Source organism: Achromobacter sp. E1, from assembly GCF_037039475.1.
In the GTDB taxonomy this organism is placed as follows: Bacteria; Pseudomonadota; Gammaproteobacteria; order Burkholderiales; family Burkholderiaceae_B; genus Achromobacter; species Achromobacter mucicolens.
Window position 1 is genome coordinate 1,658,620 of the sequence record NZ_CP146253.1, and the last position, 109,490, is coordinate 1,768,109.

The 109,490-nt window shown below is 65.0% G+C and carries 109 protein-coding genes, 4 tRNA genes and 1 pseudogene (1 of these 114 running past the window's edge); 71 read left to right on the forward strand and 43 right to left on the reverse strand.

Going from position 1 to position 109,490, the window contains the following annotated elements:
• Window positions 1-145, forward strand: the final stretch of a protein-coding gene (locus tag V6V88_RS07535; protein WP_062838655.1) for a TIGR03364 family FAD-dependent oxidoreductase. The gene continues 986 nt to the left of window position 1, outside the view; the window shows 145 of its 1,131 coding nt (coding positions 987-1,131); its start codon lies off the left edge, out of view; it ends in the stop codon at window positions 143-145.
• An 80-nt stretch (window positions 146-225) separates the two neighbouring features.
• Here the strand turns inward: V6V88_RS07535 and V6V88_RS07540 are convergent, their stop codons facing one another.
• From V6V88_RS07540 to V6V88_RS07550, 3 genes are all read right to left on the reverse strand, one after another.
• Window positions 226-1,371 carry an aromatic ring-hydroxylating dioxygenase subunit alpha gene (locus V6V88_RS07540; RefSeq protein ID WP_062838656.1) on the reverse strand — a complete coding sequence of 382 codons (1,146 nt, stop codon included), beginning with the start codon at window positions 1,369-1,371 and terminating at the stop codon, window positions 226-228.
• A gap of 290 nt (window positions 1,372-1,661) precedes the next feature.
• Window positions 1,662-2,672: an acyltransferase family protein gene (locus V6V88_RS07545; RefSeq protein ID WP_223574762.1), complete on the reverse strand. Its 1,011-nt coding sequence runs from the start codon at window positions 2,670-2,672 to the stop codon at window positions 1,662-1,664.
• Window positions 2,673-2,885: 213 nt separating this feature from the next.
• Complete coding sequence (locus V6V88_RS07550) at window positions 2,886-3,854, reverse strand: tripartite tricarboxylate transporter substrate binding protein (RefSeq protein WP_128827776.1); 969 nt, start codon at window positions 3,852-3,854, stop codon at window positions 2,886-2,888.
• 179 nt (window positions 3,855-4,033) lie between these two features.
• On the opposite strand from V6V88_RS07550, the gene V6V88_RS07555 reads away from it, so the two are divergent.
• The 12 genes from V6V88_RS07555 (at window position 4,034) to V6V88_RS07610 (ending at window position 14,120) form a co-directional block, all read left to right on the forward strand.
• A complete protein-coding gene (locus V6V88_RS07555; protein ID WP_179688668.1) occupies window positions 4,034-4,888 on the forward strand; it encodes an IclR family transcriptional regulator in 855 nt (284 codons plus the stop codon).
• Between the two features lie 82 nt (window positions 4,889-4,970).
• Window positions 4,971-5,237, forward strand: coding sequence for an exodeoxyribonuclease VII small subunit (locus V6V88_RS07560; RefSeq protein WP_056322452.1), 267 nt, complete (start codon window positions 4,971-4,973; stop codon window positions 5,235-5,237).
• A 7-nt stretch (window positions 5,238-5,244) separates the two neighbouring features.
• On the forward strand, window positions 5,245-6,156 hold the full coding sequence (locus V6V88_RS07565) for a polyprenyl synthetase family protein (protein ID WP_062838660.1): 912 nt from the start codon (window positions 5,245-5,247) through the stop codon (window positions 6,154-6,156).
• A 54-nt stretch (window positions 6,157-6,210) separates the two neighbouring features.
• Window positions 6,211-8,073, forward strand: coding sequence for a 1-deoxy-D-xylulose-5-phosphate synthase (gene dxs / locus V6V88_RS07570; protein WP_062838661.1), 1,863 nt, complete (start codon window positions 6,211-6,213; stop codon window positions 8,071-8,073).
• Between the two features lie 192 nt (window positions 8,074-8,265).
• Window positions 8,266-9,063: a GTP cyclohydrolase FolE2 gene (folE2, locus tag V6V88_RS07575; protein ID WP_142049988.1), complete on the forward strand. Its 798-nt coding sequence runs from the start codon at window positions 8,266-8,268 to the stop codon at window positions 9,061-9,063.
• Window positions 9,064-9,069: 6 nt separating this feature from the next.
• Window positions 9,070-9,993 (forward strand): DUF817 domain-containing protein, encoded by a 924-nt coding sequence (locus V6V88_RS07580; protein WP_152383817.1) that lies wholly within the window; start codon window positions 9,070-9,072, stop codon window positions 9,991-9,993.
• 186 nt (window positions 9,994-10,179) lie between these two features.
• Window positions 10,180-10,554, forward strand: coding sequence for a 30S ribosomal protein S6 (gene rpsF, locus V6V88_RS07585; RefSeq protein ID WP_056322467.1), 375 nt, complete (start codon window positions 10,180-10,182; stop codon window positions 10,552-10,554).
• A gap of 50 nt (window positions 10,555-10,604) precedes the next feature.
• Window positions 10,605-10,928, forward strand: coding sequence for a primosomal replication protein N (priB, locus tag V6V88_RS07590; RefSeq protein ID WP_338618687.1), 324 nt, complete (start codon window positions 10,605-10,607; stop codon window positions 10,926-10,928).
• A gap of 99 nt (window positions 10,929-11,027) precedes the next feature.
• Window positions 11,028-11,300 (forward strand): 30S ribosomal protein S18, encoded by a 273-nt coding sequence (rpsR, locus tag V6V88_RS07595; RefSeq protein ID WP_006218308.1) that lies wholly within the window; start codon window positions 11,028-11,030, stop codon window positions 11,298-11,300.
• Between the two features lie 14 nt (window positions 11,301-11,314).
• On the forward strand, window positions 11,315-11,770 hold the full coding sequence (rplI, locus tag V6V88_RS07600; RefSeq protein ID WP_056322471.1) for a 50S ribosomal protein L9: 456 nt from the start codon (window positions 11,315-11,317) through the stop codon (window positions 11,768-11,770).
• A gap of 131 nt (window positions 11,771-11,901) precedes the next feature.
• Window positions 11,902-12,741 (forward strand): RIO1 family regulatory kinase/ATPase, encoded by an 840-nt coding sequence (locus V6V88_RS07605; RefSeq protein ID WP_223574764.1) that lies wholly within the window; start codon window positions 11,902-11,904, stop codon window positions 12,739-12,741.
• Window positions 12,738-14,120: a replicative DNA helicase gene (locus tag V6V88_RS07610; RefSeq protein WP_056322477.1), complete on the forward strand. Its 1,383-nt coding sequence runs from the start codon at window positions 12,738-12,740 to the stop codon at window positions 14,118-14,120. The genes V6V88_RS07605 and V6V88_RS07610 overlap by 4 nt, the downstream gene beginning before the upstream one ends.
• A gap of 74 nt (window positions 14,121-14,194) precedes the next feature.
• On the opposite strand, the gene V6V88_RS07615 is transcribed toward V6V88_RS07610, so the two are convergent.
• The 5 genes from V6V88_RS07615 to V6V88_RS07635 all read right to left on the reverse strand — a co-directional run bounded on the left by V6V88_RS07615 (window position 14,195) and on the right by V6V88_RS07635 (window position 17,891).
• Entirely contained in the window at window positions 14,195-15,172 is a 978-nt protein-coding gene (locus V6V88_RS07615) for a bile acid:sodium symporter family protein (protein WP_062838665.1), read from the reverse strand.
• Window positions 15,173-15,310: 138 nt separating this feature from the next.
• Entirely contained in the window at window positions 15,311-16,291 is a 981-nt protein-coding gene (gene pdxA, locus V6V88_RS07620; RefSeq protein ID WP_081100849.1) for a 4-hydroxythreonine-4-phosphate dehydrogenase PdxA, read from the reverse strand.
• Window positions 16,292-16,356: 65 nt separating this feature from the next.
• A complete protein-coding gene (locus V6V88_RS07625; RefSeq protein WP_062838666.1) occupies window positions 16,357-16,665 on the reverse strand; it encodes a hypothetical protein in 309 nt (102 codons plus the stop codon).
• Window positions 16,666-16,748: 83 nt separating this feature from the next.
• Complete coding sequence (locus tag V6V88_RS07630) at window positions 16,749-17,207, reverse strand: Lrp/AsnC family transcriptional regulator (protein WP_056322485.1); 459 nt, start codon at window positions 17,205-17,207, stop codon at window positions 16,749-16,751.
• 78 nt (window positions 17,208-17,285) lie between these two features.
• On the reverse strand, window positions 17,286-17,891 hold the full coding sequence (locus tag V6V88_RS07635; RefSeq protein ID WP_062838667.1) for a hypothetical protein: 606 nt from the start codon (window positions 17,889-17,891) through the stop codon (window positions 17,286-17,288).
• Between the two features lie 204 nt (window positions 17,892-18,095).
• On the opposite strand from V6V88_RS07635, the gene V6V88_RS07640 reads away from it, so the two are divergent.
• Complete coding sequence (locus tag V6V88_RS07640) at window positions 18,096-18,341, forward strand: hypothetical protein (protein ID WP_056322490.1); 246 nt, start codon at window positions 18,096-18,098, stop codon at window positions 18,339-18,341.
• Window positions 18,342-18,525: 184 nt separating this feature from the next.
• Window positions 18,526-18,798 carry a hypothetical protein gene (locus tag V6V88_RS07645; protein WP_056322493.1) on the forward strand — a complete coding sequence of 91 codons (273 nt, stop codon included), beginning with the start codon at window positions 18,526-18,528 and terminating at the stop codon, window positions 18,796-18,798.
• A gap of 10 nt (window positions 18,799-18,808) precedes the next feature.
• On the opposite strand, the gene V6V88_RS07650 is transcribed toward V6V88_RS07645, so the two are convergent.
• Window positions 18,809-19,372: a DedA family protein gene (locus V6V88_RS07650; RefSeq protein WP_223574766.1), complete on the reverse strand. Its 564-nt coding sequence runs from the start codon at window positions 19,370-19,372 to the stop codon at window positions 18,809-18,811.
• On the reverse strand, window positions 19,369-20,808 hold the full coding sequence (locus tag V6V88_RS07655; RefSeq protein WP_062838669.1) for a PLP-dependent aminotransferase family protein: 1,440 nt from the start codon (window positions 20,806-20,808) through the stop codon (window positions 19,369-19,371). Before V6V88_RS07655 ends, V6V88_RS07650 begins: the two co-directional genes overlap by 4 nt.
• A 235-nt stretch (window positions 20,809-21,043) precedes the next feature.
• Between V6V88_RS07655 and V6V88_RS07660 the strand changes: the two genes are divergently transcribed.
• The 4 genes from V6V88_RS07660 to V6V88_RS07675 all read left to right on the forward strand — a co-directional run bounded on the left by V6V88_RS07660 (window position 21,044) and on the right by V6V88_RS07675 (window position 23,555).
• Complete coding sequence (locus V6V88_RS07660; RefSeq protein WP_223574768.1) at window positions 21,044-21,358, forward strand: hypothetical protein; 315 nt, start codon at window positions 21,044-21,046, stop codon at window positions 21,356-21,358.
• A gap of 20 nt (window positions 21,359-21,378) precedes the next feature.
• Window positions 21,379-21,455 (forward strand) — tRNA-Met (locus tag V6V88_RS07665).
• Between the two features lie 223 nt (window positions 21,456-21,678).
• Window positions 21,679-22,023, forward strand: a complete 345-nt coding sequence (locus V6V88_RS07670; protein WP_056322501.1) for a hypothetical protein — start codon at window positions 21,679-21,681, stop codon at window positions 22,021-22,023.
• Between the two features lie 296 nt (window positions 22,024-22,319).
• Window positions 22,320-23,555: a TIGR03862 family flavoprotein gene (locus tag V6V88_RS07675; protein ID WP_338618700.1), complete on the forward strand. Its 1,236-nt coding sequence runs from the start codon at window positions 22,320-22,322 to the stop codon at window positions 23,553-23,555.
• 37 nt (window positions 23,556-23,592) lie between these two features.
• On the opposite strand, the gene V6V88_RS07680 is transcribed toward V6V88_RS07675, so the two are convergent.
• Together V6V88_RS07680 and V6V88_RS07685 are read right to left on the reverse strand one after the other, a co-directional pair.
• Window positions 23,593-23,997, reverse strand: coding sequence for a hypothetical protein (locus V6V88_RS07680; RefSeq protein ID WP_056322507.1), 405 nt, complete (start codon window positions 23,995-23,997; stop codon window positions 23,593-23,595).
• 73 nt (window positions 23,998-24,070) lie between these two features.
• The gene (locus tag V6V88_RS07685; protein ID WP_056322508.1) at window positions 24,071-24,421 is read right to left on the reverse strand and encodes a hypothetical protein; all 351 of its coding nucleotides are present in this window, start codon (window positions 24,419-24,421) and stop codon (window positions 24,071-24,073) included.
• 190 nt (window positions 24,422-24,611) lie between these two features.
• On the opposite strand from V6V88_RS07685, the gene V6V88_RS07690 reads away from it, so the two are divergent.
• The 5 genes from V6V88_RS07690 to V6V88_RS07710 all read left to right on the forward strand — a co-directional run bounded on the left by V6V88_RS07690 (window position 24,612) and on the right by V6V88_RS07710 (window position 28,675).
• On the forward strand, window positions 24,612-24,746 hold the full coding sequence (locus tag V6V88_RS07690; RefSeq protein WP_056322511.1) for an entericidin A/B family lipoprotein: 135 nt from the start codon (window positions 24,612-24,614) through the stop codon (window positions 24,744-24,746).
• Window positions 24,747-24,879: 133 nt separating this feature from the next.
• A complete protein-coding gene (locus V6V88_RS07695) occupies window positions 24,880-25,311 on the forward strand; it encodes a hypothetical protein (RefSeq protein WP_056322513.1) in 432 nt (143 codons plus the stop codon).
• 3 nt (window positions 25,312-25,314) lie between these two features.
• Window positions 25,315-25,725, forward strand: a complete 411-nt coding sequence (locus V6V88_RS07700; protein WP_062838672.1) for a hypothetical protein — start codon at window positions 25,315-25,317, stop codon at window positions 25,723-25,725.
• Window positions 25,726-25,823: 98 nt separating this feature from the next.
• A complete protein-coding gene (locus tag V6V88_RS07705) occupies window positions 25,824-27,116 on the forward strand; it encodes an aspartate carbamoyltransferase (RefSeq protein WP_056322519.1) in 1,293 nt (430 codons plus the stop codon).
• Between the two features lie 125 nt (window positions 27,117-27,241).
• Window positions 27,242-28,675, forward strand: a complete 1,434-nt coding sequence (locus tag V6V88_RS07710) for a diguanylate cyclase (RefSeq protein ID WP_062838673.1) — start codon at window positions 27,242-27,244, stop codon at window positions 28,673-28,675.
• Between the two features lie 54 nt (window positions 28,676-28,729).
• Here the strand turns inward: V6V88_RS07710 and V6V88_RS07715 are convergent, their stop codons facing one another.
• Window positions 28,730-29,629 carry a recombination-associated protein RdgC gene (locus V6V88_RS07715; protein ID WP_062838487.1) on the reverse strand — a complete coding sequence of 300 codons (900 nt, stop codon included), beginning with the start codon at window positions 29,627-29,629 and terminating at the stop codon, window positions 28,730-28,732.
• 151 nt (window positions 29,630-29,780) lie between these two features.
• Here V6V88_RS07715 and V6V88_RS07720 point away from each other — a divergent pair, with 151 nt between their 5' ends.
• Window positions 29,781-29,990 carry a hypothetical protein gene (locus V6V88_RS07720; protein WP_008164281.1) on the forward strand — a complete coding sequence of 70 codons (210 nt, stop codon included), beginning with the start codon at window positions 29,781-29,783 and terminating at the stop codon, window positions 29,988-29,990.
• Window positions 29,991-30,395: 405 nt separating this feature from the next.
• Here V6V88_RS07720 and V6V88_RS07725 read toward each other — a convergent pair whose 3' ends face one another.
• The 3 genes from V6V88_RS07725 to V6V88_RS07735 form a co-directional block, all read right to left on the reverse strand.
• Window positions 30,396-32,072: an MFS transporter gene (locus V6V88_RS07725; protein ID WP_142049944.1), complete on the reverse strand. Its 1,677-nt coding sequence runs from the start codon at window positions 32,070-32,072 to the stop codon at window positions 30,396-30,398.
• A gap of 180 nt (window positions 32,073-32,252) precedes the next feature.
• A complete protein-coding gene (locus tag V6V88_RS07730) occupies window positions 32,253-33,629 on the reverse strand; it encodes a sensor histidine kinase (protein ID WP_280003873.1) in 1,377 nt (458 codons plus the stop codon).
• A gap of 112 nt (window positions 33,630-33,741) precedes the next feature.
• Complete coding sequence (locus V6V88_RS07735; protein ID WP_062838484.1) at window positions 33,742-34,431, reverse strand: response regulator transcription factor; 690 nt, start codon at window positions 34,429-34,431, stop codon at window positions 33,742-33,744.
• A gap of 273 nt (window positions 34,432-34,704) precedes the next feature.
• Between V6V88_RS07735 and recA the strand changes: the two genes are divergently transcribed.
• The gene (recA, locus tag V6V88_RS07740; protein ID WP_062838483.1) at window positions 34,705-35,766 is read left to right on the forward strand and encodes a recombinase RecA; all 1,062 of its coding nucleotides are present in this window, start codon (window positions 34,705-34,707) and stop codon (window positions 35,764-35,766) included.
• 123 nt (window positions 35,767-35,889) lie between these two features.
• Window positions 35,890-36,618 (forward strand): recombination regulator RecX, encoded by a 729-nt coding sequence (gene recX / locus V6V88_RS07745; protein WP_062838482.1) that lies wholly within the window; start codon window positions 35,890-35,892, stop codon window positions 36,616-36,618.
• A gap of 97 nt (window positions 36,619-36,715) precedes the next feature.
• On the opposite strand, the gene V6V88_RS07750 is transcribed toward recX, so the two are convergent.
• Entirely contained in the window at window positions 36,716-37,633 is a 918-nt protein-coding gene (locus V6V88_RS07750; protein ID WP_223574776.1) for a LysR family transcriptional regulator, read from the reverse strand.
• 185 nt (window positions 37,634-37,818) lie between these two features.
• On the opposite strand from V6V88_RS07750, the gene metE reads away from it, so the two are divergent.
• The 14 genes from metE to V6V88_RS07820 all read left to right on the forward strand — a co-directional run bounded on the left by metE (window position 37,819) and on the right by V6V88_RS07820 (window position 51,341).
• Window positions 37,819-40,116, forward strand: a complete 2,298-nt coding sequence (gene metE / locus V6V88_RS07755) for a 5-methyltetrahydropteroyltriglutamate--homocysteine S-methyltransferase (RefSeq protein WP_280003869.1) — start codon at window positions 37,819-37,821, stop codon at window positions 40,114-40,116.
• A gap of 308 nt (window positions 40,117-40,424) precedes the next feature.
• Window positions 40,425-41,027 carry a DUF2889 domain-containing protein gene (locus V6V88_RS07760; protein WP_105238012.1) on the forward strand — a complete coding sequence of 201 codons (603 nt, stop codon included), beginning with the start codon at window positions 40,425-40,427 and terminating at the stop codon, window positions 41,025-41,027.
• A 10-nt stretch (window positions 41,028-41,037) separates the two neighbouring features.
• Window positions 41,038-42,198, forward strand: a complete 1,161-nt coding sequence (sucC, locus tag V6V88_RS07765) for an ADP-forming succinate--CoA ligase subunit beta (RefSeq protein ID WP_062838479.1) — start codon at window positions 41,038-41,040, stop codon at window positions 42,196-42,198.
• 21 nt (window positions 42,199-42,219) lie between these two features.
• A complete protein-coding gene (gene sucD, locus V6V88_RS07770; RefSeq protein ID WP_056322550.1) occupies window positions 42,220-43,101 on the forward strand; it encodes a succinate--CoA ligase subunit alpha in 882 nt (293 codons plus the stop codon).
• 265 nt (window positions 43,102-43,366) lie between these two features.
• Window positions 43,367-44,065: a TerC family protein gene (locus V6V88_RS07775; RefSeq protein WP_056322553.1), complete on the forward strand. Its 699-nt coding sequence runs from the start codon at window positions 43,367-43,369 to the stop codon at window positions 44,063-44,065.
• Window positions 44,066-44,179: 114 nt separating this feature from the next.
• Entirely contained in the window at window positions 44,180-44,899 is a 720-nt protein-coding gene (locus tag V6V88_RS07780; RefSeq protein WP_175156839.1) for a TerC family protein, read from the forward strand.
• A complete protein-coding gene (locus V6V88_RS07785) occupies window positions 44,886-45,008 on the forward strand; it encodes a hypothetical protein (protein WP_255357201.1) in 123 nt (40 codons plus the stop codon). The genes V6V88_RS07780 and V6V88_RS07785 overlap by 14 nt, the downstream gene beginning before the upstream one ends.
• Window positions 45,009-45,017: 9 nt before the next feature.
• Window positions 45,018-45,962: a hydroxymethylbilane synthase gene (gene hemC, locus V6V88_RS07790; RefSeq protein WP_338618717.1), complete on the forward strand. Its 945-nt coding sequence runs from the start codon at window positions 45,018-45,020 to the stop codon at window positions 45,960-45,962.
• Window positions 45,962-46,780, forward strand: a complete 819-nt coding sequence (locus V6V88_RS07795) for a uroporphyrinogen-III synthase (protein WP_280003867.1) — start codon at window positions 45,962-45,964, stop codon at window positions 46,778-46,780. Before hemC ends, V6V88_RS07795 begins: the two co-directional genes overlap by 1 nt.
• A gap of 37 nt (window positions 46,781-46,817) precedes the next feature.
• Complete coding sequence (locus V6V88_RS07800; protein WP_062838497.1) at window positions 46,818-48,008, forward strand: uroporphyrinogen-III C-methyltransferase; 1,191 nt, start codon at window positions 46,818-46,820, stop codon at window positions 48,006-48,008.
• A gap of 4 nt (window positions 48,009-48,012) precedes the next feature.
• Window positions 48,013-49,626, forward strand: a complete 1,614-nt coding sequence (locus tag V6V88_RS07805) for a heme biosynthesis HemY N-terminal domain-containing protein (RefSeq protein ID WP_338618719.1) — start codon at window positions 48,013-48,015, stop codon at window positions 49,624-49,626.
• A gap of 29 nt (window positions 49,627-49,655) precedes the next feature.
• Window positions 49,656-50,186: an inorganic diphosphatase gene (gene ppa, locus V6V88_RS07810; protein WP_056322566.1), complete on the forward strand. Its 531-nt coding sequence runs from the start codon at window positions 49,656-49,658 to the stop codon at window positions 50,184-50,186.
• 289 nt (window positions 50,187-50,475) lie between these two features.
• Window positions 50,476-51,171, forward strand: a complete 696-nt coding sequence (locus V6V88_RS07815; RefSeq protein ID WP_128827800.1) for a fumarylacetoacetate hydrolase family protein — start codon at window positions 50,476-50,478, stop codon at window positions 51,169-51,171.
• A gap of 38 nt (window positions 51,172-51,209) precedes the next feature.
• Complete coding sequence (locus V6V88_RS07820) at window positions 51,210-51,341, forward strand: entericidin A/B family lipoprotein (RefSeq protein ID WP_008164311.1); 132 nt, start codon at window positions 51,210-51,212, stop codon at window positions 51,339-51,341.
• A gap of 72 nt (window positions 51,342-51,413) precedes the next feature.
• On the opposite strand, the gene V6V88_RS07825 is transcribed toward V6V88_RS07820, so the two are convergent.
• Genes V6V88_RS07825 through V6V88_RS07835 form a run of 3 tightly spaced genes read right to left on the reverse strand, consistent with a single transcriptional unit; the run spans window position 51,414 to window position 54,092 of the window.
• Window positions 51,414-53,114, reverse strand: a complete 1,701-nt coding sequence (locus V6V88_RS07825) for a PhoH family protein (RefSeq protein WP_056322570.1) — start codon at window positions 53,112-53,114, stop codon at window positions 51,414-51,416.
• A gap of 55 nt (window positions 53,115-53,169) precedes the next feature.
• Window positions 53,170-53,634: a peroxiredoxin gene (locus V6V88_RS07830; RefSeq protein ID WP_062838474.1), complete on the reverse strand. Its 465-nt coding sequence runs from the start codon at window positions 53,632-53,634 to the stop codon at window positions 53,170-53,172.
• Window positions 53,634-54,092 (reverse strand): Mth938-like domain-containing protein, encoded by a 459-nt coding sequence (locus tag V6V88_RS07835; protein ID WP_056322576.1) that lies wholly within the window; start codon window positions 54,090-54,092, stop codon window positions 53,634-53,636. The genes V6V88_RS07830 and V6V88_RS07835 overlap by 1 nt, the downstream gene beginning before the upstream one ends.
• 233 nt (window positions 54,093-54,325) lie before the next feature.
• Between V6V88_RS07835 and alaC the strand changes: the two genes are divergently transcribed.
• The 4 genes from alaC (at window position 54,326) to V6V88_RS07855 (ending at window position 58,831) form a co-directional block, all read left to right on the forward strand.
• On the forward strand, window positions 54,326-55,513 hold the full coding sequence (alaC, locus tag V6V88_RS07840) for an alanine transaminase (RefSeq protein WP_056322579.1): 1,188 nt from the start codon (window positions 54,326-54,328) through the stop codon (window positions 55,511-55,513).
• A gap of 169 nt (window positions 55,514-55,682) precedes the next feature.
• Window positions 55,683-56,987 carry a homoserine dehydrogenase gene (locus V6V88_RS07845; RefSeq protein WP_338619556.1) on the forward strand — a complete coding sequence of 435 codons (1,305 nt, stop codon included), beginning with the start codon at window positions 55,683-55,685 and terminating at the stop codon, window positions 56,985-56,987.
• Between the two features lie 34 nt (window positions 56,988-57,021).
• Complete coding sequence (thrC, locus tag V6V88_RS07850) at window positions 57,022-58,431, forward strand: threonine synthase (protein ID WP_056322585.1); 1,410 nt, start codon at window positions 57,022-57,024, stop codon at window positions 58,429-58,431.
• A gap of 178 nt (window positions 58,432-58,609) precedes the next feature.
• Window positions 58,610-58,831, forward strand: a complete 222-nt coding sequence (locus tag V6V88_RS07855) for a YgdI/YgdR family lipoprotein (protein WP_056322589.1) — start codon at window positions 58,610-58,612, stop codon at window positions 58,829-58,831.
• A gap of 94 nt (window positions 58,832-58,925) precedes the next feature.
• Here the strand turns inward: V6V88_RS07855 and V6V88_RS07860 are convergent, their stop codons facing one another.
• Both V6V88_RS07860 and pepN read right to left on the reverse strand, forming a co-directional pair.
• Window positions 58,926-59,945, reverse strand: coding sequence for a class 1 fructose-bisphosphatase (locus tag V6V88_RS07860; RefSeq protein WP_056322592.1), 1,020 nt, complete (start codon window positions 59,943-59,945; stop codon window positions 58,926-58,928).
• A gap of 10 nt (window positions 59,946-59,955) precedes the next feature.
• On the reverse strand, window positions 59,956-62,661 hold the full coding sequence (gene pepN, locus V6V88_RS07865) for an aminopeptidase N (RefSeq protein ID WP_056322595.1): 2,706 nt from the start codon (window positions 62,659-62,661) through the stop codon (window positions 59,956-59,958).
• Window positions 62,662-62,811: 150 nt separating this feature from the next.
• Between pepN and V6V88_RS07870 the strand changes: the two genes are divergently transcribed.
• The gene (locus V6V88_RS07870; RefSeq protein WP_056322773.1) at window positions 62,812-63,447 is read left to right on the forward strand and encodes a DUF4136 domain-containing protein; all 636 of its coding nucleotides are present in this window, start codon (window positions 62,812-62,814) and stop codon (window positions 63,445-63,447) included.
• 90 nt (window positions 63,448-63,537) lie between these two features.
• On the opposite strand, the gene V6V88_RS07875 is transcribed toward V6V88_RS07870, so the two are convergent.
• Window positions 63,538-63,921, reverse strand: coding sequence for an H-NS histone family protein (locus tag V6V88_RS07875; protein ID WP_062838469.1), 384 nt, complete (start codon window positions 63,919-63,921; stop codon window positions 63,538-63,540).
• 749 nt (window positions 63,922-64,670) lie between these two features.
• On the opposite strand from V6V88_RS07875, the gene tldD reads away from it, so the two are divergent.
• From tldD to glcF, 6 genes are all read left to right on the forward strand, one after another.
• Window positions 64,671-66,131, forward strand: coding sequence for a metalloprotease TldD (tldD, locus tag V6V88_RS07880; RefSeq protein ID WP_223574789.1), 1,461 nt, complete (start codon window positions 64,671-64,673; stop codon window positions 66,129-66,131).
• A gap of 247 nt (window positions 66,132-66,378) precedes the next feature.
• Window positions 66,379-67,452 (forward strand): 3-deoxy-7-phosphoheptulonate synthase AroG, encoded by a 1,074-nt coding sequence (gene aroG, locus V6V88_RS07885; protein ID WP_056322603.1) that lies wholly within the window; start codon window positions 66,379-66,381, stop codon window positions 67,450-67,452.
• Window positions 67,453-67,554: 102 nt separating this feature from the next.
• Window positions 67,555-68,964, forward strand: coding sequence for an FAD-linked oxidase C-terminal domain-containing protein (locus tag V6V88_RS07890; RefSeq protein WP_062838468.1), 1,410 nt, complete (start codon window positions 67,555-67,557; stop codon window positions 68,962-68,964).
• Window positions 68,965-69,144: 180 nt separating this feature from the next.
• Window positions 69,145-70,644, forward strand: a complete 1,500-nt coding sequence (locus V6V88_RS07895; RefSeq protein WP_175156847.1) for an FAD-linked oxidase C-terminal domain-containing protein — start codon at window positions 69,145-69,147, stop codon at window positions 70,642-70,644.
• 12 nt (window positions 70,645-70,656) lie between these two features.
• Complete coding sequence (glcE, locus tag V6V88_RS07900) at window positions 70,657-71,763, forward strand: glycolate oxidase subunit GlcE (RefSeq protein WP_062838466.1); 1,107 nt, start codon at window positions 70,657-70,659, stop codon at window positions 71,761-71,763.
• Window positions 71,764-71,769: 6 nt separating this feature from the next.
• Window positions 71,770-73,005, forward strand: a complete 1,236-nt coding sequence (gene glcF, locus V6V88_RS07905) for a glycolate oxidase subunit GlcF (protein ID WP_223574791.1) — start codon at window positions 71,770-71,772, stop codon at window positions 73,003-73,005.
• 27 nt (window positions 73,006-73,032) lie between these two features.
• Here the strand turns inward: glcF and V6V88_RS07910 are convergent, their stop codons facing one another.
• The 5 genes from V6V88_RS07910 to V6V88_RS07930 form a co-directional block, all read right to left on the reverse strand.
• Entirely contained in the window at window positions 73,033-74,472 is a 1,440-nt protein-coding gene (locus V6V88_RS07910) for an NAD(P)(+) transhydrogenase (Re/Si-specific) subunit beta (protein ID WP_062838464.1), read from the reverse strand.
• Window positions 74,469-74,786: an NAD(P) transhydrogenase subunit alpha gene (locus V6V88_RS07915; protein ID WP_006224972.1), complete on the reverse strand. Its 318-nt coding sequence runs from the start codon at window positions 74,784-74,786 to the stop codon at window positions 74,469-74,471. Before V6V88_RS07915 ends, V6V88_RS07910 begins: the two co-directional genes overlap by 4 nt.
• Window positions 74,787-74,788: 2 nt before the next feature.
• A complete protein-coding gene (locus tag V6V88_RS07920; RefSeq protein WP_056322621.1) occupies window positions 74,789-75,907 on the reverse strand; it encodes a Re/Si-specific NAD(P)(+) transhydrogenase subunit alpha in 1,119 nt (372 codons plus the stop codon).
• A 191-nt stretch (window positions 75,908-76,098) separates the two neighbouring features.
• Window positions 76,099-76,974 (reverse strand): N-formylglutamate amidohydrolase, encoded by an 876-nt coding sequence (locus V6V88_RS07925; protein WP_062838463.1) that lies wholly within the window; start codon window positions 76,972-76,974, stop codon window positions 76,099-76,101.
• A 67-nt stretch (window positions 76,975-77,041) separates the two neighbouring features.
• On the reverse strand, window positions 77,042-78,031 hold the full coding sequence (locus V6V88_RS07930; RefSeq protein WP_223574793.1) for a tripartite tricarboxylate transporter substrate binding protein: 990 nt from the start codon (window positions 78,029-78,031) through the stop codon (window positions 77,042-77,044).
• Between the two features lie 238 nt (window positions 78,032-78,269).
• Between V6V88_RS07930 and V6V88_RS07935 the strand changes: the two genes are divergently transcribed.
• From V6V88_RS07935 to V6V88_RS07945, 3 genes are all read left to right on the forward strand, one after another.
• A complete protein-coding gene (locus V6V88_RS07935) occupies window positions 78,270-79,196 on the forward strand; it encodes a LysR substrate-binding domain-containing protein (RefSeq protein WP_062838461.1) in 927 nt (308 codons plus the stop codon).
• A 7-nt stretch (window positions 79,197-79,203) separates the two neighbouring features.
• The gene (gene mnmA, locus V6V88_RS07940; protein WP_062838460.1) at window positions 79,204-80,322 is read left to right on the forward strand and encodes a tRNA 2-thiouridine(34) synthase MnmA; all 1,119 of its coding nucleotides are present in this window, start codon (window positions 79,204-79,206) and stop codon (window positions 80,320-80,322) included.
• Between the two features lie 84 nt (window positions 80,323-80,406).
• Complete coding sequence (locus V6V88_RS07945) at window positions 80,407-81,225, forward strand: sulfite exporter TauE/SafE family protein (RefSeq protein WP_280004174.1); 819 nt, start codon at window positions 80,407-80,409, stop codon at window positions 81,223-81,225.
• 79 nt (window positions 81,226-81,304) lie between these two features.
• Here V6V88_RS07945 and V6V88_RS07950 read toward each other — a convergent pair whose 3' ends face one another.
• Window positions 81,305-81,916, reverse strand: coding sequence for a glutathione S-transferase (locus V6V88_RS07950; RefSeq protein WP_056322638.1), 612 nt, complete (start codon window positions 81,914-81,916; stop codon window positions 81,305-81,307).
• A 162-nt stretch (window positions 81,917-82,078) separates the two neighbouring features.
• Here V6V88_RS07950 and purB point away from each other — a divergent pair, with 162 nt between their 5' ends.
• From purB to V6V88_RS07965, 3 genes are all read left to right on the forward strand, one after another.
• Window positions 82,079-83,455 carry an adenylosuccinate lyase gene (gene purB / locus V6V88_RS07955; protein ID WP_062838459.1) on the forward strand — a complete coding sequence of 459 codons (1,377 nt, stop codon included), beginning with the start codon at window positions 82,079-82,081 and terminating at the stop codon, window positions 83,453-83,455.
• Window positions 83,456-83,513: 58 nt separating this feature from the next.
• Entirely contained in the window at window positions 83,514-83,972 is a 459-nt protein-coding gene (locus tag V6V88_RS07960; protein ID WP_056322645.1) for a cytochrome c, read from the forward strand.
• A 140-nt stretch (window positions 83,973-84,112) separates the two neighbouring features.
• A protein-coding gene (locus tag V6V88_RS07965; RefSeq protein WP_338615615.1) for an IS3 family transposase occupies window positions 84,113-85,341 on the forward strand; the annotation gives its coding sequence in 2 pieces (ribosomal slippage) (window positions 84,113-84,460 and window positions 84,463-85,341; 1,227 coding nt in all).
• 58 nt (window positions 85,342-85,399) lie between these two features.
• Here the strand turns inward: V6V88_RS07965 and V6V88_RS07970 are convergent.
• The 3 genes from V6V88_RS07970 to V6V88_RS07980 form a co-directional block, all read right to left on the reverse strand.
• Complete coding sequence (locus V6V88_RS07970; protein ID WP_223574799.1) at window positions 85,400-86,092, reverse strand: cytochrome b/b6 domain-containing protein; 693 nt, start codon at window positions 86,090-86,092, stop codon at window positions 85,400-85,402.
• 86 nt (window positions 86,093-86,178) lie between these two features.
• Window positions 86,179-86,460, reverse strand: a complete 282-nt coding sequence (locus V6V88_RS07975; RefSeq protein WP_056320023.1) for a hypothetical protein — start codon at window positions 86,458-86,460, stop codon at window positions 86,179-86,181.
• A gap of 582 nt (window positions 86,461-87,042) precedes the next feature.
• Complete coding sequence (locus tag V6V88_RS07980; protein WP_062838457.1) at window positions 87,043-87,402, reverse strand: hypothetical protein; 360 nt, start codon at window positions 87,400-87,402, stop codon at window positions 87,043-87,045.
• 235 nt (window positions 87,403-87,637) lie between these two features.
• Between V6V88_RS07980 and V6V88_RS07985 the strand changes: the two genes are divergently transcribed.
• From V6V88_RS07985 to V6V88_RS08000, 4 genes are all read left to right on the forward strand, one after another.
• Window positions 87,638-88,348, forward strand: a complete 711-nt coding sequence (locus V6V88_RS07985) for a DUF3053 family protein (protein ID WP_062838496.1) — start codon at window positions 87,638-87,640, stop codon at window positions 88,346-88,348.
• Between the two features lie 91 nt (window positions 88,349-88,439).
• A complete protein-coding gene (locus V6V88_RS07990) occupies window positions 88,440-89,621 on the forward strand; it encodes an AI-2E family transporter (protein WP_223574805.1) in 1,182 nt (393 codons plus the stop codon).
• Between the two features lie 107 nt (window positions 89,622-89,728).
• Window positions 89,729-89,950 (forward strand): hypothetical protein, encoded by a 222-nt coding sequence (locus V6V88_RS07995; RefSeq protein ID WP_056320030.1) that lies wholly within the window; start codon window positions 89,729-89,731, stop codon window positions 89,948-89,950.
• Between the two features lie 35 nt (window positions 89,951-89,985).
• A complete protein-coding gene (locus tag V6V88_RS08000) occupies window positions 89,986-91,560 on the forward strand; it encodes a sensor domain-containing diguanylate cyclase (RefSeq protein ID WP_062838456.1) in 1,575 nt (524 codons plus the stop codon).
• A 24-nt stretch (window positions 91,561-91,584) separates the two neighbouring features.
• Here V6V88_RS08000 and V6V88_RS08005 read toward each other — a convergent pair whose 3' ends face one another.
• Window positions 91,585-91,824 (reverse strand): hypothetical protein, encoded by a 240-nt coding sequence (locus V6V88_RS08005; RefSeq protein WP_062838455.1) that lies wholly within the window; start codon window positions 91,822-91,824, stop codon window positions 91,585-91,587.
• A 96-nt stretch (window positions 91,825-91,920) separates the two neighbouring features.
• Between V6V88_RS08005 and yddG the strand changes: the two genes are divergently transcribed.
• A complete protein-coding gene (yddG, locus tag V6V88_RS08010) occupies window positions 91,921-92,829 on the forward strand; it encodes an aromatic amino acid DMT transporter YddG (RefSeq protein ID WP_062838454.1) in 909 nt (302 codons plus the stop codon).
• Window positions 92,830-92,857: 28 nt separating this feature from the next.
• Here yddG and V6V88_RS08015 read toward each other — a convergent pair whose 3' ends face one another.
• Window positions 92,858-93,049, reverse strand: coding sequence for a hypothetical protein (locus tag V6V88_RS08015; RefSeq protein WP_062838453.1), 192 nt, complete (start codon window positions 93,047-93,049; stop codon window positions 92,858-92,860).
• A gap of 259 nt (window positions 93,050-93,308) precedes the next feature.
• Between V6V88_RS08015 and V6V88_RS08020 the strand changes: the two genes are divergently transcribed.
• From V6V88_RS08020 to V6V88_RS08030, 3 genes are all read left to right on the forward strand, one after another.
• The gene (locus V6V88_RS08020) at window positions 93,309-93,560 is read left to right on the forward strand and encodes a hypothetical protein (RefSeq protein WP_062838452.1); all 252 of its coding nucleotides are present in this window, start codon (window positions 93,309-93,311) and stop codon (window positions 93,558-93,560) included.
• Window positions 93,561-93,667: 107 nt separating this feature from the next.
• Window positions 93,668-93,859, forward strand: a complete 192-nt coding sequence (locus V6V88_RS08025; RefSeq protein ID WP_056320045.1) for a hypothetical protein — start codon at window positions 93,668-93,670, stop codon at window positions 93,857-93,859.
• A gap of 201 nt (window positions 93,860-94,060) precedes the next feature.
• Window positions 94,061-94,984: a hypothetical protein gene (locus V6V88_RS08030; protein WP_062838451.1), complete on the forward strand. Its 924-nt coding sequence runs from the start codon at window positions 94,061-94,063 to the stop codon at window positions 94,982-94,984.
• A 75-nt stretch (window positions 94,985-95,059) separates the two neighbouring features.
• Here V6V88_RS08030 and V6V88_RS08035 read toward each other — a convergent pair.
• From V6V88_RS08035 to egtD, 3 genes are all read right to left on the reverse strand, one after another.
• Window positions 95,060-95,136, reverse strand: a tRNA-Met gene (locus tag V6V88_RS08035).
• Window positions 95,137-95,296: 160 nt separating this feature from the next.
• Entirely contained in the window at window positions 95,297-96,613 is a 1,317-nt protein-coding gene (egtB, locus tag V6V88_RS08040) for an ergothioneine biosynthesis protein EgtB (RefSeq protein WP_338618750.1), read from the reverse strand.
• A 32-nt stretch (window positions 96,614-96,645) separates the two neighbouring features.
• Window positions 96,646-97,623, reverse strand: a complete 978-nt coding sequence (gene egtD, locus V6V88_RS08045; protein ID WP_223574812.1) for an L-histidine N(alpha)-methyltransferase — start codon at window positions 97,621-97,623, stop codon at window positions 96,646-96,648.
• 296 nt (window positions 97,624-97,919) lie between these two features.
• Here egtD and V6V88_RS08050 point away from each other — a divergent pair, with 296 nt between their 5' ends.
• Together V6V88_RS08050 and V6V88_RS08055 are read left to right on the forward strand one after the other, a co-directional pair.
• Window positions 97,920-98,255 carry a DUF883 family protein gene (locus V6V88_RS08050; protein ID WP_056320053.1) on the forward strand — a complete coding sequence of 112 codons (336 nt, stop codon included), beginning with the start codon at window positions 97,920-97,922 and terminating at the stop codon, window positions 98,253-98,255.
• A gap of 9 nt (window positions 98,256-98,264) precedes the next feature.
• Window positions 98,265-99,752 carry a phospholipase D-like domain-containing protein gene (locus tag V6V88_RS08055; protein ID WP_223574814.1) on the forward strand — a complete coding sequence of 496 codons (1,488 nt, stop codon included), beginning with the start codon at window positions 98,265-98,267 and terminating at the stop codon, window positions 99,750-99,752.
• 49 nt (window positions 99,753-99,801) lie between these two features.
• Here V6V88_RS08055 and V6V88_RS08060 read toward each other — a convergent pair whose 3' ends face one another.
• The 4 genes and pseudogenes from V6V88_RS08060 to V6V88_RS08075 all read right to left on the reverse strand — a co-directional run bounded on the left by V6V88_RS08060 (window position 99,802) and on the right by V6V88_RS08075 (window position 104,914).
• Window positions 99,802-101,469 carry an FMN-binding glutamate synthase family protein gene (locus V6V88_RS08060; protein ID WP_062838448.1) on the reverse strand — a complete coding sequence of 556 codons (1,668 nt, stop codon included), beginning with the start codon at window positions 101,467-101,469 and terminating at the stop codon, window positions 99,802-99,804.
• A 200-nt stretch (window positions 101,470-101,669) separates the two neighbouring features.
• Entirely contained in the window at window positions 101,670-102,893 is a 1,224-nt protein-coding gene (locus tag V6V88_RS08065) for a YeeE/YedE family protein (RefSeq protein WP_223574817.1), read from the reverse strand.
• 150 nt (window positions 102,894-103,043) lie between these two features.
• Entirely contained in the window at window positions 103,044-103,988 is a 945-nt protein-coding gene (locus V6V88_RS08070; protein ID WP_142049863.1) for an AEC family transporter, read from the reverse strand.
• A gap of 33 nt (window positions 103,989-104,021) precedes the next feature.
• Window positions 104,022-104,914 (reverse strand): annotated as a pseudogene (locus V6V88_RS08075) (DMT family transporter).
• Between the two features lie 118 nt (window positions 104,915-105,032).
• Between V6V88_RS08075 and V6V88_RS08080 the strand changes: the two are divergent.
• Window positions 105,033-105,476 carry a GNAT family N-acetyltransferase gene (locus tag V6V88_RS08080; RefSeq protein ID WP_056320068.1) on the forward strand — a complete coding sequence of 148 codons (444 nt, stop codon included), beginning with the start codon at window positions 105,033-105,035 and terminating at the stop codon, window positions 105,474-105,476.
• A gap of 150 nt (window positions 105,477-105,626) precedes the next feature.
• Here V6V88_RS08080 and V6V88_RS08085 read toward each other — a convergent pair.
• Window positions 105,627-105,711, reverse strand: a tRNA-Leu gene (locus tag V6V88_RS08085).
• Window positions 105,712-105,861: 150 nt separating this feature from the next.
• Between V6V88_RS08085 and V6V88_RS08090 the strand changes: the two genes are divergently transcribed.
• Window positions 105,862-106,473, forward strand: a complete 612-nt coding sequence (locus tag V6V88_RS08090) for a DTW domain-containing protein (protein WP_223574819.1) — start codon at window positions 105,862-105,864, stop codon at window positions 106,471-106,473.
• A 149-nt stretch (window positions 106,474-106,622) separates the two neighbouring features.
• On the opposite strand, the gene V6V88_RS08095 is transcribed toward V6V88_RS08090, so the two are convergent.
• Window positions 106,623-106,707: transfer RNA gene (locus V6V88_RS08095), tRNA-Leu, on the reverse strand.
• A 238-nt stretch (window positions 106,708-106,945) separates the two neighbouring features.
• On the opposite strand from V6V88_RS08095, the gene rnr reads away from it, so the two are divergent.
• Complete coding sequence (gene rnr / locus V6V88_RS08100) at window positions 106,946-109,411, forward strand: ribonuclease R (protein ID WP_338618754.1); 2,466 nt, start codon at window positions 106,946-106,948, stop codon at window positions 109,409-109,411.
• Window positions 109,412-109,490: the final 79 nt, after the last annotated feature.

Sequence of the window (109,490 nt, forward strand, 5' to 3'; positions counted from 1 at the left end):
CGTCTACGGCGCGCACGGGCCGGCGCCGTTCTCGGTCATGCCGGTGGATCCGGCGACCACGGTGGCGGTCATGCACTCCGGCGTCGGCATGACGGTGGGGCTGGCGATCGGCGAAAGGACGGTCGCTGGTGTCATCGGACGCTGACGCATCCAGACGAAAAAAGGGCCTCGCGAATCGGAACCGATGTCGCGAGGCCCTTTGTCTTGCAAGCCGGGGCAGGGGAACTACACCGCTTGCATGATGCGGCGGTACCACTCATGAAAGTGCTGCATGCCGTCTTCCATGGGCGACTGGTAGGGACCGGTCTCGTTCACGCCGCGCAGCATCAGTGCCTTGCGGCCAGCGTCCATGCGTTCGGCGATCTCGTCGTCCTCGATGGCCGTTTCCATGTAGGCCGCGCGCTGCGCCTCGACGAATTCGCGCTCGAAGGCGGCGATTTCCTCGGGGTAGTAGAACTCGACCACGTTCACCGTTTCCTGCGGGCTCTTCGGGTACAGCGTGGACAGCACCAGCACATGCGGATAGAGCTCGATCATGTGCGTCGGGAAGTACGTGACCCACACGGCGCCGAAGTCGGGGGCGTCGCCTTCACGGAACGACAGCAGGCGGTCGTGCCACTGCTTGTAGACGTCCGAGCCGGGCTGCGCCAGCGCATTGTGCACGCCCACTTTCTGCAGGCTGTACCAGTCGTTGAACTCCCAGGTCAGGTCGTCGCAGGTGACGAAACGCCCCAGTCCGGGATGGAACGGGCCGACGTGGTAGTCCTCGAGGTAGACCTCGATGAAGGTCTTCCAGTTGTAGTTGCACTGATGCACTTCAACGTGGTCCAGCACGTAGTCGCCGAAGTCGAACTCGGGACGCGCAAACAGCGGCGCCATGTCGGCGGCCGGATCGCGCGGGCCTTCGAAGAGCAGCCCGTGGCAATCGCGCAGGCGGAACTTCTGCAGGTTCATGCAGGGCGTGGTCTCGAACTGCGGCGCGCCCAACAACTCACCCTGGTTGTTGTACGTCCAGCGATGCAGCGGGCAGACAATATTGCCGCCCGTGGCCTTCAGGTTGCCATGCGTGTTGCAGTTGCCGGCCACGTTGCCGGCCTGGCCGCCAAGCATCAGTGCCTGACGGTGGCGGCAGACATTTGAGATGAGTTCGACGCCGTGCTGGTTGCGAACCAGCGAGCGCCCTCCGTTTTCCTGGACCAACGTACGCCAATCCCCGATTTCGGGCACCAATTTCTGGTGGCCGACATAAAGCGAGGATTGCTTGAAAATGAGTTCTTGCTCGCGGGCAAAGAGGGCTTCGTCAAAATATGCGCTGACGGGTAGCTGGGTGCGAGCTGGCACGACATGTGCCATCCGACCGATGTCGGTCATGATTCCCTCCGCTCGGATAAAAAAGCCAGGACGGTTTGAGCCTTGCCAGGTGCTTTTGTTCAAGTCCAGGATCCCGGCGACGGTTCCGGCGGGTCTTGTTCGTGAATTCGAGCCTGGTTGAATCCGTTCTGGCGCGAAGAAAAATCGGTGTCTGGCCGATCAAGTAAGCCGTGAATTGTACCCCAAGGGCCTGTGCGATGCCCGGGGCAATCCCCCCGGCTTATCGAGGCAATCCGCGGGCGGCATTGCCCCGGCGCAAAGCGCGATTAACCCTTTAATCCGTAGGTCTTTCAGACGAGGCGCCGCGTGGCCGGATGACGGCGCAGCAGCCAGCTGCTGGCGGCTGACAACGCAAACACCATCATCGTCAGCAAGGGCACCGCCCACACGTCTCGGTCGCCGCCGGAAAAGGCGCCGGCGCGGCGCGCGACATCCAGGAAGACCGGATGGATGAGATAGACGCCAAAGGTCAGCGGAGCCAGCGCGGCAAGCCGGGGCAGCCGCGGCGAGGACACGATCCATTGGAACGCGGCCAGCGACATGAACGGGACCGTCAGGCTGAAGTAGTCGTAGAAGTAGGTGTCCAGCACGTGGCCGTTGGACATGATCGTCACGCCCATCGCCGTCGCGGCCACGGTGGCGGCAAGCATCAGGCCCGGGCGCGGCACGCGCATCTCGCCGTCAAAGATCAGGCGGCCGGCGACGAAGTAGCCCAGATAGGGCAGGAACCACGTCAGGAAAAAACCATGCGGCGCGCCCAGCGCGCGGCGATACAGGGCGTCAAGGATCGCCACCCCCAGGATGCCCACGACCCACAATGCGCGCGCCTTCGGCGTGCTGCGCGCATACAGCACCCGCACCAGCGGCGCGAACAGGTACAGGCCGACGATCATGTACAGATACCAAAGGTGGTAATAGGGCTCGCCCTGCGCGACCTTGCGCGGCCAGAACGAAAAGTCCACGCGTCCGTCGTCCCACCAATCCAGGCCGGTGCGCCACGCCAGGTAGAAGAGCGTCCAGAACAGCAGCGGCGCGCAGATCCGCGCCATGCGTTTGCTGTAGAAGCGCCGCGCATCGTGCGGCTTGTCGGGATCGAGCAGCAGGGCGCCGCTCACCATCACGAAGACGGGCACGCACCAGCGCGCGGCCGAGTCATACAGGTTGGCGGCCAGCCATGCGCCGCGGCCATGCGCGGCGGGATCGCTGACGATGAGTGCGGCGCTGTGCAGCAGAACGACGGCCAGCGCAGCCAGCCAACGGGCTGAGTCAAGGCGGGCGTCTCGGTCTTCGGAGTGAGGCATCGGGCTCCCGGATGGTTCGACTTCTTCTCGCCTTACCTTATCAGCGCCGCCACTCCGATTTCTGTATCCAGGGGTTAAGCCGCGCGTAAAAAACCGACAGGGCCGGGAGGTCGCTGTCGGGGGGAAGGGGCCTGCCCGCAGCTGAGCCGCGGGCAGGCCGATCGCGGGCCGGCGGTCCGCGAACGTTTTGTCACGAAACCGGCGGGTAGAGCCTTACTGCAGGACGATGTTGGCCTGCTTGATGAGCTGCGACACGATGGGCTGTTCGGTCTTGATCTGCTTGTCCAGTTCGGCGGCGGTGCCCGAACGCGGGTCGATGCCCATGTCCAGCAGGCGCTTTTTCACGGCTTCGTCCTGCAGCGTTTCGGTCAACGCGGCCTGCAGGCGTTCGACCACGGGCGCCGGCGTGCCCTTGGGCGCAACGAAGCTGAACCAGGCGGTCATGTCGAACGACGGGTAGCCCTGTTCAGCCAGCGTGCCCAGGTTGGGCTGCGTCGCCAGGCGTTTGGGGCTGGTGATCGCGAAGACCTTGACCTTGCCGGCGTCGGCCTGCGGCATGCCGGTGGCCACCATGTCGAAGAACAGGTCCACGTCGCCGCTGACCAGGGCGGGCAGGGCCTGCGTGGCGCCCTTGAACGGCACGTGCAGGATGTCGATGCCGGCGCGTTCCTTGAACAGTTCACCGGCCAGGTGCGACGAGGTGCCCGGACCGAACGTGGCAAACGTCAGCTTGCCCGGATTCTGCTTGGCGTAGGCCACCACGTCCTGGGTGTTGTTGAACGGGCGCTTCGGCGTGGACAGCAGGACCAGCGGACCGACGCCGACCATGCCGATCTTGGCGAAGCTGTCCGGGTCGTAGGGCAGTTCCTTATAGAGATAGCGGTTGGTCACCAGCGTGGAGTTCGTGGCCATCAGGATGGTGTAGCCGTCCGGCGCTTCGCGCGAGACGTAGGCGGCGCCGATGGACGTGCCCGCGCCGGCCTTGTTCTCCACGATCATCGACTGGCCCAGGTTCTTGGCCATCCGCTCGGCCAGCACGCGCGTCAGCACGTCGGTGGCGCCGCCAGCCGGGAAGGGCGAAATCACCTTGATCGGCCGCGCCGGATACGTGTCGGCCTGCGCGCCCAGCGCGGCAGCGCTGAGCATCAGGGTGGCGAGCAGTTTGAAGCTGTTGCGAATCATGTTTTCCCCTTGAAATCGCGTGGTCAGAGTGGATCGCCGGGCCTGGCTTGGCTGACTTGATACGCACGCCGGATGCGAACATCGGGCCGCTTGCCAGGTCTCCTTGGATGCTTTAAATTCCGTTATATGGAATTTAATTTTGTCATTCGAAATAAACTATAAAAACGAAGCGTATAGAAATGCAATCATTTTCTGGCGGCAAGCGCGCCGCCCTCCCGCCGTCCAAGCCGGACCAGAAGCTTGAACTGAGCCTGCCCGCGCGCCGCAAGCGCGCCGCCAGCGCAGGAGAAGGCGCCCATTCGCCCGACTTCATCACGGCGCTGGCGCGGGGCCTGGACGTGCTGCGGTGCTTTCGGCACGGCGTGGCCGCGCTGGGCAACCTGGACCTGGCTCGCCTGACGGGCCTGCCCAAGCCCACCATCAGCCGCATCACCTACACGCTCACTGAACTGGGTTACCTGCGCTACCACCCCGACACCGGCAAGTACTCGCCCGGCTATGGCGTGCTGGCGCTGGGATTCGGCCTGCTTGCGGGACTAGAGGTGCGCGAGCTTGCCAAGGCCTCGATGACCGACCTGGCGCGCGAGACCGGTGGCGCCGTGGCCCTGGGCGCCTTCGACGGCGATGCCATGACCTACGTCGAAGCCATCCACGGCTCGTCGGCGCTGTACTTGCGCTTGCCCGTGGGTTACCGCGCCACGTTGGACAGCGCCATGGGGCGCGCCTATCTCGCCAGCCTGCCCGCGGAGGAGTGCGACGCCGTCCTCGCGCGTCTTGACCAGGGCGCCCCAGCCGCCGAGACCATTGCGCGGGCGCGCGCCGAACTCGCGCAAACCGGCTGCTGCTTTGCCATCGGCGAATGGCAGTCCGGCATCAACGCCGTCGCGGTGCCGTTCACGTCGATCACGGGCGAGGGCGTCTTCGTCATGAGCTGCGGCGGACCGGCCAGCCTGCTTGAGGCCTCGCACCTTCGCGACCGTGTGGCCCCGGCGCTCCTGGCTACCGTGGCAGGCCTGGCGGGGGCGCCGGCCTAGCGCGCGGGGCGCTTGCGGGCCGCGCTTGGCTATCTCGTACAATTCACGGATTAATCCACCCCCTAGTGCCCCGGAGGCCCGTTTGGCCAAACCCACTCAAGCTGATCCGCAGAACGACGATCGTCCCTTGCCCCAGGATTTCGAAACGGCGCTGGCCGAACTGGAATCGCTGGTCGCGGCCATGGAAGACGGATCGTTGCCGCTCGAGCAGTCGCTGGCTGCCTACCGGCGCGGTGTGGCGCTCACACGGGTTTGCCAGGAACGACTGGCCCAGGCTGAGCAGCAGGTCAAGGTTCTCGAGGGCGGCCTGCTCCGGCCGCTGGATCCCGCGGCGCTGGACGACGAATAAGAAGCCGATGAAGCAAATTCAACTCGCTTTTCCCGAGTGGTTGCAAGGCCGTGCGCTGCATGTCGAAGACGTGCTCGACGACCTGCTGCCGCCGGCGGACCTGGCGCCTGCCCGTTTGCACGAAGCCATGCGCTACGCCGTGCTTGGCGGCGGCAAGCGCGTGCGGGCCGCCTTGGTCTATGCCGCCGGCCAGGCCTGCCCCGTCAGTGGCAGCGTGCTGGCCATCGAGGCCTCGCTGGACCGCGCGGCGGCCGCCGTCGAACTGATCCACGCCTACTCGCTGATCCATGACGATCTGCCCTGCATGGACGACGACACGCTTCGCCGCGGCCGGCCCACCACGCACGTGCAGTTCGACGAAGCCACCGCCATGCTGGCGGGCGACGCGTTGCAGCCGCTGGCGTTCGAGCTGGTCGCCTCCATGCCGATCGCCCCGGCGCTGATCGTCCAGGCCACCCAGTCGTTGGCGCGCGCCGCCGGCAGCCGTGGCATGGCGGGCGGGCAGGCCATCGATCTGTTCAGCGTCGGCCGCGCACTGTCGCGCGACGAACTTCAGACAATGCACGGCATGAAGACCGGCGCGATGCTGGCGTGCAGCGTGGCGTTGGGCGGCATCGTCGCGGGCGCCAGTTCTGCATCGCGCCAGGCGCTGGATGCCTACGCGCAGGCCATGGGCCTGGCTTTCCAGGTGGTCGACGACATTCTGGACGTCACCGCTGACAGCGCCAGCCTGGGCAAGACGCCCGGCAAGGACGCCGCCGAAAACAAACCCACCTATGTTTCCCTGCTGGGCCTTGAAGAGGCGCGGGCCTTTGCCGAGGAACTGCGCGTGACGGCGCTGGCCGCCCTGGCGCCGCTGGGCGACGCGGGCGGGCGCCTGGCCCAGCTTGCCGACTTCATCGTTCTTCGAGACCGCTGATCCGAGATCAGCCCGGCCTTCCTGGTAGGCCGGGCCAACGAACCCCATACAAGCATGACGACAGATTTACTGGACCGCATTCAATCGCCGGCTGACCTCAAGCGCCTGGATCGTCGCGAACTGAAAAAGCTCGCCGACGAACTGCGTGGCTTCGTGCTGGAGTCGGTATCCAAAACGGGCGGTCACCTGTCGTCCAACCTGGGCACCGTCGAACTCACGCTGGCGCTGCATCAGGTGTTCGACACGCCGCATGACCGCATCGTCTGGGACGTCGGCCATCAGTCCTATCCGCACAAGATCCTGACGGGGCGCCGGGCCGGCATGGCCAAGCTGCGCCAGCAGGGCGGCATCTCCGGTTTCCCCAAGCGCAGCGAATCCGAATACGACGCCTTCGGCACCGCGCACTCGTCCACGTCGATCTCGGCGGCACTGGGCATGGCGGTCGCCTCGCGCAATGCGGGCGTGCAGCGCCAGCACATCGCGGTGATCGGCGACGGCGCCATGTCGGCCGGCATGGCGTTCGAGGCCATGAACAACGCGGGCGTCACGCCCGGCATCAACCTGCTGGTGATCCTGAACGACAACGACATGTCGATCTCGCCGCCGGTGGGGGCGCTGAACCGTTATCTGGCGCGCCTGATGTCCGGACGCTTTTACGCCACGGCCAAGAATGTGGGCCGTGCGGTGCTGCAGCATGTGCCCCCCGTGCTGGAGCTGGCGCGCCGCTTCGAGGAACACGCCAAGGGCATGGTCACGCCCGCCACGCTGTTCGAGGAATTCGGCTTCAACTACGTCGGCCCCATCGACGGCCACGACCTGGACGCGCTGGTCCCCACGCTGCAGAACCTGAAAGCCCTGGAGGGCCTGCAGTTCCTGCACGTCGTCACGCGCAAGGGCCAGGGCTACAAACTGGCCGAAGCCGACCCGGTGCTCTATCACGGTCCCGGCAAGTTCGATCCGGCCGTCGGCATCCTGCAGTCCAAGGCGCCGGGCAAGCGCACCTTCACGCAGGTGTTCGGCAAGTGGCTGTGCGACACGGCCCAAGAGGACGCGCGTCTGGTGGCCGTCACGCCGGCCATGCGCGAAGGCAGTGGCCTGGTCGAATTCGAACAACGCTTTCCGCAGCGGTATTTCGACGTGGGCATCGCCGAACAGCATGCCGTCACGTTCGCGGCCGGCGTGGCGTGCGAGGGCCAGAAGCCCGTCGTCGCCATCTACTCCACCTTCATGCAGCGCGGCTACGACCAGTTCATCCATGATGTCGCCCTGCAAAACCTGGACGTGACCTTCGCCCTGGACCGCGCCGGCATCGTGGGCGCCGACGGCGCCACGCACGCGGGCAACTACGACATCGCGTTCCTGCGCTGCGTGCCCAACATGGTGGTGGCCACGCCCTCCGACGAAAACGAAACCCGTCTGCTCCTGTCCACCTGTTATCAGTACCCGGGTCCGGCGTCGGTGCGCTATCCGCGCGGCGCGGGCTGCGGCGCGGCGGAAGCCGAAGCCCTGGATACCGTTGAACTGGGCAAGGGCATCGTGCGGCGCGAAGGCAAGAAGATCGCCATCCTGGGTTTTGGCACGCTGGTGCAGGCAGCGCTGGGCGCCGCCGGCAAGCTCGATGCCACCGTGGCCGACATGCGTTTCGTCAAGCCGATCGACCGCGACCTGATTCTGGATCTCGCGAGCCGCCACGACGCGCTCGTCACCGTGGAAGACGCCTGCATCATGGGCGGCGCGGGCAGCGCGGTGCTGGAAGTGCTGAGCGCGGCCGGCGTGCTGATCCCGGTGCTGCAACTGGGCCTGCCGGACGAATTCATCGACCACGGCGAACAATCGGCCTTGCTGGCCGGCCTGGGCCTGGACGCCGCGGGCATCGAGCAGTCGATCCGCGCGCGTTACGCCAGCCTGCTGGCCTGAGCCGGCTTCATGCTTGCGGCCGAGGGCGCGCGCCTTCAGCCGCAAGGATGAAACACACTGTTCCGGCCCCTCGGGCATGCGGGCCACAGGGTTACCGCTCCTGATCGCCTGCGGGTGGGCGATAATTAGCCCCTTTCAAGACAACTGGGCGGGTCGCTCCACGGCGCACCGGGCCCGGACAGGTAAGCCGAAATGAATTCTCCGATCGACCCCGCCATCGTGATGCCCGACGTCCAGAGCGCCACGGACACGCGGCATATCCCGATCCAGCGCGTCGGCATCCGCGGCGTGCGTCACCCCATGCTGGTCCAAAGCGGCGACGGCTCGGCGCAAGGCACGGTCGCCAACTGGACGCTGACCGTGGCCCTGCCGCCCGAAGAAAAGGGCACGCACATGTCCCGCTTCGTGGCCCTGCTCGAAAAATACCGCAGCACGCCCATGACGCCGGCGCTGTTCCGCACCATGGCGGCCGACATGCTGCCGCTCTTGCATGCCGAGCGCGGCGACATTACGGCTTCGTTCCCTTACTTCATCAACAAGTCCGCGCCGATCTCCGGCGTGCAGAGCCTGCTCGACTACGAGGTCCAGTGGATCGCGCGCGCACAGGCCGACCGGGTCGAGTTCGAGCTCGTGGTGCAGGTGCCCGTCACCAGCCTGTGCCCGTGTTCCAAGGCCATCTCCGAGTACGGCGCGCACAACCAGCGTTCGCACGTTACGGTCTCGGCCATCCTGAACGAAGACATCTCGATGGACGGCGTGATCCGCCTGATCGAAGACGAAGGCTCCTGCGAACTGTGGGGCCTGCTCAAGCGCCCCGACGAAAAGTTCGTCACCGAGCGCGCCTACGACAACCCCAAGTTCGTCGAAGACCTGGTGCGCGACGTGGCCGCCCGCCTGAACGCCCACCCCGGCATCGCGCGCTATCGCGTCGAAGCCGAGAACTTCGAGTCCATCCACAACCACTCGGCATACGCCGTCGTCGAAGGCTGAGCGCCAATGCGCCATCCGGCGGCCAGCGACTGGCCGCTCATTGCAGGCCTGCAGCAATGGGAAGCGCGGCTGGCCAGCAATCTGGCCAGCCGGGGCCGCCTTGGCGTGGCGCTGTACGAGTTCTTCCGCTTTGGCGTGAAACAGGCGTGGGCCTGCCTTTTTGGCGGCCTGATGTGCGCGCTGCTGTTAGGTACGCACTGGTGGTATCCCAAGGATGCCGCCCTGGCGCGCTACGACTTCCTGACGCTGGCGGCGCTGGGCATCCAGGCCGCGTTGCTTGCGCTGCGCATGGAAACCTGGAGCGAGGCCCGCGTTATCCTGATGTTCCATGTGGTCGGCACCTGCATGGAAATCTTCAAGACCGCCGCCGGCTCGTGGATCTATCCCGAGGCGAGCGTGCTGCGCATTGGCGGCGTGCCGCTCTTTACGGGCTTCATGTATGCCGCGGTGGGCAGCTATCTTGCCCGTGTGTGGCGCCTTTTCGACTTTCGCTTTCGGGCGCATCCGCCGCTGGCCGCGACGGTGGCGCTGTCGGTGCTGATCTACCTGAATTTCTTCGCGCACCATTACGTCTGGGACTTCCGGTGGGCGCTGTTCGCGATGACGGCCATGCTGTTCGCGCGCACGTGGGTGTATTTCCGCATCTGGCAGGTCTACCGGCGCATGCCGCTCCTCTTGGGCTTCGTGCTGGTGGCGCTGTTCATCTGGTTCGCCGAGAACATCGGCACCTTCGCCAATGCGTGGCGCTATCCCAACCAGTCGCACGTGTGGCAGGTGGTGTCCATCGCCAAGCTGGGGTCCTGGTTCCTGCTGATGATCATCAGCTACGTCATGGTCAGCGCCGTGAACCGGCCGCGGCCCATTGGCCAGTCCGATCTGCCCGCCGCCGACGGGCAGGCCTCTGCCGGTAACGCGTCCCTTATTTCCTGAGCTTTCATCGGCTTGCACGGGATCGCTCAATCGGTGATAATCGAGAGCTTTCTTGCTCGACCTCCCATGGTTTTTGGGTAGCGGGCTGCCCCTTGCGGCGATCGTCGATGATCCTTGATCCACCCATGATGGAAAGCGCGGGTGCAAGACGAACTGCCAGCAAGACATCCTCAAGGAGTTTTACCCATGCGTCACTACGAAGTAGTGTTTATCGTTCACCCCGACCAAAGCGAGCAAGTGCCCGCCATGGTCGAGCGTTACCAAGCACTGGTCACGGGCCAAGGCGGCTCGATCCATCGCCTGGAAGACTGGGGCCGCCGTCAACTGGCCTACCCGATCCAGAAGCTCGTCAAGGCTCACTACGTCTGCCTGAACATCGAGTGCGGCCAAGCCACGCTGGATGAGCTGGAACACTCGTTCCGCTACAACGACGCCGTGCTGCGCCACCTGGTCATCAAGACCAAGAAGGCCCAGACCACCCCGTCGATCATGATGAAGTCGGTCGAGCGCGAAGAAGCCCGCAAGGCTTCGGCGGAAGCTGCCCCGGCTCAGGCCGAGTAAGCACGCTCACGCAGAGCTCAACGCAACAAGTCCCCTCGGTACCAGGCAGGATGAACAAGCTGGAACTCAGCGCACGCGTTCTCGAATGCGAGCCTTTGCGCCACACGCCCGCCGGTCTGCCAGCACTCGAAATGCTGCTGGCGCACGAGTCGGAGGTCATCGAAGCCGGCCACCCGCGCCGTGTCGAACTGACGATCGCCGCCGTGGCACTGGGAGATCTGGCGCTGCTGTTGAAGGCCACCGCGTTAGGGTCCGAATTGCTGGTGCAGGGGTTTTTGGCTCCCACCCGCAAGGACTCGGTGAAGATCAAGCTGCATCTGCAGCAGGCACGCAAGATCAAGGCAAGCGCCGGACGCGATCCGCAGGTGGCTTGAAGCGAATGAGACCCAGGGTGCGAGAGCGCCTTCTGAATACGGATAGGTTATGGGGAAGTGGGCAATGACCCAGTCCCCTCAAACATAAAGGCACATATCATGGCTTTCTTCGGAAAACGCAAAGAAAAACGCAAATTCACGCAGCAGAACCCGCTCTTCAAGCGTCGTAAGTTCTGCCGCTTCACCGCAGCCGGCGTCGAAGAGATCGACTACAAGGATCTGGACACCCTGCGCGACTTCGTGCAAGAAAACGGCAAGATCATCCCGGCTCGCCTGACCGGCACCAAGGCAATCTACCAGCGCCAGCTGGACACCGCCATCAAGCGCGCGCGCTTCCTGGCTCTGTTGCCTTACACCGACAACCACAACTAATCCGGGGCACTGAAATGCAAGTTATTCTGCTCGAAAAAGTCGTCAACCTGGGCAACCTGGGTGAAGTCGTGCGCGTGCGTGATGGCTACGCCCGCAACTTCCTGATTCCCCAGAAGAAGGCCCGTCGCGCAACCGACGCCGCCCTGAAGGAATTCGAAGCCCGCCGCGCCGAACTGGAAAAGGCCCAGGCTGAAAAGCTGGCCGCTTCCCAAGCACTGGGCGAGCGCATGAACGGCTACCAGCTCAAGATCGTTCAGAAGGCCGGCGTCGACGGCCGTCTGTTCGGTTCGGTCACCAACGCCGACATCGCCGAAGGTCTGAAGAAGGCTTCGTTCGAAGCCGTCGAAAAGGCTCAGGTCCGTCTGCCCAATGGCCAGCTCAAGGCCATCGGCGAGTACCCGGTCCAGGTCGCCCTGCACGCCGACGTCGTGGTCGACATCACGGTGCTGGTCGAAGGCGAACTGTCCTGATCCGGCAGTCGCGGTAAAAAGAAGCCGGCCCGCGTGCCGGCTTTTTTTCTTTTCGCGGCAATGGGCCCATTTTCTGCTGAAGGGTGCGTGGCCCCACACCCTCGCTGTACGCTGTCATTACCGAGGACCTCTTGACTCATCCGCCTGTCCACCACAACGCCCCGCCCGGATTGCGAGCCTGGCTCGACAGCGTGGATGCGTCGCGTGAACCTTCGGTGCGCGATGTGACGATAGATGGCGTGCGCTGCATCATCAAGCGGCGCCGGCCCGGCATCCTGCAGGGCGTGAGCTATGTCCTGCGCTACGTGCGCGCCTTGTTCCTCGCCGTGGGCTGCAAGGTGTTCCTGGGCGAGTTTCCGCGCCCCAGCGTGCTGCTGCGCAATGGCCTGGCCCACGAAGGGCAGCGTCTGGCGCAGTTGCTGCAAGCCGGGGCCCGTGTCCCCGAAGTCTGGTGGCGCGAGCAGAACCTGCTTGTGCTGGAGTTCGTGGGCGAAGACCTGGCCGATCTCATCCGCAACGAAGACTCCACCTCGCGCCTGTGGCTCACGCGCGCCGCCGCGGCCGACCTGGCCGCTTTCCATGTGCGCGGCATGTGGCATGGCGGGGCGCAGATCCGCAACGTGACGTTGCGCGACGGCGAGATCTGGCGGATCGACTTCGAGGAAAACATCGGCGCGACGCTGTCCCGGCCGCTTGCGCAAGCGTACGACCTGTTCCAGATGCTGGCCTCGCTGGTCTCCTTGCGTAAACTCGAAGACGACGACGCCAGGTCGCTGGGCAAGTTGGCGCTGGACGTCTACCTGGAGAGCAATCCGGATCCCGAAGTGCGCATCCGCTTGAGGCGGCTGGCGCGCGTGCTGTGCGGCATCGCCATGCCCCTGCGCCCGGTCCTCGCCCGTTTTCCCTCGCGCGATATCCAAGGGTTTTTCCGCGTCGCGGATATCCTGCAGCCGTTACTATTGAAGCCATGAACACACCCGCCGATTCCCAGCTCGAGTACCTGCGCGTCCCCCCCCATTCCATCGAGGCCGAGCAGTCGGTCCTGGGCGGACTGCTGCTGGACAACGCCGCATGGGACCGCATCGCGGACGTGCTCCTCGAAGAAGACTTCTACCGGCACGACCACCGGCTGATCTGGCACCACATCGCTCGCCTGATCGGTCTGGCGCGCCCGGCCGACGTCATCACCGTGCACGAATCCCTCGTCAGCGCGGGCAAGGCCGAAGAGTCCGGCGGGCTGGCGTACCTGAACGCGTTGGCGCACAACACGCCGTCGGCCGCCAACATCCGCCGCTACGGCGAGATCGTGCGCGAGCGCGCCATGCTGCGCAAGCTGGTGTCCATTGCCGACGAAATCTCCTCGGCCGCCATGAACCCGCAGGGCAAGGAAGCGCGCCAACTGCTGGACGAGGCCGAGTCCAAGGTGTTCAAGATCGCCCAGGAAGGCGCGCGCGGCGCCGCGGGCTTCCAGGAGATCCAGCCGCTCTTGACCCAGGTGGTCGAGCGCATCGACGAGCTCTATCACCGCGAGAGCACGTCCGACGTGACGGGCGTGCCCACGGGCTTTACCGACCTGGACAAGATGACGTCCGGCATGCAGGGCGGCGACCTCATCATCGTGGCGGGACGCCCGTCGATGGGCAAGACCTCGTTCTCCATGAACATCGGCGAACACGTCGCCATCGAAGAGGGCCTGCCAGTGGCGGTGTTCTCCATGGAAATGGGCGCGGTTCAGCTCGCCATGCGTATGCTGGGTTCCGTGGGGCTGCTGGACCAGCACCGCATGCGTACCGGCAAGCTGATCGCCGAAGACTGGCCGCGCGTCACCCACGCCGTGCAGCTCATGCAGGACGCGCAGGTTTACATCGACGAATCGCCCGCGCTCAGCCCGATGGAAGTGCGCGCCCGCGCACGCCGTCTGGCGCGCCAGTGCGGACAGCTCGGCCTCATCATCATCGACTACCTGCAGCTCATGTCGGGCAACGGCTCCGGTGAGAACCGCGCCACCGAAGTGTCGGAAATCAGCCGCTCGCTCAAGGGTCTGGCCAAGGAACTGAACTGCCCGCTGATCGCGCTGTCGCAGCTGAACCGAAGCCTGGAGCAGCGCCCCAACAAGCGTCCCGTGATGAGCGACCTGCGTGAATCGGGCGCTATCGAACAGGACGCGGACGTGATCCTGTTCATCTATCGCGACGAGGTCTACAACCCGGATTCGCCGGACAAGGGCACGGCCGAGATCATCATCGGCAAGCAGCGTAACGGTCCCATCGGCACGGTGCGGCTGACGTTCCAGGGCTCCAGCACGCGCTTCCTGAACTTCTCCGGCGCGCAGCCGCGGGACATGTACTGATCCTGGCAACCGCCGCCGTCCAATAAAAAAACCGCGCTGTGTGCAAAGCGCGGTTTTTTCATTCTGGACAGCGATCAGTGCTGCGCATCCGGCCGCTTGCCGTAGCGGGCCGCCAGCACGCCGCAGACCATCAGCTGGATCTGATGAAACAGCATCAGCGGCAGCACCACCGCACCCACGGCGTGGCCGGCGAACAGCACCTGAGCCATCGGAATGCCGCTGGCCAGGCTCTTTTTCGAGCCGCAGAAAAGCAGCGTGATGCGGTCTTCGATGCTGAATCCGAAGATCCGGCCGGCCAGGGCCGACAGGCCCAGCGCCAGTGCCAGGATCACGCAGCAGCATACGACCAGGCCAACCAGCGCGGGGATGGGAGTGCTGCTCCACAGCCCTTCGTTGATGGCTTCGGAAAATGCCGTGTAGACCACCAGCAGGATCGAGCCCTGGTCCACGAACTTGAGCATGGCCTTGCGCTTGTGGACCCAGGCGCCGATCCAGCGCCGCGCGAACTGGCCCAGCACGAACGGCAGCAGCAGTTGCAGCATGATCTTGCCGACCGCATCGAACGAGATCGGCGCGCTGCCGGCGTTGGCCACGACCGTGCCAACCAGCAGGGGCGTGAGAAAGATGCCAAGCAGGCTCGACGCCGACGCGCTGCACACGGCGGCCGGGACGTTGCCGCGCGCCATGGACGTGAACGCGATGGCCGATTGCACGGTGGCCGGCAGGCAGCACAGGAACAGGATGCCCAGATACAACTCGGGCGTGACCAGCGGCTCGAGCACCGGCTGCAGCGCCAACCCCAGCAGCGGGAACATCAGGAACGTCGCCGAGAAGATGGTCAGATGCAGCTTCCAGTGCGTCAGGCCTGCGATGATGGCCTCACGGGAAAGGCGCGCCCCGTGCAGGAAGAACAGCAGGCCCACGGCCACGTTGGTGATCCAGCCGAACACGACCACGCCTTGCCCGTGCGCGGGCAGGAAACTGGCGATGATGACGGTGCAGATCAGGTAGAGGGTGAAGCGGTCAGGCAGGAGTCGAACGAGGCGGGACATGGGAAGGGAGGGAAGAACGGAAAGCGGTGGCGCAGGGCGCCGGAAACGGGGCGTATTGTAGACCCGGCGCGCGGCCGGGCCGTGGCGCGGCCGCGCGAATCGTCCGCGCGCTGAGGCAACCGGCGGCTTTTTACGCGCTCAGGGCGTCATCGCGAGTGCGAGGTCGAAGGCCGCGACCAGGGATGCATGGTCGGCCAGACCCTTGCCCGCGATGTCGAACGCGGTGCCGTGGTCAACGCTGGTGCGCACGAAGGGCAGTCCGACGGTGACGTTCACGCCATGATCCAGGCCCAAGTACTTGACCGGGATGAGGCCCTGGTCATGGTATTGCGCCACGACGATGTCGAATTCGCCGCGGCGGGCGCGCATGAAAACGGTGTCGCCCGGCCAGGGGCCGCTGGCATCGATGCCTTCGGCGCGGGCGGCGGCGATGGCCGGCTCGATGATGTCCACGTCTTCGCGGCCGAACTTGCCGCCTTCGCCTGCGTGCGGATTCAGTCCCGCGACGGCGACGCGCGGCTGCGCGATTCCCATCTGGCGGCAGGCGTCGTGCGCAAGGCGCATCGCAGTCAGTTCGGATTCCGGGGTGATGCGCGCCATGACATCGGCCAGCGCGACGTGGATCGTCACCAGCAGCACGCGCAGCTCATCATTGGCCAGCATCATCGCGAAATTCTGCGTGCCGGAGCGGTCGGCCAGGATTTCGGTGTGGCCCGGAAAATCGATGCCAGCCTCGTGCATGGACTTCTTGTTCAGCGGCGCGGTGACGATGGCGCGGATGCGTCCGGCGAGCGCATCGTCGATGGCGGCGCAGACGTAATCGTACGCCGCGCGGCCGGCCAGCGCGCTGACCTGTCCCAACGGCAGGTCCGCCGGCAGGGCGAGGCTGCACGCCGCCACCTGGATGCAGCCCGCATCGGGCCGAGCCTGGCCGACGCCGGCGATTTCGACGATGTCCAGGCGGGCGCCAAGCTGCGCGGCCGCCCGGCGCAGCGCACCCGCGTCGCCATACACCACACAGGGCGCGCCCAAACCCTGCGCGCAGGCCTTGACGACGATTTCGGGACCGATGCCGGCGGCATCGCCCATGGTGATGCCCACGGGCAGAAGAGTGTTCACGATGCAGGCAGAGAGAGGGGGAATGCGGAAATGCTACACCCGAAGCCGGACGGCGCCGTGGGTATCTACTGGGCGGCGGGCTTGGGCGGATCGATCGGCGCGCATTCGAAGGTGACCGTCGCGCGCTTGGAGCCCAGCCCGGTGGCGTGGTTGGACGTCACGCTGGGCTTGACCAGCTTTCGGCCAAGCGACTGGCAGTATTCGTCCGCGCGCTCCAATGTCTTGATCTTGATCTCGACCCAGCTCAGCAGTTGCGTGCCGGAGCTGTAGGTGACGCTGTATTGGTCTTTTTCGAGGGACTTGACCTCGCTCATGCTGGAACACGCGGTCAACAGGACGAGGAGGGCGGCGGCAGGGGCAAGGCGAGCAAGCATGAAAAATCCAGGATTCGCGACAGGCCCCCATTACACCACCATGTTGCGCCCGCCGGAAAGGCAGTCCGGGCAAAGGCCGCCGGTCAGGGCGCGGCGACCGCGCTGCGCCGGTCGACCTTGCGGCTGAGCACGATCGAGGTCTGGGTCTGCTTGACGCCGTCGATGAGCCCGATGCGGTCCAGCAGCGCGTCCAACTGCTCATGGGTCTCGCAGCGCAGGAAGATCAGGTAATCGTAGGGGCCGCTGACGGAAGACACCTCTTCGACCTCGGGCATCTTTTCCAGCTCGCGGATCACGGCCGCCGGCGTCTTGGGCAGCACGCTGATGAAGCAGTAGGCCCGCACCGCTGCCTCTTCCAGCAGCCGGCCCAGGCGCACGCCATAGCCCGCGACGATGCGCTCGCGCTCGAGCCGCGCGATGCGCGCCACCACGGTGGTTCGCGCCAGGCCAAGCTTGCGCGCGAGGATGGCGGCCGGTTCGCGCGCATTGGCCTGCAGCAGGCTCAGCAGTTGCCGGTCGATGGCGTCGAGTCGTTCGTTCATGCGGTGGGCGATGGCGTCGGGCGGATGGCGAAGTGGCGACGGTACAGGCGCCGGCCTGCCCGCGTCAATGCGGCGGGGTTAGCCGTCGGACTCGGGCGGAATGCCGCCGTGATAGATGCGGCCGTCGAACTCGAAGCGCGTGATCGTTTTCTGGGCTGCGTCGAAGATGCGGTCGCGGCTGGCGTCGTCCAGGCCATCGTGGTCCGCGAAACTGAAGCGGCACAGGTCGATGTCGCTGTCATAGAACGCGCTGTGCACGAAACGGCTGACATCCGCCTCATGGGCGAAATGCGCGAATTCACGCAGTTGCTCCATTTCGTGGAACGAGCCGTTGCGGCTGACCAGCAGCATGCCGAACTTGCGCTCTTCGTCCGCCATGGGTTCGGGCGGCGTCGGCGCGTCGCCAGCGTGCGGATCCTGGCAATCGAAGTGCGCGCCGGCCTCGCGCATGGCGGCCAGCACGCGCTGCCATTCGGACTCCTGCAGCGTCAGGCGCGCCATCATGTAGAACAGCCGCTGCCGGCCCAGCGTGCGCGGCTCGGCGCCGCCGACATAACTGGGCCAGGGCGTCGATGCGTCCAGCCCGGCCAGCTCGGCCATCTTGCCATCGCTGTAGCCCAGCCTGTCCTGCAGCCGTTGCAGCGACTGGGCGCTGGGCGGGACGTAATTCTGGATCGTTTTCATGAGCGCGCTCCGGTTGTGCCGGGCGTCTGAAGGCAGCGCCGGCGGCGTGCGCCGCGGTGCCCTTGCGGCTACGCTTCATGCTAGCGCCGACCCTCGTGCTTGCCTAGCCGCGGCAGGGGGGACGCCACTTGCGGCCCCGGCCCGACGCGCGCGGGCGCCATGCTAGGATTTGCGCCAAATTTCATTGCCAGGAGGCTTTACATCATGGATATCCAGGAACAGATCGCCGTCGTCGTGCACACCATCTCGCATCAGGGCGGTCGCATCGATGCGCTCAATGCCACGCTGCTGTCGGTGCTGCAATTGGTGAAGAGTTCGCCGGGGCTGCGCGAGGCCATCGAGGCGCAGCTTGAACAGAACTACTCCAGCCTGCTTGCGCGCTCGGAGAACCCGCAATACGTCGCGGGTTTCGAAAGCGTGCGCGACATGGTCGTGACTGCCTTGAAGTGATGTGCGCGGCGGCAGTTACCCACAAGTTCTGTGGACAAGCCTTGGGATAGTGCGGGCATAGATGCCCAAATTCCTTTAATTACAACGGCTTGCGAGGAGCGGTCAAAAGCGGCTCCCTGGCGCATGCGCGGTGCGCAGCCAGACTGCCGCCACGACGGGCCAAGCCCGGGTAATATGCGGCCCCATGCGGAATCAGTATTCATTGGAAGGCCGGAGCCACGCCCTCGCGGCGCGCGTTTCGGAAGCGGCAAAGCTGGCGGCGTTCGACCCCGGCAAGCTTTCCCCCGAGGCGAGGGAAAGCTGGGAGCGCATGGGCCACGGCTTCAAGGCGTGGCATGACTTCGATCAGCGCCACCCGATCCTGCGCCGCCTTGCGCGGCTGCCGATCATCGGCGCCCTGTACCGCAAGGCGCGCCGCCGCCATGTGCAGCGGGCCAGCGGCAAGCTGGTCTTCTGAGCGCCGGCCGCTATCTGCGGCGGCGCGCATGGAGCCGATAGGCCAGCCACACCAGCACGCCTAGCGCCGCCGCGACCGCCAGCTTGGTTTCCACGCCGTGCAGGCGGCCAAGCAGCGCCTCGATCGTCCGTCCGAACACGAAGCCCAGCAAACTGAAGCAGACCGCCCAGATCATGGCCGCGATGGCGTTCAACACCAGGTAGCGCAGGGCCGGCACCTTGGATATGCCGAGCGCCACGGGGCCGACCGTGCGCAAGCCATACAGAAAGCGCAGTGCCAGGATGAAACCGTTGGGATACCGGTCGATGGCCGACAGCGCCCTGTGGAACGCCGGCTTGGCGCGTATGCGCTGCACGTAGCGGTGGTCCCGGTAGCGGCGTCCCACGTAGAACAGCACCTGATCTGCCATGAACGAGCCAGCGAACGCGCAGAGCGTGACGTAGGGCAGGTGGAACAGTCCCTGGTGCGCCAGGAAGCCCGCAAACACCACCACGCTTTCGCCTTCCAGGAAGGTTCCGCCCAGCACGGCCCACAGGCCGTAGTCCGCGATGAATTGATGCAGTGCCGCGTTCATCCTGTCCTTTCTTCAACGATGCGCGCGAGCGCCACCAGTGCGTGTGAGACTTCCGGGGTGATGCGTTGCCCGCAACTGATACGCAGGAAGTGGTCGTAGCGGGCGCCATTCGAAAACATGGCGCCGGGCGCCACGCGTATGCCTTGCCGCAATCCGGTCTCGAAGACGTCCATGCCGGACACGCCCGCGGGCATTTCCACCCAGAGCAGCATGCCGCCTTGCGGCACGCTCAGCCGCGTGCCGCGCGGGAAGTGCGCGGCGATGGCCTCGGCGGTCAGGTCGCGCTGTGTCTTCAACTCGCGGCGCAGCCGGGCCAGGTGGCGGTCGTAGGCGCGCGAGCCCATGAACTCCGCCACTGCGATCTGGGCCAGCGGTTCGTTGGGGCGGCTTTGCGCGAACTTGAGCATGGCGATCCGGGCTTTCCAGCGGCCGCCCAGCAGCCAGCCCAGCCGCATGCCCGGCGCCAGCGTCTTGTGCATCGAAGAGCAATAGATGACGTTGCCGGTGGCATCCCAGGATTTGGCGGCCGCCAGCGGCGTGTCGTCGTCGGTCAGGGCGCCGTAGGTGTCGTCCTCGATGAGCGGCACCTGTTGGCGCTCGCACAGGGCCACAAGCCGCGCCTTGTGCGCGTCGGGCATCACGCAGCCCAACGGATTCTGGAAGTTCGGCACCACAACCACGGCGCGGATGTTGCCGTGGGTCTGGAAGGCCAGGTCCAAGGCTTCGATCGACAATCCATGCTGCGGGCTGGTGGGGATCTCGAGCGCGCGCATTCCCAGGCTTTCCAGGATCTGCAGCAAGCCAAAGTAGGCGGGCGACTCCACCGCGATGGTGTCCCCGGGCCGGGCGACGGCGCGCAGCGCCAGATTCAGGGCTTCGATGCACCCATGCGTGACGATGACATCGTCCGGCGTCGCGTTGATGCCATTGGCCAGCGCCCGGCGGGCCAGCACCCCGCGCAGGTCGGGATGCCCTTGGGGCGGCACCGGGCTGACCAGCACCTCGGGCGATTGCCGCAGCGCCCGCGTCATTGCCTGCTTGAGCGCCTCCATGGGATACGCCTGCGGCACGGCCGCAGCCAGGGCGAAGTTGGCGCTGACAGGATGGGCCTCGCACTTGGCGATGAAGTCCGAGACGCGATCGTGGATGCCGACATACTGCGCCGCGCCGAGCGTCTGGCGGATGTCCGGCTCGGACACGGGTGGAATGCTGTTGCGGCGGGGTTTGAGGACAAAGTAGCCGGAGCGGGGGCGGGCCTCGATGAGGCCATCGTCCTCGAGTTGGCGGCAGGCCTGCAGGGCCGTGGACAGGCTGACATGATGCGTGCGCACCAGCGTGCGGACGGACGGCATGCGCTGCGCGGGGGCAAGCACGCCGGTCTGGATGGCGCGCCGGTAGTGGTTGGCCAGGCGAAGGTACAGCGGTTGGGGTTCCATGCGCCGATCTTGCTCCCCTGCGTTGGGCCGTGGGTAGGCACAGATGAAGGCAAAGTACACCATAACAGCGACAAAATCGAGCCTCTGCATCGGTACAGAAAGCCGAATTGTGTGGCTGTTGCGCAAAGCAGGGCGCGCGTAGCCTGTCATGGTGCTTCTGGAGATCATCATGACCCCGCAATCCACCCCCGACTTGCCAGGCCAGCGCCTGGATCTTCCCGCCGGCGCCAGCCGGATGTTCGTGCTGCGCGCAGGCGCCGCCGTCGTTTGCACTGAAGGCAGCGTGCGCGTCGAAGAGGGCGCAAACGGCCTGGAAGCCGCGAACGGTCTGCATCGCGTCGTTCCGGTTCGCCTGAACGCAGGGGAGGTTCACGGCGTGACCTACGGGGGCGCGGTGCGCGTGATCGCGCTGGGCGGCGCACAGGTGATATGCCTGGATGCCGAAGGCCGTTTGCCTTCGGCCCTGCGCCGGGCAGCGGGCTTTTTTCATCGTTTCGTGTCGAAAAACGGAAACATTCGCCTGGGTGCGCTGCACAAGATTTCAAAATGATGTATGATTCACACATCAGACGCGGGGTGGAGCAGTCTGGCAGCTCGTCGGGCTCATAACCCGAAGGTCGTAGGTTCAAATCCTGCCCCCGCAACCAGTTTCAAGCAGTACCCGGTCTTGCAAGCGGCGCGTTTTACATGCCCCGGCAAGTCCACAGCAAAAAAGCCGCGACGCCGTCGCGGCTTTTTTTCGTCTGCCGATTGCGCTGGGTCATGCCGCGCGTGCGTTCGGAGTTTCCCCGATAGCCGCGCCCGGACACGGCCGCCACCCTGCGCTACCATGGGTCACGCGCGCTACATTGCCGCACAAAAGGAGTGTCCATGGGAACCGCAAAATACGATCATCCCGGCTACGTTGCTGATACGGGCGCTGAGGGCAAGTACCACGTGGGCATCTGGTGCCCGCACGGGTATCCCGCCCACATCCATATCGGCCGTCCGGCCGACCGCGGCGATCCCCATGCCTTGCTGAGACTGCGCATTCCCGACGGCGTCTTCCAGTCGCTGCCGGACGACCCCGAAACCCTGTGCCGCCGCGCGTTGGGGCAGGCGCTGGATGCCGGGCTGCTGCGCACGGTCGCCGTCGATGGCGAGTACCAGGAACTGCGTTTCCAGCTGGATGCCGAGCCCTGGTCCGGCCCGATGCAGGCGGCCGAGCGCGCCTGATTCTTGCCTGAATCGCCGCGGCAGTTACCCACAGGGATTGTGGAAAACCCTTGGGATAGCTGCTGCGTATATGCAATTTCTCTAGCAAAAACATGGGCTTGGCGGCGGCGGTCAAGAAGTGGCCGCCGTTGCGCTTTCCGGGCGGTCAAAGCGGGCGATCCCGTAGCCAGCCGGCGCAGCCATGAGACAATCTGCGTCCCCACGGCCCGACGTCCGAACGTCATCTTCGTCCCGGTTTTCTCCCGCATGCGTTCCGCTTTTCCCCTTCCGCGTCCTGTCACCAAGGCGACGGCGCCATGAGCCTGTCCGCCAAACGCGTTGCCATCATCGGGGGCGGCCCGGCCGGCCTGATGGCCGCCGAAAAGCTTAGCGAAGCGGGGGCGCAGGTCGACGTGTTCGACGCCATGCCCTCGGTGGGACGCAAATTCCTGATGGCGGGACGGGGCGGCCTGAACTTGACGCACAGCGAGCCCGCCGAGCCCTTTCTTGCCCGCTACGGCGATCGCGCCCCTTTCGTGCAGCCGTGGCTGCAGAAGATGGGCGCCGCCGCGCTACGCGAGTGGGCTCACGCGTTGGGCATCCAGACCTTCGTGGGTTCATCGGGTCGAGTGTTTCCCCAGGAGATGAAGGCCGCGCCGCTTTTGCGCGCGTGGCTAGCCCGGCTGCGCGGACAGGGCGTTCGCTTTCACATGCGGCACCGCTGGCTCGGCTGGCGCGGCGGCAAGCCCGGTGTGGACGCGTTGCGCTTCGAGACGCCCGCCGGCCAGACGCAGCATGCGGCGGATGCCGTCGTGCTGGCGCTGGGCGGCGGCAGTTGGGCCAAGCTGGGATCCGATGGCGCCTGGGTGCCGGATCTCCAGTCGCACGGTGTGCCGGTTGCGGCATTGCGGCCCGCCAATTGCGGGTTCGACGTCGCATGGTCCGATCACTTCCGCAGCCGCTTTGCCGGTCAGCCCGTCAAGTCGGTGTCCATGGCCTGCGGCGGACTTCGCCGCCAGGGCGAGTTCGTCATATCGGAAACCGGGATCGAAGGCAGCCTCGTCTATGCCTTGTCGGCCCCCCTGCGGGACCGGATCGACACCGGCGGCAGCGCCGTGGCCCTGCTGGACCTTGCGCCGGACTGGCCTCACGAGAAGGTGATGGCCGCAGTGACGCATCCGCGCGGCGCGCGCTCGATGTCGAGCCACTTGCAAAGCCGCCTGGGGCTGACGGGCGTGAAGGCGGGCTTGCTCAGAGAGTGCGCCAGTGCCGACGACTTCAAGGATCCGGAGCGGCTGGGCCAGCGAATCAAGGCCTTGCCCTTGACGCTCCTGCGGCCTCGTCCGATCGACGAAGCGATCAGCACCGCGGGCGGGGTGGCATTCGACGGGTTGACGGCCGGGTTGATGCTGAAAGCCGTGCCCGGCGTTTTTTGCGTGGGGGAAATGCTGGATTGGGAAGCGCCGACAGGCGGCTACCTCTTGACGGCCTGCATGGCCAGCGGCATGGCCGGCGCGGCGGGCGTCATGGAATTCCTGAATCCGCAATCCTGAACCGGCAGTCCTCTGCGGACTGCCTGGCAAGCGGCGATCAGGAGCCCGTCGTGTGCGGGGCCATGCCGACCGGCGCGCGAGGCGCCAGATCGCCGACCACGTGGCCAACCACGGGCGGGCCGCCCTCGGGCTGCGAGATGATGCCGATCACGCGGGTGATGGCGCTGGCGGGAATGGTCGTGCCGTGCGCGGGATCCTGCACCAGTTGCCAGATCGTGGCGTTGCCCATGCCGGTGTCGCCTTCGGTCAGGTCCAGGTTGTCCAGGCAGTTACGCGCAAAGGATGACCAGTCGGAAGCATTGCAGGGCAGGCCATGAGACGTGGCGAGCCGGGCCAGGGCCAGCGGCGCGTCGGCCTGGCTGGCGGCATGCTGAGCGGCGGTGCCCAGTGTTACGTCCAGGGAAAGCAGGCGGAGAAACTCAACAACGTTGTCCGTGCTCATCTTGTGGTCTCCTTCCTTTGGGGGCTGCTCTGTTCGATCGCCGGGGGCGCCAGTTTCCGGGGAGTCATCCCGGTCACTGTCCCAGCATCGACACCAGCGACTGCTTCAGACGCGGCGAAAAAATCGGCACCGTGTGCGATACGCCGCTGCGGTCGATGCCTTCCTTGAGTTGAACTGACTGCCCCTGGAATATATCCGGGGCAGCGGAAATTTCGTTGTACCGCGCCAGCAGCTCATTGACCTGGGCCTGCGCGTCTGCAAGCGTGCTGCTGTCAGCCAGCTTGCCCGCGGCATGCGCCTGCAAAATGCGATGCAGATCGTCGATGAACAGCGCCAATGCGGCCTGCCCACGGCATTGAGGCTGTTGCCAGCCCCAGCCTTGCGGACCGGCGCCAGCGGGTTGCGATGCTTGTGTCTTCGTCATGTGCGCATCCTAATCCATTGGCGGCAAATACGCGACAGCCGAGAATGCCTCGCAAATGTCACCGGCGCGTAAGGGTGGTGACGGTTTCTTGGCAGCGTTGTTACAGGTGGCGCGCTCGTGTCACGCAAAAAACGGGGCCTTTGAGGTATGCTGGGTTTCGTTTTTTCCATGCCCAGACAGGAGATGTCTTATGAAGAACAGAGTCTTTCTCGTCATGATGCTTTCGATTGCTGCGCTGACGGCCGGGTGCAATACCGTCGCCGGGGCCGGTAAGGATATCCAGCGAGGCGGGGAAAAGATCGAGGGGGCCGCGGAAAAGCGGTAGTGCGTCTGGCTCGCCGCCGTTCGGGCGGCGCAAGGCCACGCGAGAAGTGCCACGAGATTGGCATTTCCAGCGTGGCCTTTTTGCTGCCGCTGGCATAATCGCGGAAGTCCGAATAGCAATGGCGGGAAGAATCATGCGCAAGTCTGTATGGGTGGGTGTCGCGTTGGCGGCTACGTTGGCCGGATGCGCCAGCACCGGCGTCTACGAGTCGGAAACCGCAAAGAAAGAAACCTTCAGCGTCGACACCAACTACCAGGCGGCCTTCCGCCGCGCCGGCGAATACGTGCGCACCTGCCACACGCAGGTCAGCCATCCGTACGGCGTCTCCTATGCCTGGCGCCACACGCTGGGGCAGAAGGGCGCGCCGGACGAGATCCAGCTCTACAAGGTCGGTCAGCCCGCGACGGTGCTGGAATTGATTTCCGCGGAACCCGCAGGCCCTGCCAACGCCAAGGTGACCGTGACGGTCCTGGGCGAGGGCCGGTGGGACGAAGCCGAAATCGCGGCGGCGCGCAAGTCGATCCAGAGCGCGACGCCGATCTGCCGTAGCGCCAGCGGCGGCTGATACATGGATCCCCGCGCCCAGCAGATCCGTGCCAACGGCCTGTCGTTCGCGCTGCTGGCAGGCGCGTTCCGGTTCCTGGGGTGGCTGAACGGCGCGGCCGCCCTCGTCCTGGTGGGTTTTTCGCTGGGCATCGTGGGCGGGGACATTGCCGCACCCGATCTCCAGATTCCCCTCATCCTTTTTCTGGGCGGCCTCATGCTGGCGTGCCTGGGTGTGGCGTTTGCCTACCTTGCGCAGGTCAGCCTGTTGCGGCAAGGCTACAACGGCCATCTGACGCGCGGCCATTGGCCGGCGCAGTTGCTGGCGCTACTTTGCTATGTGGCCAGCGCGCTGGCATTCTGCGGCGCCTGCTGGTTTGCGGCGTCGCAGGCAGTGACGGACGCCCCAAAGGCGGCGGCTTACGCGCAGCGTTAAAACGCGGGTAAACCCGTATGCGCAAAAATATTGGACTTGTGTAGACGTACGGAATAATATGCGCACTGCGTATATAACTCCTCTTCTTGGGGCCCGTCATGAGCATCTCCCAGCAAGCCTTTCTGCGCGACGCCATGCGCCGCCTCAATCTCACCCGCGACGTGTTCGCCACCCGCATCGGCGTCAAACGCCGCGCGCTGGACACCTGGCTGTTGCCTGAAGGCTCGCAGGAGTTCCGGGCCATGCCGGAAGTGGTGCAGCGGTTCGTCAGCGAAATCGTGCAAAACGGCGTGCTGCTCGAAAAATATACGCAAAGCGTACAAGACGGCCCCTTGCGTGACCGCATTGCCGTCGAAGGCAAGAATCAGCTCCTGTCGGTGGACCAATTCACCCGCGATTCCGTCGAAGACCTGTTCCGCGTCGCCGACATGATGCAGCCCATCGCGCGCCGCCAGAAGGTGTCGCGAGTGCTGGAAGGCGCCGTGCTGGGCAACCTGTTCTTCGAGGCCAGCACCCGCACCCGCGTGAGCTTCGGATCCGCGTTCTGCCGCCTGGGCGGGTCGGTGTGCGACACGACCGGCTTCACGTTTTCATCGATGGCCAAGGGCGAATCCATCTACGACACCAGCCGCGTCATGAGCGGCTACGTCGACGCCATGGTCATTCGCCATCCCGACCAGGGTTCGGTCGCGGAATTTGCGCGTGCGACGAACATTCCCGTGGTCAACGGCGGTGACGGCCCCGGCGAGCACCCCAGCCAGGCGCTGCTGGATCTGTACACGATCCTGACCGAGTTCTCGCGCCTGGGCAAACTGCTGGACGGCGCGCACATCGCCATGGTCGGCGACCTGAAGTATGGCCGCACCGTGCACTCGCTCATCAAGCTGATGGCGCTGTACAAGAACGTGAAGTTCTCGCTGATCTCGCCCAAGGGCCTGGAGATGCCGACCTACATCGTCGAGCAGGCCAGCCGCAACGGCAACATCATCGAGCAGAAGTCCTCGCTGGCCGAGGGCCTGGCGGGCGCCGACGTCATCTACGCGACGCGCGTGCAGAAGGAGCGTTTCGCCAACGAAGAAAACGAAGGCTATACGCCCGACTTCCAGGTCAACCGCGCCATCATCGATGCCTACTGCAGCCCCGAGACAATCGTGATGCACCCGCTGCCGCGCGACAGCCGTCCGGGCGCCAACGACCTGAGCGTGGATCTGAACCACGATCCGCGCCTGGCGATCTTCCGCCAGACCGACAACGGCATTCCCATCCGCATGGCGATCTTCGCGGTGCTGCTGGGCGTCGAAGGCCTGGTGCAGCATTCGCTGCGCGACGTGACGTGGCAACATCCGTCGCATGTCGGTCCCGACGATTCGGTCTTCCACGGCCTGGATTGAGGCCGGACGCCCGTGGCGGCGCCGCGAAAGCGGTCCCGCCACGGGGAATTCAAGCATAATCCGCGCTGGTTTTACGGGCGAGTGCCGCTATCAGGCGCGCACGCCGTTCTTGGGCGGATGATCTTATGTCTTCGAGCAGTTCCGATGTTCCTCCTGCCGCGGCCACCGCCGATGCAGCCAGCGGCCAGGCGTGCTACCTGAGCGCCTCCAATGCGCAGGCCTGGGAGGCGGTCTATCAATCGGTCGACGCCAACACGCGCGGCCAGGTTGCGGCGCTGGTGTCCGACCATGCCGCGCAACTGGTGGATGCCTTCTATTCCACCTTGCTTGCCGATGCCGAAGCCGGCCCGCGGCTCTCTCACGAAATCGTCTCGACCCGCCTGCACCGCGGCATGACGCATTGGCTGAAAGGCCTGCTGTGCGTGCGCGAGCAAGGCGATATCGACGTGCTGATGGCCACGCAGAAGAAGGTCGGCGAGGTTCACGCGCGCGTCCATATCCCGATCCATCTGGTGATGGCCGGCGCCCGCATCCTGAAGAACGAAATCGCGCAGCGCCTGCGCGCCGGCGGCCTGGAGGGTCAGGCGGCCTCGGTGGCAACGCAGTACGTGTGCAATCTGTTCGACCTGGCCATCGAACAGATGAGCCGCGCGTTCATGCGCGACATCAATCGGGGCGCCCGCAACGACGAGGCCTATCGCCTCTTTGCGTTGGGCCAGAACATTTCGACCGAACGCGAGCGGCAACGCGCCGCCTTGCTGGAATGGAGCCAGGCGGTGCTGATCGGCCTGCATTACCGCGCGCCGGAGCAGGCGCTGCCGCGGCTGGCCGCCTCGGAGTTCGGACTCTGGCTGCAGCACAAGGGCGCGGTGCTGTTCGAAAGCGCGCCGGCGCTGCGGCAGATCGTCGAGGCCGTGGCGCGGCTGGATGACACGGTGCTGCCGGGGATGATGCAAAGCGCCAGTCAGGCGCCGGAATCGCTGCCCAATCAGGTGCGCGAACTGCAGGAGCTGGTGGCGCGCATCAAGCATCTGCTCAACGGCCTCTTCGACATGGTGGCCGAGATCGAAAGCGGCAGCGATCCGCTGACCAACGTGCTCAACCGGCGTTTCCTGCCGTCCGTCATCGGCCGCGAGATCTCGTTGGCGCAGCGTCAGCGGTCAAGCTTTTCGGTGCTGTTGCTGGACATCGATCACTTCAAGGCCATCAACGATGCGCACGGCCACGCGGGCGGGGACCAGATCCTGCGCCAGTTTGCCGAAGTCGTGCACCAGACCTGTCGATCCAGCGACTTCGTGTTCCGTTATGGCGGCGAGGAATTTCTTGTCGTGCTGGTGGACACGGGGCCGGGCGCTGCGCTGGCCGCCGCCGAAAAGCTCAACGCCGAGATTCGCCGGCATCGCTTCGTGATCGCCGAGGCCGGCGCGATGCATGTGACAGCCAGCATCGGCGTGGCGACCTTCGACGGCCATCCCGACTACGCCTACCTGATCGATCGCGCCGACAAGGCGCTGTACAAGGCCAAGCAGGCCGGCCGCGACCGCAGCGTCGAGGCATGAAAAAGGGCCGCTCGACAAGAGCGGCCCCTGGTGTTGCTGCCGGTTAAAGGCGGCTCAGATCTTCTTTTCGCCGCCCAGCGCTTCGACCAGTTCGGCCATCATCTTGGCCAGTTCGCCGGTCATCAGCATCATGTCGGAATCGAACTTTTCGTCGTCGTTTGCGGCCACGCCTTCGTTGCCTTCCTTCAGCACGTCCAGCGGCGCCACGCGCTTGACGTCCAGGCCTTCGGTCAGGACGAACGACACGCGGTCGGCCCACGTCATGGCCAGGCGGGTGCACTGCTTGCCCGACTGGATGTGACGGCGCACGTCGTCAGCGTCGATGGAGTGCTTTACGTAGCGGATCGCGGCGCCGCTTTCACCGGACGAGCGCAGTTCGGTGTCCTGGTCGATGGTGAAGTTGGTGGGCGCTTCGTCCTCGGCCAGCCAGCCGGTCATGGCAGAGGCCGGCGATTGGGCGACGTACAGGTTTTCCAGCGGGAAGGGATCGACGCACTTGGCGAGCAGGCCGATGACTTCGTCGGCCTTGGCCGAAGCGGCCGCGTCAATGACGAGCCAGTTGTTCTTCGGGTCGATCCAAACGCGCGTGTCGCGATAGACGCTGAAGGCGCGCGGCAGGAGCTCGTCCGTGACGCGCTCCTTGATTTCCTTCATCTGCTTGCGGCCAGGCTTGTAGCCTTGCTGCTCTTCGATTTCCTGGGCGCGCGCCTTGGCGACCTGGTTGATGACGGTGCCCGGCAAGAGCTTCTTTTCAGCGCGCAGGCTGAGCAGGATCTGGCCGTTCACTTCGTGGGCCAGGCCGCCGTTCTCGCGCGGGGGCACCCAGCCCAGGCTTTGCATTTCGAGGTTGTTGCCGGTCTGGTAGGCATGGCGCGCCAGCGTTTCTTCAAGCTGCTCGCCGGTCAGGGTCCAGGGCGAGGAGAGGCGGTAAATCTTGAGATTCTTGAACCACATGAGCGTCGGCCAAAAGGGTTGATTCTATACGACGCGGCGGCTTTGCCGAAGGGGGGCAGGCTCGCTGGCAACAGGCGACACGTTCTGTCACTGACAGGGGGCAGCCTATCCGGTAATGTCCCGCGCACCAACGTGAGATTGGAGTGAAAAGATGAAAATCATTGGCGCGATCCTCATTGTCCTGGGCGTGGCTGCCCTGGCCTATAAGGGCTTTAGCTACAAGTCCGAAGAAACGGTTCTGCAGATCGGATCTGTGAAGGCCACGGCGGAAACCGAGAAGTCGGTGCCCATCCCGACGTGGGCAGGCATTGCCGCGATCGTGGCGGGTGTGGTCGCCATCGGCGTGGGCATGCGTCGTTGATACGAGCCGGCCGCATGGCCGGCCGTGCAGCATGAAGAGGGCGGTCGCGCTGCGTCCGCCCTTTGTCTTTTGCGGGCCGCCGCCGCGATTTCCGAGGCCACGGTGTTGCCGCCGCAAAAAAAGCGGCCCGGCTCAATAAAGAGTCGGGCCGGTACGGGAGCACGCAATGCCGCGTCATAAAAGGCTCGCGGGGAACGCGGCATTGGTGTCAGATCAGCAGCCCTGCAATCGTCTGACAGGGGGATCAATCGTCAGGCAATCTTGCGCAAGGCCGTAATCTGAGCGCTCAGTCTACTGGCGCAGGTCTGACATGGTCCTGAAAGTGCGGCACAAAAAAAAAGCTCCGCGAGGAGCTTTTGAAAGGCCGGGCAGGCGCAGCAGTCCCGCCCGGCGGGGGATGGTTTGTCAGGCGTTGATGTCGTTGTCCTTGGATTCGCGCACGAAGAGCGTGCCGACCACCAGGGTCATGACGGCGATGATGATCGGATACCACAGGCCGTCGTAGATGTTGCCGGTGGCCGCGACCACGGCGAATGCGACCGGAGGCAGGAAGCCGCCGAACCAGCCGTTGCCGATGTGGTAGGGCAGGCTCATCGACGTGTAGCGGATGCGCGTCGGGAACATCTCCACCAGCATGGCGGCGATCGGACCGTAGACCATGGTCACGTACAGCACCAGGATCGTCAGCAGCACCACGACCATCACGGTGTTGGTCTGGGCCGGATCGGCCTTGGCCGGGTAGCCGTGGCTACGGATCGAGGCGGTCAGCGTCTTGTCGAGTTCGGCGACCTTGGCCTTGAACTCGGCCGGCGCCAGCGAACGGCCGTCGAACGAGGTGAACTCTTCATTGCCGATCTTGACGCGGGCCACGGAGCCGGCCGGAGCCGCTTCGTTGCGGTAGTTCACCGAGTTGCGGGCCATGAACGACTTGATCACGTCGCAAGAGCTGGTGAACGAGGCCGTGCCCACGGGGTTGAACTGGAACGAGCAGGTGCTCGGATCCGCGATCACCGTGACCGGGGCGGTGGCTTGCGCCTTTTCAAGCGCCGGGTTGGCGAAGTGGGTCAGGCCCTGGAAGATCGGGAAGTAGGTCGCCGCGGCGATCAGGCAGCCCGCCATGATGATGGGTTTGCGGCCGATCCTGTCCGACAGCGCGCCGAAGATCACGAAGAAGGGCGTGCCGATCAAGAGGGCGATGGCGATCAGGATGTTGGCGGTGTTGGCGTCGACCTTCAGCGTCTGCGTCAGGAAGAACAGCGCGTAGAACTGGCCCGTGTACCAGACCACGGCCTGGCCGGCGGTCAGGCCCAGCAGCGCCAGCAGCACGACCTTCAGGTTCTTCCATTGGCCGAACGATTCAGCGATCGGCGCCTTCGAACCCTTGCCTTCTTCCTTCATGCGCTTGAAGGTGGGGGACTCGTTCAGTTGCAGCCGGATCCAGACCGAGATGCCCAGCAGCACCACCGAGATCAGGAACGGAATGCGCCAGCCCCAGGCCTTGAAGTCGTCTTCGCCCATGAACGTGCGGATGCCCAGGATGACCAGCAGCGACAGGAACAGGCCCAGCGTCGCGGTGGTTTGAATCCAGGACGTGTAGAAGCCGCGGCGGCCGTGCGGGGCGTGTTCTGCGACGTAGGTCGCGGCGCCGCCGTATTCACCGCCCAGCGCCAGGCCTTGCAAGAGGCGCAGGACGATCAGGATGGCGGGAGCGGCCAGGCCGATGCTGGCGTAGCTGGGCAGGATGCCGACCAGGAACGTCGACAGGCCCATGATCACGATCGTGACCAGGAAGGTGTATTTGCGACCGACCAGGTCGCCCAGGCGGCCGAACACCAGCGCGCCGAACGGCCGCACCGCGAAACCCGCCGCGAAAGCCAGCAGCGCGAAGATGAAGCCCGCAGTCGGGTTCACGCCGGAAAAGAAGTGTTGGGCAATGATGGCTGCGAGCGAGCCATACAGATAAAAGTCATACCACTCGAACACCGTGCCGAGCGAAGACGCGAAGATGACCTTGCGCTCCTCCTTGGTCATCGGACGCGGATCCGCGGATGGACCGCGGCCTGCCATGGTAGTTGTGCTCATGATGTCTCCTCGTTTTTAGGCCGGCGGTTTTCCGCCGTGCTTGGCCCTCCGCCGGCGCGGCCGACATCGAGCTAAGCGTCACATTGGGGCGTGACGCTGACGAGGTTCTGACGGGACCCTTACTTGAATCTTAAAATTGCAACCAATAGTAAATTCCCCGAGGAGGGCTAGGGATAGTCCTTAGCTTTCGGGGGGCTCGGGCGGGGGCGTGTAGAGGGGAAAAGCGACGCGGATGCGGGTGCCGGGCAGGTCGGAATGTTCGGTGGGATGGTCGCTGATCACGACGCTGGCCTGATGCTTCTGCGTGATCTCGCGCACGATGGCCAGGCCCAGGCCGCTGCCGTCGGAGGACGTGCCCAGCACGCGGTAGAAGCGGTCGAACACCCGCTCGCGCTCTTCGGGGGCAATGCCCGGTCCCGAGTCCTCGACCTCCAGGAGTCCCTCGCCGTCCGCCTGCAGCACGCGCACGGTGATATGCCCGCCGCGAGGGGTGTAGCGCAGGGCGTTGTCCACCAGGTTGTTCAGCAGTTCGGCCAGCAGCAGCGGATTGCCGTTGATCTCGACAGGCGTGTCCGACCCCTCGAAACCGAGATCCGTGTTCAGCGACAGTGCCAGCGGCACCCAGTGCATGGTTTGCTCGTAGGCGATGGCGTTGATGTCTGTGCGGGTCAGGCCGATGGCGCTGGGGTTTTCGGCGCGTGCCAGCAGCAGCAGCTGATTGACGAGCCGGGTCGCCCGTTCCGAGCCGGTGACCAGTTGCCGCAGGCTGGACTGCATTTCCTCGGGGCTGGCGTCGCGCAGCGCCAGTTCCGCCTGCGTGCGCAGTCCCGCGAGCGGGGTCTTCAATTGATGCGCGGCGTCGGCCACGAAGCGGCGCTGCGCCTGCACGTTGGCGGACAGCCGGTCCAGCAGGTCGTTCATGGCCGCGACCAGCGGCGCGATCTCGGAGGGCGCGGCCCGCTCGTCGATGGGCGAAAGATCGTCGGGGCGGCGGGCGCGCAGGCGCTGCTGCAGCGCATTCAACGGCGCCACGCCGCGCGACAGCCCGAACCAGACGAGCAGCACGGCGATCGGCAGCACCACGAACTGCGGGATGATGACGCCCTTGATGATGTCGTTGGCCAATTGCGTGCGCTTCTCAACGGTTTCGGCCACGATGAGAAGCGCCGGCTGCGTGCCCGGCAGATGCAGGTCGACCCAGGTGAACGCCAGCCGGATGCCAAAACCACGCAGCGTGTCGTCCTCGTATTGGACCTCGCCGGGGCGGGGCTGTCCCACGGTGGTGGGCAGCGGCAGCGCGCGGTCGCCGCCCAGGTATTCGCCCCGGCTGCCCAGCGCCAGCCAGAACACGCTATCCGTCTCGTCGGCGCGCAGCACGTCGCGCGCGGCGTCGGTCATCTTCAGCACCGCGCGGCCGTCCTGCGCGTGGACCTGGCGCGTCAAGACGTGCAGGTTGTTGGCCAGCGCGCGGTCGTACGGCACGTTGGCGATGTTCTGCGCGACCACATAGGTGATCGCGACGCTCATGGGCCACAGCAGGAATAGCGGCGCCAGCATCCAGTCCAGGATTTCGCCCAGCAGCGAACGTTGGGGCGGCGCAAAGCTCGGGCCCTTGGACCCGGCTTGCATGATATCCAGGGCTTCCTGGTTGAGCGGCTCTCGTGAGGGCTCAGCTTGCGAGGTACGCCGCACCCTGGTCCCGCTCAAGACAGTAGCCCAGGCCGCGCACGGTGACGATCTTCACGCCGCTGGGCTCGAGCTTTTTGCGCAGGCGATGCACGTAGACCTCGATGGCGTTGGTGCTGACCTCCTCGCCCCATTCGCACAGATGGTCGACCAGTTGGGTCTTGCTGACCATGCGTCCGCTGCGCGTCAGCAGGATTTCGAGCAGGCTGACCTCGCGGGCCGACAGATCCAGCGTCTGATCTTCCACGATGGCGACACGGCCAGTCTGGTCAAAGAGCAGCTTGCCGTGCTTGATCATCGTGCCGCCGCCGCCCGCGCCACGCCGCGTCAGCGCGCGTACGCGGGCTTCGAGCTCGGACAGCGCGAAGGGCTTGGCCATGTAGTCGTCCGCGCCCAGGTCCAGGCCCTTGACGCGCTGCTCGATGCTGTCGGCGGCGGTCAGGATGAGGACGGGCAGGGCGGAGTTGCGGGCACGCAGGCGGCGCAGCACTTCCAGGCCGGCCAGTTGCGGCAGCCCGAGATCGAGGATGAGCAGGTCGAAGGCCTGGGCGGCCAGCGCGGAATCGGCGGCAAGCCCGTCGCGCACGGCATCCACTGCATAGCCATTGTGGCGCAACGAGCGGGACAGGCCGTCGGCCAGGATGCTGTCGTCTTCGGCGATCAGGATACGCATGGGCTGCTGCTAGGAAGATACACGCCGGCCCGGGGGACGGAGAAAGGCGAAAATACCGGGATCGCTCCGGATTCTGTCATACGACGCCGGGCTTGCCACTCAGGGTATACGTGCAAAAGACTGGCACACTGGTTTTTTGTACAGTACAATCCGATGCCATAATCTGATCCGTAGCTCAAGGCTCCACGTCAGGCCGTAGGACAGGCATCAAACCCGGCCAGCTCAGACCCGCAGTTTTTCCGACTTCCAGATACGTTACAGACAGGACTCCTCATGGACGACAAAACCACCAAGGCCGCCGCTTCGGAAAAGGCCAAGGCGCTCGCCGCAGCGCTTTCGCAGATCGAAAAGCAGTTCGGCAAGGGCTCGATCATGCGCTACGGCGACAACGAAGTCTCGCACGACATCCAGGTGGTTTCCACGGGTTCGCTCGGTCTGGATATCGCGCTGGGCGTCGGCGGCTTGCCGCGCGGCCGTGTCGTCGAAATCTACGGTCCGGAATCGTCGGGCAAGACCACCCTCACGCTGCAGGTCGTCGCCGAAATGCAAAAGCTGGGCGGCACCTGCGCCTTCGTCGACGCGGAACACGCACTGGATGTCCAGTACGCGTCCAAGCTGGGCGTCAACCTGGCCGACCTCTTGATCTCGCAGCCGGACACGGGCGAGCAGGCGCTGGAAATCACCGACGCGCTGGTGCGCTCGGGTTCGGTCGACCTCATCGTCGTCGACTCGGTGGCCGCGCTGGTGCCCAAGGCCGAAATCGAAGGCGAAATGGGCGATTCGCTGCCCGGCCTGCAGGCCCGCCTGATGAGCCAGGCGCTGCGCAAGCTGACCGCCACCATCAAGAAGACCAACTGCATGGTCATCTTCATCAACCAGATCCGGATGAAGATCGGCGTCATGTTCGGCAACCCCGAGACCACCACCGGCGGCAACGCGCTCAAGTTCTACGCATCCGTGCGCCTGGATATCCGCCGCATCGGTTCCATCAAGAAGGGCGACGAGGTCGTCGGCAACGAAACCCGCGTCAAGGTCGTCAAGAACAAGGTTGCGCCGCCGTTCAAGCAGGCCGAGTTCGACATCATGTATGGCGCCGGCATCTCGCGCGAAGGCGAAATCATCGACCTGGGCGTGGCCGCCAACGTCGTCGACAAGTCGGGCGCCTGGTACAGCTACAACGGCAACCGCATCGGTCAGGGCAAGGACAACGTGCGCGAATACCTGAAAGAGCATAAGGAACTCGCCATCGAAATCGAAAACCGCGTCCGCGAAAACCAGGGCATCGTCAGCCGCGCCGCTGAATTCGTGCCCACGGCGGAAGACACCGCCGAATAATCCCGGGCATTCGGCAGGGCTCGCCGCAGTTCAGGCAAGTCCCATCGCCGGCCCGGCTGGGCTGGCAAACTGCGGCAGGCGCCAGGATGGGCCTGCCGTTTTGTTTAGCAAGCAGGAAAGCGCATGAGCTGGAAATCGACTCCCGCGTCCGCCGAGCGCCAACGCGCCAGGTTGGACGACGAATTCGAAACGGTCGCCAAGCCGCAAGGCTTGCGGCGCACGTCCGATGCGCGGGTGGCCCGCGAAACCGCAGCGTCTGACGATTCGGCCGATGGCGCCGAATCCTCCGGCCTGTGGCAGCGCAGTTCCGAACAGCGCACTTCCGACCGCCGCGGCGGCGCGCGCGGCCGGCGTGCTGACCCTGCCGCCAGCGCCGACGAGGCGTCAACGTCCGACGGCAAGCAGGCGCGCAAGGGGCCGTCACTGAAGATGCGGGCAGTGGGGTATCTGTCGCGGCGCGAGCACGCGCGCGAAGAACTGGCGCGCAAGCTGGCTGCTTACGCCGAAGATGCGGCCGAGGTCGAATCGGTACTCGACGCGCTTGAGAAAGAGGGCTGGCTGTCCACCGAACGCTTCGCCCAAAGCCTGGTTCATCGGCGCGCCTCGCGGCAGGGCGCGGCGCGCATCGTGCAGGAATTGCGCCAGCATGGCGTGGACGACAACCAGGTCGCGGAACTGCGCGAACAGCTTCGCGCCACCGAATACGACCGTGCGCTTGAGGTCTGGAAAAAGCGCTTCAGCGCCAAGCCAGAAGATCGCGCGGCCTACGCAAAGCAGGCGCGTTTTCTGGCCAGCCGGGGTTTCGCGCACGACGTCATCCGGCGCATCCTCGGCGAGGGCGACGAAGACTGACGCCCGGCGGCGTGGTTTCCCACGGACGTCTACCCGGCTGGTGCCGCTGCGGCCGTCGTTGTTCCTTACGGTTTCGCTTCGTTCTTCACTTCGGTCGTCACTTCGCCGACTTGATGCCCGACAGCGTCTTGAAGCAGACGTCGCGGGTAATGGTCAGAAACTCGTCGATATACGAGGCGTCCGTGTCCTCGCTGCGCACGGTCGCATACAGCGTGCGCCACACCCCTTGCGGGCCCAGGCGGCAAAGCCGCAGCCATCCCTGATTCATGTATTCCGTCAGCGCCCAGTTTGGCAGGGCCGCCACGCCGCGGTTGCTGGCCACGAGCTGCGCGATGATCGGCGTGAGCTCCGCCTTGCGGACCGCGGCGGGCTCCACGTCGGCAGGGTCCAGAAAGGCCGTGAAGACATCCAGCCGCTGCTTGTCCACTGGGTAGGTGATGAGCGTCTGGTCCGCCAACTGTTCCGGCATGATGAATTTGCTGCCGGCAAGCGGGTTGGATTCTGACACCGCCAGCACCAGTTCATATTTGAATAGCGGCAGGTACTCCACCGCGTCCAGCGGTTGCGGGTCCGACGTGATGACCAGGTCCAGGTCGCCGCGCACCAGCGCGGGCAGGGGGGCGAACGAGAACGCCGCGGACAGGTCCAGCGCCACATCCGGCCATTGCACGCGGAAGGCGTCCAGCGCCGGCATCAGCCACTGAAAACAGGAATGACAGTCGATCGCCAGGTGCAGCCGGCCTGTGCGCCCGGCCGCCAGCCGCTGCAGGTCGCGTTCCGTGGCGCGGATGCGCGGCAGGACCTCATCGGCCAGCGCCAGCACCCGCAGCCCTGCCGTGGTCAGCCGGGCCGGCCGCGTGCGCCGATTCAGCAGAGGCGTGCCCAGGCGGGTTTCGAGATCCCGCAGCTGATGCGACAGCGCGGATTGCGTCAGGTGCAGGCGTTCTGCGGCTTCCTGAAGGCTACCGCCATCCCGGATGGCGGTCAGTGTTTCTAGGTGGCGGATTTCTAGCATTAAAAGCGGCTGAGAGGGGCGGGAGTTGGGGGAGGGAACCAGGCGCCTAACCCCGGCGGGTCGGCATGATTGCTTATTCTATGAGGTTTTCTCATCTTATGAATGCGTACATTGATTTTGATTCATTTTGATTTGGCCTCAGAATGATCGCCACTTGAACAAATTTTGTGGATGGCGGCTATAACATGACTACGATTCATAACTTGGGTTTCCCCCGCATTGGTGCCCAGCGTGAACTCAAGCGGGCGGTCGAGGCCTATTGGGCCGGCAAGCAGACCGCCGACGCCCTGGAAGACACGGGCCGTGAACTGCGCGCCCGCCACTGGCTCCTTCAGGCCGCCGCCGGCCTGAAGTTCGTGCCGGTGGGCGACTTCGCCTGGTACGACCAGATCCTGGAATGGACAACGCTGCTGGGCGCGGTGCCGGCGCGCTTCGGCCAGAAGGACAGCGAGCCGGTGTCCTTGGACACGCTCTTTCGCATGGGACGCGGCCGCGCGCCGTCGGGCAAGCCCGCAGCCGCCTGCGAAATGACCAAGTGGTTCGACACCAACTATCACTACATCGTCCCGGAACTGGTGCCCGGCCAGACCTTCCGCGTTGCCCGCGAAAGCCTGTTCGACCAGGTCAGGGAAGCCCAGGCGCTGGGTCTTGAGGTCAAGCCGGTCATTCCCGGCCCGCTGACCTGGCTGTTCCTGGGCAAGGGCGACGCCTTTGCCGGCGGTGCCGCCGATGCCGGGAAACTCCAGCTTCTGGCAGCGCTGCTGCCGGTCTATGAAGAGGTGCTGGCGCGGTTTGCCAAGCTGGGCGTCGAGTGGGTGCAGATCGATGAGCCCATCCTGGCGTTAGACCTGCCGCAAGCCTGGCGCGATGCCTTCAAGCAGGCTTATGCCACGTTGTCCGCCAGCGCGGTCAAAGTGCTGCTCGCCACCTACTTCGACGGTCTGAAGGACAACCTCTCGACGGTGCAGGCCCTGCCGGTGGCCGGCCTGCACGTGGACCTGGTGCGTGCTCCCGAACAATTGGCCGACGTGGTGGCGGGCCTGAACGACGGGCAGGTCTTGTCCGCCGGCATCATCAACGGCCGCAACATCTGGCGCACGGATCTCGATGCCGCCATTGCGACGTTGGCCCCGCTTGCGCGCCAGCTTGGCGACCGTCTGTGGCTGGCGCCATCGTGCTCGCTGCTGCACGTGCCGGTCGACCTGGAAAACGAAACCGAACTGGACGCCGAACTCAAGAGCTGGCTTTCCTTTGCCGCCCAGAAGCTCGACGAGCTGAGCCTGCTGGGCCGCGCGCTGAGCAGCGCCACGGACCCCACGGTGCAGCAGGGGTTGGCCGGCCAACGCGCGGCGCTGGCCGCGCGCCGCGCCTCGGTGCGCATCCACAACCCGGCCGTGGCCGAGCGCATGGCCGCAGCAAAGGGCATGTCGCGCGACCGGGCGCCATTTGCAGGCCGCATCGCGCGCCAGCAGGAACAGCTGGGGCTGCCCGCCTATCCCACCACGACGATCGGCTCGTTCCCGCAGACGGCCGAAATCCGCGCGCTGCGCCGCGACTGGAAGGCGGGCGCCCTGACGGATTCCGCGTACGAGGCGGCCATCCGCAAGGAGATCGAAGAAGTCATACGCTTCCAGGAAAAGGTGGGCCTGGACGTCCTGGTGCACGGCGAGCCCGAGCGCAACGACATGGTCGAGTACTTCGGGGAGCTGCTGGCCGGCTTTGCCTTCACAAAAAACGGCTGGGTGCAGAGCTACGGTTCGCGTTGCGTGAAGCCGCCGATCATTTTCGGCGACGTGGCCCGTCCCGCGCCCATGACGGTGGGCTGGTCGTCCTACGCCCAGTCGCTGACCGACAAGCCGGTCAAGGGCATGCTGACCGGTCCGGTCACCATCCTGCAGTGGTCGTTCGTGCGCGACGACCAGCCGCGCGAAGCCACCTGCCGCCAGCTGGCGCTGGCGCTGCGCGACGAAGTGGTGGACCTGGAGGCGGCTGGCATCAGCGTCATCCAGATCGACGAGCCGGCCATCCGCGAAGGCCTGCCGCTGCGCCGCGCCGATTGGCAGGCATACCTGGATTGGGCCGTGGACTGCTTCCGCCTGTCGACCGCCGGCGTGCGCGAGGAAACGCAGATCCACACGCATATGTGCTATTCGGAATTCAACGACATCATCGAATCCATTGCCGCCATGGACGCCGATGTGATCACTATCGAAACGTCGCGTTCCAATATGGAATTGCTCAAGGCGTTCGAGGACTTCCGGTATCCGAACGACATTGGCCCTGGCGTCTACGACATCCACTCGCCCAACGTGCCCGAGGTCGGCTGGATGGTTGACTTGATGAACAAGGCCGCCGCCCGCCTGCCCAAGGAACGCCTGTGGGTCAATCCCGACTGCGGTCTGAAGACGCGGGCCTGGCCGGAAACGGAAGCCGCGCTGATCGGCATGGTCCAGGCGGCGCGCGCGCTGCGCGAGGCGGCCTGACGGCCAATGGCGTCCCGGGCGCGTGAGCGCCGGGCCTCCTGCATTTCCAACCCGGCTGCGCACCACGCGCATGCCGGGTTTCTGCCTGCTGGAGCCGCGATTTTGGGGCCCATGCCGCGCCGGACAGCGAAACCGGCAGGGGCTGCGCGTACCAAGGGCAGTAAGGGCGGCGCGGTCAGCGGACCGGACAGTGGGGCATCCGCCGCCCAATTAATACGATTGCGCGAATGCGGCCTGCGCTATACTTTGAAGGTTTTGTTGCCGCGCACCATACGCGCAGGCCATCTTTGCCCCGCAGGCCCCCTCGCATGCCCTTGCCACCGCCGGATTGTCCTCGCCAACCGCTGCATACGCGTTCCATACGTGTGCAGTCGTACGCGCGCGAAGACGGCAACTGGGACCTGGAAGCCGAGCTGATCGACGTGAAAGCGTACGATTTTCCGAAGCGCGACGGCGAGATGTTCAAGGCCGGGCAGCCCATCCACCATATGCACCTGCGCATCACCATCGACGAGGAATTCTCGATCGTGGCGGCTCAGGCCGTCTATGATGCGGCGCCTTATGGCGAGCATTGCAAGGCCATCGAGCCGGCGTACACTGACCTGATCGGCATGAACCTGCTCAAGGGGTTCCGCCGCCAGGTCAAAGAGCGGTTCGGGCATGTGGAGGGCTGTACGCACATGACCGAACTGTCGCAGGTGCTTCCCACCGCGGCGGTCCAGACCATGGCCAACCGCCGGCGGCAGGAACCCAACCCGAACCGGCGTCCATTCCAATTGGACGGCTGCCATGCGCTCAGCACTGGCGGCCCTGTGGTGGCTGAGCATTATCCCGAGTGGTACACCGGGGGTAGCGCTGAGGCATCGGCCGAGTCGTCCTCCGATTCACCTTCTTTTTCTCATACGTCCTGACAGGTAACACATGAAAATCCACGAGTATCAAGGCAAGGAACTGCTGAAGCAATTTGGCGTCCCCGTGCCGCGCGGGATCCCCGCTCTTTCCGTCGACGAGGCCGTGGCTGCCGCTGAAAAGCTGGGTGGACCGGTTTGGGTCGTCAAGGCACAAATCCACGCGGGTGGCCGCGGCAAGGGCGGCGGCGTCAAGCTGGCCCGCTCGCTGGACGACGTCCGCAAGCTGGCATCCGAAATCCTGGGCATGCAGCTGATCACGCATCAGACCGGCCCCGAAGGCCAGAAGGTCCGCCGCCTGTACATCGAAGACGGCGCTGACATCCAGAAGGAATACTACGTTTCGCTGGTCACCGACCGCGCCACGCAGAAGGTCGCTTTCATCGCTTCCAGCGAAGGCGGCATGGACATCGAGGAAGTGGCTCACTCCACGCCCGAAAAGATCATCACCGAATACATCGACCCGCTGGTTGGCCTTTCCGCCGAGCAAGCCACCAAGATCGCCAACGCGATCGGCCTGCCCGCCGACTCGACCGCCCAGGCCGTTGACGTGTTCCAGAAGCTCTACAAGTGCTACATGGACACCGACGCCTCCCTGGTCGAAATCAACCCCCTGAACCGCGACAGCAAGGGCAACATCATCGCCCTGGACGCCAAGTTCAACTTCGACTCCAACGCCCTGTTCCGTCATCCGGAAATCGTCGCCTACCGCGACCTGGACGAAGAAGATCCCGCTGAAATCGAAGCCAGCAAGTTCGACCTCGCGTACATCCAGCTCGACGGCAACATCGGCTGCCTGGTGAACGGCGCCGGTCTGGCCATGGCCACGATGGACACCATCAAGCTGTTCGGCGGCGAGCCGGCCAACTTCCTGGACGTCGGCGGCGGCGCCACGGCCGAGAAGGTCACGGAAGCCTTCAAGATCATGCTGGCCAACAAGAGCGTCAAGGCCATCCTGGTCAACATCTTCGGCGGCATCATGCGCTGCGACGTGATCGCCGAAGGCGTCATCACCGCTTGCAAGGCCGTCAACCTGAACGTGCCGCTGGTCGTGCGCATGAAGGGCACCAACGAAGAACTCGGCAAGAAGATGCTGGCCGACTCCGGCCTGCCGATCATCAGCGCCGACACGATGGCCGAAGCTGCCACCCGCGTCGTAGCCGCCGTCAAGTAAAGCAAAAATCAAGGATTCACAATGTCGATTCTGATCAACAAGGACACCAAGGTCATCACCCAGGGCATCACGGGCAAGACGGGCCAGTTCCACACCCGCATGTGCCGTGAGTACGCCAATGGCAAGGCCGCCTTCGTGGCCGGCGTGAACCCCAAGAAGGCGGGTGAGGACTTCGAAGGCGTGCCGATCTTCGCGTCGGTCAAGGACGCCAAGGCCGACACCGGCGCCACCGTCTCGGTCATCTACGTGCCGCCCGCCGGCGCCGCTGCCGCCATCTGGGAAGCCGTCGAAGCCGAACTGGATCTGGTGATCTGCATTACCGAAGGCATCCCGGTCCGCGACATGCTCGAAGTCAAGAACCGCATGAAGGCCAAGGGCAGCAAGACGCTGCTGCTGGGCCCGAACTGCCCCGGCCTGATCACCCCGGACGAAATCAAGATCGGCATCATGCCCGGTCACATCCACCGCAAGGGCCGCATCGGCATCGTCAGCCGTTCGGGCACCCTGACGTACGAAGCCGTGGCGCAAGTCACCGAACTGGGCCTGGGCCAATCCAGCGCTGTCGGTATCGGTGGCGACCCCATCAACGGCCTGAAGCACGTCGACGTGCTCAAGCTGTTCAATGACGATCCCGACACCGACGCCGTCATCATGATCGGCGAAATCGGCGGCCCGGACGAAGTCAACGCCGCGCAGTGGGCCAAGGACAACATGAAGAAGCCGGTCGTCGGCTTCATCGCTGGCGTCACCGCTCCTCCCGGAAAGCGCATGGGCCACGCCGGCGCGCTGATCTCCGGCGGCGCCGACACGGCCGATGCCAAGCTGGAAGTCATGGAAGCCTGCGGCATCCGCACCACGCGCAACCCCTCCGAAATGGGCAAGCTGCTCAAGTCGGTGCTGTAAGTTTCAGCAACGCGCAATAAAAAGCCCGCTTCGGCGGGCTTTTTTTTGCGCGGGTTTTTTTGAGGCTTTCTTAGGGAAATCCCGCGTCCAGGAAGCGGCCGGGTCAATCATACGGAAAGCTGAACGAAACTATAATGAAAGAAATTTTGCGCGTACCAGCAAGAATGCCGTCGGGCTCGCACCAAGACGGTCAGTACGTTTTTGCGTTCAATTCATCCATTAATTTGGTTTTGTCCTAGGGGGATCACACCTAGGAAAGAGAGGCATGGAACTCAGTTCAGCGGCATTCTGGATCGCGTTGCTCCAGATCATTTGGGTCAACATTCTGCTATCGGGCGACAACGCCGTGGTTATTGCGCTGGCAGCGCGCTCGTTGCCTCCCGCGCAACAGAAAAAAGCGATCGTGGTCGGTTCCGCCGCTGCGATCATCATGCGTATCGTACTGACGCTTGTCGCGGCCAAGCTGTTGTTGCTGCCGTGGCTCAAGCTGATCGGCGCGCTGCTCCTGGTCTACATCGGCGTCACCTTGCTGCTGCCCGAAGGCGAAGAAGACGGTGCCGGCAAGTCGCATGGCAACCTGTTGACCGCCATCCGCACCATCATGATCGCCGATCTGGTCATGAGCCTGGACAACGTGGTGGCCGTCGCCGCCGCTGCGATGGGCGACACGACGTTGCTGGTGCTCGGCCTGGCCATCAGTATTCCGCTGGTCATCTTTGGCAGCACGCTGCTCTTGAAGGTCATCGAACGCTTCCCGCTCATCGTCTGGGTTGGGGCGGCGCTGTTGGGTTTCATCGCAGGCGAGCTGCTGGTGGGCGACCCGGCGTTGCAAGAGCCGGTGGCGCGTATCGATGCCGCATTGGGCGTTACTCAGCACAGCTTCGCACTGATGTCGGGCGCGCTGGGCGCGGTGCTGGTGCTGCTGATTGGTAAAGTTTTGCTTGCGCGTCGGAAAGCTGACTGAAAGCTGAACTACAATAATATGTTTTTCTAAATAAACCTGCCGCGCGAAGGCGCGCGGCAGGGCGGCCGGGCCGGGACGGGCCATTCTTTTCATAAATGCCTTCGGGGGTTCAAAGTGCTTGAGTTTTTTCAGACGCTGAGTTGGGCAGCGGTATTTCAGATCATCCTTATCGACATCCTGCTCGGCGGCGACAACGCTGTCGTGATCGCGCTGGCGTGTCGCAACCTGGCGCCCAAGCAACGGATGCAAGGCATTTTGTGGGGCACCGCAGGGGCAATCATTCTGCGCGTCGTGCTGATCGCCTTCGCAATGCAGCTTCTGAATATCCCGTTCCTGAAGGTCGTGGGCGCGCTGCTGCTCGTCTGGATCGGCGTCAAGCTCCTGGTTCCCGAAGAGGATGCGCATGGCGACATCAAGGGCGGCACATCCATCGTCGCCGCGATCAAGACCATCATCATTGCTGACTTCGTGATGAGCCTGGACAACGTGATCGCCATCGCCGGCGCCGCGCAGAATGCGCATGCCGACCATCAACTGGGTCTGGTCATTTTCGGCCTGGTCGTCAGTGTGCCGATCATCATCTGGGGCAGCACGCTGGTGCTCAAGCTCATCGACCGCTATCCGCTGGTCGTCACCTTCGGCGCGGGCCTGCTGGGCTGGATCGCTGGCGGCATGCTGGTCACCGACGTTATTGTCGAGCGTCAATTTGGCGTTCAGCCGACTACGGTTAAAATCGCCGCTGAAATCATTGGCGCCTTGCTCGTTGTTGTCCTTGGACGGTGGCTTGCAAGCCGCAAGAACGCTTCCAAGGAATCAGCACATGAGTCTGCGTAGATCCACCGATCCCCAGCAATCCGAATCGGGCCTGAGCCTTCTTCAGGGTCTGTTCGTGCTGGCCATCCTCGGGGTAGTCGCGACGATCATCGTCTCCAACTTCGTTTGATGGCGTCACGTGTCTCTACCGCAACGTCTGGTCATTGCGACCCGCGCCAGCCGGCTTGCCCTGTGGCAAGCCGAGCATGTGCGCGATCGGCTGCGCACGCTGTACCCGGCGTGTGCAGTTGAACTTCTTACCCTGACAACCCGAGGCGACCAGATCCTCGACCGCACGCTGTCCAAGGTGGGCGGCAAGGGTCTGTTCGTCAAGGAACTCGAAAACGCGCTGCTCGACGGCCGTGCCGATCTCGCCGTCCACTCCCTCAAGGACGTGCCGGTGGATCTGCAGGCGCCGTTTGAGCTTTGCGCCGTCCTCGATCGCGCGGATCCGCGCGATGCCTTCGTGTCCAATCGTTATGCTTCGCTGGCGGACCTGCCCGCGGGCGCCGTGGTCGGCACGTCCAGCCTGCGCCGCGAGTCCCAGATCCGTTCCCGGTTTCCCGCCCTGGTGGTCAAGCCCCTGCGCGGCAATCTGGATACGCGCCTCTCCAAGCTCGACAAGGGCGACTACGACGCCATCGTGCTGGCTGCCGCCGGCCTGGACCGTCTTGGCATGGGCGAGCGCATCCGCAGCCTGCTCGATCCCGCCGACAGCCTGCCGGCGGCCGGGCAGGGCGCGCTCGGCATCGAAATCCGTGACGACCGCGACGACATGCGCGCGTGGCTTGCACCGCTGGTCAGTGCAGACACGACCGCCTGCGTGCTCGCCGAGCGCGCGGTGTCGCGCAAGCTGGGCGGCTCCTGCCAGGTGCCCCTGGCCGCCTTTGCCCAGCTCGCCGGCGACACGCTGTCGCTGCGCGCGCTGGTGGCCTCGCCCGACGGCGCCCGTGTCGTTCATGCCACGCACAGCGGTCCCATGACCGAAGCCGAAGCCATCGGCGAAGCCGCCGCCTCCGAACTCCTGGAGGCGGGTGCAGAGACGATTCTTCGCGAACTGCTGCAAAACCCCGGGTCCGACTGATGGACCCGGCGTTTGCAGCCGCCGACGGGCCGCGCATCGCCATCCTGACGCGGCCCGCAGGGCGCAACGAAGCGCTGGCCGGCCGCCTGCAGGGCGCCGGTTGGCAACCGTGCATCCTGCCCGCACTTGAAATCCACCCCCTGTCTGTCGCCGCCGAAGACCTGCCCCGGCCGTCGGCCTACGACCTCGTCGTGTTCGTCAGCGGCAATGCCGCGCGCCAATACCTGGATCAGCTCGCGCGCGCCGATGGCGCCGCGGACTGGCCTGCGGGCGTCGCGGTCGCCACGGTCGGGCCCGCCAGTGCCCAGGCGCTGCGCGAGACCGGCCGTTTTGGCGTGAATACAACAGTTCTGCATCCGGACGAATCGGCCCCCAGCCACGATTCCGAGGCGCTTTGGCGCGTGCTTGCTGCCCAGCCTCAATTGCCCGCGCGCGTGCTGGTGGTGCGGGGCACGCAGGGGCGGGACTGGCTCGGCGATACGCTCGAGGCACATGGTGCGCACGTGACGCGCCACGCGGCCTACCGCCGGCAGCCCGCTGGCTGGACCGCCGAACAGCTTGCCACCCTCAGGCGATGGGCCGATGCAGGCGTCGCCGCCACCTGGCTGGTCACCAGCGGAGAGGGCATCGACGCCATGTATGGTCAGCTCAGCGCCGCGGGTCTGACCGGGTGGTGGCAGCGCTGCCGCTTCGTCGCCACGCACCCCTCGCTGGTTGGCCGCCTGCCGCAGCCTCGCATTGGCGCGTCCGAGCCGGCGATGGTAAAAATCTGCGTGCCCAACGACGAGTCGATTTTCCAGGCTTTTGTTGCTGCTTGATTCGTTGGTTCGGACTGACACCGAATACAATCGCGTCATGACAGATAAGACTCCCGCTACCGATCCGGCCGTTCATCCGGCCGCCCCGGACGCAAGCGCGTCCGCATCGGCCCCGGCCGACTCCGTCAAGGCCCGTCCGGCCAAGCGCGGCAGTGGTCCCTTGGCCACCGCGCTGATAATCGTCATCCTGTTGGCCGTGGGCCTGGGATATGCGTTGTGGAAGCAACGCACCCAGTTCGTCTCCGCAGGCCGCGAAGTGGCAACGCGCCTGGATACGCTCAGCGCGGACGTGGCGCAAGCCCGCAAGGACACCCGCGAAGCGCTTGCCCTCGCGCAGGCGCAGACCGGCCGCGTCGCCGAACTCGAAGACACGCTGCGCGAAACGCAAAGCCAATACAACGCCCTGCAACAGGCTTGGCAGAACTTCAACGACAGCGCCAGCGACGAACTGCTGGCCAATGACGTCGAACGCCTGCTGACCATCGCCAATCAGCAATTGCGCCTGGCCGGCAACGTCTCCAACGCCATCGTCGCCCTGGAAACCGCGCAATCGCGCCTGGCGCGTGCCGACCGCCCGCGGTTCTCCAGCCTGCAGCAATCCATCAATGGCGACCTGGACCGCCTGCGTGCCGTGTCCACCGTCGACATCCCCGCGCAATCGGGCCGCATCGAACGCCTGGTCGCGCTGATCGGCAAGGCGCCGCTGCTGGTGCCGGATACCGTGTCGCCGGGCGTGTCCCCGGTCGGTCAAGCCCAGCCGCCCGCGCCGGCCCCCACGATCGATCCGCAGGCCGGCCTGCCCGCCGATGCGCCCTGGTGGCAGCGCTGGCGCGCCGAAGTGGCCTCGTGGCCTGGCCGCGCGGGCTCCGCGCTGGCTCACGAACTTGGCGGTCTCATCACCATCCAGCGCGTGGACGAACCGGCCGCGCTGCTGTTGTCGCCCGAACAGGCCGATCAGGTGCGCGGCACGCTGCGCCAGCGCCTGTTGACCGCGCAGCTCGCGATGCTGATGCGCCAGCCCTCGGTCTGGAAGAGCGAACTCGACAACGTCGGCACCACGCTTTCCAAGTACTTCGATGGCCGCTCGCCTGACACCGTCGCCGCGCAGACGCTTGCGCGCGAACTGGCCCAGACCGACATCGCCGTGCGCATGCCGGATGTCGCGGACAGCCTGAACGCCGTGGCGGCCCTGCGCGCCGCCGGCTTCAAGACCAGCGACCAGGACTGAACCCATGCGTACCTGGTTCTGGACCCTGCTGCTCGCCGTCGTCGCCGTCGCCCTGGCGGTGGTCCTGCGCTCGCACGCGGGCAACGTGCTGCTTCTGGTGTGGCCATGGCGCATCGAGATGTCGCTGACGCTCGCCGTCCTGCTCATCGTCGCCACCTTCATCATCCTGTACGTGGGCCTGCGGCTTCTGGCCTGGCTGCTCGCCATTCCCGATCGCGTCCGGGCCTGGCGCGGCAAGCGCGCGCAGGCGCGCGACCACGAATTGCTCGAACGCGGCTGGATTGGCCTGCTTGAAGGCCGCTACGCCCACGCCGAAAAAGACCTGACCAAGCTTCTGGACCAGACCAAGGTCCGCACGCGGCGCGTGCTGGCAGCCCTGTCGGCTGCTCGTGCCGCCCATGGCCTGGGCGAATTCGACCGGCGCGACCGTCTGCTGGCCAACGCGCAAGAGCAGGCCGGCGCCGAGCCCGGTCTCATTGAAGCCACCGCCACCGTCTCGGCCGACATGCTGCTCGATCAGGGCCGCGCTGAACGCGCACTGACCGTGCTGGGCCCGCTGGCCGACGGCGGCGCTCGTCATTTGCACACCATGCGCCTGCTGCTGCGGGCGCACACGGCCCTGAATCATCAGGAACAGGTTTTCGCGCTGGCGCGCGGACTGTCGCGCCGCAATGCGCTGGGACGCCCCGAAGCCGACGTCCTGATCGATGCCGCGGGCGCCGCGCGCTTGCGTGCCGCCGCGGCCAACGATGCCTGGCGTCCCATCTGGAAAGACCTCAAGGCCGAAGAGCGCCTGCTTCCGGAAATCGCCCTGGCGGGCGCCGCGGCATTCGAAGCCGCCGGCGAGCCCAACGAAGCGGCGCGCGTCCTGGAATCGGCCATCGCGGTCAAGTTCAATCCCGCCCTGGTGGCGGCTTACGCCCGCTGCGAAGCCGACCAGGTGTCGCGGCGCCTGGCCAAGGCCGAGACCTGGCTGCATCAACGCCCGACCGATCCCGACCTTCTGACCGCCCTGGGCATGCTGTGCCTGAATGGCCAGCTCTGGGGGCAGGCCGAACGCTACCTCTTGCGCAGCCTGGCCCGCCGCAGCGATGCGCAGACGCACGCGCTGCTGGGCAGTCTGTACGATCGTCTGGACCGGCCGGTCGATGCCGTGCGCCACTGGCGCCTGGCCACCGCCGCCAGCATGGCGTTGCCGGTGCTGGCTTCGGATGCGGCGCTTCCTGCCGCGGACACCGGCTCGGATCCGTATCGCGTGGATGCCGAAGGCGGCTATGCCGTCGGCCTGTCGGACACGGACAGCGATGCGGACACCGGTGGCGATTACCCGGCCTTGCCGCCGGCTGCCGCATCGGCGTCGGACTACGTACTGGATCCGGATGCCCGCGCCAGCAAGGCGCAGCAAGACCGCGCCCTGGCGCCCGAAGACGCTCCGCTGGCTCGCGGAACGTCCGACATCGACGAATACTTCGACAGCGCGCCCATTCCTGCTGCGGCGTTCGACGAGCCCGTGCCCACGTATGCGCCGGCCCCTGCCGCGCCGGCCCCCAAGCCTGCGCCGCCCGCGGCGCCCGTGCCCACCACCAAGCCGCCGTTCAAGGACGACGGCTCGATTTGAATATCCTTTCAGACAAACAAGGTTGAACCATGAGTCTTGATCGCGTCTCCCCTGGCAAGAAGCTGCCGGAAGACTTCAACGTCATCATCGAAATCCCCATGAACGCCGACCCAGTGAAGTACGAGGTCGACAAGGATTCCGGTGCAATCTTCGTTGACCGCTTCATGCTGACGGCCATGCACTATCCGTGCAACTACGGCTACATCCCCCAGACCCTGTCCGAAGACGGCGACCCCGCCGACGTCCTGGTCCTGACCCCGTTCCCCATCCAGATCGGCGCCGTCGTGCGCTGCCGCGCCATCGGCGTGCTGGAAATGGACGACGAGTCGGGCGGCGACGCCAAGCTGCTGGCCGTGCCGATCGAAAAGCTGTACCCCCCGTACCGCAACATCAAGTCCTACGAGGATCTGCCCGCGGAAGACATCTCCCGCATCCAGCATTTCTTCGAGCACTACAAGGACCTGGAAAAGGGCAAGTGGGTCAAGGTCAAGGGCTGGAAGGGCGTGGACGCCGCTCACGAAGAAATCGTGCGCAGCGCCGAGCGCTACACCAAGGGCTGATCGGGCTACACGCCAGCCGGCATATTGCCGGCCGGCGCCTACCGGCGGCGCGGCCGCGACGGCCCGTGGCCTGTCGCCGCCGCGCCGTTGTCTTGCAGGCGCCCGTTCCGTGCGGTCCTCGCATTGGCCGCAAAAAGGTCTACACTCGCGAGTGCTTTTTCAAACGCCCGGCCGCCCAACAACAACAACGCCCCATCGCGGGGGCACAGGGCATGCCAAGCGCGCGCGGCGTCGGGGTAACATTTTTCCCGGATATTCCGGTCACGTATTTGTCATAGGTTGATAGCTCATGGACTACGTTTTGCCTCCCCAGCCGCCCGTCGCGGTCCCCGTAGCCGGCAGCGCCGCGCTGTTCCCCGTGCGCCGCGTCTATTGCGTCGGCCGCAATTACGCCGAACATGCCAAGGAAATGGGTTTCACGGGCCGTGAAGATCCGTTCTTCTTCTGCAAGCCCGCTGACGCGGTGCTGTTCGTGGCCGACGGCGAAACCGGCAAGATGCCTTATCCGCCCAAGACATCCAATCTGCACTACGAGATGGAGCTGGTCGTGGTGCTGGGCAAGGGCGGCCGCGACATCCCCGTCGACCAAGCCAACGAATGCGTGTGGGGCTATGCGCTGGGTCTGGACATGACCCGCCGCGACCTGCAAGGCGAAATGAAGAAGCAGGGCCGCCCCTGGGAAATCGGCAAGGCCTTCGACCAGTCGGCGCCGCTGGGCCCCATCCATCCGCGCAGCGTGGTTGGCACGCTCGACAAGGGCGCCATCTGGCTGGACGTCAACGGCGAGCGCAAGCAATCCAGCGACATTTCGCAGATGCTGTGGAATATTCCGGAAAGCATTTCTTATCTGTCGGGCCTGTTTGAACTGCAGCCCGGCGACATCATCTTCACCGGCACGCCCGAGGGCGTGGGCGCCGTGCGCCAAGGTGACGTGATCACTGGCGGCGTCGAAGGCCTGGGCGAACTGCGCGTGCAGATCGCCTGAGCGCAGGCGCTTTCATTTTTTCATTTTGGAGTCACAGCATGCGCGGCAAGATTGTGCTGACTGCCTTTGTCGTGTTCGGCTTCGTGCTGGCCGGTTGCAATACCGTCGCCGGCATGGGCAAGGACATGTCCCGGGCAGGCAATGCCATCACCAACGCAGCCGACAAATAATCGGCGCGCGGTAGTGAAAAAAAGCCCCTTGAGCGATCAAGGGGCTTTTTGTTTGCCGTTGCTAGAACAAGCCTAGAGCACGTCGCCCGCGTAGTCGGCCAGGCGGGAGCGCTCGCCGCGTTGCAGCGTGACGTGGCCCGAGTGCGGCCAGCCCTTGAAGCGGTCGACCACAAAGGTCAGGCCCGAACTGCCTTCCGTCAGGTAGGGCGTGTCGATCTGCGCGATGTTGCCCAGGCAGATCACCTTGGTGCCGGGGCCCGCACGGGTCACCAGCGTCTTCATCTGCTTGGGCGTCAGGTTTTGCGCCTCGTCGATGATGAGGTACTTGTTCAGGAAGGTGCGGCCACGCATGAAGTTCAGGGATTTGACCTTGATGCGCGAGCGGATGAGGTCCATGGTGGCCGCGCGGCCCCAGTCCCCGTTGCCTTCGCCTTCGCCCATGTTCAGCACGTCGAGGTTGTCTTCAAGCGCGCCCATCCAGGGCAGCATCTTTTCCTCTTCGGTGCCGGGCAGGAAACCAATGTCTTCACCGACGGGCACCGTGACGCGCGTCATGATGATCTCGGTGTAGCGCTTGGTTTCCAGCACCTGCGTGATGCCCGCCGCCAGCGCCAGCAGCGTTTTGCCCGTGCCGGCCTGGCCCAGCAGCGACACGAAATCGCATTCCGGGTTCATCAGCAGGTTCATGGCGAAATTCTGCTCGCGATTGCGCGCCGTGATGCCCCAGACGTTGTTCTTGCCGTGGGTGTAGTCGCGCAGGGTGGCCAGCACCGCCATCTTGCCGCTGACTTCGCGCACTTGCGCGTACAGCGGCATCTGGCCTTCGAAGTAGACGAACTGATTGACGACGAACTGCGAGCACAGCGGGCCGTGGATGCGGTAGAAGGTGGTGCCGCCCTGTTGCCAGGATTCGACGTCCTTGCCGTGCTTGTTCCAGAAGTCTTCGGGCAACTGCATCACGCCCGAGTACATCAGGTCGGAGTCTTCGAGGACATGGTCGTTGAAGTAGTCTTCGGCGGCCATGCCCAGCGCGCGCGCCTTCAGGCGCATGTTGATGTCCTTGGACACCAGCACGACCTCGCGCTGCGGGTATTTTTCCTGCAGGGCGCGCACCACGCCCAGGATCTGGTTGTCGGCCTTGCCCATCGGCAAGTCCGAGGGCAGGGTGCTATGGATGGCCGTGGTCTGGAACATCAGGCGGCCCGTGGCATCCTTGTTGCCCAGCTTGGCCAGCTCAAGGCCTTCGTCCAGGTGCGTGGCGTCCTGCACCAGCGAATCGAGCGACCGGCTGACCTGGCGCGCGTTGCGCGCGACTTCCGACATGCCCTTTTTCTGGTGGTCCAGTTCTTCCAGCGTCATCATCGGCAGGAAGATGTCGTGCTCTTCGAAGCGGAAGAGCGAACTGGGATCATGCAGCAGCACGTTCGTGTCCAGCACGAACAGCTTGCGAGGTTCATTCTGAGCGCGCGCCTTGCCGCGCTTGGCGGGGGCGGGCGCGGCCTTGGCCTGCTGGCGCGCCGGGGCGCGAGCGGCCGGCGCGGCGGGGGGCGGCGCCTGGTGAGCGGGCGACGGCGTGTGGGCCTTGCGTGCCGGCGCCGCCAGGCCTTCAAGTTCTGGCTGTACCAGCAGTTCGTCCTCGTCTTCGGCGAGGGCTGCCTGGGTGTTGGACCGCGCAGCGGCAGTCTTGGTGGTGCGGGCCTGCGCCCGGGCGGATTCGCCCGAGGGGAAGGTCAGGATGGCTGCGGGGCGGGTAGGCAACTTCGGAAGCGGCATATGCGTCACTCTCCTGTTTGGGCCGGCTATAGCGCCTGACGGGTTTCCTGTGCGGCTAACCGATGCTTTTGGCGGCTTGCAGGACTTCCTTGGCGTGGCCCGGGACCTTCACCCCGCGCCACTCCTGCACCAGCACGCCATAGGCGTCGATCAAGAAGGTGCTGCGTTCGATGCCGCGCACCTGCTTTCCATACATGTTCTTCTGCTTGATGACGCCGAACAGATTGCAGACGGTTTCGTCGGCGTCGGAGATGAGTGGGAAAGGAAGCTCGTACTTGGCCTTGAAATTCTCGTGCGACTTCAGCGAGTCGCGCGAGATGCCGATCACGATTGCGCTGGCCGACAGGAAGTCGGCGTGCAGATCGCGGAAATCCTGGCTTTCGGTGGTGCAGCCGGGCGTGTTGTCCTTGGGGTAGAAATACAGGATCACGGCCCGCCCCTGGCATTGCTCGAGGCTGATGGGGCCGATCGTGCTTTCGGCGGTGAACAACGGGGCGGGTTTGCCTATGCTCGGCGTCATTAATTCGTGGCTCCGTGGGGAGGGATGAGGGCGACGACCACGCGCCGGCCTTCAGCCATCAGGATGTTGTAGGTGCGCGAGGCAGCGTGGGTGTCCATGGTTTCAACGCCGATGCCGATCGCCAAAAGGGGACGCAGCACGTCGGGGCGCAGGAACTGTTGCTTGCCGCCGGTGCCCACCAGCAGGACTTCGGGGGCGTTGGCCGGGCGGCTGGGCGCGGCTTCCGGGGCATCCAGAAAATCCAGGGGATTGCGGGCGGGCTCGGACAATCCGGCTGCCTGGAGCAAGAGGGAGGAGGTAATGTCGGCCGTCGACTCAACAGGCCAGATGGTCACTTCGCCTTCGGGGCCGAAAGCGACCGAAGAGGAAAAACGTACCTGGTTGACCTCGATGTAGCCATCGCCGTAGGCGGTGACAGTGTTTAGAGCGGCCGTCGCAGGATCGGTATGCAGCTTCAATAAAAACTCCGGCTTTACGTGCTTGATAATAGCGCATCGGACACGCCGCATGTTGCAACGTATCCACGGGGAAAAAGGGGCTTTTTTGCCCCATTTGCCGCCAAGGCGTCGTTGCGCTAGATTACAGGGTTTTGCTGCGCTGCAATCGTGAACTGGCGCGGCTCAGAGCCCCTTTCCCCTTCGCGCGACCGCGCCCTGGTCTTTTTGCCTTTTCGCCCCTAAGGATTCCCATCATGAGGAAGTTCTCTCGCATCGAGCGTTTGCCCCCGTACGTTTTCAACATTACCGGCGAGCTCAAGATGGCGGCGCGTCGGCGTGGCGAAGACATCATCGACATGTCGATGGGCAATCCGGATGGGGCGACGCCCAAGCACATCGTCGACAAGATGGTGGAGGCGACCACGCGTCCCACCACCCACGGCTATTCGGTGTCCAAGGGCATTCCGCGCCTGCGCAAGGCGATCTGCGACTGGTACCAGCGCCGCTATGCGGTCGAGTTCGATCCGGACTCCGAGGCCATCGTCACCATCGGCTCCAAGGAAGGCCTGGCGCATCTGATGCTGGCCACGCTGGACCGCGGCGACACCGTGCTGGTGCCCAATCCCAGCTACCCGATCCACATCTACGGCGCCGTCATTGCGGGCGCCAACATCCGTTCCGTGCGCATGACGCCGGGCGTCGACTTCTTCGAGGAACTGGAACGCGCCGTGCGCGAATCCATCCCGAAACCCAAGATGATGGTGCTGGGCTTTCCCAGCAACCCGACCGCGCAGTGTGTGGACCTGTCGTTCTTCGAGCGCGTGGTGGCGCTTGCCAAGGAACACGACATTCTCGTCGTGCATGACCTGGCGTATGCCGACATCACCTTCGACGGTTATGTGGCGCCGTCCATCATGCAGGTGCCCGGCGCGCGCGACGTCGCCGTCGAGTTCTTCACGATGAGCAAGAGCTACAACATGGCCGGCTGGCGCATCGGCTACATGGTCGGCAACCGCGAGCTGGTCAACGCGCTGGCTCGCATCAAGAGTTATCACGACTACGGCACGTTCACGCCGATCCAGGTGGCGTCCATCGCCGCGCTGGACGGCCCGCAGGACTGCGTGAGCGAAATCGTGGCGCAATACCAGAGCCGCCGCGACGTGCTCGTGCGCGGCCTGCATGAAGCAGGTTGGAATGTGGAGATTCCCAAGGCGTCCATGTACATCTGGGCGCAGATCCCCGAACCCTACCGGGCGATGGGCTCTTTGGAATTTGCCAAGCGTGTCCTGTCGGATGCGAAAGTGGCCGTGTCCCCCGGGATCGGCTTCGGCGAGTATGGCGACGAATACGTGCGCTTCGCGCTTATCGAAAACGAGCAGCGCACGCGTCAAGCGGTGCGCGGCATCAAAGATATGTTCCGCAAGGACGGATTGCTGAAGTGATGGGTGCCCACCCCCGCAGCGCTGCGCGCATCCCCCTCTGAGGGGGCATGCCTGCGGACCGGCGGAGCCGGATCCGCGGCATCGCGATCGGGTGGCAACAGCTTCATGCACAGGATTATGGAGAAGTGAAATGAATTCCCCTCAACGCCCGCCCGCAGAGGGCGGCGCGATGAAACCCATGAAGGTGGGTCTGCTTGGTCTTGGCGTGGTTGGCGGCGGCACGTGGACCGTGCTGTCCCGCAACGCCGAGGAAATCGCCCGCCGCGCTGGCCGCCGCATTGAAGTCACCCGCGCCGCCGTGCGCGACGTGGGAAAGGCGCGTGCCCGCGTGGGCGACTCCATCCTGGTCGACACCGATGTGCACGCGCTGGTGCGCGATCCCGACATCGACATCGTCGTGGAACTGATCGGCGGCGACACGCTGGCGCGCGAGCTGGTGCTCGAAGCCATCGCCAACGGCAAGCATGTGGTCACGGCCAACAAGGCCTTGCTGGCCAAGCATGGCAACGAGATCTTCGCCGCCGCGTCCGAACGCGGCGTGATGGTGAACTTCGAGGCCGCCGTCGCGGGCGGCATCCCCATCATCAAGGCGATCCGCGAAGGCCTGACCGCCAACCGCATCCAGTGGGTGGCCGGCATCATCAACGGCACCACCAATTTCATCCTGTCCGAAATGCGCTCGCGCGGGCTGCCGTTTGCCGACGTGCTGGCGGAAGCGCAGCGCCTGGGCTACGCCGAAGCCGACCCCACGTTCGACGTGGAAGGCGTGGACGCGGCCCACAAGCTGACGCTGCTGGCCTCGCTGGCATTCGGGGTGCCGGTGCAATTCGACCGCGCCCACATCGAAGGCATTTCGCAACTGGCCGCCGAAGACATCGAACACGCCGAGCGCCTGGGCTATCGCATCAAGCTGCTGGGCATCACCAAGCGCCGCCCCGACGGCATCGAGCTGCGCGTGCATCCGGCGCTGGTGCCGTCCGAGCGCCTGCTGGCCAATGTCGAAGGCGCGATGAACGCGGTGCTGGTCAAGGGCGACGCCGTCGGCCCGACGCTGTATTACGGGCAGGGCGCGGGCGAAGAGCCCACCGCCTCGGCCGTCGTGGCCGACCTGGTCGACGTGACGCGCCTGCACACCGCCGATCCGGGCAACCGCGTGCCGCACCTGGCCTTCCAGCCGGACGCCATGTCGGACACCCCGATCCTGCCGATCGAACAGGTCAGCACGTCGTACTACCTGCGTCTGCGCGTGGACGATCAGCCCGGCGTGCTGGCGGACATCGCCCGCATCCTGGCCGACCGCGGCATTTCCATCGGTTCGATGATCCAGCAGCCGTCGCACATCGGCGGCGCCGACATCATCTTCCTCACGCACGAAGCCGTCGAAGGCAACGTCAATCAGGCCATCGAGCGCATCGAGTCGCTGCCGTTCGTGCGGTCCAAGGTGACGCGCCTGCGCGTGGAGAACCTGACGTGATCGGGGGCGCCCGGTGCATCGTGGAGCAATTGACATGAAATACATCTCTACGCGCGGCGGCATGGCCCCGCTCGAATTCTCCGACATCCTGCTCGAAGGCCTGGCGCCCGACGGCGGGCTGGCGGTGCCGCAGACGCTGCCGCAGGTTTCCGCGGAAACGCTGGAATCGTGGCGCGGCCTGTCGTATGCCGATCTGGCCTTCGAAGTGCTGTCGCTGTTTGCCACGGACATCCCCTCGGACGACCTGCGCCGTCTGACCCGTGCCGCCTACACGCCGCAGATCTTCAACAGCGAGGACATCGTTCCGCTGCGTCCGCTCGATGGCGGGCTGTCGCTGCTGGGCCTGTCCGAAGGTCCGACGCTGGCTTTCAAGGACATGGCCATGCAGTTCCTGGGCCAGGTCTTTGAGTACGTGCTCTCCAAACGCGGCACGACGCTGAACATCGTGGGCGCCACCTCCGGCGACACGGGCTCGGCCGCTGAATACGCGCTGCGCGGCAAGAAGGGCGTGGCGGTGTTCATGCTGTCGCCCCACGGCCGCATGAGCGCCTTCCAGCGCGCGCAGATGTACTCGCTGCAAGACGAGAACATCCACAACATCGCCGTGCGCGGGGTCTTCGACGAAGCCCAGGACATCGTCAAGGCGCTGGCCGGCGATCTGGCCTTCAAGACGAAGTACCGTCTGGGCGCCGTCAATTCGATCAACTGGGCCCGTATCGCCGCCCAGGTTGTCTACTACTTCCATGGCTGGCTGCGCGCCACCGAGCGCGCGGGACAGGAAGTGTCGTTCGCCGTGCCGTCGGGCAATTTCGGCAACATCCTGTCGGGCCACATCGCCCGCAGCATGGGCCTGCCCATCCGCCGCCTCGTGCTTGCCACGAACGAGAACAACGTGCTGGAGGAGTTCTTCCGCACCGGCGTGTACCGTCCTCGCGCGGCCGCGCAGACGTACGCCACGTCCAGCCCCTCGATGGACATTTCGCGCGCGTCGAACTTCGAGCGCTTCGTGTTCGACCTGACGGGCCGCGATACCGACCGCGTGAAGGAATTGTGGACGACGATGGCGCGCGACGGCGCGTTCGACCTGTCCGACATGAAGGACCAGTTCGAGTCGCGTTATGGCTTCGTGTCGGGCGCCAGCTCGCATACGGATCGCCTGGCCACGATCCGCTCCGTCTACGACACCACCGGCGTGCTGGTCGACCCGCATACCGCCGACGGCGTGAAGGTCGCGCGCGAATTCGTCGAGCCGGGCGTTCCCATGCTCGTGCTGGAAACCGCGCTGCCGGCCAAGTTCTCCGAGACCATCGAGGAAGCGCTTGGCCGTCCGGCCACGCCGCCGGGCAACCTCGCAGACTTGGAATCGCTGCCGCAACGCGTCGAGGTCATGGACTGCAGCGAGGCCGCCGTACGCCGTTTCATCGAGACACACGCCAAGGTGTAAGCACGATTGCCGCTTGTGTACGGTTGCAACCCCTCCCGGGCACGTCCTGCGAGGGGTTTTTCATTATTGGGGTCGGGGACGATTACGTTCTTATGCATTTTGCCGACAACCCGACACGATTTCGGGGAGCGATTCAGATAGAGTGAAATCACCCATTCAACACTCGGAGAACACAACCATGAAGCTGAAGACCATGACGTTGGCCCTGGTGATGACCGGCGTTGGTGTGCTGGCCGGATGCTCGTCGCCCTCGGTTATTCACCAACGCGACGGATCTTCGACCGTAGCGCCCGACGAGCCCGATTACGACAAGAAGTCGGGCATGTATGAGTACGAACAGAACGGCAAGAAAATGCAGATCAACAAGGACGACGTGAAGTCCATCGAAGAGGTCAAGTAACGCAACCCCTGCTTGCCTGTACCCTTGAAAAAAAGCCCCCGGCCATGACGGCCGGGGGCTTTTGCATTGGCGCGCCGAAGGCGCGGCGGGTGTCTTACTTGCCCGCGTCCTCGGCGTGATAGCGGCCCACGCGTTCGACTTCGTTCTTCGAGCCCAGGATGACGCTGACGCGCTGGTGCAGCGTGTCAGGCTGGATGTCCATGATGCGCTCGACGCCGTTGATGGCCGCGCCGCCTGCCTGTTCGATCAGGAAGCTCATGGGATTGGCTTCGTACATCAGGCGCAGCTTGCCGGCCTTGCCCGGCTCGCGCGCATCCCACGGGTACATGAAGATGCCGCCGCGGGTCAGGATGCGATGCACGTCGGCCACCATCGAGGCGATCCAGCGCATGTTGAAGTCCTTGCCGAGCGGGCCGGTCGAGCCGGCCAGGCAGTCGTCGATGTAGCGCTTGACCGGGGCAGCCCAGTGGCGCTTGTTCGACATGTTGATGGCGAATTCCTTGGTGTCTTCCGGCACGCGGATGTTCTCGTGCGTGAGCACCCACGAGCCCATTTCGCGATCCAGCGTGAAACCCACGACGCCGTTGCCGATGGTCAGCACAAGCATCGTCTGCGGGCCGTACACCGCGTAACCGGCCACCACCTGCTTGTTGCCCGGTTGCAGGAAGTCGGCTTCGCAGACGGGCGCGCCCGACACGTCGTGCGGCGCGTGCAGCACCGAGAAGATGGTGCCGATGGAGACGTTCACGTCGATGTTCGACGAGCCATCGAGCGGATCGAACAGCAGCAGGTATTCGCCCTTGGGGTAGCGGTTCGGGATCAGATGGATGGTTTCCATCTCTTCCGACGCCATGGCCGCCAGGTGGCCGCCCCATTCATTGGCTTCCAGCAGGATCTCGTTGGACAGCACGTCGAGCTTCTTCTGGACTTCGCCCTGGACATTCTCGCTTTCCAGGCTGCCCAGAACGCCTCCCAGCGCGCCCTTGCTGACCGCGTGGCTGATGGCCTTGCAGGCGCGCGCCACCACTTCGATGAGCAGGCGCACTTCGGGCGCCAGGGCTTGGGCGGAGCGTTGCTGCTCCACCAGGTATTGAGTGAGTGTTTTACGTTTCAAAAGGATCTCCCTATGCAGCGAATTCTAAAGCCTTGGATACGATTTCCTGGACGTTGCGCGACAGGCCGTCGTGCTGGCGCACCTTTTCAAGCGCGGCCTGCATGGGGGCACGCAGCGCCGGGACGAAGCGAGACCAGTTGTCGAGCGCACGCGCCAGCCGCGCGGCGATCTCCGGATTGAGCGCGTCCAATGCCAGCACCTGCTCCGCCCAGAACGTGTAGCCCGAGCCGTCCGGCTGGTGCATGCCGCGGGCATTGTTGAGGCAGAACTGGAAGATCAGCGCGCGGGCGCGGTTCGGGTTGCGCAGCGTGAATGCCGGATGCTTCATCAGCTCGCGGGCGGTCTGCACCGTGGTCGAGCGGGCGGTGGCCTGCAGCGCGAACCACTTGTCCACCACCAGCGGATTGGCGCTCCATTTGGTGTAGAAAGCGGCCAGCGCCTCTTTCGGGTAGTCGCCTTGCCCGAAGTTGATCAAGGCGGCCAGCGCGGCCATGCTGTCGGTCATGTTGCCGGCGGTGGCGTACTGCGCTTCGGCAAGGCGCTGGGCTTCGGGTTCGCCAGCGGCCATCAGGTGGCTGAGCGCCAGGTTCTTCAATGCGCGCATGCCGGCGGGAATCGGCGCGGGGCTATATTCGCCCGGCGTCTGGTTCTGGTCGAAGGCGCGGCGGAATTCGGCATGGAGCTGACGGCCGAGTTCGGCGCGAAGGAAATCGCGCGCCACGGCCAGGGCAGGCGGATCGACCCGCTGCATGCGCTCGGCCAGCGTCTTTTCCGAAGGCAGCGCCAATGCGCGCGCACGGTACGCGGCGTCCAGGGCGGGATCGGTCAGCAACGCGCGCCAGGCTTCAAGGAAGGCGGCGTCGGCCTGCAGCGGGCGGCCCGCCTGGCTGGCGTCGGCCAATGCAAGAATCTGGCGGGTGGCCAGTTCCTGGCCGGCTTCCCAGCGTGCGAACGGATTGCCATCGTGCGCGGACAGCAGCGCCAGTTCCTCGTTGGACCAGTCGTAGTCCACGATGACCGGCGCCGAGAAGTCGCGCAGCAGCGAGGGTACGGGGCGGTCGGCGATGTCTTCGAACACCCATTGCTGGCTTTGCGTGGTCAGTTCCAGCAGGGCGGTGTCCACGACCGCGCCGTCCTGACGCAGCGGCAGCGCGTTGCCCTCACGGTCCAGCAAGCCGATCGCAAACGGAATGTGGAAGGGCGCCTTCACGTAGTCGGGGCCGGCCTTCTTTTCAACGCCGACCGGCGGGCAGGCCTGGGTAAGCGTCACCGTGCAGCGGCGGGTGGCCGCGTCGTGGTCGAGCCTGACCGTGACGCGTGGCGTGCCGGCCTGCCGGTACCAGCGGCGGAACACGGACAGGTCGCGTCCCGGGTGCTGCTTGACGTAGACGGATTCCATCGCGGCGACGAAGTCGTCGCACGTGACGGCCTGGCCGTCGTGGCGGCGGAAGTATTCGTCCATGCCTTCGCGGAAACCGGCCTCGCCCAGCAGCGTGTGCTGCATGCGGATGACCTCGGCGCCTTTTTCGTACACGGTGGCCGTGTAGAAGTTGCCGATCTCCTGGTAGCTCTCGGGGCGGATCGGATGCGCCATGGGGCCGGCGTCTTCCGGGAACTGCGCGGCGCGCAACGCCACGACGTCGTCGATGCGCTTGACGGCGCGGGCGCTGGCCGCGGCGGCCGCGTCCATGTCGCGGGCCATCATGTCGGCGCTGAATTCCTGATCGCGAAAGACCGTGAGACCTTCCTTCAGGCTCAGCTGGAACCAGTCGCGGCAGGTGACGCGGTTGCCGGTCCAATTGTGGAAGTATTCATGCCCGATGACCGACTCGATGCCTTCGTAGTTGGCATCGGTGGCGGTTTCGGCGTCGGCCAGCACGTAGGCCGCATTGAAGATATTCAGGCCTTTGTTTTCCATGGCTCCCATATTGAAGTCATGGACGGCCACGATCATGAAGCGGTCCAGATCCAGCTCGAGACCAAAGCGGCTCTCGTCCCAGCGCAAGGAACGCACCAGGGAATCCAGTGCCCATTCGGTTTTGGTTTCGGAGCCGGGGTCGCTGTAGACCTGCAGCAGCACGTCCCGGCCGCTGACCGTCTTGACCGTGGTTTCGCGATGCGTCAGGTTGCCCGCGACCAGCGCGAACAAGTAGCAGGGTTTGGGGAACGGATCTTCCCACTCGACTTCATTGCGGCCGTCGGGCAATTGGCGCGAGGCGATCAGGTTGCCGTTGGACAGCAGCACGGGATACTCGGGCTGCGCGCGCAGCGTCACGCGGTAGCGCGACATCACGTCGGGACGATCGGCAAACCAGGTAATGCGCCGGAAGCCCTCGGCCTCGCATTGCGTGAAGAAATTGCCGCCGGACACATACAGGCCCATCAGCGTGGAATTGGCGGAGGGCTTGCAGCGGCTGACGATTTCAACGGTCGCATCGGCGGGCAGGCCGCGCAGCGTGAGCGTGTGTTCGGTCAACTGGTAGCTGGCCGCGGGCAGCGGCTCGCCATTCACGCCTACCGACACGAGTTCCAGCTCTTCTCCATCCAGGATCAGGGCGGCGTCAGCGCTGGCGTCTTGCCTGCGCTGCACGTGCATCGTGCAACGCACTTCGGTCGCGTCGGGCGCGAGATCGAAGGCGAGGGCGACTTCAGGAATTTCGTAGGGGTAGGGCTGGTAATCCTTGCGGTATACGGTAACGGGCGTGTCGGTGCGCATGGGATTTGCAGTCCTGTATGAACAAGAAGGCTATTGTAGTGGCTGGCGGTTGAGCGGTACCTTGGGCGTACGGGCTAGCCTGAAAACTTTTGGCAAGCGCTTATGTCAAAGCTCGTTATGATGGCGCCGTCGCGCAAACAGGAGTCTCAAATGTCCAGGATGTCTTGGATCAGCAGTCTGGGCCGATGGGCCGGTATTTTTTCGGTGCTGGCAGCCATGATGCTGACGGGCTGCGCCGCGCCCACCGTCTCCGCCCGCGTGACGTCGTTTCAGCAATGGCCAACCGGTGTCGAGGGCCAGACCTACCAGTTTGTTCCCGCCGACCCATCCCAAATCAATAATCTGGAATATCAGTCATTTCAGGATATGGTGCGCGCGGGGATCGGGGCCACGGGACTGGTCGAGGCGCGCCCTGGCGTGAAGGGGCGGTTCGAGGTGTCGTTCCGCTATGGCACAAGCCAGACGCAAGTGATGGTTCGCCGTCCGTACGACCCGTATTTCTACGGCGGCTACGGCGGCTTCTATGGGCCCGGACCGTGGGGCATGGGCGCGGGATTCTGGGGGCCTGACTGGGTGGACGTGCCCATGGTCGTCCAGCGCAATTCCCTCTCGCTCTTCATTCGTGATACCCAGAACGGCGGCGCGGAAGTTTACCGCTCGACGGCGTTCATATTGAGCGAGCGTGACGATTTGATTCGCACCATGCCCTATCTGGTGCGTGCAATATTCGACAATTTCCCAGGCAATAATGGCGCTGAGCGCGAGATTCAATTCCCGGCACGTTGACGAAAGCAGGCGCCTTGCGGCGCCTGCTTAAAATAAAAAAGCGGCGCACCATCATGGTGCGCCGCTTTTTTTCTTACTGAAGAATAGGTTTTATTCCTTGATAAGAAAACTCTCGCGGGTGGCGCCGCCGGCTTCTTCAGCGGCGAGCCAGCGCGGCGCCTTGCCGCGGCCGCTCCAGGTTTCTCCGGTTTGGGGATGGCGGTACTTGGGCGCCACGGCGCGCTTGGCGGCGCCGGCTGCGCGGGCGGGGGCGCTGGCCTTGCGGCGGCCACCCGTGGTGGCGCGCGCGGGCTTGCCTGCGCCGTAGGCGGCGATGATCTCGTCAGGCGTAATGTCGTACTCGCGCATCGACGTGATGATGGAGGTGATGACCGGCTTGCGGCGCTTCGTCTGAAGGATTTCCGCCTTCTTCTGGAGCTTGTTGATTTCCTTTTCGATCTTTGCTTGCAGAGCTGCGTAGGTTTCTCGGGCCATGTTTATTCCTGATTATGGAACTGCTTTAATCGCCGGCGAAGTTATGTTTAATTGTTGTGCCTCGCATAATACAGAATTTACGAGGTGGTATCTCAATTGTCGGACTAATTACTTTGTATCAAAAGCGCCGCCGGCTCTCCGCTTGCGGCTGGCCGCAATTTCCATCAGTTAGGAAGGAAAATCTTAAATTTGGGACAAACTGAAACAAGCGCTTGCTTGGTTTACTGGCGGGCGGTGCGAGCCGCCAATTGTCGGACAACCTTGCAAAGACGCGCCTGGCGTGTGATTCACCGGCACTTCATGCCTGATCATCCTGGGCGACGGGGCGTGCAATACGCGTCAAATTCCCGCAATTTTCTTCAGGCGGAAAATGGTCGCGAAAGCAGATGCCATACATTATGGCGTTGCATCCCACCTGCGGTGATATACCCGGGCGCCATGGTGTTCCGTCCCCGAGTTTTCATTTAGCCGTCAGGTCATACGACAACACGAAAAGGCCAGTCTTGCGATTCGGTCTGAGCACAATTGCTTAACTTGATAGGTAATTGGGTGCTTAACTTGATACCCAGTATGCCGTCTCCATCTATGCCGGCAAGATAATGCGAGACCATTTTGTCCCGCATTTGCCGCTGCGGTAAGCCGCGACTTTTGGCGTTTGCCGGGACGCCGGACCCGTGTCGGCGGTACGATACGGTCTTGAGCGCCACGACGCGCATGCACGGCCCCGGTGCCGTTCCTGAACTGAGCCTATGAAAATCATCGATCCCGCCATTGCTTCCCTGGCCACCGCCAAATCCCTTCTGCTCGACCCCTGGGGTCTGACCGAAGCGGACATGGCGCGGGCACTGGGTGAAATCTTCACCCACAAGGTCGATTACGCCGACCTGTACTTCCAGTACACGCGCAGTGAAGGCTGGAGCCTGGAAGAAGGGATCGTGAAGACGGGCAGTTTCTCGATCAGCCAAGGCGTGGGCGTGCGCGCGGTCAGCGGTGAAAAGACCGCGTTCGCGTATTCGGATTCGCTGTCGCCCGAGGCGCTGCTGTCGTCGGCGCACGCCGTGCGCGGTATTGCCCGCCGCGGCGCAGGCAAGGTCAAGGTCGCCGCCCAGGTCGAAGCCGAGATCGGCCGCAGCCTCTATGCGGACATCGATCCCGTCGCCAGCCTCAGCGCGCCCGAAAAGGTCGCGCTGCTCGAACGCGTCGAACGCATGGCGCGGGCGCGCGATCCCCATGTGATCCAGGTCATGGCTGGCCTGGGCGCGGAATATGACGTGGTGCTGGTTGCGGGCAGCGATGGCCGTCTGGCCGCCGACGTGCGCCCGCTGGTGCGCCTGTCGCTGACCGTGATTGCCGAACGCAATGGCCGCCGTGAAATGGGGCACGCCGGCGGCGGCGGCCGCCTGGGTCTGGCTTACTTCACCGACGAGATGCTGCAGGGCTATGTCGAGCGCGCGGTGCACGAGGCGCTGGTCAACCTGGAAGCGCGTCCGGCGCCGGCCGGGGAAATGACGGTGGTCCTGGGGTCGGGCTGGCCGGGCATCCTGCTGCACGAAGCCGTCGGTCACGGCCTGGAAGGCGACTTCAACCGCAAGGGGTCCAGCGTGTTTTCCGGACGCATCGGCGAGCGCGTGGCGTCCAAGGGCGTCACCGTGGTCGACGACGGCACCCTTCCGGATCGCCGCGGATCGCTCAACATCGACGACGAGGGCAATGCCACCCAGCGCAACGTGCTGATCGAAGACGGCATCCTGCGCGGCTACATGCAGGACACGCTCAATGCCCGCCTGATGAAAACCGCCGCAACCGGCAACGGCCGCCGCGAGTCCTTCGCGCACCTGCCCATGCCGCGCATGACCAACACGTACATGCTGGCCGGCGACAAGCCTGCCGATGAAATCGTGGCCTCGGTCAAGCGGGGTCTGTATGCCGTCAATTTCGGCGGCGGCCAGGTCGACATCACCAACGGCAAGTTTGTGTTCTCGGCGTCCGAGGCCTACATGATCGAGGACGGCAAGGTCACCTACCCGGTCAAGGGCGCAACCCTCATCGGCAACGGCCCCGACGCCATGAACCGCGTGACCATGATCGGCAACGATCTGCAGCTGGATTCCGGCGTCGGCACCTGCGGCAAGGACGGCCAGAGCGTGCCGGTCGGGGTGGGCATGCCGACGGTCCGCATGGAAGGCCTGACGGTCGGCGGCACGGCTTGATGCGTTAAATGGGGGCGGCACGCCAAAAAAATCTGGCGTGACGCTCTCAAAAAACTGTGCTAGAGTCAGTCCCCATGAAATTCGCGTCCCCCGCCTTTTATTTTTATTTTTTTGGTTTTCTGAAGCCGCTGGCGGAGGAAGGGACGCGCTCAATCTGAAGTTTGGAAAGAATCCCCCCAAAAAAGCCGCCAGCGAATCTGGCGGCTTTTTTTTATGCCGCCGTGGCGGGCAACCCAGGAGCAGTACCGTGTCGCACAACACCGATGACCTTCGTATTCGAGAAATCAAGGAACTGAATCCGCCCTCGCACGTGATGCGCGAGTTCGCCTGCACCAAGGAGGCGTCCGAGACCGTCTTCGCCGCGCGGCAAGGCATGCACCGCATCCTGCACGGCATGGACGACCGCATGATCGTCGTGATCGGTCCGTGCTCGATTCACGACACGCGTGCCGCCATCGAATACGCCAAGCGCCTGAAGCCTGTGCGCGACCGCCTGAGCGCGGACCTGGAAATCGTGATGCGCGTCTATTTCGAGAAGCCGCGCACGACGGTGGGCTGGAAGGGGCTCATCAACGATCCCGACCTCGATGGCAGCTTCGACATCAACAAGGGGGTGCGCGTGGCCCGTCAACTGCTGCTGGACATCAACAGCATGGGGCTGCCGGCGGGATGCGAGTTCCTGGACATGATTACGCCGCAGTACATCGCGGATCTGGTCTCCTGGGGGGCGATCGGCGCGCGCACGACAGAGAGCCAGGTGCATCGCGAGCTGGCGTCCGGCCTGTCGTGTCCGGTGGGATTCAAGAACGGCACGGACGGCAACGTGAAGATCGCCGTCGATGCCATCAAGGCGGCCTCGCAACCGCACCATTTTCTGTCGGTGACCAAGGGCGGCCATTCGGCCATCGTGTCCACCGCCGGCAACGAGGACTGCCACGTGATCCTGCGTGGCGGCAAGACCCCGAACTACGACGCCGCCAGCGTTGACGCCGCCTGCCAGGACGTGTCCAAGGCCGGTCTCGCGCAACGCATCATGGTCGATGCCAGCCACGCCAACAGCAGCAAGAACCCCGAGAACCAGCCGCTCGTCGTCGAGGACGTCGCGCGCCAGATGGAAGCCGGCGATGCCCGCCTGGTCGGTGTCATGGTCGAAAGCCACCTCTTGGGCGGCCGCCAGGACATGGTGCCGGGCCAGCCCCTGGTGTATGGCCAAAGCATCACCGACGGCTGCATCGACTGGGACGCCTCGGTGGCTGTGCTGGAGCGCCTGGCGCAGGCCGTGCGTGAACGCCGCCGCGTCGCGCTGACCTCCGGGAAATGAAGAGGATGCGCGCCGCGCACCCTCCGCCTGGCGGGGTGTGCGGCGCAGCACGCGGGGCGGCGTAGAATATTCGCATTATCGAACCCGGGAAACCACGAGATCATGAACGCTCCCTTGCACGCCGAATCGTTGCGCCGCGCGGTGCCGGCCGCCTGCCTGGATGCGCTGCGCGCGCACTTTGGCGACCGCCTGTCGGAATCGGCCGCCGTTCGCGAGCATCACGGCCGCGACGAATCGCCTTATCCGGCCATGCTGCCTGACGCCGTGGTGTTCGCGCAGTCCACCGAAGACGTGGCGTACGTCGCCAAGGTGTGCAACGAGCATCGCGTTCCCTTGATTCCGTACGGCGCCGGGTCTTCGCTGGAAGGCCACATTCTCGCCATCCAAGGCGGCATCAGCCTGGACCTGTCGCAGATGAACAAGGTCCTGGCCATCAACGCCGAAGACCTGACCGCCACGGTGCAGGCCGGCGTGCTGCGCAAGCAGCTCAACGAAGAAATCCGCAGTACGGGCCTGTTCTTCCCGATCGATCCGGGTGCTGACGCCAGCCTGGGCGGCATGGCCGCCACCCGCGCCTCGGGCACCAACGCCGTGCGCTACGGGACGATGCGCGAGAACGTGATGTCGCTGACCGTCGTCACTGCTGACGGCCGCATCATCCGCACGGCCGGCCGCGCCCGCAAGTCGTCGGCCGGCTACGACCTCACGCGCATTTTCGTGGGCAGCGAAGGCACGCTGGGCATCATCACGGAAGTCACGGTGCGGCTGTATCCGCAACCCGAAGCCGTGTCCGCCGCGGTCTGCAATTTCCCGACGCTGGACGCCGCGGTGCAAAGCGTGATCGAAATCATCCAGATGGGCGTGCCCATCGCGCGCGTCGAGTTCATGGACGCCGCGAGCGTTCGCGCCGTCAACCTGCACAGCAAGCTGACCCTGCGCGAGACGCCGCTGCTGGTATTTGAATTCCACGGCAGTCCGGCCGGCGTGCAAGAGCAGGCCGAAACCGTGCAGGCCATCACGGCCGAGCACGGCGGCATGGACTTCGAATGGGCCGAGCGCCCCGAAGACCGCAGCCGTCTCTGGACCGCGCGCCACAACGCGTACTTCGCGGGCCTGCAATTGCGTCCCGGCTGCCGCGCCAGCACCACCGACGTCTGCGTGCCGATCTCGCGCCTGGCCGATTGTGTGCGCGATACCGTCGAGGAACTGGACCGCGCAAGCTTTCCGTACACGATCGTCGGCCACGTGGGCGACGGCAACTTCCACGTGCTGATGTTGCTGGATGCCGATAGCCCGCAGGAGTGGCAGGAATCGGAAGCCATCAACCACAACCTCGTGCGCCGGGCCATCGCTGCCGACGGCACTTGCACGGGCGAACACGGCGTCGGCCTGCACAAGATGCAGTTCATGGCCGAAGAGCATGGCGACGACGCGCTCGACCTGATGCGCAGCCTCAAGCACGCCTTCGACCCGAACAACATCCTGAATCCGGGCAAGATCGTTTCCTGGTAAACGGCGGGCGGGGCGGCAGGCGCCGCCTCGCTTGGGTCCGCGCCTGCTGCATTTAAGCGACAGGCACATGGCCGGTTTACGGTCGGTTACGTATGAATCGGCCGCAAAGCCCCGTAAATACGTCAGGTGCGGGTAAATCCCGGCCTGATTAACCGGGGCACTCGCGCTATTGTTGCGCTCATGAATTCACTGGTCGAAACTGGCCTGGCACAAGTGCAGGCGCCTTATTCGCAGCAACAGCTCATCGAGGCGTTGTCGGCCGTGCTGCCCGCGCACTGTGTGCTGTATCGCGAAGAGGACACACGTCCTTACGAGTGCGACGGCCTATCCCTTTACCGCTCCATACCCGCGGTGGTTGCCCTGCCCGAAACCGAAGCGCAGGTGCAGGCCATCATGCGCGTGTGCAAGCGTCTGAATGCGCCGATCGTGGCGCGGGGCGCCGGAACCGGTTTGTCGGGCGGCGCCATGCCGCATAGCCGGGGCGTGCTGCTCGGGTTGTCCAAGTTCAACCGCATCAAGCATATCGACCTGGCCAGCGCGACCGCCATCGTCGAACCCGGCGTGCGCAACCTTGCCATCTCCGAAGCGGTGTCGCCCTACGGGCTGTACTACGCGCCGGATCCGTCCAGCCAGATTGCCTGCTCCATCGGCGGCAACGTGGCGGAAAACTCCGGCGGCGTGCATTGCCTGAAGTACGGCCTCACGGTGCACAACGTGCTGCGCGTGCGTGTGGTCACGATAGACGGCGATGTGGTCGAGCTGGGATCGCACGCGCCCGATGCGCCAGGGCTGGACCTGCTGTCGGTGTTCATCGGATCCGAGGGCATGCTGGGCGTGGTCACCGAAGTGACCGTCAAGCTCATCCCCAAGCCGGCGTGCCAGCAGGTGGTCATGGCCAGTTTTTCCAGCGTCGAGGCGGCAGGCAATGCGGTCACGCAGGTGATCGCGGCGGGCATGATTCCCGCCGGCCTGGAAATGATGGACCGCCGCGCGACGCACATGGTGGAACCGTTTGTCCGCGCGGGCTACGACATGGACGCGCAGGCCATCCTGCTATGCGAATCGGACGGCACGCCCGAAGAGGTGGCGCACGAGATCGCGCGGATGGAAGCGGTGTTCCGGCAGGCTGGCGCCACGCGCTGCCAGGTGTCGGCGTCCGAGGCCGAACGGTTGAAATTCTGGGCGGGACGCAAGAACGCGTTTCCCGCCGCCGGGCGCGTGTCGCCCGATTACTACTGCATGGACGGCACGATTCCGCGCCGTCATCTGGCGCGCGTGCTGGGCGCCATCGAACAGATGGAAGACGAATTCGGCCTGCGATGCGCCAACGTCTTTCATGCCGGGGACGGCAATCTGCATCCGCTGATCCTGTTCGATTCGAATAAGCCGGACGAGGTGGAACGCGCCGAAAAATTCGGTGCGGCCATTCTTGAGCTGTGCGTGCAGGTGGGAGGAACCGTGACTGGAGAGCACGGTGTGGGAATGGAGAAAATAAATCAAATGTGCGTGCAATTCTCTCGCGAAGAACTCGACGCGTTCCTGGCAGTCAAGCGGGCCTTCGATCCGCCGTGTCTGCTCAATCCTGAAAAGGTCATCCCCACGCTGGCTCGCTGCGCCGAATACGGCAAGATGCACGTCCATGCGGGAGAATTGCGCTTCCCCGATCTCGCCCGTTTCTAGGACGTATCCCTTATGGATTTTGTCCTGTCGGAATTGTGCGACCAGGTCATGACGGCGCGTGCCGGTCACAAACCCCTGTTCGTGATGGGCGGCGGCAGCAAGCGGTTCTACGGCAACTATCGTCCGGTCAGGCCGCAGGATGGCCATTGCCTGCTGGACATGACGCCTTACCGCGGCATCGTCAGCTATCACCCGTCCGAACTCGTGGTGACCGTGCGCGCCGGCACGCCGCTGGCCGAACTGGAAGCCGCGCTCGCCGAGCACGGCCAGATGCTGGCCTTCGAGCCGCCGCATTTCGCGTCCACCGCGACCGTGGGCGGCTGCGTGGCCGCCGGCCTGTCGGGGCCGCGCCGCATGAGCGCCGGCGCCTTGAAGGATTTTGTGTTGGGGGCGCAACTGCTGGATTCCGAAGGACGCATCCTGTCCTTCGGCGGCGAGGTCATGAAGAACGTGGCGGGTTATGACGTGTCGCGCCTCCTGGCCGGCTCGCATGGCATCTTTGGCGCCATCCTGGAGGTGTCGCTCAAGGTCGTGCCCAAGCCGATGGAAGAGATGACGCTGATGCTGCCCGCCACGCAGGCGCAGGCGCTGGCGAACTTTGCCTTCTGGCGCGGCAAGCCGTTGCCGATCTCCGCATCGAGCTGGACGAGCGAAAGCGGTGGGGCCGAGGGCATGACGATGGTGCGTCTGTCGGGCGCGCCACCCGCGCTCGCCAGCGCCCGAGGGCTGATCGGCGGCGACCTGATGGCGCCCGAGGCCGCGGCGGCGTGGTGGCAGTCGCTGCGCGAGCAGACCCACGCGTTCTTTTCGCCCGGGCAGCCCTTGTGGCGTCTTGCCCTGCCGCCCACCACGGCCGACCTCGAACTGGGGCCGACGCTGATCGAGTGGGGCGGCGGGCAGCGATGGCTGAGCGGCCCGCACGATGCGGCCCAACTGCGCGACGTGGCGGCCCAGCATGGCGGCCATGCCACGCTGTTCCGGCCTGCTGAGACTGCGCCGCCGGCCGATGGCGTGTTTCACCCGCTAGCGCCGGGCATTGGCGCGATCACCCGCCGGCTGAAGCAGGAACTTGATCCCGCCGGCCTGTTCAACCCCGGCCGCCTGGTCCTGGAGCTGTAGGACATCATGCAAACCAATCTGGCATCCTGGGCTAGCGGCACCGATTTGGGCAACGAGGCGGACGCCATCCTGCGCCGCTGCGTGCATTGCGGATTCTGCACGGCAACCTGTCCGACCTACCAGGTCCTGGGCGACGAGCTGGACAGCCCGCGTGGCCGCATCTATCTCATCAAGCAGGTCCTTGAAGGCAAGGAACCGACGCAGTCCACGCAGCAGCATCTGGACCGCTGCCTGACCTGCCGCAACTGCGAGACCACCTGCCCGTCGGGGGTCGAATACGGCCATCTGGTCGATATCGGCCGCAAGATCGTGGACGAGCGCGTGGAGCGGTCATGGGGCGATAGAACCCGGCGCACCTTGCTGCGCAAGGCGATGCTGTCGCCGATGTTCGCGCCCGCCATGCGGCTGGGCCAGAGCCTGCGCGGGCTGCTGCCGCAGGCGCTCCGGCGCAAGGTGCCGGAACGCCGCGACGCGGGGCCGCTGCCCCAGGTGGGGCAGCACGCACGGCAGGTGCTGATGCTGGCCGGCTGCGTGCAGCCGGCCATGATGCCCTCCATCGACGCCGCCACCATCCGCGTGCTGGATGCCGTTGGCATCGGCGCGCGCATTGCGCCGGGCGCCGGCTGCTGCGGCGCAGTCAGTTTCCATCTGGATGCGCAGGACGAAGCCGTGGCGCAGATGCGCGCCAATGTCGACGCGTGGTGGCCGCTGGTGCAGGACGGCAAGATCGAAGCCATCGTGATGAACGCGTCGGGCTGCGGCGCCATGGTCAAGGAGTACGCGCACCATCTGCGCCACGATGCGGCCTATGCGCAAAAGGCTGCGGACATCGTGGCGCTGGTCAAGGACGTGGCCGAGATCGTCGCGCCGCACGCCGGATTGCTGCGCGCGCGGCTGCCGGCGGGCATGCGGGCCGCCTTTCATCCGCCATGCACCTTGCAGCACTGGCAGGGCTTGCGGCCGTTGTCCGAGCAGTTGCTGGCCGACCTGGGTTTTGATCTGCAGCCGTTTGCCGACAAGCACCTGTGCTGCGGGTCGGCCGGCGCGTACTCGGTATTGAATCCGGACATCGCGCTTGAGCTGCGCGACCGCAAGCTGGGCGCCATTGCGGCGGCAAGTCCCGATGTAATCCTGTCGGCCAACATCGGGTGCATCGGCCATCTGCAAAGCGGCACCGACACGCCGGTGCGGCATTGGGTCGAGGTGGTGGACGAGCAGTTGCGCCGCGCCGCGCAGGGCTAGGCCCGCGCGGCGGTTGGCGCGCGCCGCCTACTCGACCGCCTTGACCATGTCCTCGAGCACCTTCTTGGCGTCGCCAAAGACCATCATTGTGCGGTCCATGTAGAAGAGCTCGTTGTCCAGGCCGGCATAGCCCGAGGCCATGGAGCGCTTGTTCACGATGACCGTGCGCGCCTTATAGGCCTCCAGGATGGGCATGCCGGCGATGGGCGACTTTGGATCGTTCTTGGCGGCGGGATTGACCACGTCGTTCGCCCCCAGCACCAGCACCACGTCGGTCTGGCCGAACTCACTGTTGATGTCTTCCATTTCGAAGACCTGGTCGTACGGCACTTCGGCCTCGGCCAGCAGCACGTTCATGTGGCCGGGCATGCGGCCCGCAACCGGGTGGATCGCGTACTTGACGGTCACGCCGCGCTCGGTGAGCTTTTCGGCAAGCTCCTTGAGCGCGTGCTGCGCGCGCGCCACGGCCAGGCCGTAGCCCGGCACGATGGTCACGCTTTCGGCGTTGGTCATCAGGAACGCCGCGTCATCCGGGCTGCCCGACTTGACGCTGCGTTGCGGCGTGTCGCCAGCGGCCGCGGCGCCGCCCGCCTGGCCGCCGAAGCCGCCCAGGATCACGTTGAAGAACGAGCGGTTCATCGCCTTGCACATGATGTAGGACAGGATGGCGCCCGACGAGCCCACCAGCGATCCGGCGATGATCAGCATGGGGTTGTTCAGCGAGAAGCCGATTCCCGCCGCCGCCCAGCCGGAATAGCTGTTCAGCATCGACACCACCACGGGCATGTCCGCGCCGCCGATCGGGATGATGATCAGCACGCCCAGCACGAAGGCGATGAGCGTCATGATGATGAAGGGCGTCCATTCCTGCGTGAGCATGAACCAGACGCCGCAGCCCAGCATCGCCAGCGCCAGCGCCAGGTTCAGCATGTGCTGGCCGGCGAACACCACCGGCGCGCCCTGGAACAGCCGGAACTTGTACTTGCCGGACAGCTTGCCAAAGGCGATGACGGAGCCTGAGAACGTGATGGCGCCCACGAACGTGCCGATGAACAGTTCAAAGCGGTTGCCGGTGGGGATGGCCATGCCGGGCGGCGAGATGCCGAAGGCGTGCGGCTCGGCCACGACGGCCACCGCGATCGCCACCGCCGCCAGGCCGATCATGCTGTGCATGAAGGCGACAAGTTCGGGCATCTTGGTCATCTCGACGCGCTTGGCCATCAGCGTGCCGATGGAGCCGCCGACCAGCAGCCCCAGCACCACCCAGCCCAACCCGATCGTGGCCGTGCCGCTGCGTGCCAGGCCAACGATGAGCGCCGCGGTGGTCACCACGGCGATCGCCATGCCGGCCATGCCGAAGGCGTTACCCAGGCGCGAGGTGGTGGGATGGGACAGGCCCTTGAGCGCCTGGATGAAGCAGACCGAGGCAATCAGGTAAAGCAGCGTGACGAGGTTCAGCGAGATCATTTCGCTTCCTCCTTGCCCGGCTTGCGGTCCTTTTTCTTGAACATCTCGAGCATGCGCCGCGTCACGAGAAATCCGCCAAAGACATTCACGGCGGCCAGCGCCACGGCAAAGACGCCCATGCCGCGCGCCAGTCCGCCTTCGGTCAGCGCGGCAGCCAGCATCGCGCCCACGATGATGATGGCGGAAATGGCATTGGTGACCGCCATGAGCGGCGTGTGCAGGGCGGGGGTGACGTTCCAGACGACGTGGTAGCCGACGTAGATGGCCAGCACGAAGATGATGAGGTTCATCAGGGTGGGATTGATCGCTTCCATGGTTACGTCCTCCGCGTCACATTGCCGCCTTCGCACACCAGGCAGGCCGCCACGATTTCATCGTCGCGCTGGATCGCCAGCGCGCCGTCCGCATTGATGATGAGCTTCAGGAAATCCAGGATGTTGCGCGCATAGAGCGCCGAGGCGTCGGTGGCGACCAGGCCGGGCAGGTTGGTCAGCCCGATGATCGTGACATCGTGTTTTTCGACGATGCGGCCTTTCTCGGAAAGCGGGCAGTTGCCGCCGCGTTCGACGGCAAGATCCACCAGCACCGAGCCGGGCTTCATGGCCGCCACCGTTTCCGCCGAAACCAGCATCGGGGCGGGCCGGCCGGGAATCAGCGCCGTGGTGATCACGATGTCGGCCTGCTTGCAGCGTTCGGACACCAGCGCCGCCTGGCGGGCCATCCAGGCCGGGGGCATGGGGCGCGCGTAGCCGCCCTTGCCCTGTGCGATCTCGCGTTCTTCGTCGGTTTCGAAGGGCACGTCGATGAACTTGGCGCCCAGCGATTCGACCTGTTCGCGGGCCGCGGGGCGCACGTCGGATGCCTCGACCACGGCGCCCAGCCGCTTGGCCGTGGCGATGGCCTGCAGGCCTGCGACGCCTGTGCCCAGGATGACCGCGCGCGCGGCCTTCAGCGTGCCGGCGGCCGTCATCATCATGGGAATCAGCCGTCCGTAGTGATGGGCGGCGAGCAGCACGGCCTTGTAGCCGGCCAGGTTGGCCTGCGAGGACAGCACGTCCAGGCTTTGGGCGCGGGTGATGCGCGGCGCGGCTTCCAGCGCAAAGCCGGTCAGGCCGGCAGCGGCCAGTTGCGCCAGGCCTTCGGCGTCGAAGGGATCGAGCATGCCGATGACCACCGTGCCCGGTTTCATGTGCGGCAATTCTTCGGGGGAGGGCGCGCGAACCTTCATTACCAGATCGGCGCCCAGGGCATCCTGAGCGGAACCTAGCGTGGCGCCCGCGGCAACGTAGGCATCGTCGGGATAGCGGGCCGCGGCGCCCGCACCACGCTCCACGACGACGGTGTGCTTGCCGCCCACGTACTTCTTGACGGTCTCCGGTGTTGCTGCGACACGGGTTTCCCCGTCTCGGGTTTCTTTTGGTATCCCGATGTGCATCGACGCCTCTCCTCAGAAGGTTCGCCGTAGTTATACACGGAATGTGCGCTCTGACGCTTCCCCCGTTTGTCCGCTTCTCGCGCGGGCAAAAAAAACCCCATGGCGAACCATGGGGCAGGGGTCTTGCAACCCGAATGCGCCGGCCGGTATGAACACGTCGCTGGCCGGCGCCGGCGAACAGACGTCCGGCGTCAAGCCGTCTGCGCGCGCGTCCAGTTGATCAGCGCGCCGGTGAGGTCGCGCAGATCGGCCTTCAGGCGGCCATAGTTTTCGGTGGGGCGAAGCGACACTTCGTCCATGTAGAGCTTGCGGTTGATTTCGATCTGCAGGCTGTGGCGGCCTTCTTGCGGGCGGCCGAACGCGCGCACCAGTTCCACGCCCTTGTAGGGATCGTTCACGGTGACGTCGTAGCCGCGCTCGCGCAGCCAGGCTGCGATGAATTCGCGGAAGGCGGGGTCGCTGGTGCTGCCGTCGCGATCGCCCAGCACGAAATCGGGGTGGACGAGGCCGGGGCGGTCGGTGGCGAATTCGCCGGCGACGCTGGGCATGGAATGGCAGTTGATGTGCCAGACCTTGCCGAACTTGCGATGCGCGTTGTCCAGCACCTGGCCAAGCGCGGCGTGATAGGGCTCCCAGCAGGCGTCGATGCGGTGGCGCACTTCCTCGACCGTCAACTTTCGGTCGTACAGCGGCGTGCCGTCATCGAGCATGCGCCAGATCAGGCCCTTGCCAAGCTTGACCTTGGGCGAAGGATTCAGCGCGTCAGGCCAGGCCTGGTCCAGCAGCAGTTCGTCGATTTCGTCGCGGGCGCGGTTGGCGTCGATGTAGGCGCGCGGGAAGGCCGCGGCAATCATCGGCACGCCCATCTCGATGGCGTCGCCCCACAGATCGTCAACCCAGGTGTCCTCGGCGGTGCGCAATGCGCCAAAGTCCACCGCGGCAGCGAAATCGGGGGGGTAGGCGGTGCCGCTGTGCGGGGAGTCCAGCACGAGGGGGGCCGAAATATCCGAATCGGGGTATTGCTGCGGAAGGTCGAGGCGGTAGGACAGGGGTTGGGTAATTCGCATAGGGGGGTACTGCGTTCGTGAATCGGAGGTCCTCGCGCGCCGGCGGTGCGCGAGGACCGAAGACCGGTTAGTCGATCTTCACGTTGGCTTCTTTGGCGATGCGCTTGTTCTTGGCGATTTCAGCCGAGATCTGCGCGCCGAATTCGGCCGAGGTGTTGGCCGCGGGCGAAGCGCCCAGGGCAGCGAGGCGGCTCTTGACGTCCTCTTCGGCGCTGACCTTCTGGACAGCGGCGTTCAGCTTGGCCAGCACGGGGGCGGGCAGCTTGGCCGGGGCGACCAGGCCGAACCACGACGCGTCGTTCACGGCGGGCAGGCCGGCTTCGGCGAACGTGGGCACGTCAGGCAGCGCGGCAACGCGCTGCGGGGCGGCGACAGCCATGGCGATCAGGCGGCCGGACTGCACGTGCGGGAGGGTGGAGGGCAGGTTGTCGTACATGACGTCGACCTGGCCGGCCAGCGCGTCGTTCAGCGCGGGACCAACGCCACGGTAAGGCACGTGCATCAGGTCGGTGCCCGACGCCATCTTGAACAGTTCGCCCATCATGTGCGAGACCGAACCGTTGCCGGCCGACGCGTACGTCAGCTTGCCCGGCTGGCTCTTGGCCAGCGTGATGAACTCGGCGATGTTCTTGGCCTGGACCTTCGGGTTGATGGTCATGATGTTCGGCACGGCGGCCAGGTTCGAGATGGGCGTGAAGTCCTTCTCGCCATCGAACGGCAGGTTCGGGTAGATGGCCGGGTTGATGCCGTGCGTGCTGACGGTGGCAATGCCCAGGACATAGCCGTCCGGCGCGCTGCTGGCGACGAACGCGCTGCCGATCGAGCCGCCGGCGCCGCCGCGGTTTTCCACGACGACGGTCTGGCCCAGTTCCTTGCCGAGCTTGTCGGCAAACAGGCGGCCGACGATGTCGGTGGTGCCGCCGGGCGGGAAGGGAACGATCAGGCGGATGGGCTTGCTGGGATACGCGTCTTCAGCGTGCGCGATACCCGAGGTCAGCGGCGTGGCCAGGGTCGCGGCGGCGACACACAGGCCCAGAACTACATTACGGCGTTGCATGAATTCCCCTACTAATGAATGGAAAGCAGCTGCATGAAAGCAGTCGCAAACCCGACGATTCTTTCCTGGCGGGCGGGTTTGCGCAAACGAAAGATTCTCCGTAAGCTATGACTTTTTTTCATACCTCTTTCTCGGCAGAGCTTCGCCGCGGTTACTTTTATGTAACATTCGCCGTGCATCCTGTGCTGACGTCACGCCCGCGAGGGCAAGGGAGCCCCACGACGGGTGGGGGCTGCAAATGAGGCGTTTCTGTCCCTCTTTAACTGATCTTCAGGCCTTTGAAGTCGCCGCCAGACACAGCAGTTTCACGCGGGCCGCGCAGGAATTGTGCGTGACGCAGGGCGCGGTGAGTAAACAGGTGAAACATCTGGAGGAGTTCGTCGGCGTCGAACTATTCCTGCGAATCAGGCAAGGCCTGGTCTTGACCGAAGCGGGTCGCAGTTACCTGGCCAAGATCCAGGCCGGTCTCGGCCAGATCGAAGCGGCCACCGTCGAACTGATCGCGCATCAGGGGCGGGGCGGCACACTGAACCTGACCTGCATGCCCACGTTCGGCGCGCGCTGGCTGATTCCGCGCCTGACCGCCTTCATGCGCTTGCGTCCCGACATCCATGTGGAATTCCTGCCGCACCGCCAGGGCTACGACTTCTCCACGCCGGAGCTGGACGCCGCCGTGCGCTTCGGCGAGGGCCTGTGGCCCGGCAGCGGGGCCGATTACATCGTCGGCCGCGAGATTCTTCCCGTCTGCAGTCCCCGCCTGATCCCGGGCGGGTGCTCGTCGCCCGAAGCGCTCCTGGCCTATCCGCTGCTGCACCATACGTCGGCCCTGGAGGGCTGGCGCGACTGGTTCGAGCAGGCAGGCTGCGACACGCGCCGCAGCCTGGAAGGCGCGCGCTTCGACCAGTACGCGTTGCTGTCGCAGGCAGCCGCCGCGGGCTTTGGCGTGGCGCTGATCCCGCGCTGCCTGATCGAGGACGAGCTGCGCGACGGCAAGCTTGCCATCGCCATCCAGCTGCCGATCCGGGCGCGCATGGGCTACTACCTGTGCTATCCCGAGCAAAAGGCCAATCTGCCCACGTTGCAGGCCTTCCGGGCCTGGCTGATGGAAGTGTCCCGCGCCGCCGAGCCCCAGCCGAGGGAAGACGCCGTGTCCGATCTAAAATAGCCGCATCATGAGTCAAACATCCACCAAGAAAGGCCGCGTTGTCGTCGGCATGTCCGGCGGGGTCGATTCTTCGGTCACCGCGTGGCTACTCAAGCAGCAAGGCTACGAGGTCGTCGGCCTGTTCATGAAGAACTGGGAAGACGACGACGATTCCGAATACTGCTCCACCCGCCAGGATCTCCTGGACGCCGCCAGCGTGGCCGATCTGGTCGGCGTGGAATTCGAATTCGTCAACTTCGCCGCCGAATACAAGGACCGCGTGTTCGCGGAGTTCCTGCGCGAGTACTCCGCTGGCCGCACGCCCAATCCCGACGTGCTGTGCAATGCCGAAATCAAGTTCAAGGCATTCCTGGACCACGCCATGGCGCTGGGCGCCGAGCACATCGCGACCGGCCACTACGCGCGCGTGCGCGAAGTGCCGGCCGAGGGCGGCGGCACGCAGTTCCAGCTGCTCAAGGCGCTGGACGCTTCCAAGGACCAAAGCTACTTCCTGCATCGGCTGAACCAGGCGCAGTTGTCGCGCACGCTGTTTCCGCTGGGCGAGATCCACAAGACCGAAGTGCGCCGCATCGCGCACGAGATCGGACTGCACAATGCCGCCAAGAAGGATTCCACCGGCATCTGCTTCATCGGCGAGCGCCCGTTCCGGGAATTTTTGAACCGCTACCTGCCGACTGAACCGGGCCCCATCCTGACGCCCGAAGGGCAGAAAGTGGGACGCCACGAAGGCTTGTCGTTTTACACGCTGGGCCAGCGCAAGGGGCTGGGCGTGGGCGGCGTGAAGGGCCGGCAACGGGAGGACGGCACGGCCGAGGCCTGGTACGTGGCCCGCAAGGACCTCGCGCGCAACGTGCTGTACGTCGTGCAGGGGCACGACCATCCGTGGCTGCTGTCCGGCAACCTGAAGGCGCAGGACGCGAGCTGGGTGGCGGGCCACCCGCCGGCCGCGGGCGTCTACGGCGCCAAGACGCGTTACCGGCAGGCCGATGCGGCGTGCCGCCTGGCCGATGCGGCGCAAGAGACGTTTTCACTGGAATTCACCGACCCCCAGTGGGCGGTGACGCCCGGCCAGTCGGCCGTGCTATACGATGGCGAGGTTTGCCTGGGCGGCGGGATCATTCTTTAGGAATGCCCTGCCGCACGTAACCAAGGCCCCCGGGTGCAATATCCGTGGGGCCTTGTTCATGACAATAAAAGCGAGGAGAGGGTTGTGGATGTGACGATGGTGATCTGCCTGTTGGTCCTGGGCGGCGTGGTGGGCTTTGCGGCGGGCCTGCTTGGCATTGGCGGCGGGATGCTGCTGGTGCCGTTCCTGACGATGCTGTTCACCTGGCAGAAAATGCCGGCCGATCTGGTCGTGCATGCGGCGATCGCCACGTCCATGACGTCGATCCTCTTTACGTCCATCTCCAGCGTCCGGGCCCACCAGCAGCGAGGCACCATCAAGTGGCGGATCGTCGCCGCGATGGCGCCGGGCATCATCGTCGGCGGTCTGCTCTCCGGCGGTGCGGTGTTCGCGGCGCTGAGCACGTTGTGGCTGTCGCTGTTCTTCGCCCTGTTCGTTGGGTATTCCGGCTGGAGCATGCTGCGCAACAAGAAGCCCAAGCCCACGCGGCAGATGCCGGGGGTTGTCGGCACCAGCGCGGCCGGCGCGGGCATCGGCTTTCTGTCGGGCCTGGTCGGCGCCGGGGGCGGGTTCCTGTCGGTCCCGTTCATGGTCTGGTGCAATGTGGCCCTGCACAACGCGGTGTCGACGTCGGCGGCGCTGGGCTTTCCGATTGCGCTGGCCAACAGCGTGGGCTATGTCGTTTCTGGCCTGAACGAGGCCCAGACCTATCCGGGGATGCTCGGCTTCATTTATTGGCCGGCGTTGCTGGCGCTGGTGTGCACCAGCGTCCTGACCGCGCCGCTGGGCGCGCGCATGGCGCATCGCCTGCCGGTGCAGACGCTCAAGCGTGTGTTCGCCGCGCTGCTGTTTGCGCTGGCTGCCTACATGCTGTTCAAGGCCTGGCAGACCTGGGCGGTTTGATCGGGGAAATGAAAACCGGCCGCGATAAGCGGCCGGTAAAAGCGAGCGCCCGGCCATGCCGGGCGTTTTTGTTGGGGCGTCAGGCGGTCTTGGGCACGGTGTCGATGAACGACTGGCGTTGGGACAGCTTGTCGTACAGGCGGGCCAGGTTGGGCTGGCCCGTGCGCCAGTCCAGCGATGGGAAGCGCAGGTCCAGATACCCCAGGGCACAGCCCACGGCGATGTCCGCAAGGCTGTAGTTGATGCCCATGCAATGCGCGTTGTCGCCCAGGCTTTTGTTCATGGCGTCCAGGCTGGCGTGGATCTTGCCGTACTGGCGCTCGATCCATTCGGGGCTGCGCTGGGCTTCGGGGCGCTGGTTTTCCTTGACGATGGTCACGCACGCGTCCAGGAGGCCATCGGCGATGGCTTCCCAGCACTTGACGGCTGCGCGGTCGCGTCCGGGTTGCGGAATCAGCCGGGCGACAGGAGACAGGGTGTCCAGGTATTCGACGATGACGCGCGAGTCGAACAGGGCGCCGCCATCTTCCATGACCAGGCAAGGAACTTTGCCCAGCGGGTTGTACGTTTGGATCTGCGTGTCGGCGGACCAGACGTTTTCGAGTTCAAGCCGGTAGTCCAGCTTTTTCTCGGCCATGACGATACGCACTTTGCGCACGTAGGGACTGGTAAGCGAGCCGATCAGTTTCATGGAGTCACAAGCGGAGTCGGAAAGCGGCCGAAGTATAGCAGGCTGTATGACGGCCGGAATTGTCCGCAGGGCGGAATCTTCGTCAGTTTGCCACAATGTCTGGCCGCCCCGGATGATAAAATCGCCGGGTTTTCCCATCCGTCGTTTTTTCTCTACCAGACCATGCAAATCGCCGATCAGCTGAGCCAACTTAATGCCCTTTCGCCACTGGATGGCCGCTACGCTTCCCGGGGCGACGCGCTGCGCGGTTTGCTGTCCGAAGCCGGTTTCATGGCGCACCGCGTCGAAGTCGAGGTCGCCTGGCTGATCGCGCTGTCGGACGCCGGCCTGCCCGAGCTGCCGGCCTTCTCCGAGGGCGCCCGCGCGCGTCTGGCCCAGCTGGTCGCCAATTTCTCCGAAGCCGACGCCGGCCGCATCAAGGAGATCGAGCGCGTCACCAACCACGACGTGAAGGCCGTTGAATACTGGCTGAAGGAAAAGGTCGCCGATGACGCCGAACTGGCCCGCGCGGCCGAGTTCATCCACTTCGCGTGCACGTCCGAAGACATCAACAACACCTCGCACGCGCTGATGCTGTCGCGCGCCCGCGACCAGGTCGTGGTGCCGCGCCTGCGCGAAGTGGCCGCCAAGCTGAATGAAATGGCCATCGCCAACGCCGACCAGCCGCTGCTGTCGCGCACGCATGGCCAGCCCGCCAGCCCGACCACGCTGGGCAAGGAATTCGCCAACGTGGCCGCGCGCCTGAACCGCGCCATCGCCGCCGTCGAGGCCGTCGAGCCCCTGGCCAAGCTGAACGGCGCCACGGGCAACTACAACGCCCACCTGTCCGCCTATCCGGAAATCAACTGGCCCGAATTCAGCAAGCGCGTGCTGTCCGGGCTCGGCCTGACCCAGAACCGCCACACCATCCAGATCGAGCCGCATGACTGGATGTCCGCGCTGTTCGATGCGATCACCCGCGCCAACATCATCATCCTGGACCTGGATCGCGACATCTGGGGTTATGTGGCGCTGGGCTACTTCAAGCAGCGCCTGAAGGAAGGCGAGGTCGGTTCGTCGACCATGCCGCACAAGGTCAACCCGATCGACTTCGAAAACTCCGAAGGCAACCTGGGTCTGGCCAACGCCGTACTGCGCCATCTGGCCGACAAGCTGCCCATCTCCCGTTGGCAGCGCGATCTGACCGATTCCACCGTCCTGCGCAACCTGGGCGTGGGCCTGGGCTACTGCCTGGTGGCTTGGGATGCCTGCATGCGCGGCCTGGGCAAGCTGGAAGTCAACACGGCCGCCATCGACGCCGATATCGACGCGTGCTGGGAAGTGCTGGCCGAACCGGTGCAGACCGTCATGCGCCGCTACGGTCTGCCGCAGCCCTACGAACAGCTCAAGGCCTTGACGCGCGGCAAGGGCATCACCGAAGAGGCCCTGCGAGAATTCATCCAGGGCCTGGCGCTGCCTGAAGAGCCCAAGGCCCGCCTGCTGGCGATGACCCCGCGCTCCTACATCGGCCTGGCGGCCGAGCTGGCCCGGGCGGTATAGTCGCCGTGCCGCGCGCGTCATGCGCGCGGCTTTCACGTTGTACCTACGGGAGATCGCAATGAAGAAGTTGTCCACGCTCGCAGCGCTGGCCTGTATGACGGTGGGTCCGCTGCTGGCGACGTCCGCCTCCGCGCAATTCGCCAAGCCCGAAGATGCGGTCAAGTACCGCCAGTCGGCGCTCTCGCTGATCGGCTCGCATTTTGGCCGCATGGCGCCGGTGGTCAAGGGCCAGGCGCCCTACGACGCCGCGCAGATCAAGGCCAACGTCGATGTGCTGAAGACGCTGTCGGCATTGCCTTGGGCGGGCTTCGGTCCGGGTACGGAAGGCGGCGACGCCCGTCCGGAAATCTGGAGCGATGCCGCGGGCTTCAAGCAGAAGCAGCAGGCGTTTCAGGACAACATCGTGAAGTTGTCGGCGGCTGCCGACGCAGGCGATCTGGACAAGCTGCGCGCCGCTTTCGGCGACGTGGGCGCCAGCTGCAAGGCCTGCCACGACGCGTATCGCAAGAAGAAGTAAGGTGCTGGGCCGGCCGTGCCGGCCCGCCGCCCAACAAGCAAAAAGCAAAAAGCAAAAAGCCCCGTCAAGGGGCTTTTTTCATGGGTGTGACCCGTCCTGGAATTGGTTGACACCTTTTTGAGAGAAAAAAGGAGAGTCAATTGGAATCAAGGATCAAGCGCACCCAGCGGGACTACAGCCTGGCTTTTAAACTGTCCGTTGTCGAGCAGGTGGAAAAAGGCGAGCTGACGTACAAAGAGGCTCAGCGCCGCTATGGAATCCAAGGTCGGTCGACGGTGCTGGTGTGGCTGCGCAAGCATGGTCGACCGGGGCTGAGCGGCTGGAGCCTGCCGACGGTCAGAGGAGTGGACATGGATCGTCAAGGCAAAGTGCTTACCCCCGAGCAGCGGATCAAGGAACTGGAGATTCAGCTCAAGGAAGCCCGCGAGAAGGCGCAGTTGTTTGAGGCCGTGGTCAATGTGTTGGAGAAGGATTACGGGGTACGCGTCGTAAAAAAGCCTTTGGGCAAGTCCTCACGCAAAAGCTCGTCCAAGGGCTGAGCGTGGCAAGGGCTTGCCGTTACATGGGCCATAGCCGCCAGGCGTATTACAAGAGCAGGCACAGAGAGCGCGAGCGCCAGCAGCAGGCATGCCAAGTAGTATCGATGGTCACCGCGCTGCGGGTACGTCAACCGACGTTGGGTACGCGCAAGCTGCATCACATGCTGGGCCAGCCGCTACGCGAGGCGGGGATCAAGGCCGGGCGCGATGCGCTGTTCGACATCCTGCGCAGCGCCCGGATGCTGGTGCGGCCGCGCCGGGCGTATCACAAGACCACAGATAGCCATCACCGCTTCCGACGCCACCCTAACCTGCTCAAGGCAGGCGAAGGCCAAGTGGTGCCGACGGGCCCGGAGCAGGTCTGGGTAGCCGACATCACCTACCTGCCGACCGCCCAGCGGTGCACCTACTTGAGCTTGGTGACCGACGCCTACTCGCGCAAGATCGTGGGCTACCACGTGGCAGAGAATCTGCAGACCGAAGGGGTGCGCCGCGCACTGGAGATGGCGTTGCGCTCGCGGCGCTCGAGCCAACCGCTGGTGCATCACTCGGATCGAGGCATCCAGTATTGCTCAACGTACTACCAGCGCCTGCACGCGCGGCACGGCATCCGTTGCTCGATGACTGACGGCTACGACTGCTACCAGAATGCCTTGGCTGAGCGGGTCAACGGCATCCTGAAGGGAGAGCTATTGCTCCACAAGCCCGCCGATCTGGCCCAAGCCCGGCTCATGGTCAAGCAGTCCGTCGAAATCTACAACACCGAGCGTCCGCACCTGTCCCTACAATGCAAAACACCCGATGAAGTTCACCGGGTGTTCAGTCCGTAGCCTGCTACGGATACCGTGCCGTAGGTGTCAACCTATGGCAGGACGGGTCAGTGCGCGATCAGGAGAAGGACATGTCGGACACGATCTCGAGCGATCGTATCCACAGCACCAGTCCCGTCACGCAGGCACCCAACACCAGGGCGCGCAGCCAGACCGCCAGCCCATCCTGCGCGGGCGGCGTGCCGGCCGGCACATCCTTGGCGTCGACGTTGCCGGTGATGATGGCACGCACCAGACGCTTGCGGCGCACGACCGCATACCAGGTGACGGCCAGCAGGTGCAACGCGACCAGGCCGATGATGACCCACTCGTTGAGCTTGTGCCAGGACGTCATCGCGCTGGCGGTGGCTTCCGAGACATACCCGAACAAGGGGCCCTGCGTCATGATGTCGTCGGTGGTGAACAGGCCGCTGACCGCCTGAAAGCCCACGACCAGCAGCAAGGCCATGACCGACAGCGCGCCCAGCGGATTGTGGCCGGCGGGCGCGGCGGCGCCCTTCAGGTAGCGGACCACGGCGCCCGGGCCGCGCACGAAATGCGCGAAGCGGGCATAACGCGGTCCGGCAAAGCCCCAGAGCAGGCGAAACAGGATCAGGCCCAGCGCCGTACACCCGAAACGCACATGCCAGTCCATGTACAGACCGCCCAACTTGACGCTGACGAACGCGCCGACGATGCAGACGACGAGGGCCCAGTGAAAGAGTCGGGTGGGGAGGTCCCAGATACGGACCGCGAGACGATTGTTCTGCATGTTGAGATCGGCGGACTGGAGTTGCCCGGACTTTATCACGCACAAAGCAAACCGCCGCACTAGTCAGGCGGCGGTTTTGAGTCAGATCAGCGAGCGTTGCGGCGCACCGGTTCGATGCGATGCACGTGCTCGTGGCGGAACCGGATGCGTTGGCCCGGCGCCTTCTGTACGGCCGATCCGCAGGGCACGACTTCGGTGGTGTAGGTCGTCGTGCCGTTGATCGGCGCATTGAAGATGACCGTGGCGCGAATCTCGGGGCCGTCGGCCGGTTGCAGATAGACGATGTCGCCGATGTGGATGGGCATGTCGTCGAGCTGCGTATGGGCCGGGCGTCGGATCAGGTCGGTGGTGGTGAAACGAGTGTTCATGTTGTGTTCTCTTTAGGTTCTAGTTATAGGAAAAGCTGCGTCTTGCCATGGTGAACGCACCGGGCGGGAAAATTGCCGCCATGAGTGTGCGTGATGCGCTGCGTCCGCCGGATGTGATTGGACACGCGCTACATGACACTAACGCATTGCTGCTGCCGTCCTTTTGCGCATTCTCATGTTTTTTGCGCGCCGGGTCCGGCGAAGTGATGCCTTCGTCCAGTCTTGGAGGGCATCGATTCAGGCTGCGCGGCGAAAGACAAGATTGCCGGCGCGTTGGCGTACGCCCGCTTGGTAGCGGGTGAAGCCATCATTTGGGTTGGGTTTGCTTCATGCCGGTCCGGACTGGCGGACGGGTGAAGGCGTTCCCGATGCGGCGCTGGGGTTGCGTTTTTTGCGTTGTACTTCGCTAGGACGCCAGCGCTGTCGGGCGGATCTTGGCAGGGGGTGGCCACAGGCGTTTAGCTTGGCCGGGCTGACCCTCAAAGGTCTGCTCTTTCAGATCCAACCGACGATATTATCGACATTTGAGCGATTATGCAAGCTTTTTCGAAAAGGAGGGCGCTAGACGTGCGCCCTTGCCTATTAGTGCGTTGCGGGCCGGGCCTGTCGCTGGGCCTCGATGATCAGGCCTTCCAGGCGTGGCGACATGCGCAGCGCCACCTGGGCGCCGGTCGTGCCATCGGGCTGCTGCTGGGTTTCCAAGGCGAGTTCGATACGTTCGTCGTCAAAGGCCTCCGGGGCCGCCTGAATTTCCACATAGCGCTCGAGCAAGGCATTGACCGCCTTTTGCGCATCCGCCAGCGCTTGCTCCGACAACTTGCCGTGGCCCAGGTATTGATTGACCACGCGCGCGAGGTCGTTCATGAAATGAAGCAGGGCGTTTGCGCCGCGGCAATCCGGCAGGGTGAAGCCCCAGGGAAGGGGGGAAGCGTTCTGAGTCATGTCGTCAGCCAAGGCAATGAGAAGAGGCGGCAACCGGCCGCCGAATGTTCGATTTTAGAGGATGCGCAAGGGCTGCGACGCGGGCGCGCGGCGCGGCGCGCACTGTGTCAACTCGCTTCGATGGCAACAAATTCCGCCCCTTCTGGCCCCACTGGCAGCGCTACCGGATAATCTGCCGGAATGGCCCGCCTCGTGCGGCCGTAATCTGCGGAATCGGAGTGCTAACAGGATGCGCATGGTTTGGGTTCGCGCGTGGGTGACAGGCATGGCGGTCGTCTCGATGTTGCTGGCGGCGTGCGTCAACAAGGAACCGCAGGAGCGCGCCGCATTCATACAGTTGCTGCAGGGTCGGATGAACAACGTGACGCTCGTGCCGATCGGCATGCTGGACAAGTCGGAAAAGGAAGCCATTGGCGGCTACGACGACGCGTACGAGGTCATGACAGATTTCCAGGAGGCCTTGGCCAAGGCGGCGGCGCCCCTGCGCGAGGTGTTGTCGGTGGAGACGATTCAGTCCGTTGAAGAGATCGTGGCGCGCCGGGGCAGCCTGGAGACCGCACGCAAGACGCTGGCTGGCAGTGCCGCCCAGATCCAGGCGGCGCGCGGCAAGGCAGACAAGGCGCGCGCGGATCTTGCCTTGCCCGCCGACCTGGCGCCCGTTTATGACGGCGTCTATGACGAGGCGGTGACGGCGCCGGCCGGGGAATTGATCGACGCGGCATCCAGGATGGATGCGATTGCCCGCGATGCGCTGGCCATTGCGGACTTCGTGGCGGCCAATGCCGCGGACATCCAGTTCGAAGATGGGCAAACAAAGGTGGCCAAGCCGACCTTGCAACAAGAGCTGAACCAGCGGTTGCGAGCATTGAACGCGCAGTCGGGTGGGCTGGAAGCCGCGCGCGCAACACTACTGCAGGCGGCCAGCGCGGGCTCGGCCGCGCCCTAGCTATGCGCCAGCCCTGTCGCGATCCCAGCGGCGCCCGGCCGCGCTTTGTACAATGCGGCTCTTGCGGCGCATGCCGTGCCTTGGACTGACTATGAGCGATTCTTCAGGCGTGCATTACAGGACCTTCGTGCTCCTGCTCGTGGTGGTCACCATCGCGTTCGGCTGGCTGTTGTGGCCGTTCTATGGCGCCGTTTTCTGGGGCACCATTCTTGCCATCCTTTTCGCGCCGTTGCAGCGCCGTCTGGTGGCGCGCATTGGCGGGCGGCGCAATCTGGCCGCGCTCATCACGCTGCTCCTCGTGCTGCTGCTGGTGATTCTTCCGCTGGTCGTGATCAGCGGGTCGCTCGTGAACGAAGGGGCGAATTTCTACCAAAGCATCAAGTCCGGGCAAATCAACTTTGGCGCGTACTTCCAGCAGGCGATGGACGCACTGCCGCCGTCCGTGCATGCATTGCTGGCGCGCTTTGACCTGGCCGATATTGCCAGCCTGCAGGACAAGCTGACGGCCGGTGCAATGCAGGCCAGCCAGTTCCTGGCCACCCAGGCCTTGAACATCGGGCAGGACACGTTCCAGTTCGTGGTCAGCTTCGGCATCATGCTGTATTTGCTTTTCTTCCTGCTGCGCGACGGTCCGCTGCTGTCGGCGCGACTGCGCCGTGCCGTGCCGCTCAGCGACACGCACAAGCAGCACCTGTTCCGCAAGTTCACGACCGTGGTGCGAGCCACCGTCAAGGGCAACGTCGCGGTCGCGGCGGCGCAGGGTGCGCTGGGCGGCATCATCTTTTCCATCCTCTCGATCCAGGGAGCGCTGCTGTGGGGCGTCATCATGGCCTTCCTGTCGCTGCTGCCCGCGATCGGGGCGGGGCTGATCTGGGCGCCGGTAGCCGTGTACTTCCTGCTGACGGGCGCCGTGGTCAAGGGCGCGGTGCTCATTGCGTTCGGCGTGCTGGTCATCGGCATGGTCGACAACGTGCTGCGGCCCATTCTGGTGGGCAAGGACACGAAGATGCCGGACTACGTAATCCTGATCTCCACGTTGGGCGGCATGGCGCTGTTCGGGCTGAACGGATTCGTGATCGGTCCGCTCATCGCGGCGTTGTTCATGGCAAGCTGGGATCTGTTTTCGCCCGCGGCAGGCGACCCGGGGGGTGTGCACGCCGTGAGCGCGCCGCTGCCGGGCAACCCCGTGGCCGGTTCGCCGCCGGCGTCCGGGGGCGCCGGCGCGCGTGCGCAGGCAGCGCTTGCCAGCGATCGCCAGTCCCGCGACGTATGATCTCGCCGGGCGCCCGCGTGCGCCCGGCCGGGTGTAAGGTGTAGCAGCGCTGGCCGAACCGCGGCCGGCCTTTCGTGTCAACTTCGCCAAACAGGAGCGCGCCGGATATGGAATGGAAACTGCATCGGTCGGGCTGGATCGAGGAACGCAACTTCGACATTGAGTTCGCCGAAACGCCCGAGGGATATCACGCACGCGTGCGCGTCTTCGGCTTTCCGGTTCTTGAAGACACCAAGCACGTGTTCCCCAACGAAGCGCTGGCTGAAAAAGGTGCGCTGACGCTGCTCAAGAGCCAGTTTTCAGGCACGCCGGACCTGGAAGAGAGATAGCAGGGCGATGGGCAGACCGAGGGGCAGGCCGCGCGATGGCTGACGGCGAAACGGTTGCTGGCGTGCGCCGCCGCCGGGCGCGCCGCTATTCCATGCGGACGGGGCTGCTTGCCCTCGTCTTTGCCTGTATTACCCCGGCGCTCATCGTGGCGACGGTCGCCGTCTACGAAAGCTACGTCATCCAGAAAGAGCGGATCTACCGCGACACGATCTTCCTGGCGCGCAATCTCACGGCGATCCTGGATCGCGAGCTCACCGGCGTCGAAGCAGGTTTGCAGATGCTGGCGTCCTCGCCGGATCTGGTCGAGGGCGATCTCGCGGGCTTTCATCGGCGCGCGCGCGAGTCCGTGCGCTTTCAGATCGCCGACACTTACGTGCTGACGAACAAGGAAGGCCGGCAGATCATCAACACGCAGGTGCCCTACGGCACGGCCTTGCCAACCGGCAGGGCGCCCGATGAACTGGGTCGCGTCTTCCAGACGCGCATGCCGGTGCTGACAAGCCTGTTCACCGGCGGCCTGACCAAGGACCCCACCATCGCGCTCGGCGTGCCGGTCGTGCGGGACGGAGAGGTGGTGTACAGCCTGAACGTGGGACTGTCGCCCGAGCGCATCGGCAACGTCCTGGGCCGCCGCGCCTTGCCCGAGGGGTGGGTGGCCGCCGTGCTGGACGGCTCGGGAACCATCATTGCCCGCACCCGCGACACCTCCAAATTTGTGGGCCAGAAGGCGGTGCCGGCGCTGGCCCGCGCCGTGCAGCAGGAAGGCGAAGGCTCGTTGGAGACGATCACCAAGGAAGGCACGCCCGTCTACACCGCGTTCAGCCGGTCGACGCTGTCGGGCTGGACAGTCGCCGCCGGCGCGCCCATGCAGTTGCTGACCACGGACCTGTACCGCTCCATCGCGTGGATTGGTCTGGGTACGTTGTTCGCGTTCGGTTTGGGGTTGTGGCTGGCGCTCAGGCTTGCAAGCCGGCTCACGTCGGCCGTGCAGGGGCTGGTCGCGCCGGCGCTCGCGCTGGGCGAAGGCCGGACCGTGGAGCTGCCCGCCACGCGCATCAAGGAAGCCCAGGAGGTGGGCGCCGCCATGCTGCAGGCGTCGCGCAAGCTGGCGCGCGCCCAGCACCTGGCGCACTACGATCCGCTCACCGGCCTGTGCAATCGGGTGCTCTTCGGCGAACTGGTGCTGCGTGAACTGGCGGTCGCCCAGCGCAGCGGCGATTCGTTCTCGATCCTGGCGATCGACCTGGACGGCTTCAAGGCGGTCAACGACATGCACGGGCACGCGGCCGGCGACACGGTCCTGAAAGAGGCGGCCGATCGCATGGCCAGCGCCATCCGGGTCTCGGACGTGGCGGCAAGGCTGGGCGGCGACGAATTCGCGGTGCTGCTGCTGGGCGCCAACCAGGAGAACGCGCGGCTGGTGGCCGAGGCCCTGGTCGAGAGCCTGTCCTTGCCGTATCCCAACGTGCGTGTCGCGGTGTCGGCAAGCATCGGCATCGCGGTGTATCCCCAATCGGGCGCCACCATGTTGCAGTTGCTCGAGCGGGCCGATGTGGCGTTGTACCGCGCCAAGGGCCTGGGCAAGCGCCGGGTGGCGCAGGACCAGTAGGTCCGCCGCCGGTCGCCATGCGCGTCACATATCCTGGCGCGGCGAGAGCGCGGTCAGGACCTCGCCCGATTTCAAGCGATAGCGCCTGTCGTCCAGCGCTACGACAGGGTCGCCTTCGGACGTTCTGAGTATGTAGCGCGATGCGGCAAGCGGCATGGGGCTGTCGCCCGCTTCGTCCGCCCGCAAGAACACTTCAATGCGGTAAAGGCGCCCCGAATCCGTGCTTGCCAGCACGTCGCTCATCCTGCGTGTAGAAATGGCCATGCCGCTATTTCTCCGTTGGGTTTTCGCTAAACTTGCCGCCTTGGCGCCGGTCCGGTCTGATTGCCGGGCATGCACGGCGCACAATCGGAAACGGTAATGCAATTGAATCCTGGCCGGAACGCGGCCACCATCCTGGGTCTGCTGGCTATCCTGCTGTGGGGCACGGTCGTCGGCCTGATCCGGGGCGTCAGTGAAAACTTCGGCCCCATTGGCGGCGCCGCGCTGATCTATACGGGAGGGTCCATCTTCCTGGTGCTGTTGCTGGGATTGCCCAAGCTGCGCACGTTTCCCCGGTCGTATCTCATCGTGGGCAGCCTGCTGTTCGTGGCCTATGAGATATGCCTGTCGCTGTCGCTGGGGTTCGCGGCCGATCGTGCGCAAGCCATCGAGCTGGGCATCGTCAATTACCTGTGGCCATGCCTGACGGTGGTGTTCGCCATGCTCATCAATGGGCAGCGGGCGAGCTGGTGGGTGGCGCCGGGCATCTTGTTGTCGGTGTGCGGCATCGTCTGGGTCGTGGGCGGAACGGGCGGGCTGTCAATAGAACGCACCGCCGCGAATGTGTCGAGCAATCCTCTGAGTTATGGACTGGCCTTCAGCGGCGCCATCATCTGGGCCGTTTACTGCAACGTGACCAAGCGCTTTGCGGACGGCAAGAATGGCGTCGCCCTGTTTTTCATGCTCACAGCAGCGGTCTTGTGGATCAAGTACCTGTTCAGCGCGGAACCCGCATTGGTGTTTGCCGCGCCCGCCACGGTCGAGTTGTGCGTGGCCGCTGGCGCCATGGCAAGCGGCTATGCACTGTGGAACGTGGGAATACTGCGGGGCAACCTGACCCTGCTGGCTACCGCGTCGTACTTCACGCCAGTCTTCTCCACCTTCTTTGCCGCGCTGTGGCTATCCACGCCGCTCACCCTGCCGTTCTGGCAGGGCGTGGCAATGGTCACCGCCGGTTCATTGTTGTGCTGGGCAGCGACGCGCGGCAGACCGGCCCGCAACGGATAGTCCGGGCCGTGTCGTGAGAGGGGGAGATTTACTCGACGAGCATCGTCAGGGCGACTGCGAACCCCAAGGGAACCAGCAGCAACGAGGCAAAAGTGGAACTGACAATCGCCGCCGATATCTTCAGCAAGGGCTCGGGCCCTGCGCTTCGTATCGTTTGAACCACCAACGCGACGATACCCATAACCATCAAACAGCTCATGAAAACTGCTACGTAAGTCATGTTGTCTCCGTCCTCGCCTGATTTAGGGGATGCGGCGCCGCTGTGCGGTCTTGATGTTTGGGTCGATTGTGCGCCTGTATTGCGAGACTGCACCCTAGGGTTTTCCTTGCCGGCGGGCGGCTTTGTGGCGTATTTGCCGCGCAGTGTGCAGCATGAAAATCGTGTGCGGACGCAGCAATTTCCGACGGCGGAACACGCTTCGGCAACCCGGCGCGATTGCGCTACGATGGCGTGATCAAAACACCCGAGAGGCCGCCCGATGCCGCAAAAACTACGCCCTGGCACGCGCGCCACCTTGCAGGTCCGCCAGCTTTCGCCCGGCGAGTTCGCGTGGATCATTACCCTGCTCGATCCCGAATCCGGCAATGTGCGCAGCACCAATTACTCGGACAGGCGATATCCCAGCCAGGATGAAGCGTCCACGGCCGGCAAGGCTGCCGTCCTTGCATTTCTCGCAAACGACACGTCCGAACGCGCGCCAGCCCCAAGCGGCGGCAAGCGCAAGGACTGACGCCGCGCGCTCTCCTTCCATGGCGCCCGGCCGTTTACCGGTCTTGGGCACGCCATTTGCTGATGCTCATGCAAGGCGCATCTTGCGCTGCTTGAGGAGAGGCAATCATGTCCCAGATCCCGCATCGAGAGCCCGGTCAACCGGACGATCTCACGCCTGACGATCCGGCGCTCCCGGGAAACCCGCCTGCGGACGATCCGCGTCCGGACCCGGGCCGTCCCACGGACAACCCCGACGTCATCGACCCCACGCCGCCCGCGCCGGATCCCCGCGCGCCCGGCACCATCGACCTGGCCTGATTGCGGCCAGCATTACTTCATTTCCGATCCCTTCATCGAAGCAAGGAGGTTTCCATGCGCTCAATCCTGTTGTGGCTGCTCGGCGTGCCCATTCCCATCATCATCCTGCTGGCTCTGTTCTGGCACTGAAGGCCGGTGCGCCATTTCCGCTTTGGCACCCGCGTGTGCGCGGCTGCGTAAGTCTCTGGACAAGGATCGATCATGCAAAATACGTCTTCATTGAGCCAACCTTATGCCGATGGCGTGCCTCCACGTGAGTCCGCCATTTCGGCCGTGTCGTGGGCGGCGGTATTCGCCGGCGCGGTGATCGCCGCGGCGCTGTCGCTTGCATTGTTTGCCGGCGGCACCGGCCTCGGTTTTCTGTCCGTTTCGCCCTGGGGCGAGGAGGGCATGTCGGCTCCCGCCATCGGGGTTGGCATCATTGTCTGGATGCTGCTGACGCAGATCATTTCGTACGGCATCGGCGGCTATGTCGCCGGGCGCCTGCGGACGAAATGGGTCGACGTGCATTCCGATGAGGTTTACTTTCGCGATACCGCGCACGGCTTTCTGGTCTGGGCGCTGAGCGCCGTGGTCAGCGCCGCGCTGCTGGGCTCCGCGCTCGCGTCGATGGCTTCCGGCGTTGCCAAGGCCGGCGCTTCGGTGGCGGCCACGGCCGGCACGGCGGCAACCGCGGCGGCGACGGCCGGCGCTGCCGGTGCGAGCAGTGGCGGTGGCATGGAGCGCGCAACCGACTATCTCACCGACACCCTGATGCGCTCGGAACGTCCCGAGGCCAACACCGATCCTGAAGCGGCGCGTGCCGAAGTTGGCCGCATCGTCGCCATGAGCATCACCCGCGGCGACATGACGCCCGCAGATCGCGACTACGTGGTGAAGGTCGTGGCCGCGCAGGCCGGTGTGGAGCCCGCCGTTGCGCAGCGCCGCGTCGACGAGGCGATCCAGAACGCCAAGAAGACCGCGGAAGAAGCCAAGGTGAAGGCCAAGGAAGCTGCCGACGCAGCCCGCAAGGCTGCCGCGGCGTTCGCGTTGTGGGGCTTTGCATCGATGCTGATCGGCGCCTTCGTGGCGAGCCTGGCTGCCACCTGGGGCGGCCGCCGCCGCGATGCGGTCTATCGGGTTTAATGTGGTGTTTCGGGTGTAAATAATCCGCCCGAATGCAAAAGGGCCCGCACACTGTGCGGGCCCTTTTAAATTTCTTGGTGGCGCATCCCTGATTCGAACAGGGGACCTGCGGATTATGATTCCGTCGCTCTAACCGGCTGAGCTAATGCGCCATCCTTTTTTCGCCGTTCGGTTTGCGGTGCAAGTGCCGATCAACGAAGAACGAAATTCTAGCACGAAGTTTTTTTGGAGTGCAAGTGGGTGCCGGCCAAATTTTTCCGGCCGGTCTGGACGCCTTGTTCAGCCAGTGCTGATAAGGTCGCGCGCCGCCCTTCAGGCATCCCGCGCCAGGCGGATGCCCGAGAACTGCCAGCGCGCCTCGGGCGGAAAGAAATTGCGGTAGCTGGGCCGGATGTGGTCGCGCGGCGTCGCGCACGAGCCGCCCCGCAGAACGTATTGGTTGCACATGAACTTGCCGTTGTATTCGCCGACGGCGCCCGCGCTGGGCTGAAACCCGGGATAGGCGTCATAGCCGCTTGAGGTCCATTCCCACGCGTCGCCGAACAATTGCACGGGACCGCCCGGGCCGTGGCGCGCCGGGGCGGGGCGCGTGTCCAGGTGACCGTTTTCAAGCATGTTCGCGCGGGCCGAATAGGTGTCTTCCGACAACTGGCGCGCGGCGTGTTCCCATTCCGCTTCGCGCGGCAGGCGCGCGCCGGCCCAGCGTGCGTAGGCGTCGGCCTCGAAGTAGCTGACATGCGTGACCGGGGCGTGCAGCTCCAGGTCCTGCATGCCGCGCAGCGTGAAGACGCGCCACGCATCGTCCGAGCTTTCCCAATACAGCGGGGCGCGCCAGCCTAGTGCGCTCACCATGTCCCACCCCATCGAGAGCCACAGTTCGGGCCGCTTATACCCGCCGTCCTGCATGAAGGCCAGGTATTCGCCCTGTGTCACGAGGCGATCGGACAGGGCGAAGGGCGTCAGCAGGACGTCGTGGGCCGGCCCTTCGTTGTCGAAGGCGAAGCCGCGTCCGTCGTGGCCGATGCGAGTAATGCCGCCGTCGTACCGGGTCCAGCCCGGTGTGGTAGCGGGCGGCTGCGCGGGCTGGCCCGGTGCGACGTAAGCCGGCCTGAGCGGATTGGCCGACAGCATGTGCTTCAGATCGGTCAGGATGAGTTCCTGATGCTGTTGCTCATGATTGAGGCCGAGCTCGAGCAGCGCGTCGAATTCGGGATCGTTGCCGCCCAGGCGCGAGATCAGGGCGTGCATCGCTTGGTCGACATGTTGCCGGTATTGCAGCACTTCCGACAGCGGAGGGCGCGACAACAGGCCGCGTTGGGGGCGCGGATGTTTTGCGCCGACGGCGTTGTAGTAGGAGTTGAAAAGCATCCGGTATTGCGGATGGAAGGGCGGACTGGACGCGTCATAGCGCGCCAGCAGAAAGGTCTCGAAGAACCAGGTAGTGTGCGCCAGATGCCATTTGACCGGACTGCAATCGGGCATGGATTGCACCTGGCAATCCTCCGGGCTCAAGGGCGCGGCCAAGGCGGCGGTGGTGGAGCGTACGGCGTCGTACCGGTCGTGCTGTCCGGCTTGTCCGCTGGCATAAGGCCCGATGGCGGGATGAGTCAGCAGGCATGCGGGGTCCATGGGGATATCTCCAGAATCGTGGGCGCCCTGCGTCAGGCGCGGGCGCTGAAAACAGAAAACCAGTCGCGGGCGTCCGACCAGTGCGCGATGTCGTGAAAGCCCGCGCGGTGGAGCAGATCGCTGAAGGCTTGCGGCGTGAATTTGTAGGAGTTCTCGGTGTGGATGCGTTCGCCGGCCTTGAACTCGCGATGGCCGCCGGGCCAGGCAACGTGCACGGCGCGCCGCGCCTCCAGGTGCATTTCGACGCGAGAACGTTCGCTGTTGAAGAGCGCCACGTGGCGCCAGTCATCGACATTGAAATCGCTGCCGAGCACGGTGTTCACGTGGCGCAGCAAATTCAGGTTGAACGCGGCCGTCAGGTGCAGGGCGTCGTCATAGGCCGGTTCCAGCACGCTCTTCGGTTTGACCCGATCAACGCCGACCACGAGTCCGCCGCCGGGACAGGCTTCGCGGATGCGCCGCAGCATGGCATACGCGGCATCGGGGCCCAGATTGCCGATGCTGGAGCCGGGATAGAAGAACAGGCGTTGCTGTGCCGGAACGCCTTCGGGCATCGCCAGTTCATGCGAGAAATCCTGGCCGACAGCCGTGATCCGCATGTCCGGATACGAAAGCCTCAGGCGCCGCACGGCTGCCTGCAGATAGTCGGCCGAGATATCGACGGGCACATAGTGGCTGGGCCGCAGGCTGGCAAACAGCCGCTCGGCCTTGACGCAATCGCCGGCGCCCAGGTCGATCATTGCCTGCACGGGGCCGACATGGCGCGCGATATCTTTGCCGTGGCGCTGAAAGATCTCGTCTTCGCAACGCGTTGGATAGTATTCGGGCAGTTGCGTGATGGCCGTGAACAGCGACGAGCCGAGCGCGTCGTACAGGAACTTGGGATCGATATGGGCGGCACTGTCGAGCAGCCCTTCGTGCAATTCGATCTGCTCGGCGCTGGGGTGCTGCGGCTCCTGCGCGATGAATTCGGGGGCGACGGCGGCAAGGAGTGCGGAAGGAGAAACCATGCGTTCAGTTCCTTTTTGGGGCGGTTGAAGCGCATTGCAAAGACTCATTGTGGCGGCTGAGGGGGTTTGCGTGTCAAGCGCCAGGCCTCTGAATGCAATGGACTTTTACGAAATCGAAACCGCGTTTGGCGGGAGACGGGAAGGGGCTGCGAGGGCACGCGCACGCGCCCCGACTCCGCCATCAGCAAGTTTCAGGCCGCTGAAATATCGGTTTACTGCTGGTTGCGAAAGCTCGGGCAGTTTTGGGCCGTTGGTGTGGACAATGGGACTTCCAAGAAAAAATCCAAGGAGCTAGCATGAATCGAAAGCACCAGCGCGCTGAAATGGCTTTGCATCGTGAACGCGTGAATGACAGCTTCCACGAGCTGCTCGCCGGCACGGAAGACCTTTTGCGTTCGACCGCGTCGTACACGGGCTCCGAAATCGAAGCGGCGCGCGCGCGCTTGAAGCGCCAGCTCGCCGATGCACGTGAATCCGCTGGCGGCTGGGAAGGCGTCGCACGCGAACGAGCCCGCCGGGCCACCGCTTATGCGGACGAATACGTGCATGAGAATGCATGGAAGTCGGTCGGCGTGGCGGCGATAGTGGGCGCCGTGCTCGGCTGCATTTTTGTGGCGGGTAATCGGCGCTAGAGACGCATCATGAGCCCATTACCGGCATTGAGCCGGGGTGGGCCGCGCAATGCCCTGCAGGAACTGACCACCGACGCGCGCCGGTGGGCGCGCGCCGTCCTGTATGCGTGCGTCGCGTCCGTGCTCGCCGCCTGCGCCAGCGTCCCGGACGCGCAGGAGCGGCACGCGCGCGCCGCGCAAGCAGGCCTGTCCGCGGATGCGGCACGGGACAGCTATCGTCGCGGGCAAGGCATTGCAGCGGACCCTCAAACCCCCAAGGATGATTTTCTCGCACGGCACCTGGCGGTGGAGCAGGCGGTCAGCGGCGCGCCCCTGGTCAAGGGCAATCGTGTGCGCCTGCTTGCCGACGGACCCAGCACGTACAAGGCGATGCTCCAATCCATCGCCCAGGCGCGCCGCTACGTGCACATGGAAACCTACATTTTCGACGACGATGCGGAAGGCAATCGCTTTGCAGACGCGCTGATCGCGGCGCGCAACCGTGGCGCCGAGGTGTCGCTGATGGTGGATGCGGTCGGCACGATCAAGACGCCCGATGACCTCTTCCAGCGCATGCGCGACGCGGGCGTGCAGGTGGTGGTCTTCAATCCCGTCAATCCGGTCAACGCGCGCGCCGGCTGGTCGCCCAATCAGCGCAACCACCGCAAGGTGCTGGTTGTCGACGGCAAGGTGGGCTACCTGGGCGGCATCAACGTCAGCAGCGTGTACGAGTCGTCTTCGTTCTCGGGCGGAAGCGGCTCCGGGGCGTCGGGATCCGGTGGCGGCTCGGGCGCCAAGGCAGGCAAGCCCGCCAAGGAAGCCGACTCCGCGCCCTGGCGCGACACGCACCTGCGCATCGAAGGGCCGGCCGTGGCGCAGCTGGAACAGGTGTTGCAGGCCGGCTGGGCATCGCAGGCCAAGGAGCCCATCAAGGGCGGCGATTCGCACGTTGCGCCGGCGGTCGGCGACACCGCCGTTCGCATCCTTGCGAACCAGCCCGATCGCAGCGACGGCTACACGGTCTATCTGACGTTGATGTCGGCGTTCGAAAGCGCGCAGAAATCCATCCACATCACGATGGCGTATTTCGTGCCAGATCCGGCGTTCATCGAGGTGCTGCAATCCGCGGCGCGGCGCGGGGTGGACGTGGTGCTGGTGCTGCCGGGCTTCAGCGACTCGTCGCTGGTGTTTCATGCCGGGCGTTCGCACTACACCGATCTGCTGCGCTCGGGCGTGAAGATCTACGAACGCCGTGACGCCTTGCTGCATGCGAAGACGGCGGTGGTCGATGGCGTCTGGTCGACCGTGGGGTCCAGCAACATGGATTGGCGCAGCTTTGCGCTGAACTACGAGATCAACGCCGTGGTCCTGGGACCGGAGTTCGCGGCCGAGATGGAGGCGCTGTTCCAGCGCGACGTGGCCGATGCCGAGCAGGTGACGCCCGAGGCCTGGAAGGAGCGCGGCCTGGACGACCGCTTCATGGAGTCGTTCTCGCGCATGTTCGAGCGCTGGTTGTAGCGGGTGCGCGGGCGGCTCGGATCCTGTCCGCGCCGCCCGTCAGCGCCGTTCAGGAGTTGCCGGCCGCGGCGGCCTGTGCGGCGTGCTCGCGCGCCAGGGCCGTGGTGATGTCGTGGGTGGGCTGAAACGACTGCGCCTGCGCCATCGCCCAGCCTGCACGGAAGACCTGGTGCCGGAACTCGCCGCGCAGCAGCTCGCCAGGCGCCAGCTCCGGAAACAGCGCGGACAAGAGGCGGATTTCGCTGGGCGAGATGCGTCGCGCGATATGGTGCGGGCGCAACTGGCCCGGGTGGGTCAGGCCGGCCGCGGCCAGCAGCTCGGCAAGTGCATGCAGCGTGTTCTTGTGAAAATTGGCCACGCGCTGTGCCTTGTCCGGCACCACCAGCGCGCGTTGACGTAGCGGGTCCTGCGTGGTGACGCCGGTGGGGCATTTGCCGGTGTGGCAGGCCTGGGCCTGGATGCAGCCGATGGCAAACATGAAGCCGCGCGCGGCGTTGCACCAGTCGGCGCCCATCGCCATCACGCGGGCCATGTCGAACGCAGTGATGATCTTGCCGGACGCGCCCAGCTTGATGCGGTCGCGCAGGTTCACGCCGATCAGCGTGTTGTGCACGAGCCGAAGCGCCTCGCGCAGCGGCGTGCCCACGTGATCCACGAATTCCACGGGCGCCGCGCCCGTGCCGCCTTCCGCGCCATCCACCACGATGAAGTCCGGGGTGATGCCGGTTTCAAGCATCGCCTTGACGATGGCGAACCACTCCCAGGGATGCCCCACGCAGAACTTGAAGCCGACGGGCTTGCCGCCGGAGAGCTCGCGCAGGCGCGCCACGAATTTCATCAGGCCGATCGGACTGTCGAACGCGGAATGGCTGGCGGGCGAATTGCAGTCCTGCCAAGGCGCCACGCCCCGCGCCTCGGCGATTTCGATCGTCACCTTGCCCGCCGGCAGGATGCCGCCGTGGCCCGGCTTGGCGCCTTGCGACAGCTTGATCTCGATCATCTTGACCTGCGGCGTACAGGCGTTGCGCACAAACGCTTCTTCCGAAAACGCGCCGTGCTCGTCGCGGCAACCGAAATAGCCCGAGCCGATGTTCCAGACGAGGCTGCCGCCCGGCTGGCGATGGTAGCGGCTGATGCCGCCTTCGCCGGTGTCGTGCGCAAAGTCGCCTTGCCGCGCGCCTTCGTTCAGCGCCAGCACCGCGTTGGCCGACAGCGCGCCAAAGCTCATGGCCGACACGTTGAACACCGACATGGAATAGGGCTGCGTGCAGTCGGGCCCGCCCACGGTGACGCGAAAGTCGGTGTCGTTGATATGCGAGGGCGACATGGAATGGTTGATCCATTCGTAGCGGTCGCCGTAGACGTCTTCCTGCGTGCCGAAGGGGCGCTTGTCGATCTCGCGCTTGGCGCGCTGGTAGACGATGGAACGCTGCGCACGCGAAAACGGCGAGGCCTGCGTGTCGTCCTCCAGGAAGTACTGGCGGATCTCGGGGCGGATGAATTCGAACAGGAATCGCAGGTTGCCGATGACCGGATAATTGCGGCGAATGGCATGCCGCGGCTGGATCAGGTCGTACACGCCCAGCGCGCCCAGCAGCGCCAGCGGCACGGCTGCCGCAAGCCACCACAACGACGCGGTGGCGGCCAGGGCCGCGGTGATGGCCGCGCCTGCAAGGGTCAACAGAAAGGCCGTGAATCGGCCGGCTATCCAGTTCATGTCCGTCTCCGCTTTTCGGAATGCAGCAACCATACACCAGGGCCGCTGGCTGCCGGATGAATGGCGGGCCGCGTGCGCGTGCGCCGGCGCGTGCCTTGCGCAGTTGGGGGGCAGGCTCAAAGGCGCATGTTCACTGGCTTGGCGGCGGGGCAAAAAAAATGGCCTCCTGCATCAGGAGGCCATTGCTGGAACACTGTTTCTCAGCAACTGGACGCCGGCGGTGTCTTTTCGACGGCCAGGCCGAACAGCGGACGCAGGTGCACGCCCAGTGCGCTGCCCGCGAACGCGGCAGGCAGCCACAGCCAGGCATGCAGGCTGCCCGACAGGATGCCGCTGAAGTAGGCGCCGATGTTGCAGCCGAAGGCCAGGCGCGAGCCATAGCCGAGCAGCAGGCCGCCGATCACGGCGCCCGCGAGCGAGCGCGCCGGCACCTTCCAGACGGGCGCGAACTTGCCGGCCGCGCTGGCGGCGGCCAGCGCGCCGAGCATGAGGCCGATGTCCATGACGGTGGTGACATCCTGGCGCAACGGCGCGGCCAGCGACGGCTGCTTGGCCCAATAGGCCCAGGTGGCGACGTCGCCGCCCAGGACATCCAGCGTCTTGGCGCCCCACAAGGCGAAAGCGGACGTAATGCCCCAGGGGCGTCCGGCCAGCGCCAGCGTTGCGAAGTTCAGCACGACGAGCGCCACGCCGCCCCACACGAGGGGCCACGGACCCTGCAGCAGCGAAACGGGGCGAGCCGTGCGCGAGGCGAAGGAAATCACGTGGCCATGACGGCGCTTTTCCAGCGTGGTGGCGATCCAGGCGATCAGCGCAAAGACGGCCAGATTGACGAGGATCGCGGGCGCCAGACCCCAGGTCTTGATGAGCGACGTGGGCGCCAGCGCCGGCAGGCTGGACCACCAGCCGAAGTTGGCCGTGGCGATGACCGAGCCCACGATGAAGAACAGCAGTGTCACCACCATGCGGGTGTTGCCGCCGCCCACCGCGAAGAGCGTGCCCGACGCGCATCCGCCGCCCAGCTGCATGCCGACGCCGAACAGGAACGCGCCCAGCAGGACCGAGACGCCCGGGGGCGACACGAAGCCGTTGACCGGCTGACCGAACAGCGTGCCGGCGGCCAGAAAGGGAAAGAACAGCAGCACGCCCACGGCGAGCATCAGCATCTGCGCGCGCAGGCCGGCCCCGCGGCGGTCCGACACGAACACGCGCCAGGCTTGCGTGAAACCGAACGACGCGTGGTACAGCGTGACACCAAGCAGGGCGCCGACCACCCACAGCGCGCCCTGGCGCCAGCTGACGGTCTGGTTGAGGTACAGGGCGCCGGCCAGGACCAGCAGCACCGCAATCCAGAGCGGCTTGCGATTGATGTGGATGGGCGGCAGGGCCGAGGGCAGTGGCAGGGAGGAGGCGTTGGCGCTCATGAAAATCCCGAGGATCAGGTCGTAAATGCAAACGGGTGCGAAAGGCGCACCCGTGGGAATGGACGTCAGTCTAGTCCTGTCAGCAAATATCTCAAACCAAGGATTCGTGCTTTAGCAATAACTTCAAGTTATATAGAGCCGCTGGTGAGTTCACGATACGGGGTGCGCGCTGATCCACGCGACGAGCAGGCTAACCGTCACCACCGATGCCACGGTGCTGACCAGGATGGCGCGCGAGGTCACGCGGGCGTCGCGTCCATACATCTTGGCCAGCATGAACGGTCCGGTGCCGATGGGCAGCGCGCTCATCAGCACGGCCGTCCAGGCCCACAGCGGCGGCATCGAGAACACGTAGAACGCCAGCACCGCAGTCGCGGCCGGTTGCAGGAGCAGCTTGCCCAGCACCAGGCGCATCACGCCCGGTCCGGAGGCCGCGGTTTCCGTCTGCGCCAGAAAAAGGCCGATGGTCACCAGCGCGCACGGGCTGGCGGACGCGCCCAGCAAGGCCACATAGCGGTCGACGCCTTCGGGCAGACGGGCACCAGTGGCCGCCCACGCAAGGCCAAGGACCGGGGCGGCCAGCAGCGGATTGCGGATCAGGGCGCGGCCTACCTTGAGCAGCGTCGCGGGCAGGTTGGGCGTCTGCTGCCGATCGAACTCGATGAGGGCGATGGCAAATCCGAAGAGCACGCTTGCGGTAAGCAGCGTGGTGAAAGTGGCGGGCGCCAGGCTGTCGGCGCCAAGCAGCGCCAGGCACAGCGGAATGCCCATGTATCCGGCGTTGGCGTAGGACGCCGCCAGGCCTTCGATGCTGCGGTCGGTGAGCGTCTGCGCGCGGCGCCCGCGCGCCAGGAACGAAACCACGAATGTGATGGCGATGCCGCCCGCAAACGCGCCGACGAAGCCCCAGTGCGCCATCTGCGCCAGGTCCACCTGCGTCATGGCGCGGAACAGCAGCGCGGGCAAGGACAGGTACACCACGTAGCGATTCAGCGCATCGGTCGCGTGGGTGCCCAGGATGCGCCAGCGGGCGGCCAGCCAGCCGGTCAGTATCAGCGCAAAGACCGGCAGGGCGGCGGTGACGACGGCGTTCATGGGCGAGGGCGCAAGGGCGGAAAGGCGGTCATTCTACTTGGCGTCGCTGGCCGGCTTGCGGGTCACCAGCAGGATGCCCAGCGCGGCCAGCGCCATGCCAGGCCAGGCCAGCGGGGGAATGGGTTCGCGCAGGATCAGCAGCGCAATGATCGCCGTGCAGGGCGGCACCAGGAAAAACAGCGCTGACACGCGCGAGGCCTCGCCGTGGCGGATCATGGCCAGCAGCAGGGTGATGGCGACCAGGGAGTTGCCGACGACCAGATAGGCGAGCGAGCCGAGCAAGGGCCGGTCCATTCGATGCGCATGGGTTCCAGCCAGAATGCCAACGGCGCGGACACGGCAAGGCCCACGCCATACTGGACGAAGTTGGAGGCGACGGGATGGATCTGCGTGCCGAAGCGCTTTTCGTAGAGCGTGCCGCCCGTGAGGCAGAGCAGCGCGCCGACCGCGAACGCCAGCCCCAGCGGCGCCAGCACGTCGATCGAGGCCTTGGCCACGATCACGAGCGCGGCGCCCGCCACGCCCAGCGCGAGGCCGGCCCACCGCCGGGCGTCGACGCGTTCATGCGCGAGCGCGGGCGCCAGCAGGCCGATGAGGATGGGTTGAAGCGAGGTGATGAGGGCCACGCCGCCCGCCGACATTCCCTGCTTGAGCGAGAGGTAGGTGAAGCAGAAGTAGCCGGCCTGCAGCAGCAGGCCCACCATCGCCAGGTGACCCCATGCGCTGGCCCGCGTGGGCAACGGCGGCCGCAGCGCCAGCAGCAGCGGCGCAAGGATCAAGACGACACATGCGTAGCGCAACGCCAGGAACGTCAGCGGATCGGCATAGGCCAGGCCCACCTTTAGCACGACAAAGCCGCTGGACCACAGCACGAGAAAGAGCGCGGGTGCGGCTTTCAACCAGGCAGGGGGCGCGGCAGGCGTCATGGCGGACCAAGGGCGGCAAGGGCAAGCCGCGATCGTACCCCTTTTCGCGCCTTCTTCATCCTTGCGAAAATGCGGCGTAGGATTCAGTTATTCATTTGCTGCAACGTAGGGGTAGGACATGTCGGCCAACAAAGAAGCAACGGTGCGCATTGCGCTGGGAACCTGGGATCGCTTGCGCGACGACGCTTATTCGGTGCGCCACGCGGTTTTCGTGGTCGAGCAGAACGTGCCGCCGGAAATCGAGATGGATGACGACGACGCGGTGTCGGTGCATGCCGTGGCGTATGGACCCGATGGCACGCCGATGGGCACGGGGCGCCTGTTGCCCGACGGACACATTGGCCGCATGGCGGTTCACAAGCGCGCGCGCGGGATGGGCGTGGGCGGGCAGTTGCTTGATGCGCTGATCGGGCAGGGGCACGGCGACGGCCACCGCATGCTGGTGTTGCATGCCCAGACGCACGCCGCGGGCTTTTACGAAGCGCATGGCTTCAAGGCCGAAGGCGAAGAGTTCGTCGAGGCCGGTATTCCGCATGTGGTGATGACGCGCACGTTGAAGTAGCGCGCCGCGCTGGGGGCGTGCGCCGCAGCCGATGCGCGGCGGCGCCTCGCCCTGCGCAGTGTGGCGCGCACAAAGCAAAAACCCCGAACGCTTTCGCATTCGGGGTTTTTCTTTTGGCGCATCACGACAGGTACCTCGTGATGTAGTAATTGGTGCCCAGGAGAGGACTCGAACCTCCACACCTTGCGGCACATGGACCTGAACCATGCGCGTCTACCAATTCCGCCACCTGGGCGCTGTTGCTTTACATGTTGCGTCGCTTTCGCTTCCGTTTCGTGTTCAGCAGCAGAGGAACGAGATTATGCACACTTTTTTTGAAGTGTGCAACTTCGTCTGCATTTTTTTCACTTTTTTTGTGCGGTCCGCTTTCGATATAGTGTCGGCCATGTCTCGATCCCTCTGTACGCGCTGTCTGCGCCCGCTGTCGCATTGCCTTTGCGCCCTGATCCCGTCGTTGTCCTGCCGCACCAGCGTGGTGGTCCTGCAGCATCCCAGCGAAGCGCGCCACGCGCTGAACACGGCGCGCCTGGCAGTGCTGGGAATCGCGGGCGCGCGCCGTGTCGTCGGTGAATATTTTTCCGAGGCGGATTGGGCGGCGCCGGGGTACGCGCCGCGCCTGCTGTTTCCGGGAGAGGGCGCCGACGTGCTGACGCCGGGCTACGGCCAGGACATGGGCTCGCCCATCCGGCTGATCGTGCCGGACGGCACCTGGGGGCATGCGCGCAAGCTGCTGCACATCAACCCGGCGCTTGCGGCGCTGCCGCGCGTCATGCTGCCGCCGGGCCTGTCGACGCGCTACCGTGTGCGCCATGCCGATGTGCCGGGCGCGCTGTCCACCATCGAGGCCGTGACGCACGCGCTCAATGCCATCGAGGCGCCGCGCAACTTCGACGCGCTGCTGGCGCCGTTTGAGGCGTTGATCGATGGTCAGATCGACGGCATGGGCGCGGACCTTTACGCGCGTCATCATTTGAATCGCAAGGTGCCCTGGCGCTGACCGGGGAAAGCAAAACGCTTAGGGCAACGTAAATCGCCCGGGGCAAAGAAAAAGCCCCGCGGAAAGCAAAAGCCCCGGAAACCTTTCGATTTCCGGGGCTCTTAGCCTTTTGGTCAAGCCAGTTTGAAACTGCCTTGATTAGAATTCCGTGGTGCCCAGGAGAGGACTCGAACCTCCACACCTTGCGGCACATGGACCTGAACCATGCGCGTCTACCAATTCCGCCACCTGGGCACTGAAAGATACTGTCAGAACTATGTGCTACGCTGCGTTCCAGTCGCGTGACTTAGATTCAAGTTCTAAACCTTGAACTAATCCATGCGTCCGAATGCAGTTGGTTTTACAATGGGTTTTTTTCAACCCGAGTTATCAGCTTTTTAATTCGGCTTCTAACTCTTCTGACCATTTCTGCTTCAGTGTTCAGCCTTGGGCGAACCACAGAAGCTGCGCATTATATACGGAAAATTTAGCTTTGGCAAAACGATCGAATAACGAATCGAATAACAACAGATCAACACCCTTGCCCGAAGCGCCGCCGGACTTCGACCCTGATGTTCCGTCCCGTGAAGCCATCCTGACAGCGCTGCGCGCCGCGGGTTCGCCGTTGTCGCCGGCTGAGCTGGCCGAACGCATGGGCGTCGAGCGCGAGGCGACGATGGTGGGCTTCGAGCGCCGCCTGGGTGCGATGGAGCGCGACGGGCAGTTGCTGCCCAATCGCAAGGGGGTGCTGCTGCTGGCGACCAAGCTCGATTTCGTGGCGGGCAAGGTGCTGGGGCATCGCGACGGCTTCGGATTCCTGCTGCGCGATGACGGCGGGCCGGATCTGTTCCTGTCGCCTCGCGAAATGCTCAAGGTGCTGCACGGCGACCGCGTGCTGGTCAAGCCGTCGGGCGAATACCGGGGCAAGCCGGAAGGCACCATCGTCGAAGTCATCGAGCGCCGCACCAACAAGCTGGTGGGCCGCTTTCTGCACGAGCACGGCCTGTCCATCGTCGTGCCCGAAGACCAGCGCATCAAGCACGACATCCTGATTCCGCCCAGCGACACCAACGGCGCCCAGCACGGGCAGGTGGTCGCGGTGGAAATCATGGCGCAGCCCACGCGCCACACGCAGCCGCTCGGCCGCGTGGCCGAGGTGCTGGGCGAGATCGACGATCCCGGCATGGAAATCGAAATTGCCGTGCGCAAGTTCGACGTGCCGGTCGACTTCACCGAAGGCGCCTTGAAGCAGGCCGCGCGCCTGCCCGACACGGTCCGCAAGTCCGATCTGAAAGACCGCGTCGACCTGCGCGACGTGCCGCTCATCACGATCGACGGCGAGGACGCGCGCGACTTCGACGACGCGGTGTACTGCGAGCCGGTCGAGCTGGGCACGGGCCAGCGCAAGCGTCCGGGCTGGCGCCTGCTGGTCGCCATTGCCGACGTCAGCCATTACGTGCGTCCGGGCGATGCGCTGGACGACGATGCGATGGAGCGCGGCACCAGCGTCTACTTCCCGCGCCGGGTCATTCCCATGTTGCCCGAGTCTCTGTCCAACGGCCTGTGCTCGCTCAACCCTGACGTCGACCGTCTGGTGCTGGTGTGCGACATGGTCATCCCGGCCAGCGGCGCCAAGGCCGGCACGGTCACGGCGTACCAGTTCTATAACGCGGTCATGCACTCGCACGCCCGCACCACCTACACCAACATCTGGGCGGCGCTGCAGCAGCCGGGCGGTCCGGCCGCGCATGCGATGCGCAGCGTGATGCCGCAGGTCCAGCACCTGTACGAACTCTTCCAATTGCTGTCGCAAGGCCGCAAGAAGCGCGGCGCCATCGATTTCGACACGGTTGAAACGAAAATCGTCTGCAACGAGCTCGGCCGCATCGAACAGATCGTGCCGTCCGTGCGCAACGACGCGCACAAGCTGATCGAAGAGTGCATGCTGGCCGCTAACACCTGCGCGGCCGACTTCATGACGCGCAGCGAGCATCCGGGCCTGTACCGCATCCACGAGGGTCCCACGCCCGAGCGCCTGCAGTCGCTGCGCGAATTCCTGCGCACCATGGGGCTGTCGCTGGGCGGGGGCGAAATGCCCACGGCCAAGGACTACGGCGATTTCCTGGATTCCGTGCGCGGGCGTCCCGACTACCAGCTGCTGCAGACCATGTGCCTGCGCTCGATGCAGCAGGCGGTCTACAGCCCCGACAACATGGGCCACTTCGGCCTGTCCTATCCGGGCTACAGCCACTTCACCTCACCGATCCGCCGGTATCCCGACCTGCTCACGCACCGGGTCATCAAAGCGTTGCTCGCGGGGCAGCGTTATGTGCCCAGCCTGGACGATCACGCGGTCGTCATCGGCCGCAGTCAGCGCGAACACGAGCAGGCCATCTGGGAAAAGATGGGCTTGGTGCTGTCGGCCAGCGAGCGCCGCGCCGACGAGGCGTCGCGCGATGTCGAGGCCTGGCTCAAGTGCTGGTTCGTCAAGGAGCGCGTGGGCGAAGACTTCAGCGGCACGGTCACCGGCGTGGCAAGCTTCGGCATCTTCGTCACGCTGGACACGTTGCACGTCGAGGGCCTGGTGCACGTGTCGGAACTGGGCGGCGAGTACTTCCAGTTCAACGACGCCCTGCACGAACTGCGCGGCGAGCGTACCGGCATGCGTTACCGCCTGACTGACAAGGTGCAGGTTCAGGTCGCGCGCGTGGACCTGGAAGCGCGCCGCATCGAGTTCCGCCTGGTGCAGGGCACGAGCTTCGACGCGCTGCGCAAGGCGGCGGCGCGCGGGTCCGACGAACCCGTGCGCCGGGTCAAGAAGGCAGCCTCTCCCAAGCCCGCCAGCCTGAAGGGCCAGACCGCCAAGGAACGGCGCGCTTCGGCCAAGAAGGCCGGCAAGCCGCCCAAGGCCACCCAGCGGGCCGCGCCCGCCAAGAAGGCCGTCCGCAAGCGCCACTGACCGGCGGCGCGGATCCTTATGGTCATGCCGTCGCTTGGCTGCGTGGCCTAAGGGGGTAACATTGCGGTTAGTGCCGGCG

What these genes read in the sequence shown, in the direction of transcription:
- V6V88_RS07540 (WP_062838656.1), bottom strand. Translation starts at nt 1,371, where the DNA reads ATGACCGACATCGGTCGGATGGCACATGTCGTGCCAGCTCGCACCCAG.
- V6V88_RS07545 (WP_223574762.1), bottom strand. Translation starts at nt 2,672, where the DNA reads ATGCCTCACTCCGAAGACCGAGACGCCCGCCTTGACTCAGCCCGTTGG.
- V6V88_RS07550 (WP_128827776.1), bottom strand. Translation starts at nt 3,854, where the DNA reads ATGATTCGCAACAGCTTCAAACTGCTCGCCACCCTGATGCTCAGCGCT.
- V6V88_RS07555 (WP_179688668.1), top strand. Translation starts at nt 4,034, where the DNA reads ATGCAATCATTTTCTGGCGGCAAGCGCGCCGCCCTCCCGCCGTCCAAG.
- V6V88_RS07565 (WP_062838660.1), top strand. Translation starts at nt 5,245, where the DNA reads ATGAAGCAAATTCAACTCGCTTTTCCCGAGTGGTTGCAAGGCCGTGCG.
- dxs (WP_062838661.1), top strand. Translation starts at nt 6,211, where the DNA reads ATGACGACAGATTTACTGGACCGCATTCAATCGCCGGCTGACCTCAAG.
- folE2 (WP_142049988.1), top strand. Translation starts at nt 8,266, where the DNA reads ATGAATTCTCCGATCGACCCCGCCATCGTGATGCCCGACGTCCAGAGC.
- V6V88_RS07580 (WP_152383817.1), top strand. Translation starts at nt 9,070, where the DNA reads ATGCGCCATCCGGCGGCCAGCGACTGGCCGCTCATTGCAGGCCTGCAG.
- rpsF (WP_056322467.1), top strand. Translation starts at nt 10,180, where the DNA reads ATGCGTCACTACGAAGTAGTGTTTATCGTTCACCCCGACCAAAGCGAG.
- priB (WP_338618687.1), top strand. Translation starts at nt 10,605, where the DNA reads ATGAACAAGCTGGAACTCAGCGCACGCGTTCTCGAATGCGAGCCTTTG.
- rpsR (WP_006218308.1), top strand. Translation starts at nt 11,028, where the DNA reads ATGGCTTTCTTCGGAAAACGCAAAGAAAAACGCAAATTCACGCAGCAG.
- rplI (WP_056322471.1), top strand. Translation starts at nt 11,315, where the DNA reads ATGCAAGTTATTCTGCTCGAAAAAGTCGTCAACCTGGGCAACCTGGGT.
- V6V88_RS07610 (WP_056322477.1), top strand. Translation starts at nt 12,738, where the DNA reads ATGAACACACCCGCCGATTCCCAGCTCGAGTACCTGCGCGTCCCCCCC.
- V6V88_RS07615 (WP_062838665.1), bottom strand. Translation starts at nt 15,172, where the DNA reads ATGTCCCGCCTCGTTCGACTCCTGCCTGACCGCTTCACCCTCTACCTG.
- V6V88_RS07625 (WP_062838666.1), bottom strand. Translation starts at nt 16,665, where the DNA reads ATGCTTGCTCGCCTTGCCCCTGCCGCCGCCCTCCTCGTCCTGTTGACC.
- V6V88_RS07630 (WP_056322485.1), bottom strand. Translation starts at nt 17,207, where the DNA reads ATGAACGAACGACTCGACGCCATCGACCGGCAACTGCTGAGCCTGCTG.
- V6V88_RS07635 (WP_062838667.1), bottom strand. Translation starts at nt 17,891, where the DNA reads ATGAAAACGATCCAGAATTACGTCCCGCCCAGCGCCCAGTCGCTGCAA.
- V6V88_RS07640 (WP_056322490.1), top strand. Translation starts at nt 18,096, where the DNA reads ATGGATATCCAGGAACAGATCGCCGTCGTCGTGCACACCATCTCGCAT.
- V6V88_RS07645 (WP_056322493.1), top strand. Translation starts at nt 18,526, where the DNA reads ATGCGGAATCAGTATTCATTGGAAGGCCGGAGCCACGCCCTCGCGGCG.
- V6V88_RS07650 (WP_223574766.1), bottom strand. Translation starts at nt 19,372, where the DNA reads ATGAACGCGGCACTGCATCAATTCATCGCGGACTACGGCCTGTGGGCC.
- V6V88_RS07655 (WP_062838669.1), bottom strand. Translation starts at nt 20,808, where the DNA reads ATGGAACCCCAACCGCTGTACCTTCGCCTGGCCAACCACTACCGGCGC.
- V6V88_RS07660 (WP_223574768.1), top strand. Translation starts at nt 21,044, where the DNA reads ATGTTCGTGCTGCGCGCAGGCGCCGCCGTCGTTTGCACTGAAGGCAGC.
- V6V88_RS07670 (WP_056322501.1), top strand. Translation starts at nt 21,679, where the DNA reads ATGGGAACCGCAAAATACGATCATCCCGGCTACGTTGCTGATACGGGC.
- V6V88_RS07675 (WP_338618700.1), top strand. Translation starts at nt 22,320, where the DNA reads ATGAGCCTGTCCGCCAAACGCGTTGCCATCATCGGGGGCGGCCCGGCC.
- V6V88_RS07680 (WP_056322507.1), bottom strand. Translation starts at nt 23,997, where the DNA reads ATGAGCACGGACAACGTTGTTGAGTTTCTCCGCCTGCTTTCCCTGGAC.
- V6V88_RS07685 (WP_056322508.1), bottom strand. Translation starts at nt 24,421, where the DNA reads ATGACGAAGACACAAGCATCGCAACCCGCTGGCGCCGGTCCGCAAGGC.
- V6V88_RS07690 (WP_056322511.1), top strand. Translation starts at nt 24,612, where the DNA reads ATGAAGAACAGAGTCTTTCTCGTCATGATGCTTTCGATTGCTGCGCTG.
- V6V88_RS07695 (WP_056322513.1), top strand. Translation starts at nt 24,880, where the DNA reads ATGCGCAAGTCTGTATGGGTGGGTGTCGCGTTGGCGGCTACGTTGGCC.
- V6V88_RS07700 (WP_062838672.1), top strand. Translation starts at nt 25,315, where the DNA reads ATGGATCCCCGCGCCCAGCAGATCCGTGCCAACGGCCTGTCGTTCGCG.
- V6V88_RS07705 (WP_056322519.1), top strand. Translation starts at nt 25,824, where the DNA reads ATGAGCATCTCCCAGCAAGCCTTTCTGCGCGACGCCATGCGCCGCCTC.
- V6V88_RS07710 (WP_062838673.1), top strand. Translation starts at nt 27,242, where the DNA reads ATGTCTTCGAGCAGTTCCGATGTTCCTCCTGCCGCGGCCACCGCCGAT.
- V6V88_RS07715 (WP_062838487.1), bottom strand. Translation starts at nt 29,629, where the DNA reads ATGTGGTTCAAGAATCTCAAGATTTACCGCCTCTCCTCGCCCTGGACC.
- V6V88_RS07720 (WP_008164281.1), top strand. Translation starts at nt 29,781, where the DNA reads ATGAAAATCATTGGCGCGATCCTCATTGTCCTGGGCGTGGCTGCCCTG.
- V6V88_RS07725 (WP_142049944.1), bottom strand. Translation starts at nt 32,072, where the DNA reads ATGAGCACAACTACCATGGCAGGCCGCGGTCCATCCGCGGATCCGCGT.
- V6V88_RS07730 (WP_280003873.1), bottom strand. Translation starts at nt 33,629, where the DNA reads ATGCTGGCGCCGCTATTCCTGCTGTGGCCCATGAGCGTCGCGATCACC.
- V6V88_RS07735 (WP_062838484.1), bottom strand. Translation starts at nt 34,431, where the DNA reads ATGCGTATCCTGATCGCCGAAGACGACAGCATCCTGGCCGACGGCCTG.
- recA (WP_062838483.1), top strand. Translation starts at nt 34,705, where the DNA reads ATGGACGACAAAACCACCAAGGCCGCCGCTTCGGAAAAGGCCAAGGCG.
- recX (WP_062838482.1), top strand. Translation starts at nt 35,890, where the DNA reads ATGAGCTGGAAATCGACTCCCGCGTCCGCCGAGCGCCAACGCGCCAGG.
- V6V88_RS07750 (WP_223574776.1), bottom strand. Translation starts at nt 37,633, where the DNA reads ATGCTAGAAATCCGCCACCTAGAAACACTGACCGCCATCCGGGATGGC.
- metE (WP_280003869.1), top strand. Translation starts at nt 37,819, where the DNA reads ATGACTACGATTCATAACTTGGGTTTCCCCCGCATTGGTGCCCAGCGT.
- V6V88_RS07760 (WP_105238012.1), top strand. Translation starts at nt 40,425, where the DNA reads ATGCCCTTGCCACCGCCGGATTGTCCTCGCCAACCGCTGCATACGCGT.
- sucC (WP_062838479.1), top strand. Translation starts at nt 41,038, where the DNA reads ATGAAAATCCACGAGTATCAAGGCAAGGAACTGCTGAAGCAATTTGGC.
- sucD (WP_056322550.1), top strand. Translation starts at nt 42,220, where the DNA reads ATGTCGATTCTGATCAACAAGGACACCAAGGTCATCACCCAGGGCATC.
- V6V88_RS07775 (WP_056322553.1), top strand. Translation starts at nt 43,367, where the DNA reads ATGGAACTCAGTTCAGCGGCATTCTGGATCGCGTTGCTCCAGATCATT.
- V6V88_RS07785 (WP_255357201.1), top strand. Translation starts at nt 44,886, where the DNA reads ATGAGTCTGCGTAGATCCACCGATCCCCAGCAATCCGAATCGGGCCTG.
- V6V88_RS07795 (WP_280003867.1), top strand. Translation starts at nt 45,962, where the DNA reads ATGGACCCGGCGTTTGCAGCCGCCGACGGGCCGCGCATCGCCATCCTG.
- V6V88_RS07800 (WP_062838497.1), top strand. Translation starts at nt 46,818, where the DNA reads ATGACAGATAAGACTCCCGCTACCGATCCGGCCGTTCATCCGGCCGCC.
- V6V88_RS07805 (WP_338618719.1), top strand. Translation starts at nt 48,013, where the DNA reads ATGCGTACCTGGTTCTGGACCCTGCTGCTCGCCGTCGTCGCCGTCGCC.
- ppa (WP_056322566.1), top strand. Translation starts at nt 49,656, where the DNA reads ATGAGTCTTGATCGCGTCTCCCCTGGCAAGAAGCTGCCGGAAGACTTC.
- V6V88_RS07815 (WP_128827800.1), top strand. Translation starts at nt 50,476, where the DNA reads ATGGACTACGTTTTGCCTCCCCAGCCGCCCGTCGCGGTCCCCGTAGCC.
- V6V88_RS07820 (WP_008164311.1), top strand. Translation starts at nt 51,210, where the DNA reads ATGCGCGGCAAGATTGTGCTGACTGCCTTTGTCGTGTTCGGCTTCGTG.
- V6V88_RS07825 (WP_056322570.1), bottom strand. Translation starts at nt 53,114, where the DNA reads ATGCCGCTTCCGAAGTTGCCTACCCGCCCCGCAGCCATCCTGACCTTC.
- V6V88_RS07830 (WP_062838474.1), bottom strand. Translation starts at nt 53,634, where the DNA reads ATGACGCCGAGCATAGGCAAACCCGCCCCGTTGTTCACCGCCGAAAGC.
- alaC (WP_056322579.1), top strand. Translation starts at nt 54,326, where the DNA reads ATGAGGAAGTTCTCTCGCATCGAGCGTTTGCCCCCGTACGTTTTCAAC.
- V6V88_RS07845 (WP_338619556.1), top strand. Translation starts at nt 55,683, where the DNA reads ATGAAACCCATGAAGGTGGGTCTGCTTGGTCTTGGCGTGGTTGGCGGC.
- thrC (WP_056322585.1), top strand. Translation starts at nt 57,022, where the DNA reads ATGAAATACATCTCTACGCGCGGCGGCATGGCCCCGCTCGAATTCTCC.
- V6V88_RS07855 (WP_056322589.1), top strand. Translation starts at nt 58,610, where the DNA reads ATGAAGCTGAAGACCATGACGTTGGCCCTGGTGATGACCGGCGTTGGT.
- pepN (WP_056322595.1), bottom strand. Translation starts at nt 62,661, where the DNA reads ATGCGCACCGACACGCCCGTTACCGTATACCGCAAGGATTACCAGCCC.
- V6V88_RS07870 (WP_056322773.1), top strand. Translation starts at nt 62,812, where the DNA reads ATGTCCAGGATGTCTTGGATCAGCAGTCTGGGCCGATGGGCCGGTATT.
- V6V88_RS07875 (WP_062838469.1), bottom strand. Translation starts at nt 63,921, where the DNA reads ATGGCCCGAGAAACCTACGCAGCTCTGCAAGCAAAGATCGAAAAGGAA.
- tldD (WP_223574789.1), top strand. Translation starts at nt 64,671, where the DNA reads ATGAAAATCATCGATCCCGCCATTGCTTCCCTGGCCACCGCCAAATCC.
- V6V88_RS07890 (WP_062838468.1), top strand. Translation starts at nt 67,555, where the DNA reads ATGAACGCTCCCTTGCACGCCGAATCGTTGCGCCGCGCGGTGCCGGCC.
- V6V88_RS07895 (WP_175156847.1), top strand. Translation starts at nt 69,145, where the DNA reads ATGAATTCACTGGTCGAAACTGGCCTGGCACAAGTGCAGGCGCCTTAT.
- glcE (WP_062838466.1), top strand. Translation starts at nt 70,657, where the DNA reads ATGGATTTTGTCCTGTCGGAATTGTGCGACCAGGTCATGACGGCGCGT.
- glcF (WP_223574791.1), top strand. Translation starts at nt 71,770, where the DNA reads ATGCAAACCAATCTGGCATCCTGGGCTAGCGGCACCGATTTGGGCAAC.
- V6V88_RS07910 (WP_062838464.1), bottom strand. Translation starts at nt 74,472, where the DNA reads ATGATCTCGCTGAACCTCGTCACGCTGCTTTACCTGATTGCCTCGGTC.
- V6V88_RS07915 (WP_006224972.1), bottom strand. Translation starts at nt 74,786, where the DNA reads ATGGAAGCGATCAATCCCACCCTGATGAACCTCATCATCTTCGTGCTG.
- V6V88_RS07920 (WP_056322621.1), bottom strand. Translation starts at nt 75,907, where the DNA reads ATGCACATCGGGATACCAAAAGAAACCCGAGACGGGGAAACCCGTGTC.
- V6V88_RS07925 (WP_062838463.1), bottom strand. Translation starts at nt 76,974, where the DNA reads ATGCGAATTACCCAACCCCTGTCCTACCGCCTCGACCTTCCGCAGCAA.
- V6V88_RS07930 (WP_223574793.1), bottom strand. Translation starts at nt 78,031, where the DNA reads ATGCAACGCCGTAATGTAGTTCTGGGCCTGTGTGTCGCCGCCGCGACC.
- V6V88_RS07935 (WP_062838461.1), top strand. Translation starts at nt 78,270, where the DNA reads ATGAGGCGTTTCTGTCCCTCTTTAACTGATCTTCAGGCCTTTGAAGTC.
- mnmA (WP_062838460.1), top strand. Translation starts at nt 79,204, where the DNA reads ATGAGTCAAACATCCACCAAGAAAGGCCGCGTTGTCGTCGGCATGTCC.
- V6V88_RS07950 (WP_056322638.1), bottom strand. Translation starts at nt 81,916, where the DNA reads ATGAAACTGATCGGCTCGCTTACCAGTCCCTACGTGCGCAAAGTGCGT.
- purB (WP_062838459.1), top strand. Translation starts at nt 82,079, where the DNA reads ATGCAAATCGCCGATCAGCTGAGCCAACTTAATGCCCTTTCGCCACTG.
- V6V88_RS07960 (WP_056322645.1), top strand. Translation starts at nt 83,514, where the DNA reads ATGAAGAAGTTGTCCACGCTCGCAGCGCTGGCCTGTATGACGGTGGGT.
- V6V88_RS07970 (WP_223574799.1), bottom strand. Translation starts at nt 86,092, where the DNA reads ATGCAGAACAATCGTCTCGCGGTCCGTATCTGGGACCTCCCCACCCGA.
- V6V88_RS07975 (WP_056320023.1), bottom strand. Translation starts at nt 86,460, where the DNA reads ATGAACACTCGTTTCACCACCACCGACCTGATCCGACGCCCGGCCCAT.
- V6V88_RS07980 (WP_062838457.1), bottom strand. Translation starts at nt 87,402, where the DNA reads ATGACTCAGAACGCTTCCCCCCTTCCCTGGGGCTTCACCCTGCCGGAT.
- V6V88_RS07985 (WP_062838496.1), top strand. Translation starts at nt 87,638, where the DNA reads ATGGTTTGGGTTCGCGCGTGGGTGACAGGCATGGCGGTCGTCTCGATG.
- V6V88_RS07990 (WP_223574805.1), top strand. Translation starts at nt 88,440, where the DNA reads ATGAGCGATTCTTCAGGCGTGCATTACAGGACCTTCGTGCTCCTGCTC.
- V6V88_RS07995 (WP_056320030.1), top strand. Translation starts at nt 89,729, where the DNA reads ATGGAATGGAAACTGCATCGGTCGGGCTGGATCGAGGAACGCAACTTC.
- V6V88_RS08000 (WP_062838456.1), top strand. Translation starts at nt 89,986, where the DNA reads ATGGCTGACGGCGAAACGGTTGCTGGCGTGCGCCGCCGCCGGGCGCGC.
- V6V88_RS08005 (WP_062838455.1), bottom strand. Translation starts at nt 91,824, where the DNA reads ATGGCCATTTCTACACGCAGGATGAGCGACGTGCTGGCAAGCACGGAT.
- yddG (WP_062838454.1), top strand. Translation starts at nt 91,921, where the DNA reads ATGCAATTGAATCCTGGCCGGAACGCGGCCACCATCCTGGGTCTGCTG.
- V6V88_RS08015 (WP_062838453.1), bottom strand. Translation starts at nt 93,049, where the DNA reads ATGACTTACGTAGCAGTTTTCATGAGCTGTTTGATGGTTATGGGTATC.
- V6V88_RS08020 (WP_062838452.1), top strand. Translation starts at nt 93,309, where the DNA reads ATGCCGCAAAAACTACGCCCTGGCACGCGCGCCACCTTGCAGGTCCGC.
- V6V88_RS08025 (WP_056320045.1), top strand. Translation starts at nt 93,668, where the DNA reads ATGTCCCAGATCCCGCATCGAGAGCCCGGTCAACCGGACGATCTCACG.
- V6V88_RS08030 (WP_062838451.1), top strand. Translation starts at nt 94,061, where the DNA reads ATGCAAAATACGTCTTCATTGAGCCAACCTTATGCCGATGGCGTGCCT.
- egtB (WP_338618750.1), bottom strand. Translation starts at nt 96,613, where the DNA reads ATGGACCCCGCATGCCTGCTGACTCATCCCGCCATCGGGCCTTATGCC.
- egtD (WP_223574812.1), bottom strand. Translation starts at nt 97,623, where the DNA reads ATGGTTTCTCCTTCCGCACTCCTTGCCGCCGTCGCCCCCGAATTCATC.
- V6V88_RS08050 (WP_056320053.1), top strand. Translation starts at nt 97,920, where the DNA reads ATGAATCGAAAGCACCAGCGCGCTGAAATGGCTTTGCATCGTGAACGC.
- V6V88_RS08055 (WP_223574814.1), top strand. Translation starts at nt 98,265, where the DNA reads ATGAGCCCATTACCGGCATTGAGCCGGGGTGGGCCGCGCAATGCCCTG.
- V6V88_RS08060 (WP_062838448.1), bottom strand. Translation starts at nt 101,469, where the DNA reads ATGAACTGGATAGCCGGCCGATTCACGGCCTTTCTGTTGACCCTTGCA.
- V6V88_RS08065 (WP_223574817.1), bottom strand. Translation starts at nt 102,893, where the DNA reads ATGAGCGCCAACGCCTCCTCCCTGCCACTGCCCTCGGCCCTGCCGCCC.
- V6V88_RS08070 (WP_142049863.1), bottom strand. Translation starts at nt 103,988, where the DNA reads ATGAACGCCGTCGTCACCGCCGCCCTGCCGGTCTTTGCGCTGATACTG.
- V6V88_RS08080 (WP_056320068.1), top strand. Translation starts at nt 105,033, where the DNA reads ATGTCGGCCAACAAAGAAGCAACGGTGCGCATTGCGCTGGGAACCTGG.
- V6V88_RS08090 (WP_223574819.1), top strand. Translation starts at nt 105,862, where the DNA reads ATGTCTCGATCCCTCTGTACGCGCTGTCTGCGCCCGCTGTCGCATTGC.